Origin of the sequence: Gloeothece verrucosa PCC 7822, from assembly GCF_000147335.1 — a bacterium.
Taxonomy (GTDB): Bacteria; Cyanobacteriota; Cyanobacteriia; order Cyanobacteriales; family Microcystaceae; genus Gloeothece; species Gloeothece verrucosa.
Genome location: NC_014501.1, coordinates 4,378,526 through 4,493,868, shown reverse-complemented (window position 1 = coordinate 4,493,868; position 115,343 = coordinate 4,378,526). Strand labels below are relative to the sequence as shown.

Annotated in this window: 111 protein-coding genes, 2 tRNA genes and 1 pseudogene (2 of these 114 running past the window's edge); 59 read left to right on the top strand and 55 right to left on the bottom strand. The window is 39.4% G+C overall.

Features of this window, described 5'->3' with window-relative positions; genetic code table 11:
- On the bottom strand, positions 1 to 1,130 hold the 5' portion of the coding sequence (locus CYAN7822_RS19965) for a hypothetical protein (RefSeq protein WP_013324062.1). The gene continues 313 nt to the left of window position 1, outside the view; the window shows 1,130 of its 1,443 coding nt (coding positions 1-1,130); it begins with the start codon at positions 1,128 to 1,130; its stop codon lies off the left edge, out of view.
- A gap of 51 nt (positions 1,131 to 1,181) precedes the next feature.
- Positions 1,182 to 1,340 carry a YqaE/Pmp3 family membrane protein gene (locus CYAN7822_RS35855; RefSeq protein ID WP_013324061.1) on the bottom strand — a complete coding sequence of 53 codons (159 nt, stop codon included), beginning with the start codon at positions 1,338 to 1,340 and terminating at the stop codon, positions 1,182 to 1,184.
- Positions 1,341 to 1,966: 626 nt separating this feature from the next.
- Here CYAN7822_RS35855 and psb35 point away from each other — a divergent pair.
- From psb35 to CYAN7822_RS19950, 3 genes are all read left to right on the top strand, one after another.
- Entirely contained in the window at positions 1,967 to 2,197 is a 231-nt protein-coding gene (gene psb35 / locus CYAN7822_RS19960) for a photosystem II assembly protein Psb35 (protein ID WP_013324060.1), read from the top strand.
- A gap of 49 nt (positions 2,198 to 2,246) precedes the next feature.
- A complete protein-coding gene (locus CYAN7822_RS19955) occupies positions 2,247 to 2,558 on the top strand; it encodes a hypothetical protein (RefSeq protein ID WP_013324059.1) in 312 nt (103 codons plus the stop codon).
- Positions 2,559 to 2,905: 347 nt separating this feature from the next.
- Positions 2,906 to 3,109: a hypothetical protein gene (locus CYAN7822_RS19950; RefSeq protein WP_013324058.1), complete on the top strand. Its 204-nt coding sequence runs from the start codon at positions 2,906 to 2,908 to the stop codon at positions 3,107 to 3,109.
- A 258-nt stretch (positions 3,110 to 3,367) separates the two neighbouring features.
- On the opposite strand, the gene CYAN7822_RS37795 is transcribed toward CYAN7822_RS19950, so the two are convergent.
- The 4 genes from CYAN7822_RS37795 to CYAN7822_RS19935 form a co-directional block, all read right to left on the bottom strand.
- Entirely contained in the window at positions 3,368 to 3,523 is a 156-nt protein-coding gene (locus CYAN7822_RS37795) for a hypothetical protein (protein WP_013324057.1), read from the bottom strand.
- 305 nt (positions 3,524 to 3,828) lie between these two features.
- On the bottom strand, positions 3,829 to 4,554 hold the full coding sequence (gene psb32, locus CYAN7822_RS19945) for a photosystem II repair protein Psb32 (protein ID WP_013324056.1): 726 nt from the start codon (positions 4,552 to 4,554) through the stop codon (positions 3,829 to 3,831).
- Between the two features lie 108 nt (positions 4,555 to 4,662).
- Entirely contained in the window at positions 4,663 to 5,007 is a 345-nt protein-coding gene (locus CYAN7822_RS19940; RefSeq protein ID WP_013324055.1) for a 4a-hydroxytetrahydrobiopterin dehydratase, read from the bottom strand.
- 11 nt (positions 5,008 to 5,018) lie between these two features.
- On the bottom strand, positions 5,019 to 5,360 hold the full coding sequence (locus CYAN7822_RS19935; RefSeq protein ID WP_245602608.1) for a hypothetical protein: 342 nt from the start codon (positions 5,358 to 5,360) through the stop codon (positions 5,019 to 5,021).
- A 97-nt stretch (positions 5,361 to 5,457) separates the two neighbouring features.
- Between CYAN7822_RS19935 and CYAN7822_RS19930 the strand changes: the two genes are divergently transcribed.
- The 3 genes from CYAN7822_RS19930 (at position 5,458) to CYAN7822_RS40520 (ending at position 7,845) form a co-directional block, all read left to right on the top strand.
- A tRNA-Ala gene (locus CYAN7822_RS19930) sits at positions 5,458 to 5,530 on the top strand.
- 418 nt (positions 5,531 to 5,948) lie between these two features.
- Complete coding sequence (locus CYAN7822_RS19925; protein ID WP_049802597.1) at positions 5,949 to 7,688, top strand: tetratricopeptide repeat protein; 1,740 nt, start codon at positions 5,949 to 5,951, stop codon at positions 7,686 to 7,688.
- Positions 7,678 to 7,845 (top strand): hypothetical protein, encoded by a 168-nt coding sequence (locus tag CYAN7822_RS40520; RefSeq protein WP_425365325.1) that lies wholly within the window; start codon positions 7,678 to 7,680, stop codon positions 7,843 to 7,845. Before CYAN7822_RS19925 ends, CYAN7822_RS40520 begins: the two co-directional genes overlap by 11 nt.
- Here CYAN7822_RS40520 and CYAN7822_RS19920 read toward each other — a convergent pair.
- Together CYAN7822_RS19920 and CYAN7822_RS19915 are read right to left on the bottom strand one after the other, a co-directional pair.
- Positions 7,842 to 8,252 carry a hypothetical protein gene (locus CYAN7822_RS19920; protein WP_013324053.1) on the bottom strand — a complete coding sequence of 137 codons (411 nt, stop codon included), beginning with the start codon at positions 8,250 to 8,252 and terminating at the stop codon, positions 7,842 to 7,844. The genes CYAN7822_RS40520 and CYAN7822_RS19920 overlap by 4 nt on opposite strands.
- Before the next feature lie 62 nt (positions 8,253 to 8,314).
- Positions 8,315 to 8,890 (bottom strand): PAS domain-containing protein, encoded by a 576-nt coding sequence (locus CYAN7822_RS19915; RefSeq protein ID WP_013324052.1) that lies wholly within the window; start codon positions 8,888 to 8,890, stop codon positions 8,315 to 8,317.
- 266 nt (positions 8,891 to 9,156) lie between these two features.
- Between CYAN7822_RS19915 and CYAN7822_RS19910 the strand changes: the two genes are divergently transcribed.
- The 3 genes from CYAN7822_RS19910 to CYAN7822_RS34705 all read left to right on the top strand — a co-directional run bounded on the left by CYAN7822_RS19910 (position 9,157) and on the right by CYAN7822_RS34705 (position 12,644).
- Positions 9,157 to 9,573 carry a hypothetical protein gene (locus CYAN7822_RS19910; protein WP_041933322.1) on the top strand — a complete coding sequence of 139 codons (417 nt, stop codon included), beginning with the start codon at positions 9,157 to 9,159 and terminating at the stop codon, positions 9,571 to 9,573.
- A 196-nt stretch (positions 9,574 to 9,769) separates the two neighbouring features.
- Entirely contained in the window at positions 9,770 to 10,060 is a 291-nt protein-coding gene (locus tag CYAN7822_RS39105; RefSeq protein WP_049802596.1) for a PIN domain-containing protein, read from the top strand.
- Positions 10,061 to 10,343: 283 nt separating this feature from the next.
- Positions 10,344 to 12,644 carry a tetratricopeptide repeat protein gene (locus CYAN7822_RS34705; protein WP_013324051.1) on the top strand — a complete coding sequence of 767 codons (2,301 nt, stop codon included), beginning with the start codon at positions 10,344 to 10,346 and terminating at the stop codon, positions 12,642 to 12,644.
- A gap of 314 nt (positions 12,645 to 12,958) precedes the next feature.
- Here the strand turns inward: CYAN7822_RS34705 and CYAN7822_RS19895 are convergent, their stop codons facing one another.
- From CYAN7822_RS19895 to CYAN7822_RS19875, 5 genes are all read right to left on the bottom strand, one after another.
- Positions 12,959 to 13,978 carry a hypothetical protein gene (locus tag CYAN7822_RS19895; protein WP_013324050.1) on the bottom strand — a complete coding sequence of 340 codons (1,020 nt, stop codon included), beginning with the start codon at positions 13,976 to 13,978 and terminating at the stop codon, positions 12,959 to 12,961.
- 63 nt (positions 13,979 to 14,041) lie between these two features.
- Positions 14,042 to 14,890, bottom strand: a complete 849-nt coding sequence (locus tag CYAN7822_RS19890; RefSeq protein WP_013324049.1) for a calcium-binding protein — start codon at positions 14,888 to 14,890, stop codon at positions 14,042 to 14,044.
- Between the two features lie 33 nt (positions 14,891 to 14,923).
- A complete protein-coding gene (locus CYAN7822_RS19885) occupies positions 14,924 to 15,805 on the bottom strand; it encodes a sulfotransferase (protein ID WP_013324048.1) in 882 nt (293 codons plus the stop codon).
- A gap of 127 nt (positions 15,806 to 15,932) precedes the next feature.
- Entirely contained in the window at positions 15,933 to 16,442 is a 510-nt protein-coding gene (locus tag CYAN7822_RS19880) for a type IV pilin-like G/H family protein (RefSeq protein ID WP_013324047.1), read from the bottom strand.
- 71 nt (positions 16,443 to 16,513) lie between these two features.
- On the bottom strand, positions 16,514 to 16,954 hold the full coding sequence (locus tag CYAN7822_RS19875) for a hypothetical protein (protein WP_013324046.1): 441 nt from the start codon (positions 16,952 to 16,954) through the stop codon (positions 16,514 to 16,516).
- A 1,218-nt stretch (positions 16,955 to 18,172) separates the two neighbouring features.
- Between CYAN7822_RS19875 and CYAN7822_RS19870 the strand changes: the two genes are divergently transcribed.
- The gene (locus tag CYAN7822_RS19870; RefSeq protein ID WP_013324045.1) at positions 18,173 to 18,586 is read left to right on the top strand and encodes a response regulator; all 414 of its coding nucleotides are present in this window, start codon (positions 18,173 to 18,175) and stop codon (positions 18,584 to 18,586) included.
- Between the two features lie 165 nt (positions 18,587 to 18,751).
- Here the strand turns inward: CYAN7822_RS19870 and CYAN7822_RS19865 are convergent, their stop codons facing one another.
- The 6 genes and pseudogenes from CYAN7822_RS19865 to CYAN7822_RS19840 form a co-directional block, all read right to left on the bottom strand.
- Positions 18,752 to 23,212: a PAS domain-containing protein gene (locus tag CYAN7822_RS19865; RefSeq protein WP_013324044.1), complete on the bottom strand. Its 4,461-nt coding sequence runs from the start codon at positions 23,210 to 23,212 to the stop codon at positions 18,752 to 18,754.
- Between the two features lie 67 nt (positions 23,213 to 23,279).
- Complete coding sequence (locus CYAN7822_RS19860) at positions 23,280 to 25,121, bottom strand: EAL domain-containing response regulator (protein WP_013324043.1); 1,842 nt, start codon at positions 25,119 to 25,121, stop codon at positions 23,280 to 23,282.
- Entirely contained in the window at positions 25,114 to 28,575 is a 3,462-nt protein-coding gene (locus tag CYAN7822_RS34700; RefSeq protein WP_013324042.1) for a PAS domain S-box protein, read from the bottom strand. Before CYAN7822_RS34700 ends, CYAN7822_RS19860 begins: the two co-directional genes overlap by 8 nt.
- Before the next feature lie 804 nt (positions 28,576 to 29,379).
- Positions 29,380 to 31,427: pseudogene (locus CYAN7822_RS35845) on the bottom strand (N-6 DNA methylase).
- 95 nt (positions 31,428 to 31,522) lie between these two features.
- Entirely contained in the window at positions 31,523 to 31,756 is a 234-nt protein-coding gene (locus tag CYAN7822_RS19845; protein WP_013324041.1) for a Txe/YoeB family addiction module toxin, read from the bottom strand.
- A gap of 471 nt (positions 31,757 to 32,227) precedes the next feature.
- Positions 32,228 to 32,301 (bottom strand) — tRNA-Pro (locus CYAN7822_RS19840).
- Between the two features lie 58 nt (positions 32,302 to 32,359).
- Between CYAN7822_RS19840 and lipA the strand changes: the two genes are divergently transcribed.
- Positions 32,360 to 33,262, top strand: a complete 903-nt coding sequence (lipA, locus tag CYAN7822_RS19835; protein ID WP_071881428.1) for a lipoyl synthase — start codon at positions 32,360 to 32,362, stop codon at positions 33,260 to 33,262.
- A 120-nt stretch (positions 33,263 to 33,382) separates the two neighbouring features.
- On the opposite strand, the gene CYAN7822_RS19830 is transcribed toward lipA, so the two are convergent.
- From CYAN7822_RS19830 to CYAN7822_RS19810, 5 genes are all read right to left on the bottom strand, one after another.
- Positions 33,383 to 33,988, bottom strand: coding sequence for a HEAT repeat domain-containing protein (locus tag CYAN7822_RS19830; RefSeq protein WP_013324039.1), 606 nt, complete (start codon positions 33,986 to 33,988; stop codon positions 33,383 to 33,385).
- Entirely contained in the window at positions 33,985 to 35,280 is a 1,296-nt protein-coding gene (locus CYAN7822_RS19825; RefSeq protein ID WP_013324038.1) for a C-phycoerythrin alpha-cysteine-82 phycoerythrobilin lyase CpeY, read from the bottom strand. Before CYAN7822_RS19825 ends, CYAN7822_RS19830 begins: the two co-directional genes overlap by 4 nt.
- A gap of 202 nt (positions 35,281 to 35,482) precedes the next feature.
- Positions 35,483 to 35,977: a C-phycoerythrin subunit alpha gene (locus CYAN7822_RS19820; protein ID WP_013324037.1), complete on the bottom strand. Its 495-nt coding sequence runs from the start codon at positions 35,975 to 35,977 to the stop codon at positions 35,483 to 35,485.
- 63 nt (positions 35,978 to 36,040) lie between these two features.
- A complete protein-coding gene (locus CYAN7822_RS19815) occupies positions 36,041 to 36,595 on the bottom strand; it encodes a phycoerythrin subunit beta (RefSeq protein WP_013324036.1) in 555 nt (184 codons plus the stop codon).
- Positions 36,596 to 36,750: 155 nt separating this feature from the next.
- A complete protein-coding gene (locus CYAN7822_RS19810; RefSeq protein WP_013324035.1) occupies positions 36,751 to 37,551 on the bottom strand; it encodes a pentapeptide repeat-containing protein in 801 nt (266 codons plus the stop codon).
- Between the two features lie 199 nt (positions 37,552 to 37,750).
- Between CYAN7822_RS19810 and CYAN7822_RS19805 the strand changes: the two genes are divergently transcribed.
- Positions 37,751 to 38,017, top strand: coding sequence for a toxin-antitoxin system HicB family antitoxin (locus CYAN7822_RS19805; protein WP_013324034.1), 267 nt, complete (start codon positions 37,751 to 37,753; stop codon positions 38,015 to 38,017).
- Positions 38,018 to 38,038: 21 nt separating this feature from the next.
- Positions 38,039 to 38,629: a phycobiliprotein lyase gene (locus CYAN7822_RS19800; RefSeq protein ID WP_013324033.1), complete on the top strand. Its 591-nt coding sequence runs from the start codon at positions 38,039 to 38,041 to the stop codon at positions 38,627 to 38,629.
- On the opposite strand, the gene CYAN7822_RS19795 is transcribed toward CYAN7822_RS19800, so the two are convergent.
- The 3 genes from CYAN7822_RS19795 to CYAN7822_RS19785 form a co-directional block, all read right to left on the bottom strand.
- Positions 38,626 to 39,378: a phycoerythrobilin:ferredoxin oxidoreductase gene (locus CYAN7822_RS19795; RefSeq protein WP_013324032.1), complete on the bottom strand. Its 753-nt coding sequence runs from the start codon at positions 39,376 to 39,378 to the stop codon at positions 38,626 to 38,628. The genes CYAN7822_RS19800 and CYAN7822_RS19795 overlap by 4 nt on opposite strands.
- Positions 39,379 to 39,489: 111 nt before the next feature.
- Entirely contained in the window at positions 39,490 to 40,218 is a 729-nt protein-coding gene (locus CYAN7822_RS19790) for a 15,16-dihydrobiliverdin:ferredoxin oxidoreductase (protein WP_013324031.1), read from the bottom strand.
- Positions 40,219 to 40,306: 88 nt separating this feature from the next.
- Entirely contained in the window at positions 40,307 to 40,969 is a 663-nt protein-coding gene (locus tag CYAN7822_RS19785; protein WP_013324030.1) for a HEAT repeat domain-containing protein, read from the bottom strand.
- 111 nt (positions 40,970 to 41,080) lie between these two features.
- On the opposite strand from CYAN7822_RS19785, the gene CYAN7822_RS19780 reads away from it, so the two are divergent.
- The 11 genes from CYAN7822_RS19780 (at position 41,081) to atpC (ending at position 50,093) form a co-directional block, all read left to right on the top strand.
- The gene (locus tag CYAN7822_RS19780; RefSeq protein WP_013324029.1) at positions 41,081 to 41,659 is read left to right on the top strand and encodes a globin family protein; all 579 of its coding nucleotides are present in this window, start codon (positions 41,081 to 41,083) and stop codon (positions 41,657 to 41,659) included.
- 252 nt (positions 41,660 to 41,911) lie between these two features.
- Complete coding sequence (locus tag CYAN7822_RS19775) at positions 41,912 to 42,790, top strand: phycobilisome linker polypeptide (protein ID WP_013324028.1); 879 nt, start codon at positions 41,912 to 41,914, stop codon at positions 42,788 to 42,790.
- Between the two features lie 98 nt (positions 42,791 to 42,888).
- Positions 42,889 to 43,656: a phycobilisome rod-core linker polypeptide gene (locus CYAN7822_RS19770; RefSeq protein WP_013324027.1), complete on the top strand. Its 768-nt coding sequence runs from the start codon at positions 42,889 to 42,891 to the stop codon at positions 43,654 to 43,656.
- Positions 43,657 to 43,920: 264 nt separating this feature from the next.
- Entirely contained in the window at positions 43,921 to 44,454 is a 534-nt protein-coding gene (locus tag CYAN7822_RS19765; protein ID WP_013324026.1) for a phycobiliprotein lyase, read from the top strand.
- Positions 44,455 to 44,456: 2 nt separating this feature from the next.
- Positions 44,457 to 45,077: a chromophore lyase CpcT/CpeT gene (locus CYAN7822_RS19760; protein ID WP_013324025.1), complete on the top strand. Its 621-nt coding sequence runs from the start codon at positions 44,457 to 44,459 to the stop codon at positions 45,075 to 45,077.
- 35 nt (positions 45,078 to 45,112) lie between these two features.
- On the top strand, positions 45,113 to 45,418 hold the full coding sequence (locus tag CYAN7822_RS19755) for a hypothetical protein (protein ID WP_013324024.1): 306 nt from the start codon (positions 45,113 to 45,115) through the stop codon (positions 45,416 to 45,418).
- Positions 45,419 to 45,539: 121 nt separating this feature from the next.
- Positions 45,540 to 45,770, top strand: a complete 231-nt coding sequence (locus CYAN7822_RS19750) for a hypothetical protein (RefSeq protein WP_013324023.1) — start codon at positions 45,540 to 45,542, stop codon at positions 45,768 to 45,770.
- Positions 45,771 to 45,818: 48 nt separating this feature from the next.
- Positions 45,819 to 46,703 (top strand): HEAT repeat domain-containing protein, encoded by an 885-nt coding sequence (locus tag CYAN7822_RS19745; RefSeq protein WP_013324022.1) that lies wholly within the window; start codon positions 45,819 to 45,821, stop codon positions 46,701 to 46,703.
- Between the two features lie 137 nt (positions 46,704 to 46,840).
- Complete coding sequence (locus CYAN7822_RS19740; RefSeq protein ID WP_013324021.1) at positions 46,841 to 47,923, top strand: cyanophycinase; 1,083 nt, start codon at positions 46,841 to 46,843, stop codon at positions 47,921 to 47,923.
- Between the two features lie 185 nt (positions 47,924 to 48,108).
- Positions 48,109 to 49,560, top strand: a complete 1,452-nt coding sequence (gene atpD / locus CYAN7822_RS19735) for a F0F1 ATP synthase subunit beta (protein ID WP_013324020.1) — start codon at positions 48,109 to 48,111, stop codon at positions 49,558 to 49,560.
- A 116-nt stretch (positions 49,561 to 49,676) separates the two neighbouring features.
- Positions 49,677 to 50,093, top strand: a complete 417-nt coding sequence (atpC, locus tag CYAN7822_RS19730; RefSeq protein WP_013324019.1) for an ATP synthase F1 subunit epsilon — start codon at positions 49,677 to 49,679, stop codon at positions 50,091 to 50,093.
- Between the two features lie 71 nt (positions 50,094 to 50,164).
- Here the strand turns inward: atpC and CYAN7822_RS19725 are convergent, their stop codons facing one another.
- Positions 50,165 to 50,476 (bottom strand): 30S ribosomal protein PSRP-3, encoded by a 312-nt coding sequence (locus CYAN7822_RS19725; RefSeq protein WP_013324018.1) that lies wholly within the window; start codon positions 50,474 to 50,476, stop codon positions 50,165 to 50,167.
- Positions 50,477 to 50,570: 94 nt separating this feature from the next.
- On the opposite strand from CYAN7822_RS19725, the gene CYAN7822_RS19720 reads away from it, so the two are divergent.
- From CYAN7822_RS19720 to CYAN7822_RS19700, 5 genes are all read left to right on the top strand, one after another.
- Positions 50,571 to 51,521 (top strand): glycosyltransferase family 10 domain-containing protein, encoded by a 951-nt coding sequence (locus CYAN7822_RS19720; RefSeq protein WP_013324017.1) that lies wholly within the window; start codon positions 50,571 to 50,573, stop codon positions 51,519 to 51,521.
- Positions 51,522 to 51,534: 13 nt separating this feature from the next.
- Entirely contained in the window at positions 51,535 to 52,533 is a 999-nt protein-coding gene (locus CYAN7822_RS19715) for an Npun_R2821/Npun_R2822 family protein (RefSeq protein WP_013324016.1), read from the top strand.
- Positions 52,534 to 52,553: 20 nt separating this feature from the next.
- Positions 52,554 to 53,471: an Npun_R2821/Npun_R2822 family protein gene (locus CYAN7822_RS19710; protein WP_013324015.1), complete on the top strand. Its 918-nt coding sequence runs from the start codon at positions 52,554 to 52,556 to the stop codon at positions 53,469 to 53,471.
- A gap of 217 nt (positions 53,472 to 53,688) precedes the next feature.
- Positions 53,689 to 56,850, top strand: a complete 3,162-nt coding sequence (locus CYAN7822_RS19705; RefSeq protein ID WP_013324014.1) for an ATP-binding protein — start codon at positions 53,689 to 53,691, stop codon at positions 56,848 to 56,850.
- A complete protein-coding gene (locus tag CYAN7822_RS19700) occupies positions 56,847 to 58,265 on the top strand; it encodes a GGDEF domain-containing response regulator (protein ID WP_013324013.1) in 1,419 nt (472 codons plus the stop codon). Before CYAN7822_RS19705 ends, CYAN7822_RS19700 begins: the two co-directional genes overlap by 4 nt.
- A gap of 54 nt (positions 58,266 to 58,319) precedes the next feature.
- On the opposite strand, the gene CYAN7822_RS19695 is transcribed toward CYAN7822_RS19700, so the two are convergent.
- Positions 58,320 to 59,183, bottom strand: coding sequence for a cation diffusion facilitator family transporter (locus tag CYAN7822_RS19695; protein WP_013324012.1), 864 nt, complete (start codon positions 59,181 to 59,183; stop codon positions 58,320 to 58,322).
- A gap of 331 nt (positions 59,184 to 59,514) precedes the next feature.
- Positions 59,515 to 60,570 (bottom strand): peptidylprolyl isomerase, encoded by a 1,056-nt coding sequence (locus CYAN7822_RS19690; RefSeq protein WP_245602773.1) that lies wholly within the window; start codon positions 60,568 to 60,570, stop codon positions 59,515 to 59,517.
- 271 nt (positions 60,571 to 60,841) lie between these two features.
- On the opposite strand from CYAN7822_RS19690, the gene efp reads away from it, so the two are divergent.
- Positions 60,842 to 61,399 carry an elongation factor P gene (gene efp, locus CYAN7822_RS19685; protein WP_013324010.1) on the top strand — a complete coding sequence of 186 codons (558 nt, stop codon included), beginning with the start codon at positions 60,842 to 60,844 and terminating at the stop codon, positions 61,397 to 61,399.
- A 132-nt stretch (positions 61,400 to 61,531) separates the two neighbouring features.
- A complete protein-coding gene (gene accB, locus CYAN7822_RS19680; protein WP_013324009.1) occupies positions 61,532 to 62,029 on the top strand; it encodes an acetyl-CoA carboxylase biotin carboxyl carrier protein in 498 nt (165 codons plus the stop codon).
- A 25-nt stretch (positions 62,030 to 62,054) separates the two neighbouring features.
- Here accB and plsY read toward each other — a convergent pair whose 3' ends face one another.
- The 4 genes from plsY to CYAN7822_RS19660 all read right to left on the bottom strand — a co-directional run bounded on the left by plsY (position 62,055) and on the right by CYAN7822_RS19660 (position 65,386).
- On the bottom strand, positions 62,055 to 62,720 hold the full coding sequence (plsY, locus tag CYAN7822_RS19675) for a glycerol-3-phosphate 1-O-acyltransferase PlsY (RefSeq protein WP_013324008.1): 666 nt from the start codon (positions 62,718 to 62,720) through the stop codon (positions 62,055 to 62,057).
- Between the two features lie 288 nt (positions 62,721 to 63,008).
- Positions 63,009 to 64,361, bottom strand: a complete 1,353-nt coding sequence (locus CYAN7822_RS19670) for a DUF3086 domain-containing protein (protein WP_013324007.1) — start codon at positions 64,359 to 64,361, stop codon at positions 63,009 to 63,011.
- 84 nt (positions 64,362 to 64,445) lie between these two features.
- Positions 64,446 to 64,841, bottom strand: coding sequence for a DUF3119 family protein (locus tag CYAN7822_RS19665; RefSeq protein WP_013324006.1), 396 nt, complete (start codon positions 64,839 to 64,841; stop codon positions 64,446 to 64,448).
- 155 nt (positions 64,842 to 64,996) lie between these two features.
- Positions 64,997 to 65,386: a phosphomannose isomerase type II C-terminal cupin domain gene (locus CYAN7822_RS19660; RefSeq protein ID WP_013324005.1), complete on the bottom strand. Its 390-nt coding sequence runs from the start codon at positions 65,384 to 65,386 to the stop codon at positions 64,997 to 64,999.
- Between the two features lie 407 nt (positions 65,387 to 65,793).
- Between CYAN7822_RS19660 and CYAN7822_RS19655 the strand changes: the two genes are divergently transcribed.
- The 3 genes from CYAN7822_RS19655 to CYAN7822_RS19645 all read left to right on the top strand — a co-directional run bounded on the left by CYAN7822_RS19655 (position 65,794) and on the right by CYAN7822_RS19645 (position 70,412).
- The gene (locus CYAN7822_RS19655) at positions 65,794 to 67,413 is read left to right on the top strand and encodes a B12-binding domain-containing radical SAM protein (RefSeq protein ID WP_013324004.1); all 1,620 of its coding nucleotides are present in this window, start codon (positions 65,794 to 65,796) and stop codon (positions 67,411 to 67,413) included.
- 140 nt (positions 67,414 to 67,553) lie between these two features.
- Positions 67,554 to 69,932 carry a heavy metal translocating P-type ATPase gene (locus CYAN7822_RS19650; RefSeq protein ID WP_013324003.1) on the top strand — a complete coding sequence of 793 codons (2,379 nt, stop codon included), beginning with the start codon at positions 67,554 to 67,556 and terminating at the stop codon, positions 69,930 to 69,932.
- 30 nt (positions 69,933 to 69,962) lie between these two features.
- The gene (locus tag CYAN7822_RS19645) at positions 69,963 to 70,412 is read left to right on the top strand and encodes an FHA domain-containing protein (RefSeq protein WP_013324002.1); all 450 of its coding nucleotides are present in this window, start codon (positions 69,963 to 69,965) and stop codon (positions 70,410 to 70,412) included.
- Here the strand turns inward: CYAN7822_RS19645 and CYAN7822_RS19640 are convergent, their stop codons facing one another.
- The gene (locus tag CYAN7822_RS19640; protein WP_013324001.1) at positions 70,413 to 70,760 is read right to left on the bottom strand and encodes a hypothetical protein; all 348 of its coding nucleotides are present in this window, start codon (positions 70,758 to 70,760) and stop codon (positions 70,413 to 70,415) included.
- 27 nt (positions 70,761 to 70,787) lie between these two features.
- Here CYAN7822_RS19640 and CYAN7822_RS19635 point away from each other — a divergent pair, with 27 nt between their 5' ends.
- Positions 70,788 to 71,753, top strand: a complete 966-nt coding sequence (locus tag CYAN7822_RS19635; protein ID WP_013324000.1) for a DNA polymerase III subunit delta' — start codon at positions 70,788 to 70,790, stop codon at positions 71,751 to 71,753.
- On the opposite strand, the gene CYAN7822_RS19630 is transcribed toward CYAN7822_RS19635, so the two are convergent.
- From CYAN7822_RS19630 to CYAN7822_RS19620, 3 genes are all read right to left on the bottom strand, one after another.
- Positions 71,754 to 73,223, bottom strand: coding sequence for a cyclic nucleotide-binding domain-containing protein (locus CYAN7822_RS19630; RefSeq protein ID WP_013323999.1), 1,470 nt, complete (start codon positions 73,221 to 73,223; stop codon positions 71,754 to 71,756). It lies immediately after the preceding gene.
- A 171-nt stretch (positions 73,224 to 73,394) separates the two neighbouring features.
- A complete protein-coding gene (locus CYAN7822_RS19625; protein WP_013323998.1) occupies positions 73,395 to 74,579 on the bottom strand; it encodes an MFS transporter in 1,185 nt (394 codons plus the stop codon).
- A gap of 174 nt (positions 74,580 to 74,753) precedes the next feature.
- Positions 74,754 to 76,571, bottom strand: a complete 1,818-nt coding sequence (locus CYAN7822_RS19620; protein WP_013323997.1) for an ABC transporter ATP-binding protein — start codon at positions 76,569 to 76,571, stop codon at positions 74,754 to 74,756.
- Between the two features lie 149 nt (positions 76,572 to 76,720).
- On the opposite strand from CYAN7822_RS19620, the gene CYAN7822_RS19615 reads away from it, so the two are divergent.
- The 3 genes from CYAN7822_RS19615 (at position 76,721) to CYAN7822_RS19605 (ending at position 78,683) form a co-directional block, all read left to right on the top strand.
- Positions 76,721 to 77,332, top strand: a complete 612-nt coding sequence (locus tag CYAN7822_RS19615) for a hypothetical protein (protein ID WP_013323996.1) — start codon at positions 76,721 to 76,723, stop codon at positions 77,330 to 77,332.
- Positions 77,326 to 77,961 carry an RES family NAD+ phosphorylase gene (locus tag CYAN7822_RS19610; RefSeq protein WP_013323995.1) on the top strand — a complete coding sequence of 212 codons (636 nt, stop codon included), beginning with the start codon at positions 77,326 to 77,328 and terminating at the stop codon, positions 77,959 to 77,961. Before CYAN7822_RS19615 ends, CYAN7822_RS19610 begins: the two co-directional genes overlap by 7 nt.
- A gap of 149 nt (positions 77,962 to 78,110) precedes the next feature.
- Positions 78,111 to 78,683 (top strand): SH3 domain-containing protein, encoded by a 573-nt coding sequence (locus CYAN7822_RS19605; protein WP_013323994.1) that lies wholly within the window; start codon positions 78,111 to 78,113, stop codon positions 78,681 to 78,683.
- 36 nt (positions 78,684 to 78,719) lie between these two features.
- Here the strand turns inward: CYAN7822_RS19605 and CYAN7822_RS19600 are convergent, their stop codons facing one another.
- The 4 genes from CYAN7822_RS19600 to CYAN7822_RS19585 form a co-directional block, all read right to left on the bottom strand.
- Positions 78,720 to 80,051, bottom strand: a complete 1,332-nt coding sequence (locus tag CYAN7822_RS19600) for a TldD/PmbA family protein (RefSeq protein ID WP_013323993.1) — start codon at positions 80,049 to 80,051, stop codon at positions 78,720 to 78,722.
- Positions 80,052 to 80,195: 144 nt separating this feature from the next.
- On the bottom strand, positions 80,196 to 82,430 hold the full coding sequence (gene bchE, locus CYAN7822_RS19595; RefSeq protein WP_013323992.1) for a magnesium-protoporphyrin IX monomethyl ester anaerobic oxidative cyclase: 2,235 nt from the start codon (positions 82,428 to 82,430) through the stop codon (positions 80,196 to 80,198).
- 125 nt (positions 82,431 to 82,555) lie between these two features.
- Positions 82,556 to 83,251 carry a TVP38/TMEM64 family protein gene (locus CYAN7822_RS19590; RefSeq protein ID WP_013323991.1) on the bottom strand — a complete coding sequence of 232 codons (696 nt, stop codon included), beginning with the start codon at positions 83,249 to 83,251 and terminating at the stop codon, positions 82,556 to 82,558.
- Between the two features lie 31 nt (positions 83,252 to 83,282).
- A complete protein-coding gene (locus CYAN7822_RS19585; protein WP_013323990.1) occupies positions 83,283 to 84,626 on the bottom strand; it encodes an FAD-binding oxidoreductase in 1,344 nt (447 codons plus the stop codon).
- Positions 84,627 to 84,871: 245 nt separating this feature from the next.
- On the opposite strand from CYAN7822_RS19585, the gene CYAN7822_RS19580 reads away from it, so the two are divergent.
- Positions 84,872 to 85,828, top strand: coding sequence for a sulfotransferase family protein (locus CYAN7822_RS19580; protein WP_013323989.1), 957 nt, complete (start codon positions 84,872 to 84,874; stop codon positions 85,826 to 85,828).
- Positions 85,829 to 86,017: 189 nt separating this feature from the next.
- On the opposite strand, the gene CYAN7822_RS19575 is transcribed toward CYAN7822_RS19580, so the two are convergent.
- From CYAN7822_RS19575 to CYAN7822_RS19565, 3 genes are read right to left on the bottom strand one after another with little or no spacing between them, the layout of a single operon-like run.
- A complete protein-coding gene (locus CYAN7822_RS19575) occupies positions 86,018 to 86,599 on the bottom strand; it encodes a serine O-acetyltransferase (protein ID WP_013323988.1) in 582 nt (193 codons plus the stop codon).
- Positions 86,600 to 86,629: 30 nt separating this feature from the next.
- Positions 86,630 to 86,812 (bottom strand): hypothetical protein, encoded by a 183-nt coding sequence (locus CYAN7822_RS19570; RefSeq protein ID WP_013323987.1) that lies wholly within the window; start codon positions 86,810 to 86,812, stop codon positions 86,630 to 86,632.
- On the bottom strand, positions 86,812 to 87,795 hold the full coding sequence (locus tag CYAN7822_RS19565) for a glycosyltransferase family 2 protein (RefSeq protein WP_013323986.1): 984 nt from the start codon (positions 87,793 to 87,795) through the stop codon (positions 86,812 to 86,814). Before CYAN7822_RS19565 ends, CYAN7822_RS19570 begins: the two co-directional genes overlap by 1 nt.
- A gap of 222 nt (positions 87,796 to 88,017) precedes the next feature.
- Between CYAN7822_RS19565 and CYAN7822_RS19560 the strand changes: the two genes are divergently transcribed.
- A complete protein-coding gene (locus tag CYAN7822_RS19560; protein WP_013323985.1) occupies positions 88,018 to 88,737 on the top strand; it encodes a sugar transferase in 720 nt (239 codons plus the stop codon).
- A gap of 257 nt (positions 88,738 to 88,994) precedes the next feature.
- Positions 88,995 to 89,999 (top strand): glycosyltransferase family 2 protein, encoded by a 1,005-nt coding sequence (locus CYAN7822_RS19555; protein WP_013323984.1) that lies wholly within the window; start codon positions 88,995 to 88,997, stop codon positions 89,997 to 89,999.
- Between the two features lies 1 nt (position 90,000).
- Here the strand turns inward: CYAN7822_RS19555 and CYAN7822_RS19550 are convergent, their stop codons facing one another.
- A complete protein-coding gene (locus tag CYAN7822_RS19550) occupies positions 90,001 to 91,200 on the bottom strand; it encodes a glycosyltransferase family 2 protein (protein WP_013323983.1) in 1,200 nt (399 codons plus the stop codon).
- A gap of 365 nt (positions 91,201 to 91,565) precedes the next feature.
- Here CYAN7822_RS19550 and CYAN7822_RS19545 point away from each other — a divergent pair, with 365 nt between their 5' ends.
- From CYAN7822_RS19545 to CYAN7822_RS19495, 11 genes are all read left to right on the top strand, one after another.
- Complete coding sequence (locus tag CYAN7822_RS19545) at positions 91,566 to 92,786, top strand: glycosyltransferase family 4 protein (RefSeq protein ID WP_013323982.1); 1,221 nt, start codon at positions 91,566 to 91,568, stop codon at positions 92,784 to 92,786.
- A 240-nt stretch (positions 92,787 to 93,026) separates the two neighbouring features.
- Complete coding sequence (gene crtA / locus CYAN7822_RS19540; RefSeq protein ID WP_013323981.1) at positions 93,027 to 93,905, top strand: cyanoexosortase A; 879 nt, start codon at positions 93,027 to 93,029, stop codon at positions 93,903 to 93,905.
- Complete coding sequence (locus tag CYAN7822_RS19535) at positions 93,898 to 94,632, top strand: cyanoexosortase A system-associated protein (RefSeq protein WP_013323980.1); 735 nt, start codon at positions 93,898 to 93,900, stop codon at positions 94,630 to 94,632. The genes crtA and CYAN7822_RS19535 overlap by 8 nt, the downstream gene beginning before the upstream one ends.
- Before the next feature lie 142 nt (positions 94,633 to 94,774).
- On the top strand, positions 94,775 to 95,698 hold the full coding sequence (locus CYAN7822_RS19530; RefSeq protein ID WP_013323979.1) for a tRNA (5-methylaminomethyl-2-thiouridine)(34)-methyltransferase MnmD: 924 nt from the start codon (positions 94,775 to 94,777) through the stop codon (positions 95,696 to 95,698).
- 126 nt (positions 95,699 to 95,824) lie between these two features.
- Complete coding sequence (locus tag CYAN7822_RS19525) at positions 95,825 to 96,811, top strand: response regulator (RefSeq protein WP_173362893.1); 987 nt, start codon at positions 95,825 to 95,827, stop codon at positions 96,809 to 96,811.
- Positions 96,812 to 96,938: 127 nt separating this feature from the next.
- Entirely contained in the window at positions 96,939 to 98,294 is a 1,356-nt protein-coding gene (gene glmU / locus CYAN7822_RS19520) for a bifunctional UDP-N-acetylglucosamine diphosphorylase/glucosamine-1-phosphate N-acetyltransferase GlmU (protein ID WP_013323977.1), read from the top strand.
- Between the two features lie 153 nt (positions 98,295 to 98,447).
- A complete protein-coding gene (locus tag CYAN7822_RS19515; protein WP_013323976.1) occupies positions 98,448 to 98,774 on the top strand; it encodes a CU044_2847 family protein in 327 nt (108 codons plus the stop codon).
- A gap of 472 nt (positions 98,775 to 99,246) precedes the next feature.
- Entirely contained in the window at positions 99,247 to 100,275 is a 1,029-nt protein-coding gene (galE, locus tag CYAN7822_RS19510; protein WP_013323974.1) for a UDP-glucose 4-epimerase GalE, read from the top strand.
- A gap of 71 nt (positions 100,276 to 100,346) precedes the next feature.
- Entirely contained in the window at positions 100,347 to 100,550 is a 204-nt protein-coding gene (gene rpmI, locus CYAN7822_RS19505) for a 50S ribosomal protein L35 (protein ID WP_013323973.1), read from the top strand.
- 46 nt (positions 100,551 to 100,596) lie between these two features.
- The gene (gene rplT, locus CYAN7822_RS19500) at positions 100,597 to 100,950 is read left to right on the top strand and encodes a 50S ribosomal protein L20 (protein WP_013323972.1); all 354 of its coding nucleotides are present in this window, start codon (positions 100,597 to 100,599) and stop codon (positions 100,948 to 100,950) included.
- Between the two features lie 122 nt (positions 100,951 to 101,072).
- The gene (locus CYAN7822_RS19495; protein WP_013323971.1) at positions 101,073 to 102,032 is read left to right on the top strand and encodes a PhoH family protein; all 960 of its coding nucleotides are present in this window, start codon (positions 101,073 to 101,075) and stop codon (positions 102,030 to 102,032) included.
- A 12-nt stretch (positions 102,033 to 102,044) separates the two neighbouring features.
- Here CYAN7822_RS19495 and CYAN7822_RS19490 read toward each other — a convergent pair whose 3' ends face one another.
- Positions 102,045 to 103,112 carry an aromatic ring-hydroxylating dioxygenase subunit alpha gene (locus tag CYAN7822_RS19490; RefSeq protein ID WP_013323970.1) on the bottom strand — a complete coding sequence of 356 codons (1,068 nt, stop codon included), beginning with the start codon at positions 103,110 to 103,112 and terminating at the stop codon, positions 102,045 to 102,047.
- 142 nt (positions 103,113 to 103,254) lie between these two features.
- On the opposite strand from CYAN7822_RS19490, the gene CYAN7822_RS19485 reads away from it, so the two are divergent.
- On the top strand, positions 103,255 to 103,524 hold the full coding sequence (locus CYAN7822_RS19485; RefSeq protein ID WP_013323969.1) for a hypothetical protein: 270 nt from the start codon (positions 103,255 to 103,257) through the stop codon (positions 103,522 to 103,524).
- A 9-nt stretch (positions 103,525 to 103,533) separates the two neighbouring features.
- On the opposite strand, the gene CYAN7822_RS19480 is transcribed toward CYAN7822_RS19485, so the two are convergent.
- Both CYAN7822_RS19480 and trxA read right to left on the bottom strand, forming a co-directional pair.
- Positions 103,534 to 103,992, bottom strand: coding sequence for a VOC family protein (locus CYAN7822_RS19480; protein WP_013323968.1), 459 nt, complete (start codon positions 103,990 to 103,992; stop codon positions 103,534 to 103,536).
- A gap of 7 nt (positions 103,993 to 103,999) precedes the next feature.
- Entirely contained in the window at positions 104,000 to 104,317 is a 318-nt protein-coding gene (gene trxA / locus CYAN7822_RS19475; RefSeq protein WP_013323967.1) for a thioredoxin, read from the bottom strand.
- A 259-nt stretch (positions 104,318 to 104,576) separates the two neighbouring features.
- On the opposite strand from trxA, the gene CYAN7822_RS19470 reads away from it, so the two are divergent.
- The gene (locus tag CYAN7822_RS19470) at positions 104,577 to 105,071 is read left to right on the top strand and encodes a hypothetical protein (RefSeq protein ID WP_013323966.1); all 495 of its coding nucleotides are present in this window, start codon (positions 104,577 to 104,579) and stop codon (positions 105,069 to 105,071) included.
- Positions 105,072 to 105,180: 109 nt separating this feature from the next.
- Here CYAN7822_RS19470 and CYAN7822_RS19465 read toward each other — a convergent pair whose 3' ends face one another.
- Entirely contained in the window at positions 105,181 to 106,455 is a 1,275-nt protein-coding gene (locus CYAN7822_RS19465; RefSeq protein WP_013323965.1) for a DNA cytosine methyltransferase, read from the bottom strand.
- 25 nt (positions 106,456 to 106,480) lie between these two features.
- Positions 106,481 to 107,275, bottom strand: coding sequence for an exodeoxyribonuclease III (gene xth, locus CYAN7822_RS19460; protein ID WP_013323964.1), 795 nt, complete (start codon positions 107,273 to 107,275; stop codon positions 106,481 to 106,483).
- Positions 107,276 to 107,340: 65 nt separating this feature from the next.
- Between xth and modD the strand changes: the two genes are divergently transcribed.
- Complete coding sequence (modD, locus tag CYAN7822_RS19455; protein ID WP_013323963.1) at positions 107,341 to 108,189, top strand: ModD protein; 849 nt, start codon at positions 107,341 to 107,343, stop codon at positions 108,187 to 108,189.
- Positions 108,190 to 108,293: 104 nt separating this feature from the next.
- Positions 108,294 to 108,941 carry a DNA-3-methyladenine glycosylase family protein gene (locus tag CYAN7822_RS19450; RefSeq protein WP_013323962.1) on the top strand — a complete coding sequence of 216 codons (648 nt, stop codon included), beginning with the start codon at positions 108,294 to 108,296 and terminating at the stop codon, positions 108,939 to 108,941.
- Between the two features lie 13 nt (positions 108,942 to 108,954).
- Here the strand turns inward: CYAN7822_RS19450 and CYAN7822_RS19445 are convergent, their stop codons facing one another.
- Positions 108,955 to 109,440, bottom strand: coding sequence for a hypothetical protein (locus tag CYAN7822_RS19445; protein WP_013323961.1), 486 nt, complete (start codon positions 109,438 to 109,440; stop codon positions 108,955 to 108,957).
- A gap of 247 nt (positions 109,441 to 109,687) precedes the next feature.
- Here CYAN7822_RS19445 and CYAN7822_RS19440 point away from each other — a divergent pair, with 247 nt between their 5' ends.
- From CYAN7822_RS19440 to CYAN7822_RS19435, 3 genes are all read left to right on the top strand, one after another.
- Positions 109,688 to 110,365, top strand: coding sequence for a hypothetical protein (locus CYAN7822_RS19440; RefSeq protein ID WP_013323960.1), 678 nt, complete (start codon positions 109,688 to 109,690; stop codon positions 110,363 to 110,365).
- Between the two features lie 62 nt (positions 110,366 to 110,427).
- Positions 110,428 to 110,592 carry an AAA family ATPase gene (locus tag CYAN7822_RS40515; protein WP_083786884.1) on the top strand — a complete coding sequence of 55 codons (165 nt, stop codon included), beginning with the start codon at positions 110,428 to 110,430 and terminating at the stop codon, positions 110,590 to 110,592.
- Complete coding sequence (locus CYAN7822_RS19435; RefSeq protein WP_013323959.1) at positions 110,579 to 111,445, top strand: DUF4351 domain-containing protein; 867 nt, start codon at positions 110,579 to 110,581, stop codon at positions 111,443 to 111,445. The genes CYAN7822_RS40515 and CYAN7822_RS19435 overlap by 14 nt, the downstream gene beginning before the upstream one ends.
- Positions 111,446 to 111,453: 8 nt before the next feature.
- Here the strand turns inward: CYAN7822_RS19435 and CYAN7822_RS19430 are convergent, their stop codons facing one another.
- The 3 genes from CYAN7822_RS19430 to CYAN7822_RS19420 all read right to left on the bottom strand — a co-directional run.
- Entirely contained in the window at positions 111,454 to 113,100 is a 1,647-nt protein-coding gene (locus CYAN7822_RS19430) for an ABC1 kinase family protein (protein WP_013323958.1), read from the bottom strand.
- A gap of 217 nt (positions 113,101 to 113,317) precedes the next feature.
- Positions 113,318 to 114,382, bottom strand: a complete 1,065-nt coding sequence (locus CYAN7822_RS19425) for a mannose-1-phosphate guanylyltransferase (protein WP_013323957.1) — start codon at positions 114,380 to 114,382, stop codon at positions 113,318 to 113,320.
- Between the two features lie 184 nt (positions 114,383 to 114,566).
- Positions 114,567 to 115,343, bottom strand: the end of a protein-coding gene (locus CYAN7822_RS19420; protein ID WP_013323956.1) for a hypothetical protein. It continues 1,779 nt past the right edge of the window; 777 of the gene's 2,556 nt are visible here — the last part of the coding sequence; the start codon falls outside the window, past its right edge — the gene reads right to left on this strand; it ends in the stop codon at positions 114,567 to 114,569.

Here is a 115,343-nt window from a genome sequence, read left to right as displayed (position 1 = left end):
ATTCCGGGAATATTTCTTAACCCCTGATAAAAATCAGATTGAATGACACTTTCTCGTAAACTATGACGCAATAAAGCCTCTAAATCAGGTTTGATTTTAGGCAAAATGTTATAAATAGTCAATTGAAGTAAACGATCAATGATGGCATCAGCTTTATCAACTGAACTGACTTTAATATAAGGTTGGGGTTCTAGTAAAGTGCGGCTAATGTCTCCATTGCTTATAGCGTCTTTAGTTTGATTAATCAAGCGTACCATTAAAAAATTAGAAATACGATCCGATAAATAAGCCGCAGGTTCATAAGTTAACTGTCCTAAGATCCATTCTAGATTAACCAAACGAGACTGATGTAATTTAACAATCAGAGGAATAATTCGCAACCAACGCCAAAAGGGTAAGAAAAAAAAGCCTTCATACCAACGTCTTAGCAGAATTTTCCCAAACCCCTGCTCTGAATGCTGCTTTTTTCGTAAAATGGTTTTTCTTAAAAATTCTAGGGCAAAGAAAATCATAAACCATCGATCAATTTTCCAGAAATTATCCTCTAATTGCCCCTGCTCATTGAGAGCGCGAAAGTAAGTTTTATGTAAAAGAGGTCTAATTTGCTCGTTAAAAAAATCTAGCTCTTTTTCTGTTCCCAGTTGAGCTAAATTTTCTGCACGCCAAAATTTACTAAAAGCTAGATTAGCTGGGGTGCGGAACGAGTTCCGCACTGATGGAGTATCCGTATGCGCTTGTATTTCACGCTTGATTTTTGCTAATATCCCTATTTGATTAGAGATTAAAAAAGAAGGATCATCTAGAATAATCAGACTTTCTTGGCGTAGGTTTTGCAGAAGTTTTTCTGTAGCCGCTTCTTCTAACCCTTGTGTATTGATTTCTGCGGCTAAACGATCAACTTGGTTTAGATAATGATTAATTTGGGCATCAGGAAGAATGCTTTTCACTGGATCATAAACTGATACAACAGCAGGTATATATTTTAGATAAAAATGCCTAAAAAAAATATAAGTCTCATTGAAGACTACTAGAGTAAAATTTACTAAAGCGATAATCGCTACAAACCTAATCCACCAATGACCTGTGGAAGGACTGGCTTTTTTTCCTAATAAGTAGGGCTTTTGTGTCATCCGCTCAAATCAAAGATAATCTACCGGCTTTTAGCTTCTATTTATTCGCTTTTATTTTCTAGCGATTACCCATATTGCATGGACAATACCCGGTATATATCCCAGTAAAGTTAAGAGGATATTGATCCAGAAATCTACGCCAATACCCACTTGAAGAAATACTCCCAGTGGCGGTAAAAAAATTGCACAAATAATACGAATAATATCCATAAAGAATCCTGTTTAAAAAAATAATACACCCGAGTCAAAAAAATTTATGGGTGAATTCCCGTAATTTGTTTTGATGATGTTATGTAGTCGGACATAAATAAAGTCCACTGTGTCAAGAATTGTAAAACGCCTACAACCCTTCTCCATTGCCCATTCCCCATTGCCCATTCCCCAAACTCGCAGTTAACTTTAATTTTGTCCAGGTACTTATTTATTTCATTCTGATAAAATTAATCCCCTATTTCATCTACCAAGTGGGATATTTAATTTAAGTTTCTCGGGGTACCGATTGCATGAAGGCTCTGAAAATTTTTATCTATAGGTGGGCTACCTGTGGCGGCCAAGACAGAAAAATAGGAGTTAGCTGTTATATTTTGATTCTCAACTCGGTCTAGTTTTAGATTTTAACTGAGTAGTCTTAGGTACTGTCTTTGGGTTTTTTAATCATGACTAGCTATTTATTTGATCAATAAAAAACACCTAAGTCTTTAGATAGAGAAACCCGTGCTGTCAACTCATTCTAAAAGTAGAGAATTGTTGATAACTAAAGATAGATGTATTTGTTACTGGTTTATTTTTATGATTGGGAAAGATAAAAAATTAGTTAATTGACAGAGGTCAACTAGATGATAAGTTTTTTATTTGCCGTTTCCGATATTACCACTAATGCGGCTAACGCACCTCATTTTCCTTATTCAGCAACCCTATCTTTAATTGTTGGTTTTATTGCGGCTGCAACTATTGGTTCTATTGCTTGGTATAACTCTAAGCGGCCCACTGGATGGGAAGACAAGGAACGTCCGGATTTTGTTCCTGATGTTGATAAGTCCGACTTTATTGCCGAAACTGATAAGTAAAAATTTAATTGTTTAAGACTAAAAATATTATTAGTAGGAGGATTTTTTCATGAGTACAGAAGCTAAACCAGGCCCGAATTATGATAGACATTTAATTGATGCTGAATCAGCCGCTCGTATGGAAAGAGAAGGGGAAGCCTTTAAACAAATCCCCAAGAAAAACGAAGATATTGATACCACCGGGGGGATGACAGTTGACCGAGAAGGGTTACTCAATAACTTTGCCATCGAACCCGAAATGTATGTTAATGAACCCGGGGACTTGAGACAAGAAGAAGAAGCTGACAAAGTTCAACGCGCTCAAGAACTACAAGAAGTTAATCAAGAAGGTGGCAAACATAGAGGCCAAGGTCTTGTCTAAATTAGGTATTCATTTTATCTGACAAAGTTTCATTCCCTTTCTAACTAGCTGAGTTTTATCTCAAAAGCCTGGCCAATGAGCTAGGCTTTTTTACTGTTTAATTATAAATTAAAAAAAAGTTAAAAATAGCCCGAACGGATGATGGACTCTACGAAAGGGTTATATTAAGCTATAGTTAAGGGTGGGGATCAACTAAAAAAGGTTTAAATTTTATTTAACTATTTTTTTTCTTAATTAAATATCGTAGCTCGGAGTGAGTTTTTGAGTTTCCTTTTCCCGGCTAATAGATTTTTAATTATCCCATAATTTTTTTTTTTCAAAATGTTTTAATGTAGGAGAAATTTCAAATGTACGAAGATTTTAACTATATCACTGATGAAAACTTCTTAACCAATTATTGGAGAAAAGAAAAAATTATGTGCCCTTACTGTCAAGGCAGAGGAAAACTTTCCTTTGATAGCGAAGAAGAGTTGATCAAGTGTCATTTATGTCAAGGCACAGGTTGGGTTACTAATCAACAATATAAAGAGTCCCTCTGTCTTGACGTTTAGTTTAAGGGGAGCAGGCATAAAGATTTTTTAATAAGACCCCGCCCTTAAACTCAGATCTTGCACCAATTTATTTAAAACCTTCTCAAATCGGGGAAAGGTTAAAGGGGAAGGGTTAAAGGCGATTTTATCCTTTACTCATTCCCCATTCCCCAAAAAAGCGTAGATACCGAACTGCTGCAAGATGTGAGTTAAAGAGAGTGGGGTTTAAATTAAACCTGTGCTGCCTTATAAAAAACGCAGCCGCTTTTAAGAACAATTTTATTCTTGATATCGCCTTTGAAGAACTGTTTCCATTTGCTGTCTTACGGCTTCTGCCCAGATAGCAAAATCAAAGTTTTCATCAACTGGATTAATAGAAGGCGATTGGCTCTTTGAGCGTTTTTTTAACTTTTGAAATTTCTCTGGATAAACCATTAGAACCCCTAAGAAAATTTTGTGTATTACTTTTTAAAAGTCGTTTGCACAATAAAAGTTTTTTATTTCTTTTTAAATTCTTTCATATATTGATTTCAATAGTAGCCAAAGCTTAACAAAAATGCGAAAAAAGAAATTAAGCTTAAAACTCCTGTGAGTTAATACTTTCTCTTTTTAACTTTTTGTTAAGCTTTGAGGATACGGCTAGAATTTTTGGCTTAATTTTGGAGATTCTTGCTAGATTTTGGCGACATTATTGAAATTGAGTCAAGACGTGATCGGTAACGTCTCTACTTTAATGGGGATTACTTACCCGGGAAACCCACATACCAAAAATAAGTAACCATTGGGATAATCGTCGCTAAAGCGAGTATAATAATCACCCAAATTGTGGAATTAAAATCATCTGTCTCTTCGGCACTGGTAAAAGTGCTTTCAATACTAGCTTCTTCCACTTGAGGCGGTCCTGGATCGGGTTGACCGGATAAGACGGCAACTAGACGATTACCAGCATCAAGTATGGCCTGATTATATTTGGCTCCATCGCGCAAAGGAATGGCTACAGTTTCAGATACTACGCTTTGAACAATATCATCCCCGAGAAGAGATTTCACCGCTTCCCCTCTACGGATAGCCACATTGTTAGAAAGGGTATCGATAACCAGAACTGTTTGGTGAGCTTTTTCTTCTGGGGTGGGATACCAGCGATCAAATAGCTGATCCGCAAAAGAATCAATAGTCTCATCAAAGTTAAGACGACGAATAATCACCATTCGCACCTCATTAGCGCTTTCTTTGGCCAATTTTTTCAACTGGCCGTTAATTTTGCCTTCATTAGCAAGGCTAATCACATCGGCTTGATCCACTATCCAAGTAGACGAACCACTATTTAAAACGGGTAAATCATAAACGCCTGTGGCGCATGCCGGTGCTATAAATAAGCCAAAAGCTAATAAAAGAGATAACAGAGGGATAATGAAACGTTTTAGCCCAAAATAATTGCTGTTACGACAAGTTGGAATCTGCATCATAACTAAAATTTCCCAGAATATATATTATATATTCCCATGTTTGCCGCCCAATGAGGTAGCTTGATCCCGACAGCAAGTCAGATGAGTACATCTAGAGGGGATGTTTATTTAAAGAGATTGTTTGATCTCGTCAGTTTTAGCCGCCATAATGAAATCATTTTTATGTAGCCCTCTGATAGCATGAGTCCACCAAGTGACGGTTACTTTACCCCATTCTGTCAATAAAGCCGGGTGATGTCCTTGTTTTTCGGCTTCGTCTCCTACTGCATTGGTAAAAGTGACGGCACTTTTAAAATCGGGAAACTTATAGACTTTCTCTAAGCGTTTTTCCCCTTCTATGTCGATCAAATTCCAATCACTGAGTTGGCTTTTATATTCTTGAATTTCTGAGTCAGTAGCCGCAGGGACATTTCCCTCGCAGGGAACGCATTTTTGTTGTTTGAGGTCTGTCATATAAAAATCGTTTAATTTTTAATAAGTTTACCGCGAGTTTGTCGTCGCCAAATAGTGAACCCTAAATTAATCAAGCTTACCAGTTTTTGCAACTGTTCTAATTGAAACCCTAACTGTTGGTAGTATAGTCTCAGGACATAAGTCCCTTGTTGTCCCTTGAGGACAAATTCAGGGGCACTATAAAAAATTCGATTAATACGACGTTCTACATAAGTTAAAGTTCGAGTTACTCTAATTAAAGTCCGCCGCAGCCGCCAGAGCCGCACGGCGATATAAATGTTTAGGACAGTTAGAGCAAGATTACAGGAAATAACAACAATTAACATTTTCCCGGCTTGTGAGTTGGGAGCCATATATTCAATAGTTTAATGGTTTTATCATCTTTTCCCACTGCCTTATCTAAATAGTTGAGTGGATGTGTTAAAATTGAAAGGTTGACTATTCAAGCTAGGGGAATTAGCTCAGTTGGTAGAGTGCTGCGATCGCACCGCAGAGGTCAGGGGTTCGAGTCTCCTATTCTCCATCACCCCAAAACCTTTTATACAATAGGGTTTGAGGAATTTAACAACTCCTACCCATGAGCATTTTAAGCAGATTATCCTCTCTCGGTTGGGTCATTTTTATACTGTTTGGGTAGAAAACGGGTAGAAAGTGGGTAGACGGTTTAGCCTCGATAGTTACTGACTCTCCTCAAGTTAATTATGGATACTACAAGAGCTACTAAAGGGACTGTTTCCGTTGTCGAAGATTTGTAAAGATATGAAAATTTTACGGTTATAATATTAGACAATTGCTTAGATTTTAGCGATAGCAATATGAGGATCAGGGCGTGGAAATTGCAACTTTGACGGCATTTATTAGTCCTTTTCTGCCGTTTCTATTCTTAGTAGTTTAATTAAAACTACTGAGGATCAAGAAATAGCCCAAAAAATTGTAGAGCAATGGAAAAAAGAATAGTCTATAAAACCCCCTATTGGATAAAGTCTGATGCTTTGACAGATTTTATTGATGAGTTGAGAGAAGCGGGATATAAGATAGGAGTTTCTCAATACATTGCCGCTCAAAAGCTTATCTTAGCCTTAATTGCTCAAGGTGAAGCATTGGATAGTCCAGAAAGTCTCAGAAGATTGTTAGGCCCTATTATTGTGGCATATAACCTGTCTTTAGAAGTATGTACCCGTGATAGCTTTCCAGAAGAATGGGCAAGAACACAAAATACTCTGGGGGATGCTTATAGAAATCGCATTCTTGGGGAAAGGGCAGAAAATCTAGAGTTAGCTATTGCGGTTTTTAACCTGTCTTTAGAAGTAAGAACTCGTGATAGCTTTCCTGAAGATTGGGCAAATACACAAAATAATCTGGGGATAGCTTATTGTCAACGCATTCTTGGGGAAAGGGCAGAAAATCTAGAGTTAGCTATTGCGGCTTTTAACCTGTCTTTAGAAGTCTATACCCGTGATAGCTTTCCTGAAGCTTGGGCAGCAACACAAATTGGCCTGGGGAATACTTATAGTGATCGCATTCTTGGGGAAAGGGCAGAAAATCTAGAGTTAGCGATCGCAGCTTTTAACCAGTCTTTAGAAGTATTTACCCCGACTGCTTTTCCCATAGGCTGTTTAATAGCAGGACGAAACTTAGGAGTTCCTGCTAACCTGATTGAAGACTGGGAAACCGCCATTAAAGGCTATAATTTAGCGATCGAAGCGGTAGAAAATACCCGACTCGAAGCCTTAAACCCCCAACGACAACAAGAAATCCTCTCAAATGCAATGGATGTTTATCATGGCATAGTTCAATCCTATCTCAACCTCAATCAAAAAGATCGCGCTTTAGAATACGTTGAACGCAGCAAAACCCGCTATCTAGTCCAATTACTTACCGAACGAGATATCTATCCTAAAGGTAATATCCCCCAAACGATTATTACCGAATTAGATCGCCTCCGTCGTGCCATTATTGGGGAAGAACAACACTTAGCCATCCAAGAACAAACCCGCACTTTAACCACAGATCAACAAAAACAACCCATCTTAAATGACTATACTCACCTCAATCATTTAAAACAAGAATTAAATCAACTCATTGACCGTAAAATAACCCCCATAGATCCGAATTTTAGCTTGACTCAAAAGGTTCAAAATATTCCCTTAAGTGAGATTCAAGCCTTAATTAATCAACAGACTGCCATTTTAGAATGGTATATTGCAGGGGATAGAATTATGGCGTTTATTGTTACTGCTGAAGTTTCGATTCCCCCTAACCCTGCTCCCGGAGGGGATTTGAATGAGAGTGAGGTAAAAGGGATTAAAGTTTGGCAATCTTCAGCAGAAGATAAAGAGAGTTTAATTAATTGGATTAATAGTTATCGCCAGGAATACGAAAACCATAAAACCGAGTGGATTAAAAATCTTAATTCTCGTTTAAATGAACTATCAGAAATTCTCCACATCGATGAACTTTTAGAACTTATTTCTCCCTCTTGTAATCGCCTAATCTTAATTCCCCATTGGTTTTTACATATTATTCCCCTTCATTGTTTACCCCTACAAAATGGAATATTCCTCTATCAACGCTTTTCCAACGGTGTAGGATACGTTCCCAGTTGCCAACTTTTAAAACTTGTAAAATCATCACAGAGGGCAAACTTTGAACCTCAGCAGCAGAAGATTAGTGAGAATTAAAAACAGCGCAAAATTTAAGCAATTACTTGATCAAGTATTTCTGAGTAAACGCGATCACAAAAAATTTCAAGACTTATTAGAAGCGGCGGTTAAACGTCAACCCTATCCCTTTGAAAATCCCTATTATTGGACAGCATTTATAGCAACAGGGATTTAACAGTGGGAAGAATTTTGACAAAACTTATCCATTCCTTCCTCTTGAATATAAATAGCAACTGGAGTCGATAAAAGTCCTGCTACTCCCGGCGGACACATAAAACATCCTGCGATAATATCTGTTAAAGGGGGAATAAGTGCAGGTAAATATTTTTCTCGCAAAGTTTCATACTTCGGTTGACAAATAGAATCACGACATTTATTAAGAACAATAACAAACCAACGGAAATCAGCATTATCTTCTACTCCTTCAATACCGTTACGAGTAGCAATAGATTCAGCCGCATCCGCTAAATCTCCCTCCCATTCTTCAATGACATCAAGCGCGGCTAAAGCGTCAGTATTATCAGCTAATTCAGCACGATATTTGGCAATTTGTTGCGGTGTTAATTGAATTTGATCTTCCATTGTGTCATCTTAAAGCTAAAACCATTTTTCTCATTATCTCACCTTATTAGCTTTTTGCGCCATTATTCTTCTGATTGCGTCTCATCCGTCGCCTTTCCGCGCTTATAATCTAAATTGATGTCAATAATCTCTAAATCCGGAATAGCATTGAGAATTGCATGATAATGGGTTTGTTGTTCTAGTAAAAATGCTTCTCGATTTTTCTGTTCGGTAATATCAGTAAGAGTGCCAATAAAGCCGATAATCTCTCCTGCTTGGTTATAATTGGCGATGGCCTGTACTAGATACCAAGTTATAGAACCGTCTGCTTGTAGGGTGCGGCATTCCCTTTTATACTCTGGGTTTCCTCCTTGGCGGCACTGTTCGATAAAAGTTATCCATGTTAAATATATTTGTTTAGTATCCGCAGGATGTAAGCTTTTTGTCCAACCTTCTTTCTCCATTTCCTCTGGGGAAATTCCGGTGATGGTTAGCATTTTCTGATTAAAATAAATACAGTGCCCTTGTTCGTCTGCATACCATATACCGATAGGGCTATGAGTTAAGAGCAAATAGTGAAAGTTACTTGTGCGATCGTGATTGAATCCTAGATTCAGGTATTGAATTGACTCATGATACTCGGCGTTAAATGTTCCCATCGGTAGCATCCCCTAACTTATTTAGATTGCCTTCTGATATTCTTTTTTGATGCGGTGATCAATTTATAACTCCCAAGACTGACTTATCAAGGCAGAAAAACACTAATAAATCTGACTCTCTGTTTCTTGATCAGCTAATCCGTCAAGTTCTCGCTCACCATAGCGATTTAAACCTGCAAATTTCATCTTTAGTCAAATCTCAGATTATCGAAAATTGGGACAGCCAAGATGAACCAGAGCATTTAAAAACGATCAGAAATTACCTATTGATTAATCCAGAAAGAGCTATTATTCTATTAGAAATAGATCAGAAAATTTTAGATAAAGGCTCGATTTTAGCCGATAATAGTCCTGAAAAAATGTATTTATTACTATCAGGATTAGTGGTTAAACAACAGGGAAAACTTCGAGTTAATAATCTCATCTATGCAGAAGTTTTTAATCTGAGTTGGGTTGAGCAAGAATTAGGGAAAGTAAAACTCGCTATAAATGCCCAAAAATTACCTCAGTCGCCTCAACCGATCCAGAAACAAGCTCAATTACCCTCCATAGCCGCTCCTTTAACGGGACAATCAGAAGAAATATGTGCAGCCTTTCTGGAGAATATAGACAATTTAAGCCTAGATCAACTTGAAGTAATTGCTCAGGCGATCATGCAACAAAAAAACAAAAAAAAACAGTAGAGAAATCTTTAGTCGAATTTATAAGCTTTTGTCGTGCGGCTTTCTGTCAATGCGTAACTCCTAAAGTGGTAGCCTTGGATGCCTTCAGTGCAGATAATAGCGTCGTTTTCTCCTCAGCGAACATTAAGATCACTGCACAAAGCGGCAAGAAATTCTATCGTCACATTAACTCAACTTGATCGCACGCCTTAATTTGATGAATGCTAACGTTCGGGATTGTTTGGTTACTGGTTATGAGTATCTCATTCCCACCTTGGAACTGCCCGATTCAGCCGATCGCCATGTTTTAGCGGCAGCCATTCAATGTAGTGCCCAGATGATCGTCACGTTTAATCTCAAAGATTTTCCGGCTTCAGTTCTGGAAGCTTATGGAATAGAAGCTATTCATCGATTTATTATTATTATTTTAGGGTTGTTTCTTGATTCTGAAATTCTGAACTGGCATTTTTTCAAGGTAGAGATGGCATTGATCTTAATCACTGCTTAAAGGTGATCTTAATTATTGAAAAAAAATCATAAATAAGATAGATTAAATATACAATTTGCTCTTCTATCCCATCTACGATAACTTATCAAAAAATGCTTCAAGGTCTTGATTAGGTTAAATTTTGTAAATTTTAAAACTCTTTTTTTGATTAAAATTATTTTTAAAATTTAAGAAATAGATTATCTAACAGGTTCTAATGGTATTTTTTAAATAAATTATTTTTTTTAACTATTGATTGTTTAAAAGGTTAACTCATCACTTTGAGATACAGGCTCTAGAAAAAATGAACAACCGGAGTAATTCGAGTTGGAGTCAATTATTTACCAATCAGGCTTTTAAATCTTTAATTTTAAAATTTAAAAGAGAAACTCTTTCTGTTCTTCCAAAAGAGATCAAAAAAGACTCCCATTATCAAAAAGCTTTAACTATTTTTTTTGAAAATAACTTTATAGATTGTGAAAATCCGCGAAATATACAAAAACAATTTAGCTTATTTTTAATAAATTATTTAGATGATTTTAAAAAAAATCATAAGCAAAATGAATTAAATTTATTTGAAGGTCAGGGGAATCAAGATCAAGGTTTTCTCAAATTAAATCGACACCAAACCGAGCAAATTTTACAAGAAAAACAAAATCGATTATTAATTTTATCAGCTAGTCCGCAAATCACGGTTGATTGTCCTTTGTCAATTCAAAATAATTTGCCAATAGAAATTAGAAATCATCTTAAACTTATTTTAGAGAAGTATTATCCAATTAGTAATTCTGTATGTCCTGTAGAATATTATGGAGATTATTTTCAAAATCCTATTTCTGAACTAGATATCAAAGGTTTGAACGAAATTTTTTCTTCAATTGCCACTGTGATTATTTATAGTCAAATTACTGACTATCAAGTCAATTTTCATCTAGCTTTTTGGACAATGCAAGAAAAAAGCCTAATTCAAATTTCTCTTCCGACTTGGAATTGGGAAACGACTTTTAAAAAATTAAAACAGAAAGGGCAGCCGGAAGAAGAAGCTCTACGTAATATACGGAAAATCATCGTCAAAGCTTATCAATTTATAGCCGTTTTTTTGGCGGATTTTTATTATTTAAATTTTAATTTATATTATCAATCTAATTTTTCCAAGTTTTTTTCAATTTTTCCGCCATCATGGCTCCATTTTCCGCAAAAATTTTTAGAGAATATTTATCAACGAAATCAAAGTGAAATATATTATCAACAAGGCAGAATTTTATCTCAATTGAAAAAACACACAGATGCCTTAGATTATTTGAATAAAGCATTAGACTTATCCTCCACAAGAGCAGAAATCTGGACAGAAAAAGGAGAAACTCTTTTAAACCTTAAGAATTGGCCAGAAGCTATTGATGTTTTTAAGAAATCTTTAAGTTTAAATTTTAAAAATTTCAAGGCTTTAAAAGGACAGGGTATCGCGTTATTTCATTTACTCTTTTCAGAAGAAGCATTAACCTATTTTGATCAAGCGTTACAACTGAAAACAGATGATTATGAAATTTGGACTTATAGAGGCCATACTCTCTATAATCTTGATCGTGTGGATCAAGCATTAGAATCTTATGAAAAAGCCCTTTCTATTAATCCTAACTATTTAGAAGCCATAAAATATCGCTCTAGTGCCCTTCATAATTTAGGAAGAGAAGACAAAACTTTTACCCCTATTCGAGAATCTTCACAAGTTTCTCGGCATAAAGACAACAAGAGTGGCAACCTAGCCAGTGATTCTCCTCGAAATTGGCTGGATTTAGCTCAAGCAAAAGTCAAGCAAGAAAAATGGGAAGAAGCCCTTCATTGCTTTGATGAAGCTCTTAAACTAAATCCTCATGACTATCAGGCTTTAAAAGGGAAAGGTTTATGTTTATTTAATTTAAGAAGATGCTTAAATGCCTTCAATTGTTTTGATCAAGCTTTAAAGATTAAAGCAACTAATTATCGCCTTTGGATTTATCGAGGGAAAGCTTTATACTTTTTAGAGCGTTTTGCTGAATCCATTTATTCTTATAATCGAGCGTTATTTATCAATCCTCAATCAAAAACCGCTTTTCATGAACGTCAAAAAATCCTTAAAAGTTTAGAATTAATGAAATTAAAATCGGATTGTAATATTGACTATACCAATTTGCGAGATTTACTAGCCAAACAACAGTGGAAACAAGCCGATATAGAAACTTCAAAACTTATATTACAAATAGCTCAACAAGGTAAAAAAATTATTGTTAAATTAAATTTTAAAGATATAGAGCAATTTCCTATAACGGATCTCTATACTTTAGATAAACTCTGGCAAATTTATAGCGGACAACATTTTGGTTTAACTGTCCAAAAAGCGATTTATAAAAATTTCGAGGATAATAAGGAAGAAATGTATGATGAAAAACGATGGCTCATTTTTGCTCGTAAGGTAGGATGGTTAGATGGTTCTCAATGGCTGCCTTATGAAGCCTTAACTTTTTCTACCAAAGCACCATTAGGGCATTTTCCTAGAATGTTTCAGCTTTTTCAACCCAAAATGCTCGTTTTTTTCCTACTTAAATTAGAAAAAACGAATAGGGAATAGAAAAACTTTGAGCTTTTTTATATTTCTTAAAAAACCTTCTTTTTGACAAAAACACTCTTTTTAAAAATATTAATAATAGATAAACCTGCCACGTTTAAAACGGGACAGGTCAAACAAAATTCTATCAAACCAATTTAATTATATCATATCCATTTTAATTCAAATCCCCCTATTTTTAACTAATTTATGCTTTAAATTTACAAAAAAATAGAATGATAATTTTTCTGGCTTACCTCGTCTAATCTTCAAGCACAGACAGCAACAATTCTTTATTTTTTTCTTGAATAACTCATAACTAGGGCTATTTTCATGAGTTAAATAGTTTCTCTAGCCAGTTTTTGATTAGCAAAATAAACAATAAATTGTTGATATTTTTGGTAAAGTGATTCGCCAGGGTAATTTTTATTAAATGTAGCAGGAATGTCATATTCATTGGGAGAATACTCTTGATGAATTCGCTTGAGTTCTTGATGAGTATTATTCCATTCAATTAACAATTCTATTAATTTTGTAAACAAAAGATAAGTTTCTTGATGTTTGTCCCTCAAGACTAGATACTGTAGCATAATGACATAACTTTCAATTTGATTTTTTTCAGGGGGAAGTTCTAAAATTTTTCCTAAAGGAGCAATCGAGTCATAATGCTTTTGTACTATTAAAGTTATAGCGTTAATATCTTGAACATTTTGAGGGACAAGATAACTAAGAAGCTCTGAGAGCAATTTAACACTAGAAAACTCAGCAAAAAAGTATTTTTTGAACAAATAAAATAGTTTTAACCCGATAGCATTTTGCTCAGCTAAAATTTCCAGTATTTTTACATAAGATTCTAACGCCGTTTTGCCTTCTTCGGTTTTGAGATCAAAACGAATTTGGTTTAATTTATCTTGGACAATTACCAGAAAATCATGAGGTTCAGTTTGTTTTGACAGCAGAGAATAAACTTCTTGATAAAACTCTTGTTGAGCTTTACTACGATAACGTAATTCTGTTTCTTCAAGCGTTAAAAATTTATCTTTAGCTTCCAGCGCGGCTCTTAATAAAATCAGACTGTGATTTAACCCTTTATAATTTCCGCATTCAGAGATAAATTGCCATTTGATTTGACAAAACAACTGAAACTCAGGGTCAAGAAATTTACAACTATCTATTGATTGGGTAACAGAGGCAATAAAGATTAAAATTTGATAAATTTCTTGATAATGGCTGACCACTTCAAAAGGAATAGCAAGTTTTTCGATTTTAGGTTTTTTTAGCGATTGAAAAAGGTTATCGTCACCCCATAGCGGTTTATTCCACCAATTAGTATTTATGTTTATTGATTTGTTGACCATAAGAAAACGCGCTCCTAATTGAAAATACGATTAGTTGAGAAATCCGATTAGAAAACATATCGCCTAGATAAAAGAGAAGTTATTGGCACTTAAATTTCCCGTTAAAGTCACATTAGCCATGACCATTGCACCGCCATTTGACCAGTTACCATCATTGTCATAAAGCAATGTGTTGTTACTGGTGTTATAAGCCAACCGAGAATTACCTGATGATACTGAAGCAATTTTTTCTGAAGTGTCAATCATGATGTAGCTATTAGCTTGTGCATTTAAAGCCTCTCCGGTTGTTAAAGGAGTATTAGGAGCGGCAACAGCATCATAGTTAGCAGATTTTATCGCAAATACATCATTATCTGAGGCAGAAAAATCTGTTATGACATCTACTCCTTGATGGCTAAAGACAAAGTGATCACTGCCGCTTCCCCCGGTTAAGGTATCATTTCCTCCTTTTCCCTCGATAGTATCAGCAGCATTAGCGCCGCTTAAAGTATCATTGCCATTAGACCCATTGATGGTGTATTGATCGGTATCATTCAGAGGAGAACTATTATTAAAAATTTGAGTTCCTGCCGCTTTAACAAGAGTTCCACCAGCCGTTTCAAGAACATGGGTTTTGAAAATTGGAGATAAAACGAAAGTATCGGTTGCTGTAGGAAGGGAGTCATATTGAGCAGTAAAACCACCGCCATAAGCACTTAATTTAGATAATCCTATTCCATTACGTATCCTCCAAACCGAGTCATTAGCGGTGTATCGCCCCATTGCCGTTAAAAGTGTACCTGTGGCTGTAGTGGGAAGAGAAACTGCCACTTTGGGTATTGTTTGAAGATATTCAGCAAGAGTGGTGGAATGGGTTGGGGCATTAATTGATATTCCGCTAGATAAAGTTGATGCTGTTAGTGTAATAACCATTGTTTTTCCGGGTAATAATTTTGTTGATTGAGGTTAAAAAAAATCAGGTTTGAGCCAAGCTGATAAGTCTCGTCTAATTAAATCTTGACACTGTAAAATATCTTCTCGATACAAGTCTAATAAGAATTTTCGACTGGTTAAAGACATTTCAGGGAGCATTATATTGTGAGCCTGATGTTTTTGAAAAACGGAAAAATCCCTGAAAGAGTTGAGAATTTTCGTTAGACAATTTAATGAGTTGAAAAATCTGGGTGAAAAGTTGGGTGCAGGAATTTCAGATTGAGTAAATTCTCTAGAAATTTTGGGCAATAATTTCGGATCAACCTGCAAAAAATGGCAAATATCTTTGAGGATATTAAGTGGCTCAATAAGAAAATCTTCATAGAGATAAACTTTAATTTGTTCGGGAGAAAAAAGTTGATAATAACGTTTCAATTGTTGACCATAAAATCCTAATTGAATATAATGAGTAAACCAAGGGGAATGTTTTTGAATTCGTTGAGATTCCGCTTGTAAAGCCGCCAAAAAGTCTTGATGGGGTTCTCGCCGCTCCAAAAATAAATGTAAAAAATTAATATAAGCCCGTAGGACGGGATGACGCAAAATAACGATTAATCGAACTTGGGGACAATACTCATAAATTTTTGGCGCGACGTTGGGATTATAAAGATAAACAGGACAAGCGGTTCCAATAGCCATATCTTTTGTGATTTTTTTGGGTAAGTCAAGGGGATTGGCAATCGTCAATTGATTAATCTTTTTATTTCTTGATAACTTAAATTCTTTGGCGGGCAAAGTCGCCCTGTTGATTTTTTCAGAAGTCATATAAATTTGCGGATGTTGTTGTAAATAACTCTGTAAAGCCATCGTTCCGGCTTGAGCAGTGCCTAGAATAAAAAAGTTAGGAAAAATCATTTTTTTGTCCTCTAAAAATCCAACAGAATTAAACTCTTAATGAAAAAAAAATTATTGGCGAGGTTTTGACTTTTAACTTGTCCTCTTGAGGAGTTCTGTCTTTGTCTTATCTCCTAGACTTAGTGTTTTATCGCATTGGGTGTCCTCCCGAACAAAACACCTCATTATTGCTCTGGCTAGTGGCAGCATCATCAGCAGTGGTGCTAGTTGATTCACAAATAATATTTGTAAAGGTTCCATCATTTTTTTGACTGATGGCAGAAGCATAATTGAGGATATCGTTTTGATAAACAGGACTGGCACTAGCTCGCTGACCGCTATAGGTCGATTCAATATTCGTATCACTGAAAATATAGTATTGTGCGCTGTAAGTTCCATTGCCATTATCCGAACCTATAGAAATCGAAAGATTGTTCAAGGAAGTGAAGGTGCTATGTTCAAATTTATAAAACTGTTGTGCGCGGTTAATAAGTCCAAGGGTACTTAGAGCTTCGGCTTGTCTCGCTTTTTCAACTTGTTTAAGGCTCATTTGATAGCTAATAATCATTAAAACATTCAATAACAAAAAAGCCATGAGCAGTTCTAAGAGAGTAAACCCTTGTTCTAACTTTTTTCTCTGTTTTGGTGGTTTATTCATAACTCTTGTTGATGAAAATTTCCGTGAGTTGAGCTTGAGCAACCAGCAAAATTTTATGGAGGTTTAGGGCTTTATTGATGTTTAATGAATGGAATTTTATCAGTTCCCTGATGGCTATCAAAAATTTTTTCGCCTATATTGATCAGGCGGGTGAAAGCCAAAAAACTTGCAAAACAAATTAGTCCGGGAACTAAGTTAGGCTCAGTGGGTTGAGGGATAATCAGGGTTTGAACGGGATGATTTTCTCTTGGCTTATTTTTGTTCAATATTGAGAAATCGATTAATAAATTATTCAAACAAATTTCACCGCTCGAATATAAACTAGGTTGAGGGCATTGAACTGCTGTTAGGTCATTATTGACTTTCGACCATTGATTATATCCTAAACCCATTTCCCATAAATCACTATTAGGGACTTGCTCCCACAAGGTTAAAGCATTTGTCGGTTGCTCCCCGATGGCAAAACTTGTTAGAAAACTCAAAATTGCTATTTTTAAAAAAATATTTCTCATGACATTTATCATCCTTAAATACGTTGGTTCTTTTTGGTTGAGTATGCTGAAATTGCTTGAGTTTTTCTTACAGAATCTCAACCTTAAACATTCTTTTTGTCAAGGGTTAAATCAGATAATTATCTGCTCTTTTTTCATAGCTCTCTAATCTTAGCCTTGCCAGCTATGACCTTATGAGAAATAATAAGAAACTCTAGAGTATGTTTTTTGCGTTGCTCTTTAATACCCAACCTAGGGTCAACATTTTAAAGTATGTTGATGATTTATACACCCTTTCTTAACTAAACATTAACATTTTTATTTAAATGTTTAGTTTGAATATAAAATTGGTTATTTACTTACTTTCAGGATAGCTCAGGATAGCTTATTTAACTTCTGGCGGTTGAGCATGAGATGGACTTTCATTCTCTTACTACTAAGATAAGTTTAATCCAAATTTTTGCCAAGTGTAGATACACCCATCTTTTTTTATATAAGCTAACTGATTTTTCATCTGATCTTGACCTTGATATATAACTCTATATAGTGCTATTTAAAAGCTTTTTAGCAGACTCATCATTTAAAAAATAAGATTTAGATGCAAATTTAAGGAAAAACTAAAATTTAAAGGGTTTGATCATTAAATTGTCTTTTTTATCACGATGTTAATTAACTTTTTTATCCAACTGTATTTTTTTGTTATATATTTTATTGTTATATGAGTAATATTAATGATCTTTGCGCTTTAATAATTTCATACAATTATGGTTTATATTTACAGTAATCAAAGCAAAGGCTTGCCCTGACGAACGATCACGAGAGTTTTAAAGGTTAAATACTTGCTTTAGCTAGATTTTACTTAATTTTTTTTTAAGATTTATGGCCTATCTAAGTGAATCAGCAACGTGATCCCTTATGATAGTTGTAGGCTCACAGACACTTTTTTTTCTAACTCCCTAGACATAAATAAAGCACACTATGTGTTTTGAAATGTAATAGAGCCAAAGCCTTTCAAGCTTTCAAGAGTGGCTATTGTCTCTTGTATGAGTACCTAACCTCACAGTTAACTTGACTTCGAACCAAACACTAAGCTAAAGTACCTAATTTTTATGAAATTTAACGGCAATGGAGAATTTTTTCTGGATTATAAAGTTTTTATGTCAAATGTGTTGAAATTCTAAGTATTTTACACACAGAGGAGAGTTTATCGATGTCTTCCTACTTATTTGAGGTAAAATTATGAATAAATCTTATTTTCCTTGCGATTTAACCGTTCATTCATCTATAGATCCTCCCGTAATCTTGCTGGCAGAAGATGACTTCATGAATCAACTAACGATTTGCGACTACTTGGAAGTTTTTGGCTATTCTTTAATCGTAGCTAATAATGGGATAGAAGCAGTTGAAAAAGCGCAACAAGTGCAACCCAAATTAATCTTAATGGATATTTCTATGCCAAAAATGGACGGATTACAAGCTATTGCCGCCATCCGTCAAATTCCTGAGTTGGTTAACACCCCCATTATTGCTTTAACAGCTTTTGCCATGAAGGGCGATCAGGAAAAATGTTTAACAGCAGGAGCTAACTATTATGTCACCAAGCCGATTAAATTTAAAGATTTAGTTGCTTTAATGCAAAATTGTTTAGCTTAAACTTGGTACTAGAATAAATTTATTTAATCATTTCAGAGAATTCACAGCCCGCCTTGGGTAGGAAAAATCCAAGCTCCCTAACCTCTGCAACTTGTCAAATTTAATGAGCATTTTTGTAAATTTTTACTAAATATTTTTTATTTTGATTTGACTGAGAATATACAATTACTCTAAAAGAGATTGAATAAGCGCAACTAATTCTTTCAACTTCAAAGGTTTACTTAAATATTCATTGGCTCCGGCTTCAAGACATCGTTCCCGATCACCAGTCAAGGCTAAAGCTGTTACTGCAATAATGGGTATATCCTTCAAATCCGGAAGCTGTCGAATTTGTTGAATAGCTTCTAACCCATTAATGCCCGGCAGGCAAATATCCATTAAAATTAAATCAGGCTGTTGAGATTGGGCTAGTGAAATAGCTTCTTTTCCATTTTTGGCTAAAATAAGCTTATATTTTTTGGCTTTCAGGTAATTAGAAATGGTGGTAATGTTCGTTTCGTTATCTTCTGCTAAGAGGATTAAGGGAGCATTTTTTAAGTTGACAGAATTCGCTTCTACTTCAGGGGTTAATGGCGTTTGAAAATCAAAAAAATTGTCAGTTGAGCAACTTTCCATGAGCGGTAAATCAACGCTAAAGCAACTGCCCACCCCTAACTCGCTGGTAACACTCACTTCTCCCCCATGTAAATCCACAAGACGTTTGACTAATGCTAATCCTAAACCCGTTCCCGTATATTGACGATTTAAAGCACTATCAATTTGCATAAAGGGTTGAAATAATTTCGGGATGTTTTCGGCGGCTATGCCAATTCCTGTATCTTTGACGGCAAATCTTACTGTATTTTCCCCTATTTGGACAACTTCTAAGCCAACTTTTCCGCCTTCTGGGGTAAATTTGACCGCATTATTGAGTAGATTGATGATCACTTGACGGATACGACGTTCATCTAGGGTTAACATTAAAATATTAGAAGAAATATTAAAATCTAACTGAATGCGTTTTTTCACTGCCTGTTGTTTCACAAAAGCAAGACTTGATTGACAGAGGGGAATAATTTCTGTTGAAGTACAATGAAGTTCTAATTGACCCGATTCAATTTTCGACACATCCAAAATATCGTTAATTAGTTCGAGTAAGTGATTGCCAGCCTGTTCAATAATCTTAAGAGATTTGCGTTGTCGTTCATTAATTTGACCAAAAATTTCATCTTGTAGCCCTTCTGTCATGCCTAGAATCGCATTCAGGGGAGTCCGCAATTCATGGCTCATATTGGCGAGGAATTCATCTTTAAGCCGGGTTGCGCGGTCAAGCTCTGCATTTTTTTGCTGTTTATCTTCGATTTCTACCTGCAATTGCTCAAATAAACTGGCTTGCTGAATGGCGATCGCTAATTGATTGGCAATTTGTTGTAAGAGTTGCGCTTCGGAATTTTGCCAAACTCGTTTTTCTCGACAAGCATGGACAACTAAAATACCCCATAGTTTATGACTGTTTGTTGAGGCCACCCAACGATGATTTTCTTTTTCTTTTAAGTCTAGAAGAATCGGCGCAACAATTTTAGATTGAATTTGCCCTTCACGGGAATATTCATGTAAGCACTCAGTATAGATATCGTTCATAACATCGGGGACAATACGAGGTTGCCCCTGCCAATATAGATTGAGGATATCTTGTGACCAAGTTTCATCATCCCAGTGACAATATTTGAGTGGGAGAAATTCAGTAGAAACGGACTCTTCAATAATTCGGCTTCCCCCATCAGAATACAGACGAAAAATAATCACCCGATCACAGTCAAATAAGGCTCTCACATCTTGGGTAATGGTGTTTAAAATCTCCTCGATATTGAGAGATTGACGAACCTGTTGAACAATAGCAGCAATGGCTTGTTGTTGGCGGAGTTTTTGCCGTATTTGTTCATATAAACTGGCTTGCTGAATAGCAATCGTTAATTGATGGGTAATTTGTTGGAGTAACTTAATTTCTGCTTCTTTCCAGTGACGAGTATCATAACATTGATGTACACAAAGTAAACCCCACAACTGTTCTTCACACAATAACGGCAGCACTAAATGGGCTTTAATCTGAAACTGAGATAAGATCTCACGGTGACAGTCCATCAGTTCACTATTATTAATATCATCAACGGCCAAAAATTTGCCCTGAGCATAGAGAGATGAAAATTTTTCCCCAAAACAGTGATCGTGAACGTGAATCGCTATTGCAGAAGGTAATCCCGCCACCATTGCCTCAGCGATAAATTCTCCATCATCGTAATGAGATTCAGGATCAAAGCGGAAAATTCCCACCCGATCTACCTGAAGTAATAGAAGGATTTCTTGACAAGCGGTGTCAAAAATGGTCTGAAGGTCAAGAGATTGACGAATTCGCTGATTAATTTCTCGCAAGAGTTTTTCTTGTTGTGCTTGAAGATAAAGGGTTTGTTCGGCTTGTTTTCGTTCGGTAATATCTTGCGCTACGCCAATCACTTGTTTAACTCTTCCTTGTGAATCTCGGCTAAAAACAGCATCTCGACCTGAAAACCATCGCCACTGACCTTTAATATCTTGAAATCTGTATTCAACGCCTAAAATTTCGTGATCCTGGGCTTGCTTAAGCTGTTCGAGATATCGATTGAATCGGCTTAAATCTTGCGGGTGTATTAAACGAGATATTATAAGATTTCCCATCTCTTGTATTTCTGTGGGACTGTAGCCCAAAATCCGGGAAACCTCTTGATTGATATAGATATTTCGTTGTTCTTGAAGATCGTAGAGATATAAAATACTAGGAGATTGATCGGTAATCTGTTGTATAAATCGCTGACTTTCTTGTAACTGTTGGGTTCTTTCCTCGACTTGCGCTTCTAAGGTAGCCTTAAGTTGCTGTAGGGCTTCATCGCTACGCTTTCGTTCCAGTTCCGCAGAAGCTCGTCCGGCAAAAATTTGTAAAATTTGTTGGATCATTTCGGCGGTTTCTCTATCCATCGGTTTTACATCTAAAACGCAAAGGATGCCGATGGGATGACTATTTTTATCCGTTAACACTATGCCCAAATAACTCTCGGCTTGCATTTGGGCTAAATGGGTATTTTGGGGAAATTGCTCTTGAATACTATGAGAACAATAAAAAAATCCGTCTTTAATAACATATTCACAAGGAGTTTGACAAATTGCCACATCAATATTTTTCTGTAATTGTTCATCTCCCCAAAAGGCGAAAGTGTGCAGCCGCTCATCAATTAATTCTGCAATAATCACATAGGAGACTTCTAAGGCTTCGGCAATATGGCGCACTAAAGCCGAGAAAAACTCTTGAGTCAGAGTATTAGATGTCCCTGCCAGCAGTTTTTTGAGTATAGTTTCTTGTTTATAATACTCTGTAATATCTTGAACGGTTCCTAATGAGTGAATCGGTTTGCCTTCGGCATCATAGGCAGTTTCGCATCGTTCTACTACAACTTTAATCCGTCCATCAGGCATCGGCACACGATGAACCACTTCGTGAGGAATTCGCTTTTCTAGGTGCTGAGTATAGGAGGCGACAACTTTCGAGCGATCATCGGGATGAACTAATTCTAAAAAGCCATCAAAAGAAGGGCTAAATGGCTGAGGTTCTCTGCCAAAAATGTGAAAAACTTCTTCTGACCAATAGCCAATATTGTTTTGAACATCGAGTTCCCAGTTGCCTAATTTTGCCAAGCGTAGGGCTTCTTTTAAGCGGTATTCTGTTTTCTTTTGCTCAGTAATATCAGTAATTGTGCCTAAATAACCAATAATCTGCTGATTAATGTCTCTTAGTGCGACGGATTGACCATAAACATATCTTATCTCTCCATTAGGTCGTTTAAAACGATATTCCAGTTGAAAAAGGCGATTTTCCTCAACGCTTCGATACCATTGAGCGCTCACCTCATCATCATCATCCGGATGGAGGACTTGTTCCCATCCCTTTCCTTTCGCTTCTTCTGAAGTTAATCCGGCGATCTCACACCAACGAGGATTCACATAAACACAGTAACCCTGAGTATCGGTGCGAAAAATGCCAATGGGAGCGATTTCTGCTAAAGAAGTATAATTAAGTTCACTTTCTTGGAGTTTTCTTTGTTCTTGTTTTGGTGAACTAATATGATTAATTTCGTCTAAAATCGCGGCTTGAAAAGAGTTTTCTAATTGAAGAGTTGTTTTTTTCTCAGCTATTTTTTGATCCTTCATTATATATGATTGGATAACTGCCGATAGGCTGTCTGAAGTGAGTAACCCGACAAGGTGATTCTCTGAGTCAATAATCGGTAGATGATCAATTGAATGAGTTTGAAACAAGTTGATTGCCGACTCTAAACCAGTAAACTCAGATTCTCGCAGCATGACAACAGGAGAACTCATCACCTGACTGATGGTCAAGAAATCGAGAGTTTGCGACTGTGCTAGTGCAACTAAAATATCTCCTTTGGTGACAATTCCTACAATTTGCCCATTTTCTACCACGACAGCACAATTTGATTTAACCGGTTGTGAGCGTTGATTGATCAAAGAGGTGATCGCTTCTAAAACTTTAGTATCTGGTGAAAGCACTAAAGGATTTCGCACAATCGCCGGCGTGAGTTGTGGGAAGGGAATAATCATGTTTAAGGTTAGGGTAAACTCAGTAGAAGACTGTTTGCCTTAATTTTAATTGAGCGGCATAGAAAAACTACGTTAAATTCATAAAATTCAATTCTCCAGTGGCTAAACGTTCAAACTCAGAAGCCGGCAGAGGGCGGCTAAATAAAAATCCTTGGATTTCATCGCAGTTATATGTTTTTAAAAAAGATAACTCAGGTTTAGTTTCTACACCTTCAGCAACAACAACTAAATTTAAATGGTGAGCTAAAGAAATAAGAGCTTTTGTAATTTCTGCATTTTTGACATTTTGATCAATATTTTTAACAAAACAACGATCAATTTTTAAAATATCAAAAGGAAACTGCTGTAAATAACTTAATGAAGAATACCCCGTTCCAAAATCATCAATAGCGATTTTCACTCCCAAGGTTTTTAGCCCTCGTAATTTTAAAACAGAAATTGACGGATTTTCGAGTAACATACTTTCTGTTAATTCTAATTCTAATAACTGACCATTAAAATTAATTTCTTCTAAAATATTACTTAACCACAGTGCTAGATTTTTTTGATTAAATTGACGAGCAGAAATATTGACAGCTATTTTAATCGGATTTAAACCTTTTTTTTGCCAATCTTTTGCCTGTTTACAAGCTGTTCTTAACACCCATTCTCCCAGAGGTTCTATTAATCCTATTTCCTCGGCAATAGGCACAAAAATTCCGGGTGATACCATTCCCCTTTTTGGATTGTTCCAACGACATAATGCTTCCGCTCCAACAATTTTACCCGTTTCACAACTCACTTTAGGTTGATAGTAAACTTCAAATTCATTTCGTTCTAAAGCATGACGGAGATCCGTTTCTAAGTCTAAATAATCTGAAACAACATTTTTTTCAATTAAGCGGCTATAAAATTCGTAAGAGTTGCCACCCATTTGTTTTACTCGTTTCATTATTGCTTTGGATTTTTGGATTAATTCCTGCAATTTTTGACTATCACGAGGATAAATGACTATTCCTAAACTTAGGGTAATAAAAACTTCCTGACTCTCAATCATAAAAGGATGAGAAAAAGTATTAATAATATGCTCGGCTATTTGGGAGGCAAAATGTTTATCTACAACCGGATTAAGAATAATGACAAATTCATCTTCACTTAGACGAGCAATTATTCCTTGTTTATGGACACAGCTTACTAAACGTTGAGCGACCAATTTTAATAAAATATCACTAATTTCATAACCAAAACTTTCATGAATTCGTTCAAAGCGATCTAAACCAATAGATAGGATAGGAATAAAAGATTGATTTTTATTGTCGGGAGTTTGAGTATCTTTAGCGGTTTGAGAACTTTTTTGCTTTGAAATGAATTCTTGAAAAAATTTTCTTAATAAAAGTTGATTAGGTAAATTGGTCAAAGGATCATGATGTAGGAGAAACTCTAGTTTATTTTGAATTTCCTGAATTTTGTTTATATATTGCAATTCAATTGAAGCTCGTTTTTTAAGACGAGTAGTAACAGCTTTTAAAAGTCCTTCTTCGCTAAAAGGTTTAGTGAGGTAATCATCGGCTCCTAAATCCATTCCTTCTCTAATATTAACTGGCGTTCCTTTAGCAGTCAGAAATATAAAAGGAATAGATTCTGTTGTGGAATGGCACTGTAGGGCTTGTAGTACACCATAACCATCGAGTTGAGGCATCATAATATCGCAGATAATTAAGTCTGGGTAAGTAGAAAGAGCAATTTCTAAACCCTGTTGCCCATTGGTAGCTTCAATAACATCAAAACCCACTAGAGATAATATATCATTAATAATATCTCGAATAATTTCATCGTCTTCAATGACTAAAATTGTGGTCACGGCAGTTTCTTCAATTAAATAATTGTATTTAATATTTATACTGCCCTTAAACTTAATTAAATTAACCATAACTTTGTAAATTTTTGTATCGTGGTAAAGTCACTGTAAAAGTTGTACCTTCCCCTTCCTCGCTAATAAACTCTACTTTTCCCTTGTGCAAGGTTACATAAGTTTGTACAATCTTGAGTCCGAGTCCGGTTCCCGGTATAGTATGAACATTATTAGCTCGGTAAAAGGGTTCAAAAAGAAGAGATTGGTCTTCTAGAGGAATACCAATTCCTTGATCGCTAATTTGAAAAATGATTTGCTGTTCTTGACAGTCCAAAGATAATTGAATTAAACTATCAACCGCCGAATATTTAGTCGCGTTAGAAAGTAAATTAATTAAAATATGTCGCAAACACTTTTCATCAAGATAGCAGATATTACAGTCTTTTTCAGGAACGAATCCTTTGAGCAATAATTCAATATGATGATTTTTAGCAAAGCCAAATTGAATTTCTTCAATTAAATTTTGACAAAATTCTACAAAGTCTAAAGGAGTAGGGTTAAATTCTAGTTTACCGGATTCTGCTCGGCTAATCGATAATACATCATCCACTAATTCATTAAGTCTCCGTCCAGCAAGAAGAATATTACGTAAATGCTTTTCTTTTTTTTCAGCTTTTAGTTGTTCTCCATGTCGTTCAACAAACTCGGCACTGCCTAAAATAGCCGTTAAAGGAGTACGGAATTCATGAGAAATAAGATCAATAAACTGAATTTTCAGCTTATGAAGTTCTTTCTCTTGGGCTAAAGCGATTTCTAACTGTTGTTCAAAATTTTTCCGTTCAGTAATATCTGTGGCTACCCCTAATAGATATTTCACTTTTCCATCTATAGAGATTAAAGGAGTTTTGCTGGTTTGAAAATAGCGAACTTCACCGGAAGGCAAGGTTATAGTTTGTTCCGGAATCAACAATGTTTCTAAAGATTTGAAAACTTGCTGATCTTCTTGCAAGAATTTTTTTTGGTCAGCTAAATCAGGAACAAATTCTATATGTTGCTGTCCTTCTATTTGGTCAATGCTTTTGTTATAAAACTTGGCTAAAAAATTGTTAGCTAAAATTACGCGGCTGTCAGCATCTTTAACAAAAATCATCGAAGGTACATTATCAATAACATTACGTAAAAAAGCTTTATTTTCTTCTAAAGCAAGTTCTGCCTGTTCGCGCTCAAAAATTTCGAGTCTTAATTGTTGGTTAGCTTGATGTAAGTGATAAGTCCTTTCCTCAATTTTTAATTCTAACTCTTCATTCATCTTTTGTAATTTTAACTCAGTTTCTTGACGTTCAGTAATATCGAAAAAAGTAACAACAATTTGAGTCAAATTTCCCTCAATATCCAATTCAGGAAAAGCATTGACTAAACCCCAAATTAAGGTTTTACTATTTTTACGAATAACTCCTACAACATAGTTCGTTAAAGATTTTTTTGTAGCGATAACCTGATTGACTGGATAATCTTTTAAAGACATCAAGCTTCCATCTTCTTTTAAAAAATGCCAAACCGGATCAAGCGCAGTTTTTTCTAGGAGACATTCTCGCTCGATTCCTAACAATTCTACTGCTTTAGAATTACAGAGTAAAATTTGACTATCTGAACCATGAACAATCACACCTGCATGTAAATTATTGATCAAATTTCGATAACGCTGTTCACTTTCATATATTAATTGATCTGCTTGTTTTCGTTCGGTAATATCTTCAGCAATTCCCACAATTCGATAGACTTCTCCTAAATTATTAAAAACCGGAAAACTCCTGACTCGAATCCAACGAATTTCTTGGTTGGGTTTAACTATACGATACTCTAGTTGAGTCGGTTGATTTGCTTGTTCTTGTTTGACTTTATTGATCACTTTTTCTCGGTCTTCCGGATAAATGGAATTCATCCATATTAAAGAGTCTTCATAGACTTTCTCTTGTTTAATGCCCCAAATTTTTTCAAAAGCTGGACTAATGTAAATCAATTGGTATGAATGAGAATCATGAATAAAAAAAACATCTCGAATATTTTCAGCTAGTTGACGGAATTGTTCTTCTCTATCCTGTAAAATTTCTTCAGCTTTTTTTCGATGAGTAATTTCTCGACAAGTATAAAGAATAGTTCCTTGAGCAATACTAACTTGTTGAATGTTAATCAATAAAACTCGTCGTTCACCAAATTTATTAATAATAACTTTTTCAAGATTAATAATTTTCTCAAACTGGGTTAATTCTTGTTGAGTATCAAAAATATCTCCCAATAAATTTTTAATATTTTTCATGAACTTAATCTCTTGATAATCATAGCCAAAAATTTGTTCAGTATTGGGGCAGATAAAAGTGAAAAAACCTTGATCATCAGTAATGAATACAGAATCAGAAATATTAGTCAGAATAAGACGATGTAGGTTTTCTGAATCTTGTAAAATTTTTGCGGTTTTTTGTTGTTGTAATTCTAATTCTGTACGAACGGCAAATATTTTCAAAATTTCTGTGGTCAATTCGGGTTTATTTAAAGGCTGTTTGCTCATAATCCCCAAAATTCCTAAAGGCTGATTTTCTGAATTAAATAAAGTGATTCCTGCATAGCTTTCTATTTGGAGATTTTGGACTAATTTATGATTAGGGAATTTTATTAAAACTTGATTTTCATAAACAGAAAATCCGTTTTTTAAAACTTCTTCACAAGGACCGTTTTTTAAATCAAATATTATATTTGCTGTCAAGGCTTCTTCAGGATAGATAGCAACTGGTTTAAGGAAATGTGAGTTAGATGTCAATTCAACTACAAAAGCATAGTCTACCTCTTCCGCTTTAGCAAGATATTCAACCAAAGAACAAAAAAAATCTTTTCCACTTTTCCTTGAAAAACTTAGAGCTATCATCCTTAAGACTTCTTCTATATGGCGACGCTGTTGAATTTCTTGCTGTAGCTCAGAATTCACTTTTTGGAGTTGAGCGGTTCGTTGTTCAACTAATTTTTCTAAATTTAGATTTACCTGATTAAGATATTGCTCAATTGCTTGAATTTTAACGACTTGATTATGTAAGGATACGTTGGTGATAGCGAGTTCTTCAGCTTGTTGTTTTAAATATTTTTTATGTTGGAAAATTTCAATAAGACTAGAAATTTTATACCGTAAAATTTGTATATCAACTGGCTTTGAAAGATAATCAATAGCTCCTAAATTATAACCTTTATATTTACTAATATCATTAAAATCAGTGCCGGTTAAAAAGATAATAGGGGTTTCTTGATGTTCGGGTAAAGCTTTGATTTTCTCCGCCACTTGAAATCCATTCATTCCCGGCATATTTACATCTAAAATAATGGCAGCAAGCTCTTGTTTATGGAAACGTAAATAGTTTAATACTTCCTGCCCCGAGTTGGCTATAATTACATTGTGTTTTAAATCTTTAATAAGTTTTTCTATTAAGATTAAATGAGTGGGCTGATCATCGACTAATAAAATATTTGCTTTTGTTGGGTTTTCCATCTTACATTTCCCCTTTTTTTATTTTAATTATAAATTAACTATGCTTGAATTGCATATATTGTTTTTCAGAGCTTTAAAGTTAAGCTAAAAATTCGCAATAGTTTAAATAAATTTACATATATCAATTAACCAAAAACGTTACAAAAATTCATGTTTTACAAGGTTAGTGATTCCCATTTGTGAATTTAACTTTTTGTTGTTGGTTATTAACTTTAAACCGCATTATTCAGGAATAAAAAAAAATATTCAACAGAGTTGACTAATCCCCGTTTAAATCTTTAGAGAAGAAGATTATTTTGAGCAATGAAATGAACGCTCCTAAGTGCGATGTATTACGCGAGTTTTCTTTGGTTGGTATAGATATCGTTAAGAAGTTTAACTGGAGATTTGCTTGAACGGGTTTCAGTTTGTTTATTGATATATTCTTCGGGTCTGAGGTCATAATTTTTATCTATAATCTGTTTACTTGGGATTAATACCCCTAATACACTAATACTCTCTTTTGTGATGATTGTGTCTGGATAAGTTGCGATCGCTATTCCTTTAACTGCTGTAGAATATAAACGATAACTAAGGTCAGGATTATTGCTTTTGGGTTTAAATAAGTCTTGACTTTGAACGATATTCGGTTGATTTCTATCTAAAGGAATATAGATAGATAGTTTTTGGTTTTCAGTTGAGATTGTATCAACTAGGAGGAAGGGAGGGTTACTCTCATTTGCTTGAGGATAGAAGGTAACAGAATTAATCTCTGTGGTTTCTAGTCCTTGGATAACGAACCCTAATAATTGATTTCCGTTTCCTTTAAGGAATATTACAAACAGTATCTTGTCTAATCTTTTTCATAGTTGGACTTGCACCTGAAGCCTTACTTTGTATGTAATTACGAACTTCTTTTGATTGCAACCAATAAAGTAAAAATTTGCTGTCAGCTTTCATTGGATTAACTTTAAAACGCATCATTGTATCTGGATAAATACAAGGATAAGGAATACCTGAATAAATCGAAGCATGACCAACTAACTCAAGGGTATTACTTCTAGATATTAAAAAATCTCCTGCTTCTAACCAATAATGTGCCTTTGAATTAGTGGGTAAGCTGGTTCGTTTTATTTCATCGGGATTATACTGAAATCGTAAGACTGCACCAAGTTTTAACACAGGAGTACCATCAGGATTATTATCACATTCTGGCGACCATCCATTTCTAGGTTTAGCTTGAATAACATTAAGCAATGTTTGTCGTTTAGAATCTAGTTTTTTAAAAACTTCATCTAACGAATTAGGTAATAACTGTTCTGTATCCTGCCGCATTTGTTCAAGCAGTAAACGATTATGTTTAATTTGCCCTAATAAAGATTCAATTCTTGCTACTATTCGCTGTAACTTCTCATTATTACTAATAATTCTATCCAACAATACCGAAGGTTCAGCTAACTTTTCCCGTTCCGCCGTATTGGGATTTTTCGCTGATAAATCAAACCCCCGCTTAATTAAATCTTCCGTCTTTTCAAACCAACTAAACTCCGTTACCTCGGGTTTCTTTCCCTTCCCCTGTTGATACGCTTTCATTTGTTGCCAAATTTCCCGAACTTGACCAAAATGACTATCATCAATAGGATTCCCTTTACTAAACTTTTTCAACTCCTCCGGTAACACAACCTCTTGATATAAAACCTCATCCCCTTGCTTTCCCCTTTCAAAAAACAACAACGCCGCTTTCACATCCGAATAAGCCGCAAATGTTCCCGGTGGTAAACTCACCACCATCACCAAATTAAAATCATTTAATAACCACTCTTTCACCGTCCCAAAAGCGCCGCTTCTAAATAACGTTCCCTCTGGTACAACCATCCCACATCTAGCATTATCGTCCGCTTTCAACTTTTTAATAATATGTTCTAAAAATAATAACTCCGTTGCATTTGCCGACACCGGAAAATTCTTTTGAATTTGTTTATTTTCCTTACCGCCAAAAGGAGGATTAGTCAAGATAATGTCATACTTGTTAGCAACATTTCTAATATCTTCCTCTAAAGTATTCTTACGCCGAATATCAGGAACTAACACCCCATGTAATACCATATTCATCATTCCTAATAAAGCTGGAAGCGTTTTTTCTCTTGTCCGAAAAAGGTATAACGCTGTAAAATTTCTCGGTCTTTTGGCGTTTTTTCCCATTGCTTCATATACTCATAAGCCGCCACTAAAAAGCCGCAAGTCCCACAAGCCGGCTGATAAACCATTTCCCCAATTTTCGGATCTATCACCTCTACCATAAAGCGAATAACAGGACGCGGCGTATAAAATTCTCCTGCCATTTTATTCTCACTTCCTAAACGTTGTAATAAATGTTCATAGGTATGAGAAACCGTATAAATATCATCCGAATTTGAAAAATCAATCTTATCGACAATCTCCAATACATCCTTAAGATTATAAACAGAATCACACAAAATAACCGTTCTTCCTGCAAAAATTCCCGCTATCACTTCCCTTTCTGGTGAACCCGATAAAGAGGCTAAATAGGGAATTAATTTCTCTTTAACAAACCCCATTAACGTCTCTGCATCCCATTTCGGCGTATCTCGTTGATCGCTGTTCTTTTTCTTGTTACCTAACCCATTCGTTACCCAATTTGACCACCGATATTCCCCCTCAATAATATAGTTATATTTCTCATTCCTCAACTCAGCTTCTAGAGCAAAAGTATCCTCTTGTTCGTCCAAAAACTTAAGAAACAATAACCAGGCTAAATGTTCAATATATTCCATGATGCCGCCGCAATTATTATCACGGCGCAAAATATCGCAAGCTCTCCAAATGTCGTTTGTTAACTGTTCCCTACTCATCACTATTTAAATAATAGCTTGCCTATTTTACCATAAAATTATCCTTCGTAATGATATTTACAAGCAATGGAGACCCCGCCCTTCAAGGGCGAGGTTTAAATTGGCTCATCCGTAACTAAATAAACTAAGCGATGTTCGTCATTAATTCGTCTTGACCAATATCCTGATAATTCATATTTAAGCGGCTCAGGTTTTCCTAATCCCGAAAAAGGAGAACGATTAATATCTTTAATTAAATTAATAATCTTTTGATAAATTTTTTTGTCTAACGAAACCCATTCGTTAAAGTCCTCAAAAGCAGACGCTTCAAAGACTATTTTTCGTTTCATTCTAAATCCTCCCAAGGAACTTCTACTAATTCCAGACCCGGGTTAACATTTTCGATAGCACTTAATAGCTTTTTTTGATTGACATTTGATTGTAAAAGATAACCTGTTTCATCAACTGAATAAACTCTAATTTCTATTTCTTTATCGCCATAATTTGCTTTAATAACTTCAAAAAAATATTAATCTAATTCACTTGCTTTTATTCGATAGATTGCTTCCATAGTAGTTTCTCCATTTGAATGATTTAATAAAACTCAATCTCAAAAAAGCATTATTTATACATCAATTTTATTATATAATTTCCTAATCACTTTACCCCAAATTTATCTTAAATACGATCCAATTTTCAGCGACAGTTAATGTATGAACAGTTTGAACGATGGTGCAACGACAACTATTTGTTAAACAGCGACATCAATGTGTGAACAACGACATTTAATTTAATTTGTGAATGTACAAAGTAAAAAGAAATCGGGATGACAGGATTTGAACCTGCGGCCCCTTCGTCCCGAACGAAGTGCGCTACCAAGCTGCGCTACATCCCGTTATTAACAATAGTCTTTTACTACTATAACCCATGACGGAGCAATCAGGTTAAGATATATAGACAATGACCACAATAGGAGTAAGCTAGGTGTGACTGTCAAACCTGAATGGCTGAGGGTAAAAGCGCCGCAATGGCAACGAGTCGGAAGTGTCAAAGAAATTCTCCGAGATTTAGCCTTAAATACTGTGTGTGAAGAGGCTTCCTGTCCCAACATCGGCGAATGCTTCAACGCCGGCACCGCTACATTTTTAATTATGGGTCCTGCTTGTACCCGTGCCTGCCCCTATTGTGATATCGATTTTGAGAAAAAACCATTACCTCTTGATGCTACTGAACCCCTACGGTTAGCCGAAGCCGTACAACGCCTCAAACTCAATCATGTAGTGATTACATCAGTTAACCGAGATGACTTACCCGATGGCGGCGCTAACCAATTTGTCCGTTGTATCGAAGAAGTCCGCCGCATTTCTCCTTTGACTACTATAGAAGTATTAATCCCCGACTTATGCGGCAACTGGGAGGCCTTGGCTGTAATTCTACAAGCAAAACCCGAAGTTCTCAATCACAACACTGAAACCATACCCCGATTATACCGTCGCGTTCGTCCCCAAGGTAACTATCAGCGCTCTCTCGAACTCCTCCAACGTACCCGAGAAATAGCACCCCAAGTTTACACCAAATCTGGGATTATGGTAGGACTCGGAGAAACCGATGCCGAAGTGCGAGAAGTAATGCAAGATTTACGAAAAGTCGATTGTGATATCCTGACCATTGGGCAATATCTGCAACCTTCTCAAAAACATTTAGGCGTTCAAGACTTTGTTACTCCCCAACAATTTGATGCTTGGCGAGAATATGGAGAGTCCATCGGCTTTTTACAAGTGGTTTCCTCTCCCTTAACCCGCAGTTCCTACCACGCCGAACAAGTGAGAAAACTAATGGAAAAGTATCCCCGTTAAGTCATTAGTCATTAGTAGGGGAGGTTCATCTGCCGACAAATATTAAAAAAGGTGGGCCATATCGCTTAGCATTAAGCCGCTCATTTGTCAATACTTGCGCTATCTTGCCCACCCTATAAGTTATTTAGAATATTTGATCACCATCTCTAAACGGGATAAGGCACTGGTTGCCGACTCACGCACATAAGCATCAGCAGATTCATCATTAGCGACACTCGTTAACACTTCCACAATTCGCTCATCAGGGATAGACCCTAAAGCATTTACCAGTGCTATAGCCAAAGCTTCATTATCCGTCGTTTTCAACCCCTCAATCAAAATATCTAACGCCGGTCCGCCTATTTCCCCCAAAGCCATAGCAGAAGCAATATGCACCACCGGATTAGGGTCATTAAGAGCCGCTTTTAACCCAAGCATTCCCGCTTCTGGAAAAGGGTCTTCAGGATGATTATAAGCCACCTGAGCCAAAGCTTTTGCACAACTTGAACGAATAATAGCGTTATCGCTATGGAGTAATAACTCCACTAAAGGAGGAACCGAGTCCGTACCAATAAAACCTAATGCTTTCACTGCCGAACGTCGATAACTCACATCTTCTGAATCTAAAATACTAATTAAACGAGGAATCGTCTGTTCCTCTCGTTGTTCGGCTAGTTCATACATTGCCCTTTCTCGTAGATTAGGGTTAGGATGCTTGAGTTGTTGAAACAGGGAGTCTAGGGTCATGGGTTTACGGTGAACAGTGCTTTTTCAGAAATCTGAGCAACTTTAGCTCTAATTAATGGATCTGGATCGATAGCAGCGATTTCATAACTACTAAAGTCTCCTAATTTTAAGAGTGCCATTAAACTAGCATATTTCAAATCCCAAATCGGACTGTTTAGGCAGGCCTGTAGCCTCAGAATCGCTCGTTTATCGCCAATTTCTCCCAGTGCTAGGGCGGCGGCGGCTCGAGATTTTTGAAACTGAGGAGCCGCATTTTGCAAAGCTTCTATCAATAAATCATAAGCGGCTTCATACTTGAGCCAACCTAACAGTTTAATCACATGATAATGGGCCCCATAATCATTATGCGCTTCTTGAGCATAAGTGGTCAGTAAAGCTTCAGGGGCTTCTATAGCATAAGTATCTAATAGAGTTTTGCAGGCCAGATAGCAACGTCCAAAGTCAGTATGATACAGTTCCCGTATGACAAACTCAATCGAAGGAGGTTGATCATATTGATGTACCAATTTCAGGTCATGGGGATGGTCCCGCAATACTTGTTCTAAACTCGGCTGAATGGCTTCAAACGTTAAAATTCCTTCTTTTATGCCCGTTTCGGCTAGAGAACGAATAGCCCGAAGACGAAACACCAGAGAAACAGGACAACTGGCAATATCAGGAATAGCAGGGTAATAACGAGCATCTATTAAATCTTGAATACAGCCGCGCCGAGCATTAACATTACTGTGTTCTAGAAAAGCGGCTACCTTTTCCATCTCTTTGTAATCTCCACTCAGACGACAGATGGCTGAAATAGCCGCACTTTGGATGGTTTCGTCTTTAGCATCGATAAAATTCCTAATGCGAGCAACGGCGGGTTTATAATCTAACTTAGCTAAAGTATGAATAATGACTCGATAGAGTTGTCCGGGTTTATCCAGCAATTGAGCGATTTCTTCCAGGATTTCTCGGTCTTGACAGCCGATTTCACCTATAGACCACACAGCAATTTCTACCGTGTAACAATCTTCATCGGCTAAACAAGTGCGAATGACGGGAATGGCTGCTTGAGCTTGTAAACGTCCCAATGTCTCCACCGACTTACGGCGTACAATACGGTTATCCAGTGAAGGGTCTGTGTTTTGGATCGCTCGGATCAAAGCCTTAATCGAGTTCTCGCTGTTAAAATTTACCAAATGAGCCGCCGCCACATAGCGAGAATCATCCTCTTCTATTTTGTCTTGAGGAGTATCTAAAACCGCGATTGCTTCTTCTTCGGTCAGATTATATAACTTAAAAAAACGCTTATCCATTTTAAATTTTATTGTTGCCTCTTCGCTCTTGCTATTTTACATTTAATTATGCTCACCTACTTAACTGATAACTGTTAACTATTAATGGGGATTCTCAGATCAATACTCAGCCTTTTATTGAGCCAAGCACTAAACCGAAGAATCCCCGTCCCTCAAAGATTTAAGCCCTTTGAGGAATTAAATAAAATAAACCCAACTAGGATTAGGATAAAGAATTAATCACGTAGTCGAGGAGGGAGTTGTACTCTACTAAAGCTTGAGGAGACATATCGCGAGGAGCGCAACCCCGGTTACGGCAGAATCTCAATGCTTCAACATAAGGAGCGGTAGGCAGACCTAAAGCGCGGTAAACTTCACGCTGTCCTGCAATACCCCACTCATCTAATGGACCAGTACCACCAACAACTAAAGAGTAGTTGATCAAGCGCAGATAGTGCTTGATGTCACGAAGACATTTTTCTTTAAATACAGGTGTAGAATTAGCTTCGCCGTTTTCGTTTAGGTAGGGATACTTTCTGATAGCTGCATCATAACCTTCTTTAGCAACTGCATCGAGGTTGCCGGCAAGCTTTTCAGCCGCTTCTAAACGAGCAGCAGCGCGATCAATACTACCTCTTACGGACTCAAGGTCAGAGGAGCTAGGAAAACGTCCGGCTGCATCCGCAGCACCAATAGCAGTGGTAACAACTGATTTCATTTGAAGATCTCCTGAATGGTTCTAACTAAAATAAGTAATAAGTGCTTAGAAATAGCAAACCTATTAGCTGAGGGCAGCAATAACGCGATCAAAGTAGCTTGCCGCTTCAGCCGCTAAAGCGGAGCAGTCGCCTTGGGGAGTTTCCATCTTGCGGAACTTGCTGGTTCCTTCGTACATTTTGTTAGTATTGGTGATGTGAGCAACCGCAATTGCTTTCATGATTCCAACAGCACGAGCGGCAGATTGGAGGGGTACACCTAAAGCGATATAGGTTTCTTTTAAACCATTCAAACAACGATCATCGAGAACGGAAGCGTCACCAGCCAATAAAGCGTAGGTTACATAGCGTAAGATGATTTCTCCATCTCTTAAGCAAGCCGCCATGCGACGGTTGGGGTAACAGTTTCCACCGGCTTGAATTAAACCACTGTTTTCGCAAATCATCCCAGCAACAGCATCAGAAACGGCGCAGCTTGCATTGCTTGCGATGGCGTTAACTGCATCAAGGCGCTTGTTGCCTTCAGCAATGAATTTTTTGAGTTCGGCGAGTTCAGCACCACCAATAGGTGCAGTTTTGCTATCGGCAGTTACTACTGCTCTGGAAAATGCGTCAAGCATTGAGTTCTCCTTAGAATCAGTTAAAATGATTTTTTTCTGGGCTGGTTGGTCTTTACGACTAACCGCTATTGAAGATAACGGCTCGCAGTGGCCTTTGTCTCAATTGTGAGAAACAAATTAACAATTTGTAAATTTTCTGACAAAGTTTAAGTTACCTAAGACACCAAATCACACCCTAGACTTTGGGCTGTATTGCAGCGAGTGAAAGGGTTCCAGGTTCCTAACTCTTGCGCCGGACGACTGCACAACATGGCTTTTGTTTCTTGAGTTAATCCCTGTGCTAAGGTAAAGTCTGCCCCGGCTAAATTTTGAATTTGCTCTAAGTTAGCCTCGGTTAAGTCGGCGGCTCGTAAATCTGCCCCCTGCAATTCCACCCCAATTAAACGCGCTTTACGTAAATAAGCCCCTGTGAGTAATGCCCCCTGAAGATTAGCGCCGCTTAATGCCGCATCTTCTAAGTTAGCTCCGGTTAAGTCTGTCCCACTTAAATAGGCTCCCCGCAGGTTAGCTCCTCTGAGGTCGGCATTTCTCAGGTTAGCGGTACTGAGAAAGGCTCCGTTTAGGTTGGCTTTTGGCCCCACTGCGCCCGAATTTCTGTAGTTGTATCCTTCTGGCCACACTGTCTGAGAATCATAGCGGGCTAGTTGTATTTTTGCTCCTTCGAGTTGAGCCTCTTTTAAGCAGCAGCCCTCTAAATTGGCGCGGAATAAGTAAGCGTCTTGTAGGTTGGCCCCTTCTAAATTGGCTTTGTTGAGGTTTACTCCTCTTAAGTCTGCCCCACTTAAGTTAGCTCCTTTCAAGTTGGTTTGGCTTAAGTTGGCTCCGATTAAGTTAGCGGCGCTTAAATCGGCGTTGGATAAGTCCATGTTAGCTAGGTTTATTCCCTGTAGGTTCGCTTTGGCTAAGTTTTTGCCCTCAGAAAGCGCTTTGGTGATTTCATCGGCAGTGATGGTCATGGTGTTATGAATTGTTAAAATTAATTGTTTTTTTTTGACAAATGTGCATTATCTAGCTTGCGTAGGATTGCTCTGTTCGTATAGCTGCACCGTTGGTGGGTGGCAGTGCCTAAAGAGTTTACCTTTAATGATGTTGGGCTATTGATTTATTTTCGAGCATTTGTGTATTTTCTCTCCATACTAATCAGTTTAGAAGACTATGAACAAGAAGAACAAAACAACTGAGCTACATCCTTTAGAGGTAATGACTAATATTGAAGATGCGCGGCGACTTTGGCTTGAAACCGCTTACCAATATGGTGATAATATTCCTATTGATGATCAATACAGTGGTCGAGTATTATTAAGAATGCCGCGCTCACTTCATCGGAAGTTAGTAGAAGGTTCAGAGCAAGAAGGAGTTAGCTTAAATCAGTTTCTCGTCTGTCTTTTAAGCGAGGGGATAACACAATATAAAATTAAATAATAAAGATGAGGAGCAAGAAAAATGTCAGTTATAGCCCCCATGACCATGATCGATTTTTTCCGTAAAAGTGAGGGAACATGGTTTTCTCAAAGAGCCGTTCATCACTTTAGTTCAGCCGCCGATGAATCGGGAGAATCTAATCTTATTATTAAAGTTTTAGACAAAAATGACCCCAGTGTGCTTGAGGTTTGTTTAGAGCAAGGCGTTGATCCGGCCTTAGCATCTAGTGGCGCAACTTTTATGTGGCAAGGCAATACAAAAGATGGAGAACCTAACCCCAATTATGCCGCTACTCTGGTAGATATTCCCGACACAAATAATCCCCGTTATGGCAAATTTTTACGCAATAAAGGTTATGTGGAAGGAATTCCGGTGGTGGGAATTTATCATTTTGCTGAGGATGGAGTGTTGACCATTAATACAGAATATGAAAAAAATCAAGGTCAAGAGCGCTGTTGGTTTGTCACTGATGATTTTCGCGTTCGAGTCAGTACGGTTAAATTAATGAATGGGGTTAATTTAATGACTTATAGTTCTGAGCGGCGCTGTGTTTTGCCTTCTCAGTTAGAAGAAATGGTCGAAAGAAATCGCCAGAGAGCCTTATTGTCTTAAATTGTCAGCAAAGGTTGTTTAAGATAGCGCTCTAAATCAAACAAAAACCCGTGTATGTATTCTTCTGTCCATTCTGGGCCATAGAAACGGGTAAACATCCCCCTGGCGGGATCTTTGTCCGCACGATAACCAATATAACGCCGTTGCGCGGCTAAAATCTCCTCGAGTTGCTCTGGGTCATTCACCGCTTCTGCTTGTTCGACAAATTCCAGATAAGCGCCTAGATAGTCTTTAAATGCGTCAAATACCCGGGTTTCTACCATTTCAGTTTCTTGGGGACGAGTCCACAAAAAGGCCGGAGAAAAGAACGGTTTAGCGTCTTCTGGGAAGTCTCCCCCCCAAGGTAAATGCTCTTGATAAGCCTTAAAGATGGGTAAAATGGGATCGCTATATTTATGCTGGTAAGCGGCATCATGAAAGAGCGGCTGCATATCCAAGGCGATCAAATGTCCACCCGGCAAGGTCACTAAATCCGCCCCAAAAAACGGTAAATCATAATTTAAATCGGGAAAAATGACAAAATTAAGAACTTGTAAAGCATTTCCCCCTTGAACATGAGCCGCACGAATTTGTCGCAGTTTGGGAGCTTGATAAGCGTAGCTAGTGGTAATAACTGTCTCCTGTTTTTTTCCCTTGCCGCTTAGTTCTTCTTTTCGCTCAAAACCCGCAGGGATAGGATAAGGTGTTAAAGAGAGTTTTTCACTCAGCAAAGCGATCGCATAATCTAAAAAAGGCTGATAAAGAGTCATAAGAATTTAGGCGAGTTAGAGTAATATTTATGAAAGTCCCCCTTAATAAGGGGGATTTAGGGGGATCAGAATTTTTTTTACCTGTCGGGTAAAGTTAATGATTTCTACATTTTATTTAGCCGCTACCGCCAAAGGAACAGCATCTTCAAATAAGAACTCATAAAGAAAACGCTCTGCCCATTCATGACCAAAATAACTACTAAATAAACCCGAAGCCGGATCGCGTTCTGCACTGTATTGGTCGTAATCTTTTTGAGCTTCCATAATGCGCTGAATCTTGCTCAGTTGAGTAATTGGCTCGGCTTTTTCCTGTAATTGCCAATACAGGGAAATATAATCTTGAAAAGCGGGAAATAACCTTTCTTTTACGGTTTTAGCATCGGTCTTGGCAAAAAGTATATATTTAGAAAAATATTGATTAGCATCATAAAATTTCATGGGTAAATTTTGTGCTAAATCTTGATATTTTTCCCATAACGGGCGCATTGTTTCAATATATTTTTCTTGATAATCGGCATCCTTAAATAAAGGCTGAAAATCCAGTACCACTAAATTTTTAACCTGACCAAAAGTTAAAAAATCAATGCCTAAAATCGGTAAATCATAATTGTAACTAGGATAAATCACACTATTAAAAATTTGAGCAGTTTCTCCCGCGTCAATGTAAGTGTAGCGGATTTTCCGATATTGGGGACATTGATAACACGAACTTTGAATCGTAGCCGGGTTCCTGCCTCGTTCGCTGACCTTATAGTCTAACCCGGCTGGAATGGAGCGCTCGACTACCTCAAAGCGAGTTAAAATCTCTTGTTCTAAAAACGCCTGAAACTGCTGATACATAAGGGATGTATAGATACATTAGCCGAAACTTAGCTTATCGGAACTTACTTACCCCTGTATCGTTTTCCTGAGACAAAGTAATATTTCTTTAAATTTCTGCCAATTTTTTTAAGGCGGCTTCGGCCACTCGATGATCCACATCTTTACTCAGGTAATGCAAGGCAGATTGAGCTTGAGAGCGATCAAAATGACCCAATGCGTCAATCACTTTCACACGCACACGCCAAGACGGATCATTGACTTTTGATAAAATTTGTGTTAAAGCTTCTTGCTGTTTAGGGGTGTTGGCCAATAAACATAAAGCATTGACACAAGCCTCTTGCACAGATAACTCTTCTTCATTGACTCCCAAAGTACACACTTCTAAGAGTGCTTGAGGACAATTCAATTCTGCCAAAGCCGCAATGATACTACAACGAACTAGCCAATGATCATCTTGGTAAAATGTCGCCACCAGATGAGACACAGAAAGTTGCTCAAACAACGAGAGAGAATTCGCCGCTTCGGCTCGCACATGAGGGTCAACATCAAACTTCATCATCTCTAATAAAGCCGCAAAAGCTTGCTCTGTCCTCTGCTTTCCCAATGCCATCGCCACAAAAGAACGCACTAAATACTCTTTTTCTTGTAATTGACTCAACAGTAAAGGCATGGCTATCTCTGCCTCATAATTTTTTAAGGCTAAAATGGCTTGGAGTCGTTCCATTGGGTCAGGATTAGCTAACTCGGCTTTTATTTGGCTTAGTTGCATGGCAAGTTGTAGTACATAATTAACTATTAAGCTTACTTTACTGGAGAGCTATCTTTTTGGGAAGATGAAAACTAAGACCCTTCAAGGGCAACCCACTATAGTCAATAATCTATGCTATTAACTGAAAGAGCTAAACAATTAATTCCCCTCTCAAGAATTGTCGGTTTTGAAACTTGGCAAAATACTCATAATGCCAGCACCCTAGCAATTTTTCAGCAGGCTGATGAAGAAGGGCGTTATCTGAGTGATGATGAGTTAGAACAAATTAAAAATCTTTCTCCTAACAGCAGTCATTTAATTGAATCTGCTCGACTGTTACGAGACCAAGCCCAACAAATCGTCGACTCAGCTAGACAACAAGTTTTAGCTCAATATCCTGGCATTACTGAAAATGGCGGCGATTTATATCCCCCTGAACGGGCACAAGCTTGCTGGCGCGATTTTTGGCATTTTCTGCGCTGTATTAGCTATGGCATTGCCGGTCAAACCATACCCTTTACTCGTGCCGAAGGGTTGAAAAATATGCAGTTACTTTATCAAGAATTAAAAGTTCCTCTAGCAGCTATGATTAGCGGATTGGAAAGCCTGAAAACCTCTAGCTTGCAGCAATTTAATGCTCCCGAACAACAAGCATTAAGTCCCTATTTTGACCATTTAATCGAGTCTTTAAGAAAATTTGCCTATGTCTAAAGATAGAGAAAGGATTGATAAATTTTCTAGATAGAATTGCTTCAAAACTATTAGAAGCCCTAAATGTTACAATTCTTTACAGAGTTTTCAGAAACGCGACAAAACATAGTAAGGTATAACGTTATACAAGGGTTAAGTTTTTCGAAATTTTAACCAGAAAATTGATTTTTTCGTTTCTTAAAGTTTGTTGAATTTCAAAACAAACCTTAGCAATCATCTCATCCGAAACCTACTTATCTAGGAGATTTTTTAATGGTTTTTGGACCAGCATCCGAATTGGGTGTCAGTCTATTTGAAGACACTCCCCCCATAGAACTGACTCCGGGACGTTCTCTAGAAGAAGTTGAGATCGTCATTCGTGCCGTTTATCGGCAAGTTCTTGGCAATGCTTACGTGATGGAGAGCGAACGGGCAACTGTTCCCGAATCCAAACTCAAGCAAGGAGAACTCAGCGTCCGGGAATTTGTACGGGCCGTGGCCAAATCTGACCTGTATCGTTCTCGATTTTTTGAGACTTCCCCCCGCTATCGGTTTATCGAACTGAACTTTAAGCATCTTCTCGGTCGCGCTCCCGATGACTTAGAAGAAATGAGAAAACACAGCACTATCTTAGATACAGAAGGATTCGAGGCCGAAATAGATTCTTACCTAGATAGTGATGAATATCAAAGTGCCTACGGAGAAAATATCGTTCCTTACTACCGAGGCTATAAAACCCAACCCGGTCAAGATATGGTCGGGTTTACTCATTTCTTTGCCCTCGCTCGCGGCGCTTCCTCGAGTGACTTCAAAGGGAGTCTTGCCGGTAAAGCACCTGTTCTCAATAAATACGTCATCCAACAATTGCCCATTCCCGTCATCCCCCCTTCTGGAGGTTCTGCCGGCGATGGTTGGTCATTCCAAGAACCCGCCGACACCGCTCGCACTCGTTTGGGTGCAGGTGCCGGAGATGATGGCAAAGTCTACCGCATCGAGGTCACCGGTTATAGCTCACCTGGAAAAGTTAACCGCATCTCTAAATACCGACGGAGCAACCAAGTGTATTTGGTTCCCTATAACAAGCTCTCTCAAGAGTATCAACGGATTCACCAACAAGGCGGAGTAATTGCCAGCATTACGCCGGTTAATTAATCTGAAGAAAAATTAGGAATTAGGGAGAAAACACGCTCCCTATTTTCTCAAAAATCATTTTCAAGCAATATTTGTTAGCTAGTTAGGAAATATCAACCATGACTATTGTATTAGATGCACCCATAGAACTACGTACTGCCAATGACCCTGAGCAATTATCAACCGTCATTCGTGCCGTTTACAAGCAAGTTTTAGGCAACCCTCACGTGATGGAAAGTGAGCGGCTAGTGAGTGCCGAATCTCAATTAACCAATGGCAATATCACCGTCAGAGAATTCGTGCGTCAAGTGGCTAAATCCGATTTTTATCGCCGCCGCTATTTTGAAGCTTGTACTCCCTATCGCTTTGTCGAACTGAACTTTAAACATCTTTTAGGACGTGCCCCCTCTTCCCAAGCCGAAGTATCAGAACATATCCGTCGCTCCATCGAGGAAGGATACGACGCGGAAATCGACTCTTATATCGATAGCCAAGAGTATCAAGACAACTTTGGAGACACCATTGTTCCTTATTACAAAGGCGCAAAAACCACACTAGGACAAAAGCAAGTTAACTATAACCGCACTCTGTCCCTGTATCAAGGTTATGCCGGAGTCGACAGTGCTTTTAGTGCTTCTCGTCTGGCCGAAGCCATCGCCACCAACAGTGGAAATAAAATTAAGTTGCCCAGTTCCGGTGGACGTTTGGGTGCTTATCAAGATGCCACTGAAAAAATGTTTAAAATCGTGGTTAAAGGCGCTAAGTTTGATGCCCCACGTCGCGTCAGCAATACAGAATATCTCGTATCAGGAGCGAAAATGACTCCTCAAATTCAGCATATTCATCGGGCTGGCGGCAAAATTGTTAGCATCACCGAAGTGGTTTAGTCGCTAACAAGTTCCTGACTCCCATCCATTCTTGCTTTGAAGCGTCAAAAAAATACAACTTTATCTCCTACTTTTTCTTAGATTTTTTCAGCCTCTTGCTGAAGCCCTCACACCCATTTTTCTAACTTGGTGATTTTTTAGTTATAGCAGTTGAAGCATAGGTTAAAATAGTCTCAATGGCTAAAAGCTAGTTACAGGCAAAATTTCCCTATTGCCTCTTTTCCCTTGCTTTTTGTCTATTGCCTATTGCCCCTTGCCTTTTGTATGGATATTACAGAATTTGTTGAACTTTCTCTAGGACAATGGCGCTCTCAACGGAGTGCCCATAATCTTGCTTTTAGTCATTTTGAACAAGTAATTTCTACCATTGATATTGTCTCTTTATCTCCAGAAGATCCAGCCGTAATCGCTTTATGTGAGTCTCATCACATCGAACCAAAATTGGCAATTCATCCCTTTCAAATGACCTGGGAAGGAGAGTCAGATTGGGAAGAAGGAGAAATCATCAAAGGAAGCACTATTCTAGTACCCATTAGCGACCCTAACGACCCAACAAAAGGTAAATTACTCCGAGATCAAGGCTATGCTGAAACCATTCCGGCTGTCGGCAATTATCATTTTAATGAAGAAGGAACTTTTATCTTACTGACTCCTTATGACCGGGCAATGGCAGAAGAAAGAATATGGTTTGCTTCTCCTAATCTTCGCTTTCGAGTTTCTTTGATTAAAACCAGTGGCGGAACCGGCGTGGTGACCGCTTCTTTTGCTTCAGAAATTCGCTCTTTAAACAAGGAATAAATATGAGCAATTCATTATTATTCACTTTTGCTCGTTGCCTGGCCGGAGATTTTAGCAATTCTCAACAAGCCTGGGAAAATCCCCAAAATTTTGCTCATATTCGGATTTTTTTCCGTCCTCTTCCCTTCGATTTTTTTGGAGGAATTGGTTTTTATTCAGAACAGACTTATGATTATGACCTCTGGAGTCCTTATCGACAAGGAATTCATCGCTTAGTTGAGCAAAAAGAACAAATTTATATTGAAAATTATGGCTTAAAAGATGCTTACCTTTATGCAGGGTCAGGTCATAATCGAGAAATTTTAGCAACCCTCAAACCCCATTGTATTGAACGTCGTTATAACTGTTCTATGGTATTTCGGCAGCAAGGGAACTTATGGCGAGGCAATGTAGAAGGAAATCAATGTTTGATTGAACGCAATGGAAAACAAACTTATTTAGTGAGTGAAGTCGAATTGACAGAAAACACATGGGTAAGTTTAGATAGAGGCATGGATATTAATACCCATGAACAAGTGTGGGGGTCTGTTCATGGACCATTAAGGTTTGAAAAACGAACCAGTTTTGCTGATGAACTTCCTCTGTTTAAAAACAGTGACCATCAGTGCTTTATCCCAGAGTAAATATTCCCAGTTCGTACTTCTAGGAGGAAGACCCTATGTTACCTCCAGTGGCTTGCCAAAAAATGAAAGCTTGGATTCGCAGCCGCCATTTAATTTGTTCAGGTAACTTTTTTATTTTTGAAACGTTAGACTGTTCAGCCCTTGAACGTTTTGAAAAATGTATTACAAGTCTAGGCGGCACATTAATTGCTGTCGAAATAAAAGGAAAAATTTGGATGGGCGCTCACCGGCAAGTCATTCTTTACCAAGCGAAGGCAAGTCTTCATCTGCCCCATCATGAATTAAAACAATATTGGTTAAAATATGGCTCTTTTTATACTAGATTTGATCAACGAATTTAGAAAAATTAAAAGAAAAAAAATTGGCCCAGAGGAACCGAATCTGAGACAATAAGAAATAAAGTTTTTAACGAATTTATTACCCCTAAAAAAAACCCTAACAAACTACACAAACATAAGCAATATGACTGAAAACACACAACTCACTGATCACGAGCCAATCACAGACCAAGAACTCGGCCAAGTCATTGCAGAACTCGAACAATATCGCGAACGTTTAGTCAATGAAACCCTCACCACCGCCCAACGAGCTAAATTGCCAAAAAATAAAGCTCTCGCTCAACTTGAGCCGCTCCTAGCCCAAATCGATAACCAACTGCAAATCCTGCGCGAGCAAAAAGCCAGCCATCATTAACAAGGAAACCGGCAGAAAATACAATTATGCAAGAGGTCTAACAATCTCATGATCACCCATATTGAGCGGCTGTCAGAGGAAGAAACCGACGCTCTACTACAGACAGTCAATGAACAAATCGTCACTGAAAGCTTTGACTCCCATAATCACCAACTGATTGCCCAAATGGTAGAGAGTTTAGGAGACTCTCGAGGAATGGTGCGGCTAGGGTTTGCCGAAGCCCTCGGAAAAGTCGGTTTACCGGCAGTACCATTTTTAGAAGAAGCCTTGGCAAATCATCCCGATGCAGTAGTACGCCGAGCCGCCGCTAAAACCTTAACCCTGATCGCCTCCCCCAGTGCAGTTCCCCACTTAATCCATGCCGTTTTACACGATGAGGATACAGTAGTAAAAAGCTCCTCAGTAGCCGCTTTAGCCAGAACCGGAGCCGAGGCCGTTCCTCCTTTATTAGAAATTTTGGCAAGCGAAGAACATCCCGAAAGTACCAAAGGCCACGCCGCTTGGGCATTAGCTTTTATTGGCTCCCAGGCTAAAGAGATTTGGTATAAAGAAATTCATTCCGAGTCTCCTGTGGTTAGGGCGGCGGTGATCGGAGCGATCGCTAAAATTGCTCAAGAAACCCCAGAAGAAAAGGCCTTTGACATTCTCATTAAGGCTTTGAGCGATGGCGATGAAACAGTTCGCACTGAAGCCGCAGCCGCTTTAGGTAACCTAGCCTATGAGCCAGCCGTGCCTCATTTGGTAGAATCTTTAGCTCATCTCGATGGAGAAACCCGCTCATCGGCGGCTCTAGCGTTAATGAAAATTGGCTCACCCACAGCCATAGTGCCGCTACAATCAGCCTTAAGCGTTGAAACTGAGCAAAAAGTTCAGCGAGTCCTCGAGTTAGCCATTTCCCAACTCCAGAAGCAATCAGAAGTTAGTCGTGAGTAGTTATTAAACGGAGCTACAACCAATATCTTCTTATAATTTGGCAAAGAATTCATCGAATAGAAGAATAAATAACAAGAGCTTCTTATTTTAAACCTAAAAATACTGATAAGTCCGGCTTAAGCCGAGAGGGTCTAACCATGAACTCAAAATTTTCTTTGAGGAAATCACAAGCCATTTTTTTGATGATCTCAATGGCTGTTCTGTATTGGTTTATGGGATTTACTGATTCTTCTGCAAGGGCAGAAGTTTGGCAACAGGCCAGTGGTTCATCAAAGGATGTCACGCCGACTTCTCTATCGGGTCCAGTTTATGATTTAGGAGGAGGTGGCCCTGATGTAGATTCAGCGATTCAACGGATGATTAACCAAGTTAGAGGTTGTCAAAACTGTTCAACAACAGTTGATGTGGTGGTGCTTCGTTTTCTTAACGACGGCGATCAAGAAGATTTTGACGACAGGGGAAAACAGCCAAATATTGAGAAGAACTACGCCGGTTACAATCAACCAATCTTGGCTATGAAAGGGGTAAATTCTGTAAGAACTATCGTCTTTTCTAATCCTGGTCGTGAGGAGGCAAACCAAGCCAAGATCGCTGACACCATTAAAAAAGCCGAGGTAATTTTCGTAGCGGGTGGAGATCAATGTAAATATACCCGTAATTTTCAAGGGACAAAGGTTAAAGCGGCAATTGAGTCAGTCATAGATAGGAACGGAGCTATCGGAGGGACTAGCGCAGGAGCAATGATCCAAGGGGAATGGATATTTAACTCTTGCTCAGATACGGTTACTTCTAAGGATGCCCTGAAAAATCCTTATGAAGACTTACTATTTACCTATGATTTCTTTCATTGGCCAAATTTACAACAGACGATCGTCGATACCCACTTTTCCCAAAGAGATAGAATGGGACGCAGCCTAGCTTTTATCGCGCGTCAACTCAGAGATGGAGAAACCGAGAAAGCTTGGGCGATCGCTGTAGATGAAGGTACATCCGTCGTCATTAATAAAGATGGGTTAGCCGAAGTGATGGGCGAAAATAATGTTTACTTTATTCTTGGCGATCATCAACCGGAAATTTGTGAACCCCAGATTCCCCTCAGCTTGAGAGACTACAAAGTTTGGCAATTAGCTTCAGGTGAAACTTTTGATCTGTTTAAGCCCCCAAGCGACAGCCGTAAAAAGCTAATCAGCGTTGATCAAGGGGAAATCTACTACGATTGAATGCCGCCCCCCTTCTCCTCAAGTGGCAAAAGTCAATTTTCCCAGACACCTACCGACAAAAAAAATCTCACGATTATCTCTCTCATACCCCAGAGGTGATAAGCTGAGAGGTGGCAAAATTTACAATACCTTACACTTTTTCCCCTATAGCGGAATTATAAGCTAACCTCCTAGTAAAGTTAAGCATGGTAGCTACAACAGAACAAACAGTTGGTAAAATCACTCAAGTCATCGGCCCTGTCGTTGACGCTGAATTCCCCAGTGGCAAATTGCCCAGAATTTATAACGCTCTGAAAGTCAAAGGAACAAACCCCTCCGGAGCAGAAGTTAACATCACCTGCGAAGTGCAACAGCTACTCGGTGATAACCAAGTGCGTGCAGTAGCCATGAGCAGCACAGATGGCTTATCGCGAGGCATGGATATTGTGGATACAGGAGCGCCGATTAGTGTTCCTGTGGGCAAATGTACCCTAGGCCGCATTTTTAACGTTTTAGGTGAACCCGTTGATGAAAAAGGACCAGTAAACGTTACGGAAACTTTCCCGATTCACCGTCCAGCACCTAAATTAACTGACCTAGAAACCAAACCCAAAGTTTTTGAAACTGGGATTAAGGTGATTGACCTTCTCACCCCCTACCGTCAAGGCGGAAAAATTGGTCTGTTCGGCGGAGCAGGTGTGGGTAAAACCGTTATTATGATGGAGTTGATCAACAACATCGCTATTCAACACGGGGGTGTATCCGTGTTCGGGGGTGTGGGCGAACGGACTCGGGAAGGAAATGACCTCTACAACGAAATGATCGAATCTAAGGTTATTAATTCCGACAACCCCGAAGAATCCAAAATCGCTCTCGTTTATGGTCAGATGAATGAACCCCCAGGAGCTAGAATGCGGGTGGGTCTGTCTGCTCTGACAATGGCTGAATATTTCCGCGATGTCAACAAGCAAGACGTATTGCTATTTATTGATAACATCTTCCGTTTCGTACAAGCGGGTTCTGAAGTATCCGCGCTCTTAGGTCGGATGCCTTCTGCGGTAGGATATCAGCCCACTTTAGGGACAGACGTAGGAGACTTACAAGAGCGGATTACCTCCACTAAGGAAGGTTCCATTACCTCGATTCAAGCCGTTTACGTACCTGCGGACGACTTAACCGACCCCGCACCGGCTACCACCTTCGCTCACTTAGATGGAACAACTGTATTATCTCGGGGCTTAGCTTCTAAAGGAATTTATCCGGCAGTAGATCCCTTAGACTCTACCAGCACCATGCTACAGCCAGGAATTGTCGGTAAAGAACACTATGATACCGCCCGGGCTGTTCAATCCACTCTACAACGATACAAAGAACTTCAAGATATTATCGCTATCTTGGGTCTAGATGAATTGTCAGAAGAAGACCGTCTAACCGTTGACCGGGCACGCAAAATTGAGCGCTTCCTGTCTCAACCCTTCTTCGTGGCTGAAGTGTTTACCGGTTCTCCTGGTAAATATGTCACCCTCGAAGACACCATCACAGGATTTAATAAAATTCTTGCTGGTGAATTAGACAGTCTCCCCGAGCAAGCTTTCTACATGGTCGGTAATATCGACGAAGCCATCGCCAAAGCTGAAAAGCTCAAAGCTAAATCATAGGAAACAGGCAACAGAAAACAGGCAACAGAGAGTAGGAAAACCGGTAATCGTTTAACTTACTCCTGTGGCCTGCGGCCTGCCTCCTGCTGACAATTAACCACTCACAACGAACAGCAATGACATTATCAGTGCGGATAATTACCCCAGACAAAATTGTTTGGGACGATGAAGCTCAAGAAGTGATTCTGCCTAGCACCACAGGACAATTGGGAATTCTGACCGGACACGCCCCCCTGCTGACGGCCTTAAATACCGGTGTCGTTCGCGTCCGCCCCTCTAAAGATTGGCAAGCCATTGCCGTGATGGGGGGATTCGCTGAAATCGAAAATAATGAGGTAAAAATTCTCGTCAATGCGGCTGATGTAGGCGTAAACATTGACAAAGAGGCAGCCCAAAAAGAATGGAGTGAAGCGCAAAGTCGTTTAGACGAAGCAACTCGCAGTGGGGAGCGCCAAAAGATCATTCAAGCTGAACAAGCCTGGAAACGAGCTAGAGCGCGTTATCAAGCCGCCGGCGGCTTTGTTCAAATTTAGGCAACAAGACCTGAAAAAAAACTCAGGGCAGAATTCTCATCTGCCCCGCAAATTTCCTTAAAAAGCTCAATTTAATTACTGCCGGTAAAGACGACTTCAGGAAATTTAGATTGAGCTTCAGGCATAGGAATACTTTTGCCTTGGTTACGTAAATCTTGCCAAAAATTGATCACTTCTGTGGCTTTGTTGAGAACGTCAATGCGCTCATTTTCAGAGATCCAATGTTTGGCCTCAAGCTCATCTTTTAATTGCTGCCAAGCATCATTTCGTGGCCAGAAAAAATAAGCGGTTAAGGGACTTGTGCCTTTACCCACAACGTGATCGACTGCAATCGCCACATTAGCATCTAACCAAAGCACTTTTAAAATAAATCTTGAATCCAATTATTCCTCCAAACAATATACTAACTTAGTATAGTCAACTGTACAATTCTCCATTTTACCTCAATTTCGAAGAATCATTCAACCCAATCAAAAGATGAGTAAAAAAATTGTAGGCATAATCAGCAGCTACCAAGGGCTGGGTCATCAAAGAGATTGGCTTTGGAAACAAACCCCCCATCCTTTCGGAGTATGGGGCAACATTCAAATGCTCGCCACAGCAGAGCAACCGGATTTTTTACTTTTGTATCAGTTTGATTTTCCTAAACCTCAACCCCCTAGCCCTTGGTGGAAAAGCTGGCGTAAACCCCCATCAGCCAAAGCGGCGGCTTTATCTTTTAAAAACGTTCCGATCGAGCGCCGAATTTATTCATTAAGAGAACCTCCCCTAGAGGAAGTGTTAGAAACCAATCAATATAACTACAGTTGTGCAAGTCAATATTGTGGTTATGTAACTGGGCCTGATGAGCTTGCCCCTAAACCGGATTATATGCCGGCTATTTGGTATGTCGGTAACACATTTCAAGAGCTAAATGAAATGAGTCCGCCGGAAAAAATTAAACCCTGTTGTTGGATTACTTCCGGAATAGATCGCACCGAAAATCATCGTAAGCGTCTAGCTTTTATTCAATTGCTCAGAGACAATAACATTGACTTTGATTTATATGGGCGAAATTTAGCGCCCAACTTGGGAGGATACGGCACACTGCAAAATAAATGGTATGGCATGGCCCCCTATTATTACAATTTGTCAATTGAAAATTATGCCGAAAATGACCTCTATGTGAGTGAGAAATTGTGGGATGCTTTGCTGGCTTGGTGTTTGCCCATTTATTATGGGGGAAGTGCCGCCGATAAATTATTGCCGCCGGGTAGCTTTTTGCGTTTGCCTAGTTTAGATGAGAAAGGACTAGCTTATATTAGAGAAGTAACAGCTAGTTTAGATGCTTGGCATGAAGCGAAAGCGGCCATTGCAGAAGCTAGACAAATTATCCTGCATAAGCTTAATCTCCTGGCATGGCTATCTGATTACGTCACTCAATTCTAAGTTCTAATAACTAATGGATGGAATTTGTACCTTAGCTAATGATCGAGTTTACGACCAATTGGTGGCTTTACTCAATAGTATTGAGGTCATTTCAGGGGAAAACACCCCCGTCTGTGTCTATCCCTATGATGATAACTTAGACCGTATTACGGCTGAAATTGCCCAACGTCCTAACGTACAGTTATATGATGATCAAGTATCTATGGCCAGTTGGGACGAATTTGCTCGTCGGGTTTGGGATACTCATCCCTCTGCCCGAGAACGCTGGCAACGCGCCGGCAGTACGGGTTATCATCGTTTCGGAACTCATCGACGTTATTGTGCTTTTGATGGGCCTTTTGAACGCTTTTTGTACATGGATGCTGATACTTTATTAATGAACTCGGTTGAGTTTGTTTTTAAAAAACTCCATGACTACCACTGTGTTGTTTATGATTTTCAACACAAAGACCCCACCCATGTTTATGAGGTATCCTCACCAAAATTATTAGAGGTTTTTGAAGAGGAACGAGTTGAAAAACAAATTTTTTGTTCGGGATTCTATGCCTCTAAAAAAGGGTTATTTCCCCAAGACAAGAGAGAAAAATTAATTGCTCAACTGCTTGCAGGAGACGCAGAAATTCTCTATCCGATGGCACCGGACCAAACCCTGGTCAATTATATGATGATGAAGTCAGGTGCTTCTATTTATAATTTTGCTCTAGAGTTACCCAAAGAACAGAGAACGGGTTGCTGTGTGACTTCTAGTCATTTCCAAGCTAAAGATCATATCCTTTATGATCAGGAAAAACCCTTAACTTATATTCATTATATTGGCCTGTCTTCTCAGGTTTTTAGTCAAGTCTGTAACGGAAAAAATCTAGATTTCCCTTACCGAGATATCTTTTTACACTATCGTTATTTGAAAGAACCGGAAAAACGGCCTCAGTTTACCTCTAAACCTCAATGGTATGAACAGTCTCCTCCTTTAAGTTTAGGAGAACGGATTTTAAAAAAATTGAGAATCAATTAAAGCAGCAACAAGGATAAATCATGAGTCGCGGGATATATATTACGGCTAATGACCGAGTGATTGACCAAGCCATCGCTCTTTTAAATAGTATTCGGTTATACGATCAAGAAACCCCTATTACTTTGATTCCTTATGATGATAATTATCAAGAAATAGCTCAACTTTTAAAAGACAAGTATGCCGTTAATCTTTATCAAGATTTAGAATTTATCGAACGCCTATCTCAAAAATTATTTGAAATTTTTGGCGATAAATTTTTTGCCCGTCCTAATCAATTTCGGAAACAATCCTGCTGGTTTGGCGAATTTGATGAATTTCTTTATATTGATACTGATATTGTCGTTTTTGAAAAAATTATTGACAATCTTAATTATTTCAAGGATTATGATTTCCTCTGCTGTGATTATCAGCATAAAGCGGGAATTAGCAATGTTTTTAATCCGATAGTTAGAGAAGAAAATATATTTAACGAGCAAGAATTATTAGATTTATTTAATGGAGGATTTTGGGCCTCGAAAAAGAATTTGATTTCTGAACAAGATTTATATGAGACTTTTGCCGAATGTGCCGCCCATCCGGATTATTTTGATTTTTCTCAAAAAACCTCTGACCAGCCGATTATTAATTATATGATTCTCAAAAGAATTCAGCGTCGTTTTAATCTGGTGAGAAAATTTGAAAAAGCTCCCGGAAATTGGGCGGGAACTCCCCATTTTATCCGACAAGAAAATATATTAATCGATCCCAAAGCTGACCAACCTTTACAATATTTACATTGGGCCGGTATCCGGATAGAACCGGGTTGTCCTTATTGGGATATTTGGAAATATTACCGTTATCTAGGTGAGGCACACCCCCCCGAAGATTCTCAACTGAAAAAACCTCCCAGTCAGTGGCAGCAAATTCGAAGAAAAATTAAGGGATTTTTGGGTAGGTAGAAACCCCTAAATTGTCGCACCGTTAGCCGCTAACCCTTATCCCTTAACCCAGTGCTATAATAATAATCAAACCATGATGACTCTAAGCTACACCTGACTATTTTTTGGGCAGATAAAATTATTTCATTCATAGCAAAAATAGGAGTATTTTGGCATTAACCAAAATTTCTCCAACTTTCTGCTGATTGGATTTTAATTTTCCCATGACTGCCTAAAAATGTTTTTAAGTCGTATTATCACTAAACTCCCTCTGCATTTTATCTTCATTGCTCCCTTTGTGCTGCAAATTTTTGGCACAGTGGGGTTAGTGGGATATTTATCATTTAGAAATGGACAAAAAGCCGTAGAAGAATTAGCTTATCACTTAATGAATGAAATCGGCTATCGCATCGAGCAAAATTTAGACAGCTATATTAATATTTTAGAACAAGTCGTCCAAAATAATGCAAGCCTTCTCGAGCAAAATATTTTAGATTCACAAGATTTACCAGCACTCGAAACAGTTTTGTGGCAACAAATCCATATTTTTAGACAACTGAGTGCAGTCATGATCACCAACGATAAAAAAAAATTTAGAGCGATGGAAAGGCTTGATGATGGTTCAATTATTTTAAGACTGTACGATCCATCCACAAGGGGAAAAATCGAAAATTATCAACTCAATAATAAACAGCAAAAAATTCAATTAATTTCCAGCCATTCCTACGATCCCTATAAAGATCCCCCTAATGATCCTTGGTATACAGCCACGAAAAACTCAAAAAAACCCTCTTGGCGCATGGTAGTTTCTGCGGTGAGAGGGCAAAACCAACCCTTACTGATGCTGGCTTACTTTTCCCCTTTTTATAATCAGAATAAAGAATTTAAAGGCGTAGTGTCATCTACCTTTCATCTCGAACAGATGGGAGATTTTTTAGAGAGTTTAAAAATTGGCAAAAGCGGCGAAGCATTTATCATTGATGAACAAGGCTTTCTCATCGCAACATCCACCAGAGAAACCCCCTTTACCCAACAGGTAGAAACCACTAGAGCCAAAAATCTCGATCCGAAAAGACGACGAAAAGCCGCGCTGAAAAGTGAGAATTTTTTAACTCGAAGTGCCACTGAATTTTTATTACATTCTTTTGCCGATTTTCGGCAGATTAAGGGACATTATGATACCAGCTTTACAGTGAATCATCAGCGCTACTTTTTACAAGTGATTCCGACTCAACGAGACAGAGGGTTAAATTGGCTCACGGTGGTAGTGATTCCTGAATCGGACTTTATGGCAAATATTGACGCTAATACCCAGACAACAATAATTTTATCGGTATTGGCCTTGTTAATCGCTATAGTTCTCGGTGTTTTAACAACTCGTTGGGTCACTCAACCGATTTTAAAATTAAATCAAGCGGCTAAAAATATTGCCCAAGGAGAATGGGATAAAACCGTACCGGTTAATCGTACTGATGAACTCGGAGAACTGGCTAAATCCTTCAATATGATGGCGGAGCAACTGCAAAAAACCTTTGCCCAACTGCACAACTCTCAACATCGTTTGAGTCAGTTTCTCGAAGCTGTGCCTGTAGGTATTTCTGTTCACGATACCAAAGGAAAGCTGTACTACGCTAATCGAAAAAGCCTAGAGCTATTAGGGATTTCTAGCCCCTTAGAAGCCGAAATGGAGCAATTAACCCAAGCCTACCACACTTATCAAGCAGGAACCCTTGAACTCTATCCCACAGACGCTTTACCCATTGCTCGTGCTTTAAAGGGAAAAACCACTTACGTTGAAGATATGGAACTCCATCAACTCGATAAAATTGTCCCTCTAGAAGTTTGGGCAACACCGATTTATGATGAAATGGGAAATATCGTCTATGCTATAGCCGCTTTTCAAGACATTACTCAACGTAAACAAACCGAGCAAATTCTGGCCGACTATAACCGCACCCTAGAAGCACAAGTGAACCAACGAACCGCAGAACTCGCCCAAGCTAAGGAAAAAGCCGAAGTAGCTAACCAAACTAAAAGCACCTTTATCGCTAATATGAGTCATGAATTGCGAAGTCCCCTAAATGCGATTTTAGGGTTTTCCCAACTGATGGCCGCTTCGGGTGATTTATCGGCGGCAGATCAAGAAAATGTAGAAATTATTAACCGCAGTGGCGAATATCTCCTGAATCTAATCAATAATATCTTAACTATTGCCAAAATTGAAGCGGGAAAAACCACATTAAACCCCAAGGATTTTGACCTCTATCACCTATTAGGTGAAATAGACGAGATGTTTGATTTAGAAGCCGCCACTCGAGGATTAAAACTTAATTTTGAAATCCCTGCCGATGTGCCTCGATATGTTAACACCGATGAGGTCAAATTACGCCAAGTTTTAATCAATCTCCTCAGCAATGCCCTCAAGTTTACCCATGTGGGAAAAATAGGGGTTTATGTTCAAACTGAAGCAAAAACGCCGACAACATTATTATTTAGGGTGCAGGATACCGGAGTAGGAATTGCTCAGAGCGAATTAGACCTACTGTTTAAAACATTCAGTCAAACTCAAAGCGGTCAAAACTCTCAAGACGGCACAGGGTTAGGGTTAGCCATTAGCCGCCAATTTGTGCAATTAATGGGAGGAGATTTTAGCGTTGAAAGTCGAGTCGGTGTTGGCACCACTTTTAGCTTTACGATTAGAGTGAATATAGGCGAGCCAACTGCACGCTTAACCCCATTATCTTTATCCCGTGTTATTGCCCTTGAATCCAATCAACCCCGTTATAGAATTCTCGTGGTTGATGATCAATCTCAGAATCGAAAATTGTTAACCAAGTTGCTTAATTTTGTCGGGTTTGAAGTTAAAGAAGCTTGTCAGGGTCTAGAAGCAATTGCTATTTGGAAAAATTGGCAACCTCATTTAATTTGGATGGACATAAGAATGCCTGTGATGAATGGTTATGAAGCCACTAAATATATTAAACGCAAAAGCCAAGCGACCGTAATTATTGCTATCACCGCCTCAGTTTTAGAAGAAGAAAAAGCCCTCATTCTTTCTTGCGGTTGTGATGATTTCGTCAGAAAACCCTTTCAGCAATCGACCATTTTTGAGATTATGGCTAAACATTTAGGAGTTCGTTATATTTATAGTCAAGAACCTCGAGAGCCTAAACCCCAATCTAAATTGAAGCTGACTGCCGAAAGTTTTCAAGGTATGCCGTTTCAATGGTTAGTGCAACTTGAGCAAGCTAGTATCGATTTAGATGAGGAGTTAGTGCTAAGTTTGATTGAGAAAATACCCTCAAATAAAACTGACTTAGCTAAAGCCTTAACCCATTTAGTTGCTCAATTTAAAATCGATGAAATTCCGACAATTATTGAACAGTTAAAAGCAAAATGAACCCACCCGATGAGACGGATCAATCTGAAAATATTTTAATTGTTGATGACCAAGCTAATAATTTACGTATTTTATCAGAAATTTTAGCTAAAAAAGGTTATAAAATTCGAAAAGCTATTAATGCGAATAGTGCTTTAAAAGCCGTTTATTCCACTCTCCCTGATTTAATTTTATTAGATATTAGAATGCCAGAAATGGATGGCTATCAATTTTGTGAACGAATCAAAGCTGATGCCCAAACTTCAGAAATACCGATAATTTTTTTAAGTGCTTTAGATGAAGTATTTAGTAAAGTTAAAGCCTTTCAAGTGGGGGGAGTAGACTATATTACTAAACCTTTTCAAGAAGCGGAACTAATGGCACGGATCGAAAATCAATTGATCATTCAGAGACAAAAAAAACAGTTACAAGCTGAAATAAAAAAGCGTCAGGAAAAAGAATTAGAATTGCAAGCAGAAATAGAAAAACGCAAAGAAACAGAAGAAATTTTATATCAATCTCGTGCGTTAATTAACAGTGTTTTAAACAGTTCTATGGATGGCATAGCCGCGTTACAATCAATCCGCGATCAAGCCGGTGCAATTATCGATTTTCGCTGTCTTTTAGTCAATCCCGTGATGACCAGAATGTTGAGATATAAAAAAGAAAAGTTGATCGGAAAAATTATGCTGAAAATTTTTTTACAAAATCTTGATGCTAAATTATTTAATAATTTTGTCGAAGTGGTAAAAACCGGTAAACCCTTAGAAAAAGATTTTTTTTATAAAAAAGAAAATGATGAACGATGGTATCATTTTATCGCCTTAAAACTCGGGGACGGTTTCTCAATTACCGTGCGGGATATTACACAACGGAAATTGATGGAATTAGAATTACAACGCCTGGCTAGAGTTGATGGTTTAACCGGAGTAGCTAACCGTCTTTGTTTTGATGAAACTTTAGCGAAAGAATGGCAACGCTGTCGCCGGGAACAAGAACCTTTATCCTTAATTCTTTGTGATGTAGATTATTTTAAAAAATATAATGATACCTATGGTCATCTAAAGGGAGATGAATGTTTAATTGAAATTGCTAAAGCTATTAGCCGTGCTGTTAAACGTCCAACCGATTTAGTGGCTCGTTATGGCGGGGAAGAATTTGTCATTATTCTCGGTAATACTGCAACTGAAGGCGCTATCACCGTTGCTAAAGTCATTCAAGAGAAAGTCCAGCAACTGAAAATTCCTCATCAGACTGCAAAAGATAAAAACTATATTACTTTAAGTATTGGGGTAGCTAGTGTAATTCCTTATCCAAAATTATCACCTAAAATTTTAATTGCTTCGGCCGATAGAGCCTTGTATGAAGCTAAAGAGCAAGGACGGGATTGTCTGATTATTGGTAACTGTTTATTGGAAAACATTACACTACAGTAGTGCGGAACACGAGCGTTGCACCCCAGCCTACCGATTTAGTTGGCAAACAGTCTCTTAGCCTTTAGGTTCCAAGTGAGTATTGATATCTGTTGTCGGTAAAGCATCAATAATGGCTTGTTCTATCTCTTCACAAAGTTGATGTCCACGCTTGACAGTCCATTCTCCAGGCACGACAATTTTAAAAGAAATAAAACGTTTGATACCGGCTTGACGAGTTCTCAGTTCTTGAAATTGAATTTCGTCATTTTCATAAACCATAAAAATATCCGTAATCTTTCTTAAATCTTCTCTTGATAAAGAATGATCTAACAAAGCAGAAGCCGTTTCTCGTAACAGTTTTACGCCTGTAAAAATAATATTAGCCGCTACTAATAGCGCGATGATGGGATCTATTATCAACCAACCGGTTAATTTAACCAAAAGAATGCCAATAACCACTCCTACCGAAGTCCAGACATCAGTTAAAATGTGGTGAGCATCAGCGCGAAGGGTAATTGAATTTAAACGTTTACCCGCACGCAAAAGAACCCAAGCTACTGCCGCGTTAATTGCTGTGGCGATTAGAGATAATCCTAAGCCAATTCCTATTTGTTCTAAGGGTTGAAGATTAAATAAACGTTCGCAAGCCGCTACGCTAATACTGAGCGCCGCTACCACAATTAAAGCACTTTCTAACCCACTAGAAAAATACTCCGCTTTAGAATGACCAAAAGGATGTTCAAAATCAGGGGGTTTAGCAGCTAACGACAGCGCCCAAAAAGCAAATAAGGCAGCGATGAGGTTAATTCCTGATTCAAGAGCATCTGAAAGTAACCCGACTGAACCTGTGAACCAGTAAGCCCCAAATTTGAGAGCAATGGTTGCTAGGGCGGCACCAATTGAAATTAGCGTGTAAAAACGGGCTGATTTAGCACTCATAAGTTTTACATTTTATGTTAGATAAAGCAAAATAGCATTATTCTTTAGGCTTGCATCTTGATAATATTCCTTCAATAAATGATATTGAGCTAAGAAAAAATTTAGATAATCATCATCCAAAATTATCTTTTATTTTTTCAAGTAACTGCCAAGGGATTTGCTTAAATTCTACATCTATTCCCATAATTAACTCTTTTTTTTAATAATTTTATAAAATCTGGCTTTTCACCCCGTCAAGCTTTCTCCTTCTCTCTTTAAAAAGAATAGTCAAGGAATTAATTCCCTGACTAAAACTTTACTTTTATTTAATAGCAATAAACACAAAAATGAATTAGCTGGCAGGCGGCTCGACTAAATTATCTAAACCATCCACCACTTTAGCCGAGATAACTTTGTCCTTATCAGTCAGTTTTTTGAGAACGTCTTTTCCGTCGACTAAATAGCCAAAAACCGAATAACGTCCATCCATTAAATTAAATCCAGGAGGAGTTAATTCATTATCAAACTTAAAAAAGAAAAACTGAGAAGAACCGCCATTAGGGTCAAATTCCGGACGGGCTAAAGCCACAGCACCATAAGCACTAAACGGTAAAGCCAAATTAGGCAGATAAATACCTGCATCCTCCAAAGTCATACCATAGATAGGCGCTTCTTCGCCTTTCATCAATACTTCTAAAGGAATGGCCCGATACTCTCCGGTTTTAGGGTCAATAAACCCTTCTTCTTTTCCTAGAGGATCACCCGTTTGAATGACAAAATCATCCTCAGAACGTAAGAAAGGTAAACCATCATAAAACCCACGCTGTACCAAGTCAACGAAGTTACCCGCATTGACAGGGGCACTATAGCCATCCACAATTAAAGTTAAATCCCCTTGAGTGGTTTTCACTTCTATAGTGGCACGTCCTTTGAGTTGAGGTAAATTAGCGTATTCAGAGGGCACATCAAAAGGAAACCCTTCTATCATTAATTCCTCTAGCTGAGTAATTTTAGGCAGTAATTCCTTGGAAGTGAGCAATAGTTGTTGCTTATCTTGAGCATCGGCGACCTCGACAAGTTGATCGACTCCGGATGTGAGTTGATCAATTAATGCCACTGCCTCGGGTTGGCGTTCATCAGGTATACTTTTTAAAATCGAGTCGCGCCGAAGGGTTAGCAAAAAAGCGGCATTTTTAAGGTCTTTTTTGACTGAACTCCAACGTTTAGCCTTGAGATATTTACCTAGTCCTTCGAGATCAGCTTGAACCGTTCGGATGGTTGAATTGTCAATCGGTAAAGCATTGCGTAAAATTGCTCTAGGATCGGTGACCGCATCACCTTGGGCTAGAACAGCAATTACCATAGGTTGCCCAATGGGCAGACACCATCCTGCACTCGAGATCCCCATTGAGAGGGTCGCAAATAACAGGGTTACTAAAGAGGTCTTCAGTAATCGTGTAAACCAATCGAGCCAAAACTGTTTTACTGGTTTCATCAATCTTAATTAATGTTTAAACTTATCAAGCCCCTCCACTGTAACTTTGTAAGTTGTCGGCTCTACTCTTGTCAATAGGGTTAGTCATTAGTCACTGCTAACTAAGCCTAACGACTAAAGACTAATGACTAATGACTAATGAATGGTAAAATGTAATCTTGATCTTTGTAAAGTTAATCCCTTCATGATTTCGAGTAATGATTTTCGGAGCGGTACTACAATCGAAATAGACGGGTCAGTCTGGCGAGTTGTGGAGTTTCTCCACGTTAAACCAGGTAAAGGCTCTGCTTTCGTTCGCACTAAATTAAAAAATGTTCAAAGTGGCAACGTTGTAGAACGAACCTTCCGCGCAGGCGAAAGCCTTCCCCAGGCAACCATCGAAAAGAAAACTATGCAATATACCTATAAAGACGCTGATCAATACGTCTTTATGGATATGGAAACCTATGACGAAGCGCGGCTAAACCCTAATCAATTGGGGGATCGCTCTAAATATCTTAAAGAACAGATGGAAGTTAATATCTTGTTCTGGAATGATCAAGTATTAGAAGTAGAACTTCCTACCTCTGTTATTCTAGAAGTGACTGAAACCGACCCAGGTGTCAAAGGCGATACCGCCACAGGCGGCAGTAAACCCGCTATCGTTGAAACCGGTGCCCAAGTGATGGTTCCTTTATTCATCTCCATCGGTGAACGAATTAAAGTAGATACCCGTGATGGGTCTTATCTGGGTCGGGAATAAACATTTTTGTGTTATTGATGATTCAGTCGGGAACGAGTTCCCGACCCCAGCCCAGTTGTCAATTAGATTTTTTTCGATCTCTGACAACTGCTCCCTCCTATCCCTTAGAAAAACTTATAGGAAGTATCATTAGTGTCGATTAATTTTAACGAACTTCGGGAACTATTAGGAACTATCTCCCAAACAGATATTACGGAATTAGTTTTAAAAAGTGAAGAATTTGAACTGACCGTCCGCAAGGGAACCCTAACCCTACCCGTAGCACCGGTTACTGAAAAGCCTACGCCGGAAGTGGTGATCCCCTCTGCGCCCTCACCCCCTCCACAACCCAAGGTTACTAAAAGCGAACCCCTAGCTGATGAACCCACACCCCCCACCATTGATAAAAACTGGGTTCCCATTACTTCCCCAATGGTAGGCACATTCTACCGCGCGCCGGGACCCGATGAAGCCGCCTTTGTGGAGATTAATGATCGCATTCGTTCAGGACAAACGGTCTGTATTATAGAAGCCATGAAACTCATGAATGAAATTGAGGCAGAAGCCTCCGGACAGATCATGGATATTTTAGTAGCGAATGGGGAACCCGTCGAATATGGACAGACTTTGATGTGGCTCAAACCTGAGTAATCTAATCAAAGCTGACTCCCTACACCTAGCTAGTGGATATTTCTTCAGTGGACAATTTTTGTCCAATTTTCGGTTCAGTCCCCTCAATTAAGCGCTTAATATTGGTACGGTGGCGAATAATGACATAAACACCAGCCAAGGCGGCAAATAATAAATAAGGAAGGGGTTGAGTCAATCCCCACATCAAAAGATTAACGGCGATCGCTCCAGTAATCGAACTCAGTGAAACAATACGCGATATCCCAAGCATAACCAGAAAACTCCCTAAAGTTCCGGCTGCTACCAGAGGATTGATCACTAATAACACCCCTAAACCAGTGGCGACCGATTTTCCTCCCCCAAATCCCAGAAAAATTGAGCGGCTATGACCGATCAGTGCCGCTAAACCGCTTCCAATAATTAACCAAGCTTGCCAAGATTGAGGTAAGGGGTTAATCTCGAGCAGATAGAGCCATTTCACCAAAGCCACAGCAAGCGAGCCTTTGAGCAGGTCGATCCCTAAAACAACGATGGCAGGGGTTTTTCCTAATGTTCTTAAAACATTGGTGGCCCCGGTGGAACCCGAACCATGTTCTCGGATATCAATCCCTTTGAGATAGCGTCCGGCTAGATAGCCGGTAGGAATTGAGCCTAACAAATAAGCAATAACAAGTATAAGAGTTGCTGTTGAAATTAGCGTTAGATTAGTCATTAGTTATTAGTTATTAGTTATTAGTTATTAGTTATTAGTTATTAGTTATTAGTTATTAGTTATTAGTTATTAGTCATTAGTGGTTAGTTATTAGTGGTTAGTTATTAGTTATTAGTTATTAGTTATTAATCTCCTTGCTCACCCGTTAAAATTTATAACTAATTACTGTTAATTGTTAACTTTTAACTTCTCCCTAATGACCCATGACTAATGACTAATGACTAATGACTAATGACTAATGACTAATGACCCATGACTAATGACTAATGACCCATGACTAATGACTAATTAATAAACATAACTGCTCATTTGTTGGGGATCAGGAGCAAAAGCTAACCACAAAGGAAATTGTAACAGGGATAAATTAATGCGGTCTTCGGTTTCATCCATGATCACCAGTGGCATTTGTTTGTCATCTACCAGTCGATCAGCCTTTTGAATTAAAGCTTCTGGAGATTCAAACAAGACCACGCCGCGATCCGGTCCAAAATCACTGCGGGAAATCCCCAAACAATCCTGTAATCCCCGTCGCCATTCTCCCAGACGTTCGGGGCTATTGGCAAGCACCAGAACCCGAGCGCGATCACCATAAAGACTATACAACACTGAAGCCACTGCTGAGGCCACTAAAATATTTTGTAAACGACTGCCCATACTGCGAATGGTGCCTCGTCCTCCTTGGGAAAAGAACCAATTTTGCACACGTTCAGCATGGATCGGTTCAAAAGTGCGGCGAAGTTGCCAGGGAGGCCCATAATAGTCGGGGCGAGTGCGGTATTGGTCTAAAAGTTCGCGAATTCGGCGGGTCTGGCTTTGAAACCCTTGAGGAGCATATTGAGGTTGAGGGGGTTCGATTTTTTGAAGCGGGGGTTCGGGTGTCCGTTGAGGTTGTGGTTTTTCCCAATTTTGATAGCTCGGCAACTCTAATTGTTCGGCCGCGGCGGCTAAATCTTGTAGACTGCCGACTAAATATTCTTTAAATCCTTGTACTCGAATCGCTAATTCTTGAGACACGCCGGCAAAGGTTGTCCGCATTTCTTCTCGGATACGTTCCCGACGGCGTTCGAGTTGTTCTACTGATATTTCTAGGGCATTTTTGCGTTGTTCGAGTTCTTTTAACCCTTCTTTGATCATTTGCCCTAAAGTGTTTTCAATTTCAGCCACTTGTTGCTGAAGAATTTGTGTTTTGCGTTCTTGTAATGCTTTGATTTCTAACTCTAATTTTTGCTTTTGCTGTTGCAGTTGGCTAATTTCTGAATTCAGTTGAAAAGCCTCTTGGTCGCTTTCTAGTTCATATATACTAGGAGAAAAAATATCTTCTAGGGTTTGTTCTATCTCATCTGGGCGTTCCGGTGTGGGGTCTAAAGGAGACAAAACGCGAGTTTCCTCCACTTTTAAAGGCTCTGCTAGAACCGGCAAAGGTTCTAATTTAACAGGTGGTCGATCTTCATCTAATACTGACTCAAATGGGTCTTGAGGGCTTTCTAGATTAATCGGTGGGCTATCGGGTTCAGTAAAGGCGGCTTCTTCTGCGTGCCAGTGATCGGGAATAGCATATTTTTCAGATGAGGATTTTAGGGAGTCATCTGAGTTTGTTTGCGAAATCTGTGCAGGTTTTCCTTTCGTTTCGTCAGAATTCATTAATCAAGGTCTTGAGTAATGGGGGTGAGCGTCAGTTGGTAAGCGGTGATGGGGATGGAATTCCCTCTGCCTATATCTTTTATTTTACTTGGTTTGTTTAGGACAACGTTGTTCTAGACAAGTTTTTAAAGTTTCTGGAGCAAAGATAATCGGTAAAAAGTGAATACTTTTAACTTCTCTAAAATAAAACAGAATGGGGACGCGATTCCAATAGATTTCCCAATGTGTCCAGTCTTTGTAGGGAAAGCGGCGGATCAGTTTACCTGAGCGATAGACATCTAAGTCGGTTTCTGTAAATTGTAGCCGAATCAGGACGGTTTGAATAAGCAAGAATAGGCCCAATAGGGCTATCACTAGGCTCACCGTTGGTTGCACACCGACCAATGGGATAGCGGCAATAATCAAGAATAGGGGAATTTTGTAATTAGGGGCGAGTTCAACGGTTTGAGACAGATTTGGGGTAGGCTTAACAGTAGTCATGGTAGCTCGCTCTAAGGGTTTTCTGATTATTTTAACAGTTGGCTGGCTTATCCCTACTAAGCTTTTCACCAAAAATAGATTCGCCCCTTACCAACAATAATTATCACTTAAATAGAATTAGTTAGAGGCAAATCAGGGAATTTTTTGCCAATTTTTTAGCTATCTTCCGGAAAACGAATAATATCATCGTCTCCTAAATATTCCCCATTTTGCACTTCGATCATCACTAAAGGAATTACCCCCGGATTTTCTACCCGGTGACGAGTATTCATGGGAACATAAGTAGATTCTTTTTGTTTTAGGAGCGTCTCTTTTCCATCACAAATGACTCTGGCCGTTCCAGATACCACAATCCAATGTTCACTGCGATGGTAGTGCATTTGGCAGCTAATATGATGTCCAGGTTTAACCAAAATACGATTAATGCGGTAGCGAGGGCCTTCTTCTAAGACTGTAACGGTTCCCCAGGGCGGAGTTCTAGTCATTTCTAAGTCCCGCGCTGATGCTGCCATTTCTGTGATGGGTTCTTGATTTTCGTCGCTCATGCTATTGCGGTCCTTTTTCGCTAACTTGGGCAAATCATGCACTGCATCTAAATTTTATCTGATAATACGGAAGCGAAAAACTCTCATCTTTTAACAAAAATCTGGCGAAGATGTCACTGAGTCAAAAAACGCATCGCATCAACAGAGACTTAAGCCGCGCTAAATCAAAAGACTACGGCAGCATCCTAAATTATTTACAGTGTACGATATAGAGGGAATAAATGCCTTTGGGTCGGCTTTCATGAGCGGCTAGAAACGGCTGATAGCAGGGCGGTTATCATTTTACCCTGCCCACCGCTAAAAAAAGGGTGGCTTTTAGCCTCTCGCTATTTTTTTGCATATTTCTGCAAATATTAACACTTTTTGGCAAATTTTTCCTGTTTTTTAAACGTGAGGAGTCACCGAGAATGACAATTAATCAAATGCCAAATCCCACCGGGAAAACCCGCTACATTCCCCAAACTAAACGACGAATTTTATGTATTTTTCCCAAATATAGCCGCTCGTTTGGCACATTTCATCATGCTTACCCCTTAATGGGTAATGTAAGAGGGTTTATGCCGCCTCAAGGAATTTTAGTGGTGGCTGCCTATTTACCCAGTCAATGGGAAGTGCGTTTCATTGACGAAAATATTACCCTAGCCAAGAAAAAAGATTATCAATGGGCCGATGTGGTGATCGTCAGTGGGATGCACATTCAACGCCCCCAAATTAACAGAATTAATCAACTCGCCCATGCAGAAGGCAAAATTACCGTGATTGGTGGGCCTTCGGTTTCCGGATGTCCAGAATATTATCCAGATTTTGACCTGCTTCATATTGGCGAGTTAGGGGATGCCACCGATGAGATGATTAAATATATTGATCGTCATCATCAACGTCCAGCCGCACAAATTCGCTTTGAAACCCGAGAACGTTTACCTCTGCACGAGTTTCCCATTCCAGCCTATCACTTGCTCAAGCTGAATCAATACTTTATTGCTAGTGTCCAATTTTCCAGTGGCTGTCCTTATCAATGCGAATTTTGTGATATTCCCGCCTTATATGGGCGCAACCCTCGCCTAAAAACCCCTCAACAAGTCTTAGCCGAACTTGATGCCATCATCGCCGCCGGCAATCCGGGGGCCGTATACTTTGTAGATGATAACTTTGCCGGTAATCGTCGCGCACTAGCCGAATTATTGCCGCATCTCATTGACTGGCAAAAGCGCAATGGTTATCCCGTTCAATTTGCTTGTGAAGCCACCCTTAACCTGGCCCAGAGTCCAAAAATCCTGGAAATGATGCGCGAGGCCTATTTTGGCACCGTTTTCTGCGGCATCGAAACCCCTGAACCCCAAGCGTTACAGGCTATTTCTAAACAACATAACCTGAGTATGCCAATTTTAGAAGCGATTAAGACGCTAAATAGCTACGGGTTGGAAGTGGTTTCTGGAATTATCATTGGTTTTGATACCGATACCCCAGAAACGGCCGAACGAATTTTAGAATTTATTCGCCGCTCTCAAATTCCCATGTTAACCATTAACCTCTTATACGCCCTACCGAAAACGCCTTTATGGGAACGTTTAGAACGAGAAGGAAGATTAAATTTTGCTGAAAATCGAGAATCTAATATCGAGTTTTTAATGCCTTATGAACAAGTCGTCGCCATGTGGCATCATTGTATTACTAAGGCCTACGAGCCAGAGTATTTGTACGAGCGATTTGCTTATAATATAAAGCATACTTATGCTAATCGTATTCGGGTCCCCAATAGTCCGGCTCGGACCTCTGCGGCTAATATCCGTAAAGGATTAACCATCTTATTGAATTTGTTAATTCGGGTGGGAATATTTAGTCATTATCGGCAAACCTTTTGGAAATTGGCCAAAAGTGCTTTCAAATCGGGAGATATAGAATCCCTCCTCGGTGTGGGTTTAGTGAGTCACCACTTAATCTATTTTGCGGCTGAGTGTACTCAAGGACAAGAATCAGCCTCTTTTTACTCTCAAAAGGTGCGAACTGTTGAGTTAACTAACGCTTAATTTTTGAGCCAGCATAGTGCGGAACTCGTTCCGCACCCCAGTCAATGATTAGAGAAAGATTACGATTCATTTTCGAGTCTTTTCTCTAAAAAGACTGCTGTCTAAGATTAAAAGTAGGAGAAGTTTAGGATAAGAATTTAATGGTACAAATCTCCCCCCAATCGGAATTAAACACCACTCAACCCTCATTAGCTACAGCTATTTTAGACGTAAGAGGCATGAAATGTGCAGGCTGTGTCAAAGCCGTTGAACGCCAACTGAGTCATCATCAAGGCGTGATTTCGGCCTGTGTGAATCTAATCACAGAAGTGGCAGTGGTGAAATATGCACCTGATGAGATTCAACCGCAAGTCCTGGCCGAAAAACTGAGTGCCATCGGTTTTCCCAGCGAACCTCGTAGCGAATCTAACCACAGTGCCAAACGTTATGTAAGCGCCGCACAACGCCACCAACAACAAAGACAGCAACAAATTCGGGGGCTAGTAGTAGCCGCTATCTTATTAATTTTCTCCACCATTGGACATATTAGCCATATTGGGGGACCCAGCATTCCCTTGTTCAGCAATATCTGGTTTCATTGGGCACTCGCTACAGGGGCGCTGTTAATACCAGGCCGTTCTATTCTCGTGGATGGTTGGCGAGGATTAAGGCACGGAATGCCCAATATGAATACTTTAGTCGCTTTAGGAACCATTAGTACCTATCTCACCAGTTTTTTTGCTTTGATCTTTCCTCAATTAGGATGGGAATGCTTCTTTGATGAACCGGTGATGTTATTAGGGTTTATTCTTTTAGGACGTACCCTAGAAGCGAAGGCCAGAGGTCGCGCTTCGGCTGCCATAGAAGCCTTATTTGCCCTTTCCCCTCCCCTTGCGCGTTTAATTGGCGATCCTCATAGTACCGAAGCCGGCATCGAAATTCCGGTAGAACAGGTGCGTGTAGGAGAATGGATCAGAGTTTTAGCCGGAGAAAAAATTCCGGTTGATGGTGAAGTGGTGGTAGGACAAACAAGCGTCGATGAATCGATGATCACCGGTGAATCTATGCCGGTGGCCAAACAAGCCACAGAAGCGGTGATAGGCGGCACATTAAATCTCTCTGGTGCCATTACCCTAAAAGCAACTCGAGTGGGAGAAGATACCACCTTAGCTAAAATTATCGCTTCAGTGGAAGAGGCGCAAACCCGTAAAGCCCCCGTACAACAGTTAGCTGATACGGTAGCCGGTTATTTTGCCTATGGGGTGATGATTATTGCTTCAGTGACTTTCTTTTTTTGGGATTTCATCGGCACAAAGTGGTTCCCTGATGTTTTGATGGGGATGTCTTCGGGAATGGAACATCAAATGTCTATGTCGGATATGACGATGACCACCACGCCCCTATTATTGAGTTTAAAACTGGCCATTTCCGTCTTGGTGATTGCTTGTCCCTGCGCCCTCGGTTTAGCCACGCCTACGGCAATTTTAGTGGGGACTGGTATCGGGGCAGAACGAGGATTATTAATTAAAGGAGGTGATATTTTAGAAAAAGTTCATCAATTAGATACAGTAATTTTTGATAAAACCGGTACCTTGACCATTGGTCATCCAGAAGTGACAGATTGTATTACTCTTGGGGAGATCACTTCAGATAAATTGCTACAATTAGCCGCTACAGTAGAAAGTGGCACCACTCATCCATTAGGAACCGCCATTGTAGAAGCGGCTCAAATAAAAGAATTACCCTTTTTAGAGGCCGCACAATTTGCCACTGAAGCCGGCTTAGGAATATCGGCTGTAGTAGCGGGAAAATTAGTATTAGTGGGCAATCAGCAATGGTTAGAGTCCCATCAAATCGAACCCTCAGCGACACTTGAGGCTAAAGTTCAAAGTTTACTCAAAGAAGGAAAAACGGTAGTTTATGTAGCCGTTGCCGGCAAATTAGCGGGAATTATGGGCTTACAAGATGTTTTAAGAGCCGATGCCCAACAAACCGTAGAACAGCTTAAAAAAATGGGCTTAAGGGTGATGCTTGTCACCGGAGATCATCAGGAAGTGGCTGAGATCATTGCAGGGAAAATTGGCATTACTGAAGTATTTTCCGGAGTAACTCCCCAAGAAAAAGCAAAAATCGTTGAATCCCTGCGGCTAGAATCGGGTGATCAAAAACCCGCCATCGTAGCTATGGTAGGAGATGGAATTAATGATGCTCCCGCCTTAGCCAGCGCGGATATTGGTATTGCTTTACATGGGGGTACAGAAGTCGCCCTCGAAACAGCCGCTATTGTATTAATGCGTGAACGTTTACTAGATGTGGTCGAATCGATCCAATTAAGTCGAGCGACTTTCCAAAAAATTCGTCAAAATCTGTTCTGGGCTTTGGGATATAATACATTTGCTATTCCCATTGCTGCGGGTTTATTATTGCCCCCTTTCGGGTTTGTCCTCAGTCCGGCGGCTTCGGCGGCTCTAATGGCCTCGAGTTCCGTTATGGTGGTGACTAATTCTTTGTTGCTACATCGTCAGTTTTCCCAGTCTTAAGTGGAACGAAAAAAATGTCAAAATGAAATAATGACTTACCAATCTACAAGCCAACAAAAACAGCATTTTTTGATTGTCGAAGACGACAAAGGACGATGGGAAATCTCTTTGACCGAACCTTCTTATAGTCTCGGGAGATCTCCCGATTGTGATATTCGTCTTCGTTCTCAGTTTGTTTCCCGTCATCACGCCACTTTAGTGCGCTTTGTCAAAGACGACGGGCAAAGTTATTACCGCATTCTCGATGGAGATGGTAAAGGTAGACCCAGTGCTAATGGTTTACGCATCAATGGACGTAAAGTCCAAGGTTGTGACCTTAAACACGGCGATGAAGTAGTTTTTAGCCCTCAAGTGGTGGCTGTTTATCAATACCGTCAACGAGACGAATTTACTACCCAACCCGGCAATGATCCCTTTGATATTACCCTGATTGATCCAGCCATGATGATTAATGATGACGATATCACAGAATTTCAGTAATTAGCTAGGAACGCTCTCCACTAATTGCCATTGATAATCTTGAGCAATAACCTCTTGAACTCCATTAAAAAGTTGGCTACAATGGTTATCTCTTTGTAGGGGAAGTTCATCATTTTTGACCACTAATGACAGTTGAACTTGGCTTGGGGTAGCGGTTGTACTATCGATGAGAACTTCAACCGTTACCAGTTTAGAAAATGGTACTTTGCCCGGCATTTCTCGCGCCATCATATAATCCTGGGTATGATATGTCACTTCAAAGTCGCAACCAGTGAGTAATTCCTTAAGTAATGCTTCTAGTTGTCCCAGAGAGGTTTTAACGATATAAGAACAGGTATAACGAGCCATGATGATTAAAATTTAACAGTTTATCTAATGAGTGATTTTAAGAAACTGGTTGGTCAGTTGGCAGCAATTGAGTTACTCCAGTGTGCGATCGTCTATAATCGCATAGCACCAGCTTATTTGTTTGTTGGTGCTGCCGGGGTAGGACGAGGATTAGCCGCTAAATGTTTCACTTGTTGCTTACTGAGTCTAGGACTTCCCATAAGGCAACATCTTCTCATAGCACACAAAGTTGATCAAGGTAATCATCCGGATTTATTGTGGATACAACCGACTTATCAGCATCAAGGGAAATTCCTCACGGCGGCTGAAGCGCAAGAAGCCGGTTTAAAACGTAAGTCTCCTCCCCAGATTCGCATCGAGCAAATTCGAGAAATTACCCGTTTTTTGGCTCGTCCTCCTCTAGAAGCCCCCCGTACAGTGGTAGTTATTGAAGAGGCACATACCATGACTGAAGCGGCGGCTAATGCTTTATTGAAAACCTTAGAAGAACCGGGAAGAAGCACGTTAATTTTAATTGCTCCTAGCAGCGATTTGTTGTTACCCACTTTGGTTTCTCGCTGTCAACGTATTCCTTTTTCTCGACTGTCTGACGGGGAAATGACGACGGTTTTAAAGAATAATGGCTATGAGATAATTTTAAATTATCCTGAATTATTAGGCATTGCTCAAGGAAGTCCAGGAGAAGCTATAGCGGCTTATGAGCAATTACAAAGTTTTCCTGAAGCTTTAAAAAATCGATTAAATCATTTACCGAAAACTCCCATTGATGCGTTAGAGTTGGCTAAAATTTTGGCTCAAGAATTGGATACTCAGACTCAGTTATGGCTAGTAGATTATCTGCAATATTCTTATTGGCAAAAGTGGAAAAATCAGCAGTTATTAAAAGTTTTAGAAAAAACTCGTCAAGGGTTATTAGCTTATGTACAACCTCGTTTAGTTTGGGAGTGTACTTGGTTAGAAATATCGAATCACTTTGATGCGATTAAGGCATAGTTAGCTTAGAACAAATAGTCTTGTTAGCCGCTTACGTGCCCAAGAGATTATATTATTATCGTCTTCATCAACTCCAATTAATCCCATTTTTCTTAACTGCTGTTGTCGTTGAGTTAATTCTTCTTTATGTTTTCCTAATTCATTGATAATCACTTCTGCTAAGTCGGTATTTTCTTGTAAAATTTTTTGGAAAGCTTTTTGATTAATCACAAATAAAATGCTAGGTTCTATGGCTTTAACAGAAGCCGTTCTAGGAATCCCCAAAATTAAAGAAAGCTCTCCAAAAAAACAACCGGTTTGTAAGGTGGCTAAATGTTTATTGATTTTAGGAACAAAGACTTCTACCGCTCCTGATAAAATAATATAAAAAGCATTTCCTGGGTCTCCTTCATTAAAAAGAATGTGACCTTGGTCTAGTTTTTTGCGGTAACCTGCTTCTATTAACTGGCGTAATTCTAGATCTGTTAATGTTTCAAAATATTTTACTTTTTTTAACAGATGACGGACAGATACAGGTTTATTATTAGAATAATAGTCAGATAAATTATGGCTTAAAACTAAAGAAGATGGAGACTTCGGTTGAGAATCAATGAAAATAGGAAAAGCAAAAGAGGGTTCTTTGATAGATAAATCCTGGCTATAATATATTTCTATTCCTTCTTGCCTTAAATAATATTCTATCCCATGATTAAGGGCATTTTTGGTGTAATCTTCATCTCTAATATTTTGTATCCAAACTTGAAGCTCAAATAGGCAATAATTACTTTCAAATGCTTTAAAAACAAGTTGAGGATGAGGTTCTTGTAAAACAGTAGATTCCCGATAAGCCGCATTTAAAACCGTTTCAGAAAAAAGAATTAGATCGGCATTTTTATTGACCTTTAAAGAGATTATTATCCGATTTTTTTTTGCTCCATAACTCCAATTCAGAATCGGAGATATCACCAAATAGCTATTAGGTAAGATTAAACTTCCTCCATCTTTAGTTTCAACTACTGTTGATAATAACGTAATTTTCGTTACTGTTCCCTGTAAATCTTTAAATTCTTGTCTAGCTCCAAATTGAATAAAATCATTAACTTTAATAGAGCGTCCTAAAAGGACAATTAAACCACTGATAAAATCTCGCGTAATACTTTGAAGTCCAAAACCAATACCGATTCCTAATCCTCCGGCTACTACGGCTAATGAAGCAAAATCTAAGTTGATCGCTTGTAAAATTATAATGGCTCCTATTACACCAGTTGAGTAGGCAATTAAAGTCGAAAAAGCTTCTCGATTTCCTACATCAAATCCGAGTTTAGCTAAGAGCCATTTTTTGCAGAATTTTTTTATTATACTAATAATAATAATAAGAAATATAAAAGATATAATTATCTGTAAAATATAGACTAAAGAAAAATTTTGTTTGCCTAACTTAAACAAAGAATAGTTCAATAAAACATTGGCTGTTTCTAAAAAATTTTGCATGAGGGAATAATTGTGATTAACTTAAAATTTCCAAGGATAGTCACTAAAATAACTAAAAAAGGGCTAAATTTAGGTTAAGAAAAGGTTAAAAAACGAGTAAACGTCAACAAACCACTAAATTTTTAGTCTAAGCTCAAGATTCTTTAGTCTCGCTCTTGTACTTTACTAATATTAAGACTGACTTTTAGCCGCTTGCAGACTAACCACCAAAAGCACTGGAATTGAAGCGAGTTGAAAGACCACAGAAAAAGCCACTAACCAAAGAGAATTAACATCATAAAGAATGCCCATGATCGCACTACCGGCAAACCAAGCTAAACCATAACCTGTATTAAAAATACCATAAGCAGAGCCGCGTCTTTCTATAGGCACTAATCCAGCGACAACCGCTTTTAAGACAGATTCTTGTGCCCCCATCCCGATCGCCCATAATACCATGCCCCAGATAGCCCAATTAGGATTGCCTAAAAAGATCACCGGTGCAAACCCAGAAGAAATAAACGCCGCCAGCATTAAAACATTCACCCCTACCCAGTCAAATAACCTTCCAAAAATTAACGCCGCCACCGCATCTACTCCCATAGCAAAGGCATACAATAGGGCAATGGTACTAGGAGTCAAGTGAATTTGTTGCTGAAAGTGCAAAGCCAGTAAGGGAAAATCCGCAAATCCTGCCGCAATTAAAGCTACTGCCCCTAAATAAATCCAGAAAACCCGGGGTAAACCTTCTCCTTCTTGTTTTACCGTTTCTTCTTCAAATTCTCGGGGGTTGGGATACAACAATTGCGCCACTAAAACGACGATCAATCCCAATACAGCCGGGATAACTAAAATCGCAAATCCTCCTTGATAACCCTTTCCCCAAGCTATCATCCCCGCAACCGCTAAAGGACCAATTACTGCACCGGTTTGATCCATTGCTTCATGTAACCCAAAGCCAAACCCTTTACCCACATTAATCGCCGCATGAGAGAGTAATACATCTCTAGGGGGTGTACGAATGGCTTTACCGACTCTTTCTGCGATCATGAGTGCGGCTGCGGTTTCCCAACGTCCGGCAAAGGCTAACAGAGGTACCACGCCGGTATTAATAAAGTATCCTAGGGTTGTAATCAGCCAATATTTTTGCGTGCGATCGCTCATATATCCGATTACTAAGCGCAATCCATAGCCGATTAATTCTCCTAAACCAGCCACTAACCCTACTACCGTTCCCGATGCGCCTAAAAATCCTAAATATGCACCGGTAATACTCCTAGCTCCCTCATAAGTTGCATCAGCGCATAAACTGACAAAACCTAAAATAAAAATAAATTTTAGTGCAGAAGAATTATATTTTTGAGTTTGTACCACCATTGTAAGCTTATGACTAGATAGCAATTAGATGCACAATCCAATTATATTGGCTAAAGAAATCATTTAACCTTTAATTAATCTTTAGTTAATCTAACTCATCAGCTTTGATCACCCCTCTAAAAAATAGAGACGTTGCCACTAACGTCCCTACTGAAATTCAGAGATTTTATGGATTTAAGCCAATAATTCCCCCGTTTCTTGTAACGAGTGAAGACGATGATAAATGCCTTGATGGTTCAATAATTCTTGATGATTGCCTACCTCAACAATTTGTCCATTATCTAATACGACAATCTGATCGGCTTCCCGAACGGTACTTAATCGGTGGGCAATAATAATAGTTGTTCGAGTGCCTAAAATTGAATTCATAGCTAACTGAATTGCTCGTTCTGATTCATAATCTAAACTCGAAGTTGCTTCATCAAAAACGAGAACATCTGGGTCAACAATTAACGCTCTTGCAATTCCTAAGCGTTGTCTTTGTCCACCTGATAAACGTACTCCCCGCTCCCCAACAACGGTATAATATCCGTGAGGTAGCTCATCAATAAATTCATCCACTCGGGCAATTTTACAGGCTTCTTCGACTTTTTGAAAACTGACGCTAGGATTGCCATAAACGAGATTATCTAATACTGTTCCATTAAAAACATCTACCTCTTGATGCACAATCGCTAGTCGCCGCCGATAAGCCGCAATGTCTAGTCTTTGAATCTCTTCTCCATCGATTAAAATTTGTCCATTGGTAGGTTCAAAATAGCGAAATAATAACTTGACTAAAGTGGATTTTCCTGACCCAGAACGACCCACTAAGGCAACAGTTTGATAGGGTTGTATGAGAAGATTAATGTCTTTGAGAACAAGACGATTTGAGTGATAGCCAAAACTGACATGAGAAAATTCTATCTTCCCCGTGAATTTATAGGGATTAGCGGCAATAGATTCAGGCTCTATACTCCCTGCATCTGTTCCCGAGGGAAGCTCCATAAACTCATGAAGACGCGCGAGAGAACTATAACGACGAGAAAAAATTTCGGCGACTTGGCTAATGGGTTCGAGTTCGGCATAAGCCATACTTGAAACGGTTAAGGTGGTGACAAAATGCCCCAGAGAAATATGGCCATTAACGGTTTCTATGAGGGTAAATAAAAGAACGGAAAAAATGGATATTTGAACAATGGTTTTTTGCCAAATTACTAATTTGATATAGCCAAGATGAATTCGGTAAACTACAAATTTGTATTGCCGCTTTAAACGTTGTACTTGACGTTTAAATTCCGAGGCTTCGGTGGCAAAAGCTTTGACGGTTTTAATGTTGGTAATAATCTCAGAAGTCCGACTTTCGGTATTCTCCATGTATTTGTCTAACACTTCCTCTAGAGCAATCAACTTCTGTAGATTTTTCAGAGACAAGATGAGAATAATAATAAAGGAGACAAGAAAGGCAATAGCAATTCGCCATTCAATTAGCCAGATGACTAAGAATATTCCCAACACCCGCACTAATTTGGGAATGAACTGTCCGGCGATTTCTGGATAAGTCCAAAGGTGATTTTCAACCCCCCGACTAATTCGGTTGGCAATCCGTCCGGGGTTGTGTTCGTCGTAAAATGCTAAAGGTAAAGTGAGAATTTTAGCAACAATCTCCCGCAAATGCTCCTGACGCGCTTTCAAGGAGATTAGCCAATGATACCAGAGCGTTAACCAAGGTTGTACGGGTGCTTTAACCACTGTGACGATAAAGATTAACCCGAGTAATACTCCTAATGAGAGGAGTTGGCTTTCTCGGAGTTGGGTTAGAGTGGCAAAAGAAGTGATTAAAGTTTGGATAGGCCGATCTAGCGGCTGGTGGGATAGAACATTTAAACTTTGTCCAATGACGTAAGGTACAACTAAATCAATCAGTTCAAAAATACAGGATGCGGCGATGCTAAAGATGGCAATCGCTCTATAGGATCGATAGTATCCGATAATATCTCTAAAGGAGGCCATATCGGTTGATGGGTTTATACCCTTGTAAAGGTGGTAATTTTTACTATACTACAGATGTTACAAAAATTACCCGTCAAGGGCAACTTGACATCTCTTACAGAATTTTCTAGATTAAAGGTAATCTTGACATTTCTTACAGGAGGGATGCCATGCAAGCGAGTTTAGACCCGCAAGAAATCAAATATTTAAATATAATCAAGAGCTTAACTCCTGATGAGCAAAAAATTTTAATAGATGAACTAGAAAAGCTCGCTAACAGTTTGAAGAAAAAGACTTCTTCATCAAATTCATCAAAAGATAAGTTAGTAAAAGCATTAGTCGGTCGGACCTTTACTGCAACTGAAAAAACGCAATTAAATATAAAAACGTTAGTGCAATATTTTCAGCGTCGGCGAGAATTACTCGAGAATGCTTTAACCGCACCTGAAGTAGCTGAATTACTAGGAACTTCTCGTCAAACTCCTCATGAACACGAAGTGTCGCTGCGCGTTCGCCTTAAAAATCAAACCCTGCTGGCCATAAAAGATAACGGAGCATATCGTTTTCCGGTTTGGCAGTTTGATCCAGAAGGTCCTGATGGCGTAATAGAAAGTTTACCCGATGTCCTTAAAAGTTTGCAAGTCTCCGATTTTGCTAAGCTTAATTGGTTAGTTCGTCCTAACCCTTATTTAGGTGGCTTAACTCCAGTAGAAGCTCTAAAACAGGGAGAAAAAGAACGAGTGATTGAAGAAGCTCAAGGTTTAGGAGCATTAGATTGGTAAAAATTGCTCCACCTCCTCCGATTAATTCTCCTTCTCCTATTATTTATGAACTATCTGTAGACGATTACATCATCCGAATTTTTGACCCAACAAAATATCAAACACAAGCACTTACTTTTCGTTATTACGGGCCGATAAGCCGTTTCGATCATCATAGAGGTTCTTTAAATAATCCTCAAAATGATTCGGAACGGGGTATTTATTATGCCGCATTTACTTTATCAGGATGTTTAGTAGAATGTTTTGGAGATACTGGGGTAATTGAAATTAAAGATCAATGTGTTGCACAAGTTCAGTTAACTCGGACTATTAAACTGTTAGATTTGCGAGGGTCCGCAGCAATGAAAGCCGGTTCAGTCGCGGCATTAGCTAAAGACGCTGATAGAAAACTTACTCAAACTTGGTCACGTTATTTTTATGAGCAAGACTCTATTTATTCTGTAGTTGACGGAATTATTTATTATAATGCTCACAATGATGAGAAAGCGGTCGCACTCTTTGAACGAGCAAAAAGTGCCCTATTTTGTCCACCTGAGCAAGTGATTCGCCTTGACGATCCCGAATTAACTGCTGGTATTGAAGAAGCCGCCTTAAACAATAATTTAATCATTCAGCCATACACAAAATAAAATTTTTTTCCGTTACTAATATGACATAAATTACTCTATAGTTAACTGATATTATAGTTTTAAGATAAGTCGAAAAAAGTTAGCTGTAACAAAGTTCTACACCTAAATATTGCTTGCTGAACACATAATCGGTGAACCCAGAGGTTAAGATGAAGATTCGCTGCAACGGCATAAGCTGGTTTGTTAGTGGTGGTATTGGCTTACTCAGTTTAGGGGCCTTAGTATTACCCATCAACGCACAAAGTTTTCCGGACTGTTTTATGAAAACTCACACCGGAGAAGTGGTCAACTTGTCCTCAATTTGTGGCAAAAAGGTAGTGCCCCCTGAAGTTAACCCGACACAAGTTACAAGGCAACAAACTCCCCACAGAGTCAATTTAATGCTTTCTGATAGCTTGAACGATACTGCACCCGGACAGTACCTTCAAAGTGGACGTTATAATACATCTATTCGCCTCGGAACTTTCACGCCTGCATACTCTGTTAGTGGGTTATCGGTTCAACTGAATTCTTACACTCAATGGAAACAACTCAGTGATGTTTCTTCTCTGCGTTCAGATCCCTTTGGCGGTTCCTTGGTGGGACAATTGCATAGAGGTGAACCAGTACGAGTTTTTCGTGATACCCGGACCGATAATTCGGTTTATGTAGAAACCCTAAACGGGCGGCGAGGTTGGATAGATACCTGGGCTTTGCCTGATGCGTCTGGTCTTTTGCCGTAACATCTGAGTCTGTTGTTTCTGCTGGCCTGGGGTAGTTTATACACTATCGGTAACACTACTAAAATTAAACGCCTTGACCCGAACCCCAGGCACGACACGGTTACCAAAGCGTTGTACAGAAGAGACCCCATCCACATCTCGCAACATGGCCGGCAAACACTGATTAAACCTCAAATTTTTGATCGGATAAGCGATTTTTCCCTCTTCTATCCAGAAAGTTCCATCTCGGGTCATGCCCGTTACTTCTAAAGTCCTAGGATTAACATATCTAACATACCAAGCACGACTGACTAAAATGCCTCGCTCAGTCTGAGCAATTAAATCTGACAAACTTTGCTTTGAGCCGGCCATTACCATCGGAAATAAAGCGCCTGTGGGCTGTTTGCCCTGCTGCTGTGCCCAATAGCGGCTATAGGATAAATTTTCAGCAATTCCATCTTTGATAATCTCTAAATAATGATTACTCAAACCATCCTCAAAAAAAGTGCCGCTTTGTAACAAAGGATGGGCAGGGTTTCGACTAACCTGTACCAAAGGACTAAATAGCGCCTCCCCTAAACGGTTTCCTGCCGCTTTTCCTTGTTCGTCTATGCGGGACATAAATGATCGCCCTTCATCGGCTGCCCGGGCATCTAAATTGCCAATTACCCAGGATAATAACTCGGCAAAAGCCGCCGCCTCAAACACCACCGGATAAACATCCGGTTGAATCTCTTGGGGGTTTCGGGAAGAGAGGGCCCGTTTAATCACGGTTTCTGTGGTCCCCTCCAAGGGGATCAAATCAATGCCTGTGGCACTATGACTCGACCAACTCGAACCGCTATCAACCCGGGCTGTAATACCAAAATTAGCTTCAGTCGTACAATTATACCCAGACAAACCCAAAGAATTGCCTACCGCTTGTACCTTCGTGCCAGTGCTGAGGGTTCCCGAACCTTCAACCCCTGCCTGACTACACCACTGACACACTTGTTTAACTTTTTCTCCCCTTTCTAAGGGGGAAAGTTCTGCCGTGTATGGATCGTTTGCCGGCAGACGGGAATCATACTCAATGGGAGAGAGTAACGGAACCCATTCGGGATCTTCTGGTACGACCCGGGCAAGAGTTTCTGAACGTCTCAGGGTTTGAGTAATGGCTTGAGGATCGAGTTCGTTGGTAGAAACGCTGGCACTTCTTTGTCCGAAATAGCTGGTAATGCTGAGATTGAAATTACTCTTATGGATATTTTGGCTGATCTGGTTTTCACTGTAGCGGCTTAAAGCTGACTCATGGGCATTGATATGAACGAAAACGCCGTCAGATTCTGATTGGCTGATTACTGACTCGATTATTGATAGTGCTTCAGAGGGGCTTAAAGGGGTCAGCATTAGCAATTGATAACTATTAGTTATTTTTGTGGATTTTTTTGACTTTCAATAATTATATCAACAATGGGAAAAGGGGGAAAGGGATGCTGTCGTAAAGCCAACCCCAAACCCCTTTAACCTTTTCGCGATGCTGATGTTAACTATTTATACAGCAAGTGCTTTGAGAGGTTTTTGGATCAAATCACTAATATAAAGTCGGTTGAGAATATTGGCCAGATGGGTTTTAATCATATTCAGGGTTATCCCAAGCTGTTGCGCCATCTCATCCGATGAAGTTCCTTCTGCAATTAACCTCAGCACTTCTAACTCAGTTTGCGTCAAAATCGTTTCGCCTTGATAGTTTTTCACCAACAAGAGAATTTTTGAAGCGATCAGAGGGTGAAGGTAAAATTGACCCGCGTGGGTGAGTCGAATGGCTTCTACTAGCTGCTCAATGGGGGCGGTTTTTAAACAGTATGATTGTGCCCCGGCAGCAATGGCCGCCAACACTTCATGGTCATTATCAGTTTCAATCAACATACAGAGTTTTAGCGATGAATTTTCAGAAGTTTCCTGAACTTGCTGAAACGCTTTAATCAACTCTACCCCACTCTTATCCGGTAAACTCACGTCTACCAGGGCCACATCTCCCCCCGCCACCGAGGTTAACAATACCAACCCCGTGTCAGCATTAGTGGCTTCGCTGTAGATTTCTATGCCCGTTTGTGAGCGCAGCGCTTGACGTAGTCCCACTCGCTTTTGTTCCTCATCTTCAATCAGAAAAACGTGGATTTCCGAGTGAGTTTCACTCTGCTGATGTAAATGAATTTCAGGTAAGTCAGCCGGCGCACCACAAGCTGAAATAGTACCAACAAAATTTACATCCGCGCCGAGTTCAGGATGAGCTTGCTTACGTTGGGCGATTTGTTCGCGGGTAAGAATTTTAGACTCATCGAAACCGAAATCAATTTCAGTGTGTAGTCCTTTTTGTTTGACTCGCTTGAGGTTGTAGAAGCGTTTATTTAGTGTCGTCTGCAAAAATGCCCAAAGACAACCGAGTAAATAACGACGCTTAAAAGGGTCTTTCTCAAACCAATATTCTAGAGTCTTCCACAGGTAAAAGCGGGCGTAATTGTGTAGCACTCCTTTGAGTAACTGTTCCCGGGTAATATTATCCGGCTTCATAATCGGCGTGACAAAATTATAGTGGGAATAGTCCCGCACTTCCACCTTATCCCCTACATCCTCAAACAATTCCGAAAACGGCCAGGGCGTGAACATATTCCAATTGGTCATGTCCGCCTTCCAATCTCGCGCCATGCGATAGGTTTCTTCAATGGTTTCTAGGGTTTCATTTTCTAGCCCCATAATATACTGAACTTCGGCTACGATGCCGTTTTCTCGCAACAGCCGCACGGCCCGCTTATTATCTTCTATAGTAGTTTCTTTGCGGAATACATTTAAATTTAACTGGGCGGCGGCTTCAGTGCCTAAAGAGACGTGAACCAATCCGGCTTGACGATAGAGGGGTAATTCTTTTTCATCTCTGAGAATATCGGTGACTCGAGTATTAATTCCCCAGTGAACATTTAATTTGCGCTCAATTAATTCTTTACAGAGGGCGACAAAACGCGGCTTAGTAATGGTGGGTTCTTCGTCAGCTAAAATGAAAAAGCCGACGTTGTGTTCTTTAACCAGATATTCTATTTCATCGACAAAGTTTTTCGGGGTGCGGGAGCGATATTTGCGCCAAAATTTCCACTGAGAGCAAAAACGACAACGGAAAGGACAGCCTCGGGCAAAGTTGGGCACAGCTACCCGTACATTGAGCGGCGTATAGATATATTTATTCCAGTCCAGCAGGGTCCAATCTGGGGTAAGAGTATCCAAATTTTTGATAGGAGGATGAGCGGGAGTAGCAACCACTTGACCGTTTTCACAGAAGGCGATTCCTAGAATGTTGTGGCGGTCTTTTACATCCGTTCCGTTGGCGATGGCACTCAATAAATTGACGGTAATTTCTTCTCCTTCTCCTCGAATAATGTAATCCACCCAGGGTGCTTCGTTGAGAACCTCATTATACATATAGGTGGGATGAACGCCCCCCATAATGGTCTTGGCGTTGGGACAGACTTCTTTAACTATTTGTAGGGTGCGCTCAGATTGGTAAATCATTGGTGTAATGGCCGTTGCCAACACCACATCGGGTTGATTCTTGGCAATAATATCGGCTAACACATCATCAGGAATGTAATTGGTCATGGCATCCACAAAGCGGATATTATCAAATCCGGCTTGTTTCAATGCCCCACCAACATAAGGAACCCAACTCGGCGGCCAGTTTCCGGCTATTTCAGCCCCTCCCGAGTGATAGTTGGGTTGAATCATCAATATACGCATAATCTACCTCGTTTGTTTTTAGCTTAGATAAGCTACTGGGTAATTGTCTGCTGATCGTATCCATTTAATAACTATATAGGAATGTAGTATTTTTGTGAATCAATGTTATAAAAATTGATTACTCATCATAAATCTTTATTTTTCTGAGGTTCTTTGTGAATTTCCTTAAGAATTTGGGGAGGCAATTGACGACGGCGACGATACCAAGTCGCTACCCCGACTAACATTCCTGTTAAGGTAAAAGCGAGGGTGAGAGGAAAAATATTACCTTTGCTGAGAGCTTGTAAACCGGCTCCCATCATGACAAAAGGAAGAATACCCGGCAGAGTGCCTAGGGAGGTTCCTAGTAAATAATCTCGAAAACGAATAGAAGTTAATCCCGCCGCGAAATTAACAATGCCATAGGGAATAATCGGTAATAAACGAATAGCGAACATATAAAATAGCCCTCCTTGACGCATTTCTGCATCAATGGCTTCCCATCGTCCGGCTAACTTGTTAGCAATATAATCTCGTCCAATGGTACGAGTAAAAGCAAAAGAAACTACAGCCGCCACGATAGCCGCCAGCGTGGTCCATAATGTTCCCCACCAGACTCCGAATAAAGCGCCACCGCTTAAATTAAGGGGTGTAGAAGGTAGGATTAAAATCGTTCCTAGGGTATAAAGAATGATGTAAATAATGGGTGCCCAAATGCCCATTTTTTTGAGCCAAGCTTGTATTTGTTCTGGTGCTAAACCTCCTAATAAGTAAATGCCTATCGCTGTGGCGGCAAGACAGATCAGAGTCAGTAAGATGATAGTGGTTTTCGCTTTTGTCACGCTGGCTAGTCCTGTGGTCGAATATATTAATTTAAACAGAAACGGCTCTTTCTAACCAAGCACGCATTTTACCGGGATTCATTAACCCATAAGGATCGACCTTCTCTTTAAAAGCTAATTGTTCTGGATCAATAACTTTTCTGCCGCCATCTTCGAGAATATAAGTGTGAGGATTAGCAATGCCGGCTCCTTGTTCTTCATGATAACGGATGATTTCATTTAATCGTTCTTCTGTGGTAAATCGGATCAATTGTAGGCCGGCCGGAATGGCTTTACCGCCAACACGCAAAAACTCTAAATGAATCATGGCTTCCTCGCCAAAATAATCATACATCTGCTCAACTCGTTCTAGGGTAAAGTAAAAGGTTTGGAGATAAGTCAGATTAGGGTCAATACTACGCGCGTGAAGCGTGGTATGATTCCAGGTAAATTCTAATAAACTGCTGCCTTTGGTGGCTTCAGTGGCCGTTTTTTGGTAAGTGATCTCGCCGCCATATTCTTTCACTAAGTTTTGAAAAGGTTCTAAATCATATTGCGAAATCATTAATAAAGCGGCGTGTTTTCCTTGGGGAAGATAATCTTCCAGTGCCGTCAAATAGGAAGGAATTGGCCAAGCCTGAATAGTGATCAATTTTTTGACAATTCCATCGCTATCTCCTAGGGCTTGACCAAAGCGGGCGGCTCTCATAAACTGATCGAAAATAACAATCAGTTCTACCCAGGGATAAGCGGGAGCCAAGGGAATTTCTAATTCAGTAATAATGCCATTCGTTCCATAGGCGTGATTGACTTTTTGCACATCATCGCCTCGTAACTCAAGAATACGAGGTTCATCCTCTAGCGTCACTACTCGCACCGCCTGAAGATTGCCGCGATCACGTAATTGTCCATAAGTAATTGACCCCATTCCGGCGCTTCCCCCACCGATAAAGCCGCCAATAGTTGCTGTGCGGTATGTCGAGGGAGCCATGCGTAATTCCCAACCGATTTCTCTGGCTTTTTTATCAAATGCTGCCATTTTAACCCCAGCTTCGACACAAGCGAGTCCAGGTTCAAGAGAGCGAATTTGATTCATTTTAGTGGTATCGAGGACCACCCCGCCTTCGAGGGGAATACATTGTCCATAATTGCCGGTGCCTGCGCCTCTCACGGTGAGAGGGACTTGATATTTTACACAAGTTTGAGCGATTTTTAAGACTTCTACTTCATTAACTGGACGAACAACCAGATTGGCTCGTTTATTATTCAGTTTTTTTGACAATATCGGGCTAAAATGATAATAATCAAGGGATAGTTTACTGAGTTGAACCGCATCAGTAATAATTTCTAGTTCGGCGAGTTCAGAAATAATACTTGGCCAGTTAGTCGCGCTCATGATTTGGCTATTGAATAAAAAACTTTCTTTTAAGTAAGATAGCGTTTTTTTTATGCCCTATCCCGATTTTTTCAAACCGAAAAACCTTGTGCTTTACTCTTTTGAGAACCACTATAGTGTTTTGAGAAACCTCTATTAAGTTTTAATTTAAGAAGAATAATTTTGTTGACAAGTGTTGGCTTCTATGATAGATTTTATTGATTGAAAGGTGAATTATCATTTAATTAATTAATTAAATTCCGCTAATGAATATAAAAGCTAACTGCATTGAAAGTCCTATTTTTTTGGTGGGTGCAGAAAGATCAGGAACAACTCTACTTAGACTGATGCTCGATCATCATACTCAAATTGCTTTCAATTCAGAATTTGACTATGTTATTGAACAGGTATCAGATTCAGGAGATTGGCCTGAGCTTGAGCAATATTATGAATTTCTAGACTTCATGCGATATTTTCCCGAGGCCAGCTATGAGATTGATCGTAGCCTAAGCTATCCCGAACTGGTTAACAGTTTTTTAGTTCAGAAAAAAAACCAAGCCGGTAAACCTATAGTAGGTGCTACAGTTCATCACCATTTTGATCGATTGTTATGGATCTGGCCTAAGGCTCGATTCATTCATATTATTCGTGATCCCAGAGATGTGGCCCGTTCTTGTATAGGAATGGGTTGGTCCGGCAATGTCTGGACTGGAGTTGATCGTTGGTTAGAGGCAGAAAAAATTTGGGAAAATCTACAACAGCGTATTCCTGAAGACCGAAAAATAGAGATTAAATATGAAATTTTAATTAAAGATTTCGCCGCTACTCTGACTCGTATTTGTGAATTTATAGGGGTTCCCTATGATGAAGCAATGCTTGATTATGCTAAAAAAACCACTTATAAATCTCCCAATTCGAGTTTAGTTCAACAATGGAAAACTAAACTATCTAAACAGCAAATCCGCTTGGTAGAAAGCAAAATTGGTAAACGGCTGACTGAGAGAGGCTATGAATTAAGCGGACTTCCTCCATTAACTGTTACTCCATTGATGGAACGTCAACTGAAACTCCAAGATTGGTGGTATCGTTTCCAATGGCGTATCAAACGTTTTGGGCTACCTTTGTTCTTATCTGATTTTTTGTCTCGTCGTCTTAGAATTGAAGGATGGCAAAAACAAGTCAAGTACAAAATGAATGCCATAGCCATCAATTATCTTCAATAAATCAAATTAAAAATACAGGGCACACTGATCAGAGATATTTCCTTTTTTGAGTGCCCTGCTAACTTTTTGCTTATTTTGAATGAAACTTAATTAAAGCTAATTTCGGGTTAAGACGATTTTTAAGCTAATTTTAGGATGGAATGATTGTTTTACTCAAACACAGCATCAGGGTTTGAGCTTATGTCGAACTCAGATTAACTGACTTTTTTTTGATTTAATCAATTTGGCGGGAATACCAACGGCTGTCTGACCAGCAGGAATATCTGATAACACCACAGCATTTGCACCAATATTAACATCATCCCCTAAAACTACATTGCCTAAAATTTTTGCTCCCGCCCCAATATTAACTCGCGCCCCGAGTTTCGGAGCCTCTAGGGGGCTATCAAGATATCGATTTCCTAAAGTCACTCCTTGTCGAATAATACAGTCATCGCCAATGATAGAGTTTCCGTGTATAACAATACAGCTTTCATGTTCAATAATGACGCGGCGGCCTAACTGAACCGTATAAGGCAAGTCAATTCCATAAACATTACGAACAAACCGATATAAGGTTCGGTAAAAAAAACTAAAAGGCACCCTTAAAAACTTCGGTTCTATCTTCATTCGCCAAACGCCAAAGCGTTGAACGGCTACGGCTCTAAATCCGGGTTTTGTCCAATCTCGTCCATGAGCAATCCAGTCTTCTTTAATTTGTTCCCATAAACTTAAAGAAGATTCTTCAGCAGACAGAAATTTATTGTGGTCGGAAACATTTTCAGCAATCATAATTAATTTCTCAATTCCAAGATAGCAATTTTAAAAAACAATCTTCACTGGGGAAAGGCCAAAGGGTTGAACAGCTACGGTTCTAAATCCGGGTTTGGTCCAATCTGGTTCATGAGCCATCCCGTCTTCTCTAATTTGTTCCCATAAACTTAAAGAAGATTCTTCAACAGACCGAGAAGGTTGGTGAGTGGGGAAATTTTCGCAAATCATCATTAATTTGTGAATTTAAAGATAACGCTATTAAACAAGAAATCTTGTAGTAAATAAGGAGGATCATTATCAGCTTTTCTTTGGAAAAAGGAGCGAATTTTCCACAAACAAAAACCGGTTAACCATAGAATATCAGTTAAGACCGCATATAGCCAGCCATAGTTTTTGACAAAAAATCGTTTTCGAGAATCGAACCAATATTTAGGACGGCGTTTAGGGCGTTCCTTGGTAAGAGTCACGCCTGAACTTTGTCCGACTAAATGTACCACTCGACTCTCAGGAACATACCAACAACTCCAACCAGCACGATTAGCCTGTAAACAGAAGTCCAATTCCTCATAATACATAAAATATTGTTCATCTAACAAACCAATAGACTCAAAGACTTCCCGACGAATGATCATACTCGCGCCAGCTATCCAGTCTGTTTGGCAAGTGCTATCAGAAACCGGAGGCGCAATAATTTTAGGTCCTAGGATTTTTGAAATGATTCCCAGTCGCAAACCCGAATCTAACTCGCTCCAAATCGTCGGAAAACGAAAAGCCGACCTTTGAGGAGTACCATCTGGGTCTTCTAAACGACTCCCTGCAATTCCGACATGGGGATGCTCATTCATAAAATTGATCAGATATTTTAGGGCATCTGAACGCACTTGAGTATCTGGATTAAGCAAAAGAATATAATCGGGTTTATCGGCCGATGCAAGCGCAGGACGAATGGCCAGATTGTTTCCATAGGCGAATCCTCCATTATAGTCCGAAGGGATGAGAGTTACCCAATCTTGCCATTGTTGAGAGTTGATCGCTGTCTCAATTTGCTCTACTGATTGATCCCCCGAATTATTGTCCACTACCACCACTTTAGTATTGGGTAGTGCCTGAATTTCCCCAACTAGAGAATGTAAGCAGTCAATGGTCAGCTTCCCTGTTCGGTAATTGACGATAACAACTAATAAAGATGGATGTTCTTTAACTTCAGAAAGCATAAAAATTTTGGTGCAAACAAAGTTGACTTGAGTCGTTTAATAGACCTGATCTGGTTATGTTAGATTATATGGCCTGTCTCTAGAGTTTCTATCCTTTAATTTTAAAAATCCGAAAATATACATAAGTTATACAAAGACTAACATTTACGATGACCTAAGCTCCAACATCAGTCCTGTATCATCGTAATTGTAAGCAAACATAAGTTATAAAAACTTTAGGTAATGACGGCTTATTCTAAAGTGTCTTGTTCTGAACCAGTTAATAGCCCTTTTGTACAACCTTTATACCAACAAGGGCAATTTAATAGTATATACCAAAATCCTTCAGCCCCCCTACATCCTTCGGTAAGTTGTAAAATTAAACGCGCTATCGATGTGCTTGGGGCTTTGTTCGGTCTAGGACTAACGATAATAATTGCTATTCCAGTGGCTATAGCGATGGCAATATATGATCCAGGTCCATTGCTTTATCATCAAATTCGTTGTGGTGTCAATGGTCGTCCTTTCCGGATTTGGAAATTCCGCTCGATGATTGTCGGCGCTGACCAAATGAAACATCTGATTGAAAACGAAGCTAATGGACATATTTTTAAAAATGAAAATGATCCTAGAATCACTCGCGTAGGAGCCTTTTTACGTCGAACCAGTTTAGATGAATTTCCTCAATTTTGGAATGTTTTAGTCGGGGATATGAGTTTAGTGGGAACTCGACCCCCCACTCCTGATGAAGTCAAAAACTACGAACCCCATCATTGGGAACGCTTAAAAGTTAAACCCGGAATTACCGGAGAATGGCAAGCTAACGGCCGATCAACCGTCAAAGACTTTGAAGATATCGTGCAAATGGATATTCACTATCAACTTAAATGGTCAATCTTCTATGATTTACAGTTGATCGCCAAAACGGTTCAAGTGGTCTTCAACAGAACCGGTGCTTGCTAATTAATGAGTTCTATCTCTCAAAAACTATAGATAGTTAAATACAGTCCCTAAAAATCTAATTTTCTTTTCATTAGTACACTAACTTGGAGACGGTTTTACCCATTTTGCTTTTAATAAAGCTCTTATTGAGATTTCACCTAGGTAGATTTTAATGCTAAGATCGTTGAATCGGTAAGTTTCGCTACCCATAAGTTCCTAAAAGACTAGCGGCTCATCCTGACGATGTATTGCTACCAACTCAAATTTTAGTTGATTTTATGAATTTAAATTCAGATGTTGGCATTGTAGCCATTGGACGTAATGAAGGAGAACGGTTACGTCGATGTTTCTTATCGCTAATGGATTTTTCCAGTCAAATCGTCTATGTAGATTCCGGCTCCACCGATCATAGTCAAGACATCGCACGTTCATTGTCTATAGATGTGGTCAATCTGGATTTGTCGATCCCCTTTACCGCCGCCCGAGCTAGAAATACCGGCTTGGAACGTTTGCTATTGCTTAATCCTAACATTAAGTTTGTGCAGTTTGTTGATGGAGACTGCGAAGTGGTGCCAACTTGGCTCAACGTTGCCTATCAACAATTACTCGCTCATCCTGAAATCGCGGTGGTCTGTGGTCGTCGTCGCGAACAATTTCCCGAAAAATCTGTTTATAATCGCTTGTGTGACCTCGAATGGGATACCCCTGTAGGAGAGTCTAAGTATTGTGGTGGAGATGCCATGATGCGAGTATCAGCTTTAAAACAGGTTGGGGGCTACAATGCTCAACTCATTGCCGGTGAAGAACCCGAACTGTGTGTTCGTCTCCGCCAACAGGGCTGGAAAATTTGGCGTATTGATGCAGAAATGACGCTTCATGATGCACAAATGCTGCATTTTCATCAGTGGTGGAAGCGCACTATTCGTAGTGGTTATGCTTACGCACAAGGGGCTTATTTACACGGAAAACCCCCTGAGTGCCATTGGCTCAAAGAAAGCCGCCGTATTTGGCTGTGGGGGTTAATTATTCCGTTATTATCTTTGAGTCTAGCCCCCTTCTCTCAGGGCTGGAGTTTAATTTTATTGGTGGCTTATCTGTTACTGACTTACCGAATTATCCAAAGTCAATTAAAACGGGGATTAAGTTTTCAAGAGGCTTTTGTCTATGCCCTATTTTGTGTCATTGGCAAATTTCCTCAGCTACAGGGGCAAATCCAATTTTGGTTGAATCAGTTTCGGGGTAAGCAAAATCCCTTGATTGAATATAAGCTTTCCCCCAATTAGCTTAACTGTTGAGGGATTCCCGTTCCGTTTTGACCCATTTTTTCTCAGGTTTCAGCAATAAAGCCACGTAAAGCGGAATTTTCCAGAGTAAATATCCTGGAATACCTAATAAAGCTGTTCCAGGAAGTTCTTTACTCGCAAATTTAAACCAACCTCCTAGGATCGCTGTGAAAATCATCAAGCCAGCTAGGGATAAAATCCCAAGAGGCAGCCAAATCCCTAGGAAAAGGCCGGCACCGATGGCAATGATTAACCCTAAACCCCAAAGCATGACTAATAAAGAAAGAGGAGGGACACCAATTTCTAAAGCTAGAGCCAATAATTCAAAACGCCGTTGAGCCAAGGCTGCCATCCCTAACTGCGGAACCTGAGTCAGTAGGGTTTGAACATGACCATGTTCCCAACGAGTTCTCTGGGTTGTTGCCGCTTTTTGCTGTTGGGGAAGAATGCCGATCACTTTTGCGCTGCGACAAAATCTAGGGGCATAACCGGCCAGTGCTAAATCAATCCCTAGCTGCATATCTTCGACTAAATTCCCACTAGCCCATTGAACTTTATTGATGACAAACCAAGGGAATGCCATACCGGTTCCGGCCAATAGACAGGGTAATCCCATACCAGCTAATCCCGTCGTCCTCACTTGGTTTTTGACAATAAAAGCCAGAGCCGAAACAATGTCTTTTGGTTGCGAAACCGCAGGTTTTTCCATCACATAAGTGGCTTGAATAGGCTTTTGTTCTTTTAATGCCATACTGACCAATTGTTCAATGCTGCCCTCAGTGACTTGACAGTCCGCATCTATAATCACCACCACATCAGGAGGATTTAACGCTAAATAACGTAAACCAAAATCTAGAGCATATCCTTTACCTCGTTGTTCAGGTTCAATTCTCTCAATTACCTTAACGCCAAATTGGGCAGCAATAGCGGCTGTCTCATCAGTACAATTATCGGCAATAACAACAATCGATTCAGGAGAGCTAACTTGATTGATGAGAGAAGCTAAGGTGGTAGCAATGACCAATGCTTCATTATGAGCAGGCACTAAAACCCCTATTTTTGCCGCAGGAGTGGTTTCAATTTTGTCGATGAGCGGGGCAGGGAGTAGTATCGCTATAGTGCATTCCACAAATAAAACTAGGCTGGGAATTAAAAGCACGATAGCCAGAGTATAGGTAATAACTTCAATAAAAAGCTTCATTTACATCAAGAAGACTTAACTAAATTATTTAATTGGCACTTGCTCAGGCTTTGGCTCTTTAGTGATCCCACTCAATCCAGAGATTCAAACAGGGTTTTAATAGCTTTTTTCACCCAGCGAAACTCCTATTTATGGGTAGGCTTTGTCAAATTTTCAACCGAATAATTTTGACCTAAAATATTTGGGTAATCTCTTTAAAAATATAGCTTAAAATTGCGTCAAACTGCAAGAAAAAAAAAATCGCTAATTTTAGGCTTGACAAAGAACAAAAATATCGTTAAATATTAGGCGAAGTAAGCTATATTGCCAAAAGTGAGCAACTTTGTCGGCTCGGCGATCACCCTTAGCGTTTTAAAAGACCAAGAATGAATATTGCTTATATTGTCAATCAGTATCCCACTGTTAGCCATAGCTTTATCCGCCGGGAAATTCTGGCTCTCGAAGAGCTAAACCTTTCCATCACGCGCTTTTCCCATCGAGACTGTAGCGACAAAATTGTCGATGAACTAGACCTCTGTGAACTCAAAAAAACCAATGTTATTTTAAAATCCGGCGCAGTCGGGCTTTTAAGTGCTTTATTGAGGGTAGCTTTGACCCGCCCTAAGCGTTGGTTTGAGGCACTTTTATTAGCGTTAAAGCTCGGTTGGCTGGCGGCAGGTTGGCTTAGCGGTAATGGGATAGTGCGACATATTATTTACTTAGCCGAAGCCTGTGTTTTATTAGAGTGGTTTTCTCGTTTAGATATTTCTCATGTTCACTCCCACTTCGGCACCCAGCCGACGACTGTTGTCCTGTTATGCAACACTTTGGGAGGACCGCCCTATAGTTTTACGGTTCATGGACCCGAAGAATTTGATAATGTTCGCGGTATGGGACTACCTGAAAAAATCCAACAGGCCAGTTTTGTCATTGCCGTTAGTTTATTTGGTCGCAGTCAACTGTACCGGTGGTGTGAGTACAGTCAATGGTCGAAAATTCATGTCATCCGTTGCGGACTCGACAAAACATTTTTGTCCCAACCCTGGCAACCCATTCCTGATGAGCCTCGTTTTGTCTGCGTCGGTCGCCTCAGTGAACAGAAAGGACAATTATTGCTGGTAGAAGCAGTCAGTCAATTGGTTGCTGAAGGATTTACTTTAAAACTCGTTTTAGTGGGTGACGGAGCCATGAGAGAAGAGATTGAAACCCTCATCACTAATCGGGGACTCCAGGACACCATAGAAATTACGGGGTGGGCAACCCAGGCACAAGTACAGCAACAAATTTTAGCCGCTCGGGCTATGGTGTTGCCGAGTTTTGCCGAAGGATTACCTGTGGTCATTATGGAAAGTCTAGCTCTAGGCCGTCCTGTGATTAGTACCTATATTGCCGGCATCCCTGAATTAATTGAACCAGGGCAATCAGGATGGTTAGTGCCTGCTGGCTCGGTGGAAGCCTTAGCCGCTAGTATGCGGACGGTTTTGCAGTGCCCGGTTAGTGAACTAGAGCAGATGGGCAAAAGAGGGGCAGAGCGAGTAGCCCTTCAGCATAATATTCTGTTGGAGGCTGAAAAATTAGCTCAATTGTTTGCTTCCCAGAAAGAATAAGGAGTTGTTAACTGTTAATAGTAATCGCTGTTAACTCATTAAGCGAATCCTGTATAACTTCCTGTATAAGTTAAGGTCAATTTTTTATTGAACATTATTTGTCTATAGATTACATTTGTCTTCACTCGGTTTTTGAAAAATTAGAGCCACTCGCTGGCCTTGGTCTTAAAGATAAAAAAAGCTCTCCAAAAGCTCAAGAAACTGCTAAAGTAGTAACCAGAACTTTTAGGAGTAATAACTATGGATTGGCTTAAACAACTACAAAAGCCTAACTATTGGTTACTGGGACTGGCTGCTGCTGTAGTGGCATTACATCTAACCTTGCTTGACCGGAGCGGAGAGCAAAATTTACTCAGTCTGAGTATTTTACTCTGGTTATCCATCGCTTCCTTACTTTGGGATAAACGAGAAGACTTGAAATTAGAAAGCGGGATTTTTTCCTCTTTACTAGGCATAATTTTGTTAGCTATAGTGTTAGCAAGAAGTTTATCGCCGGCTGGCTATCATTTTGGAGTTGCTCCTTTTCTGTCTGGTCTGGCCTTGTGCTTAATGGCTTCAGGCGTTAAACAATTACATCAATACTGGAAAGAAATATTTATTTTAAGTTTATTAGCTTTCTATCCCCTATTTACGGCAATTTTAAAGGTAATCGATTTACCTTTACTAACTGCCAAGGTGGCTAGTTTCAACCTGTGGTTAGCCGGGTTTGATGTTCACCAAGAAGGGGTTATTATTACTTTGCCAACCGGGAAAGTAGAAGTATTAGAAGCCTGTGCAGGGCTAGAAATAACGATTTTAATGTTTGTTACTGCCGTGCTTTTTTTACTGCTTTTCCCGCAAAAAAATAAAGATAAAATTATCTGTTTAATTTTGGCTCCCACCCTGGGATTTTTTATTAACTCTTTACGGATTTGTATTTTAGCTTTATTGGTAGCTGAGGGCGATCAAGAAGGCTTTAAGTATTGGCATGGAGAAGATGGAAGCTTTGTTTTTGCTTTAATTTCAGTGTTTATTTTTGGGTTATTTTGCTGGTTTTTCTATATTCGTCCAAGCAGTGCTGAAAACAAGTCAGAAACCGTATTAAAAGAAGTCTTACAGGGAGAACAAAAACATGATTAATAAAATACATAACTTATCCTTGAACCCGCCGGGATGGTCAAAAATTCGCATTGCTTTACTCAGCTTAAGTTTAATAGGTTTTTTCGGCGTATTTTTACAATTAATTCTTTCACCGGCTCAAGAAAAAAAATCGTTACATAAAGATCTCGTTTTTCCAGATACAGTGCCCCTGTCAGGTTGGAAACTCCAGGAAACAACCAAACTCAATAAAGTTGAAAGTAGTCGATTCGGCACAGGAGAAGCTCCGGGTCACCTTTATAAATATGCTAATAACAAAGATAGTTTAGAAGTGGAAGGCCGTTATGTCGAATATGTAGGAAACATTAATCGTTATATTATTATTTATCGAAATATGGAAGTAGCATCAATCCAACTGCAAACTAAACATATAAAAAATGTCGGTTATTATGGACTGTTTGAGCATGAAAATAAAGCTTATCTAAGTGCTTGTGTGAACCCCAAAGGAGAAACCACAGCAACAGAAACACAGTTTACTAATAATCGTTATACTCATGGGTGGGGGCTACAACGCACCTTTTTATGGGTCATTGGACAACAAGATTTGTTGGATGCACGCTGTTTGTGGACAATTATGTCGGTTCCCATCACTGATTATGATCCTTATAAACTACTTTTAGAAAAAGATTTAGCAGATGAACACCAAAAGTTAGAAAAAGCTTTTGTGGACTGGCAACAGTGGTGGAAAGGAAAATTCCCATCATTTTAAAGCGTTGAGAGCAATCTTAGCTAAAATATGAATGAAGACACGGCCCTTTCACAGACCCTTCTGCTCTTGACAAGCTCAGGACTAGGGCTTTGGCGAAGAGGCGCGGTTTAAATTAAGTAGGATTACACCCCGAAAGACTCTAATGACGGCAATACCGTCCCCTCATTTTTTCCCCCAACTCACGGCAGATGGTTCTTACACTTTTTTTTCCCAAGAGTTTGATGAAGCCTTTCATTCTTGCTCGGGAGCTAAACAAGAAGCTCAAAAGAAGTATATTGAACCCTGCCAAATCACTCAAAAAGCATCCCAGGGCGATACTCTGAAATTACTCGACATTTGCTATGGTTTAGGATATAATACGGCGGCGGCTCTTTCAGCCATCTGGAGCGTTAATCCCTATTGCCATGTAGAGCTAATCGCTTTAGAACTGGATGCCAATGTTCCCTCTGAGGCCATCGCTCATCAACTGCTAAAAGACTGGAAAACTCCCATTCCCGAATTATTAACCACCCTGGCCGAAACTCACCAGGTAAAAACCCCTCAATTTTCGGCTCAGTTATTGATAGGAGATGCTAGAAGCACCATTCAGCAAGTGGAAGAATCCCGCTTTCAAGCCGATGGGATTTTTTTAGATCCTTTTTCTCCGACTAAATGTCCCCAACTGTGGACAGTGGAATTTTTGGCCAAGGTGAGCAAATGTTTAAGCCCTCAAGGAAGATTAGCCACATACTCTTGCGCGGCGGCGGTACGTAGTGCGTTAATTTTAGCCGGATTAAACATTGGCTCAACTCAAGGAGTAGGCCGCCTGGCACCAGGAACTCTAGCCAGTTTGAGCCGCCTTGAAGCATATCCTCTCTCTAGAAAAGAACAAGAACATTTACAAACTCGAGCGGCGATTCCCTATCGAGACCCTCAATTATGCGATCCGGGTGCAGTTATCTGTTCGCGCCGCGCCCATTTACAACAAACCAGCTTACTAGAACCGAGTAGTCATTGGAAGAAACGCTGGCAAAGAGAAGAAAATCGCGACTTGAACCCGGCTGAGGCCAACTCTCAAAAAAGTTAAATTTAGGTGAAATAACTGTTGGTAAAACTTGACAAATTAAACATAATTAAATCTGATTAGACTATCATGAGAGTAAGCGATCTTCTTCTCCCAATTAATAAACTTACCCAAATTAATATTTCTGCAATGAATGCAATCGTTAATTGTGAGCCGGCTAAAATTTTGATTATTGATGATCATACCCATAGCCGCATGGCCGTTAAAGACCTTCTCTCTTTAGATGGATATGAAGTGATAGAAACCGAGGAAAACTTTAATATTGTAGATAATGTTTTAAAAAAACGGCCAGATTTAATTTTATTAGACGTAATGATGCCGGGAATGGAAGGATTTGAGGTGTGTCAGTGCCTAAAACAAGATGAGCGCACCAGTGCAATCCCGATTATATTTATGACTGTAGCCGAGGATCATCAATTACGTCGCCGTTGCGCCCAAGTGGGGGGAGATGATGTTCTGACCAAACCCATAGAACGCTCTCTACTCTCGAGTCGAGTGAAATCGCTCATCGAACAAAAGCGACTTTATGAAGGTTTAGATCAAATTGAACAGGTTTTATTTGCTATTGCTCGAGCCATCGAAAATCGCTATCCAAATAATGGCAATTCTTGCGCTAGACTGGCCACATTAGCCAATTCTTTTGGACAATACCTGCAACTGTCCTTCTCGGCGCTGCAAAATTTGCGCTATGCTGCCTATCTTCACGATATTGGGACAGTTAGCATTCCTGATGAAATTATGCTCAAAAAAGGCGAGCTAACCCCAGAAGAAAGAGAAATTATTCAGCAACACGTCCTCATTGGCGAAGAAATTTGTCAACCTCTCCCAAACCGTCGCGGGGTATTGCCAATCATTCGCCATCATCATGAACGTTGGGATGGAAGCGGTTATCCAGATGGGTTAGTGGCCGATGAAATTCCCTGGTTAGCTCAAATTTTCCAAATTTTAGATATTTATGTCGCTTTAACCAGTGAGCGTCCCCATAAAAAAATCTATACGCCTCGGGAAGCTATAGAGATTATCACAGAAGAAGCGGCAAAAGGATGGCGTAATCCTGAACTGGTTCATCACTTTACGAACTTTATCTACATTCGGGAGCCAGTAATTAACAATTGAGGATAAACCCAAAGGGCCATCGCCAGCAAGCCCTACTGCCTACTTTTTAACTTCTCAAGATTTTTAACTCAAAGGAGAGCAAGACGCGATATACTCCTGTTCGAGAACTTAGAGGAATATTAAAACAATGGTAGCGGTAGCAATTCTAGCGGCGGGACGAGGTACTCGCATGAAATCTAATCTCCCCAAGGTTTTACATCCTTTGGGTGGACGTTCTCTAGTAGAACGTGTGCTATCAAGTTGTGAGTTGATTAAACCCCAAAGACGTTTAGTGATTATCGGATATCAAGCTCAACAAGTTAGACAAACTCTACAACATGATGGTGGCATCGAATTTGTTGAGCAAAAAGAACAGTTAGGCACCGGTCACGCTATTATACAACTGATTCCTCATCTAGAAGATTTTCACGGCGATCTATTGGTGCTAAATGGAGATGTCCCCTTACTCCGTCCTGAAACCCTGCAAAACCTTCTCGAGTTTCACAAATCTCATCAAAATGCGGCTACCCTCTTAACGGCCCATTTACCGAACCCTAAAGGTTATGGCCGGGTATTCTGTGATGGTCATAATTTGGTGACGCAAATTGTAGAGGATAGAGATTGTAGCGATGCTCAACGGCAAAATAAACGGGTAAACGCGGGAATTTATTGTTTTAATTGGCAAAAATTAGCGAAAATATTGCCAGAATTGAAAGCCGATAACGACCAACAAGAATATTATTTAACCGATGTGGTTCATTATCTTGAGCCGGTGATGGCCATCGATGTAGAAGATTATTTAGAAATTAGCGGCATTAATGACCGTAAGCAATTAGCCACAGCTTACGATGTTTTACAAACCAGAATAAAAGACCATTGGATGCGTGCTGGTGTAACGCTGATTGACCCTGATAGTATTACCATTGATGACACGGTGGAAATACAGCCGGATGTGATTATTGAACCCCAAACCCATTTAAGAGGTCAAACCGTAATCGGAACGGGTAGCCGCATCGGACCAGGGAGTATGATTGAAAATAGTCAGATTGGGGAAAATGTCACGGTTTTATATTCTGTGATTACGGATTCTCAGGTAGCATCAGGGTGTCGCATTGGGCCTTATGCTCATTTACGGGGTGAGGCTAAAATTGAATCCTCTTGCCGCATTGGCAATTTTGTTGAGATTAAAAAGAGTACAGTGGGAGAAAAGAGTAATGTGGCTCATTTGTCCTACTTGGGGGATGCTACATTAGGAGAGCGTGTTAATGTGGGTGCGGGAACCATCACGGCAAATTATGATGGAGTGAAAAAACATCCCACTTATATTGGTAATGGGACAAAAACCGGGGCTAATAGTGTATTGGTAGCACCAATTACCGTAGGAGAAAATGTTACCATAGCGGCAGGCTCTGTGATTAATAAAGATGTTCCCAATGATGCCTTAGCCATTGCTAGAGAACGTCAGAAAAATGTACAGGGTTGGCGGCTGAAAACCGATGATTAGACTTATAACTCATTCATCGATTAAATTCGCAAAAAATTCGGGTTGATGATGATATTTAAGACTTGATCGCTCAATTTCTCAGGAAAAATGTCTCATGATCATAAGGGTACATTGTTAATTTTTAATTGTTCAGGGAAAAAGATAAGAGGAAAAATGCTTAGTGATAATGATGAGATACTCGGTTATAGAGAGGTGGTGTCGGTAAAAATAACTGATGAAGTGACGATTATGGTGGAAGCAACGCCTCTAAATGAGGAAGTAGATGTAAATATAGTGGATGAATTTGATTTTAGTGAAGTCACCGATGCTATAGAAGCGATAGCTACTTCTATGACCACCAGCTTTAACAAGATTAAGCCGAAAAAAGCCACTGTAGAATTTGGGTTAGAAATTGGAGTAAACTCAGGAAAACTTACGACTTTATTAGTCAAAAGTTGTAGTAGAACTAATCTAAAAATTACTTTAGAGTGGGAAAATTAAGCAATTAATGAACGATGAAAAATTAAAACCCTGTGCGGTTAGAATTAGATTTCAAGGCAAAAGAAATGATGAAGGGACTAGCTTTTTTGTTAGTCCCACTTTAACTTTAATATCTTGTCTGATTTACTTGATTGATTTATAAAATATTTCTGTTCCTGGAATGTAACCAAATATACGTTCAGAATAATGATTTCCTTGGCTTGATCAGGCTCTACCAAGTAATAAAGCCATATTTCGCTAATATTATCATATAACTCCAAAAATTTCAGCAGCAGTGAGTTGGGGTTGCTCCCCAAAAACAAGCCAGACTGGATTTTTCAGGGATTCTTTTTTGAGTCAAGCGCGATTGCCAAATGAGCATCAGGTCGGGGCGCGGCTCAACCGAAACTTTATAGCCAAAACAAGTTACTGATGTAGATGATGATATGTTAAATTCTAAACAAATCATGCTGATCGGTTAACTGAAAAGATTGTGAGTGAACTTAAACCAACGATATTAGTAACAGGCGGAGCCGGCTATATAGGCTCTCATGCCGTACAAGCTTTACAAAAAGCCGGCTATAGTGTCATCATTCTCGATAACCTAGTCTATGGACATCGTGACCTAGTAGAAAAAGTTTTACAAGTAGAATTAATACAAGGAGACATTAGCGATCGCGCTTTACTCGATGACCTATTTAAACGCTACTCCATTGCTGCGGTGATGCACTTTGCCGCTTACATTTTTGTCGGTGAGTCAGTGACTAACCCTGCGATGTATTACCGCAATAACGTAGTGGGAACCCTCACCTTATTAGAGGCAATGGTAGCGGCTAATGTCAAAAAAATCGTCTTTTCTTCTACCTGTGCGACTTATGGGGTTCCTCAATTTATGCCCCTGACAGAAGATCATCCCCAAAATCCCATTAACCCCTATGGTCACACGAAGTTAATGGTGGAGAAAATTTTGGCCGATTTTGATCACGCTTACGGGTTAAAGTCTGTCTGTTTCCGCTATTTTAATGCCGCAGGGGCAGACCCTAGTGGACAACTCGGAGAAGACCATCAACCAGAAACTCATCTGATTCCCCTAATTCTCTTAGCCGCCCTCGGACAAAGAGAGAGTATTTCGGTGTTTGGGACAGATTATCCTACCCCGGATGGCACTTGTATTCGAGATTACATTCATGTGGTGGATTTAGCCGATGCTCATGTCTTAGGTTTAGAATATCTCCTTGAAGGCGGAGAAAGTAACGCTTTTAATTTGGGCAATGGCAATGGGTTCTCTGTCAAAGAAGTGATCGAAACCGCCCGGGTCGTTACCGGCAAACCCATTAAAGTAGTAGAATGTGAACGCCGTGCCGGTGATCCACCGGTTTTAGTCGGCAGTAGTGCCAAAGCGAAAACCGTTTTAGGCTGGAAACCCCAATATTACGAGCTAAAAAATATTATTGCTCATGCTTGGAATTGGCATCAGCACAGACATGGAGAAAAATTAACGGCGAAACTCTTGACTCCCTAGCCATTTTAGTCTTGTAAAAGGTAGCTCTAGCGTGGTATGATAGTCAATTGTGTCGAATTTGATAAGAGTCCATGCCGAAACTGAAAACCCGCAAGGCGGCGGCTAAAAGATTCCGCGCCACAGGTAGCGGGAAAAAGATCTTTCGTCGCAAAGCCTACAAAAACCACTTATTACAGCACAAAAGTTCAGAACGTAAGCGTCGCCGTTTGTCTGAAATCTCTTTAGTCAGTGAGGCAGACACCAAAGAAGTGCGCCTGATGCTGCCTTATCTGTAACTTGAAAAAAGAAAGCTGACCTAAAAAAAATTCTAGAGGGAAATTTATGACAAGAGTAAAACGAGGTAACGTTGCTCGTAAACGTCGCAAAAAAGTGCTGAAATTAGCTAAAGGCTTTAGAGGTTCTCACTCAAAGCTTTTCCGCACAGCCAATCAGCAGGTAATGAAAGCCCTGCGGAACGCTTACCGTGATCGTCGCAAACGCAAGCGCGATTTTCGTCGTCTTTGGATTACCAGAATTAACGCTTCTGCTCGTCAGAACGGCATGAGTTATAGTAAACTCACTGGACAACTCAAAAAAGCCAACATTCAACTCAACCGAAAAATGTTAGCTCAGTTAGCTGTCCTAGACCCTCAAGCCTTTGCTAAAGTAGTAGAAGTCGCTAGTCAAGCACAGTAAAACAGTTAACAGGAAACAGGCATTCTTGCAATAGGCAATAGGAACAGGGAGAAGACGCTCTGACTAATGACTAATGACTGATGACTGATGACTGATGACTAATAACTGATGACTAATAACTGATGACAGAAACTACTCAAACCATAGAACTCCCAAATCTAGAAAGTGTGATCGCTTTAGTGGGTAAAGAAGAGGAAAACCTCAAATTTATCAGCCGTCGCACGGGAGCTAATTTGGTATTACGGGGTCAAGAGTTACGGGTTTACGGACAAGAAAAATCAGTGGAACGCGCTTTGTCTGTGGTGCGTTCCCTTAAACCCTATTGGCAAGAGGCGAAAACCATTGAAACGGCCGATATTATGACGGCTTTTCATGCGCTTGATACCGGACAAACTGAGGAATATCAAGACTTACAGCAAGCGGTGCTGGCTCGAACTCGACGAGGTGAATTAATTCGGGCTAAAACTTTTCGTCAACGTCAATATATTAAGGCCATTCAAACTCACGATATCACTTTTTGTGTGGGTCCGGCAGGAACCGGCAAAACTTTTTTAGCCGCAGTTTTAGCGGTACAAGCGTTACTGAATGATGACGTAGAACGTTTAATTTTAACCCGTCCGGCAGTAGAAGCCGGCGAAAAACTCGGGTTTTTACCAGGAGATTTACAACAGAAAGTTAATCCTTTTTTGCGCCCTCTTTACGATGCGCTTTATGAATTTATTGAGCCGGCTAAAATTCCGGATTTAATGGAGCGAGGAAAAATCGAAGTAGCTCCTTTAGCTTATATGCGGGGACGAACTTTAAGTAATGCGTTTATTATCGTTGATGAAGCCCAAAATACTACAGCCGCTCAATTAAAAATGGTATTAACTCGCTTAGGTTTTGGTTCTCGAATGGTAGTGACTGGAGATATTACCCAAATTGATTTACCAGAGCATCAAACGTCGGGGTTAGTGGTAGCGAGAAAAATCTTACAATCTGTGGAAGGAATTGCTTTTTGTCAATTATCTCAAGCTGATGTGGTACGTCATCCTTTGATTCAAAAAATTGTCGAAGCTTACGAGAAATTTGAAAAGAATTAAAATAGAAAAGGTTTATGTGCAGAGCGCTTGCTCTCTAATGAATTTTTGCACTTGGGCAATGGTGGGATTTAATTCATAAGTTTTCCGGCTGGAGTTTTCTAGGTAAGCCGCTTGTTCTTGGGCAATCATTTCTACATCTTGAGCGACTAAACCATCAAGGATTTTTTGGGCGGAACCAAACAAGCTATTTTTCAGGAAGCGGCGAAACTTGATCGGTAATTTATGTAAACGCCAAAAAGCTTCCAGGGAAGTAAAATGAATTAAATAAGCTCGAGTATAAGTGGAGTGAACAGGACAAAAAAGACAGTAAATTTTAAAATCTTGTCCGAGAGTAGATTGCCAATGAGGATAAATATAACTAACGGTTAAAGGTTCCGGATGAAGGCGGCGCAAAGCCGGGAAAAATAGCTGAGAAATTGACCAAATTTTATCAATACGATAATAGCTTTGAGCTTCATAATAAGCATCTATTCGGTTTTGCTCAACTGATAGATTTTGTAATTTGGCGGCGGCCCAAGCCTGATAATTATTATGTAAATGTCCATGATACATATCCATTAAGTTTTCGATTAAAAAAGAATAATGTCCCGGACAATTAATAACAGAAACCGTTGCGATATAGTTAAGGTGATCCCATTCAGGGACTCCCATCGGTTGTAAAGATTTTTGCTTTAACGCTTGCTCATCTCCAGGAAACAACCAGATAAACCCATCTAACTCAAGGACGGGATAAGAACGAATTTGACAGGAAGGTAACTTTTGATGCTCAGCGAGATAGGGAACAAAAGTACATTTTCCCTCTCGATTAAAACGCCAGCCATGATAAGCGCATTCTAAGTCATTGCCGCTAACAGATCCATGACTGAGTTTAACCTGTCTATGGGGACAGCGATCTTCTAGCGCGTGAATGATACCTTTTTGATCTCGATAGAGAACAATCGCCTGATGCCAGAGGATAATACTGTAAGGAAGCCTCTTAACTTCGCAACTACGGGCAACAGCATACCAGTGATTAGGGTTGATGGGGCAGGTGCGAACATCAGTATTTTCAGGAATGATAGGACTAGAGTTAGAATTCAAGGGTTTTCTCTGTTAATTAATCAACTTCAGTGATCTATATCATCGCTTCTAAGTAATTTCTCGCACCACTTAACTCAGTAAAATTGCGGATAATAGATTCACAAGCAAATAAACCTCTTTTATTCCCTTAGAGGATTTGAATATGTCAACCGCTGAATCTAAATATTTTAATCATCATCTAGTACACATGAAGATCAATAGAACAATTCATAAATTAGAAACGCTGCAACTCTTGGGTTTAATTATGAGTGGTTTTATGGCTTTGAGTGGGGTTTTATTAATTTCTGAAGTCATGGGTATTTTTCTCATCATTATGAGCCTATTTGGCAGTTTGTTTCTTTATGTTTTTATTCAGGGATGGATTGGCGTGCTTACTATACTTACACAAATTGAAATCAATTCTCGTCCGTAAAATTTTATTTTACGTTTCGATGGGATCACAACGAATCTCTAATAAAAATCCATCTGGATCATAAAAATAAATCCCTCTTCCTGTAGGACGAGTGACAGGACCATGATCAATTTTTACTTCATTGCATTTTAAAACTTCTACCGCTTGCTCAAATAATTCAGGATCGATATCAAAGGCTAAATGATTAGCACGAGTAAAGGCCTGTTTAGGGTCCGGGTTAGGCGGTAACAAATCGGGTTCCCAAAATAAATCTATCACCGTTCCATCCGGTGTGACAAAATTTGCTACTTTTCCCTCAGCGACTAGCTGAAGTAGGGTTTTAGGGATTTCTTCGCCGGTTAATTCGTGTAGTCCGAGAATTTTTCCATAAAAATGCTTAGAAGCCTTCATATCTTTGACATTGAAGGCAATATGATGCACTTGACGTAGAGTTCCTAAAGCCAGAGAGTTCAAATTTTGCTCGCTCATGTCTCGATTATAAAAAAGTTTGTAAATGTTGGATTAAAGGTTTTGCCTGTAAAATTCCTTCCATTCGTTCTACGGGTTGACCATTTTTAAATAAGATCAAAGTGGGTAAGCTATGAATATGATATCGGGACGCTAACCCAGGATACTTATCTGTGTCAATTTTAACAATGAGAAGTCTATTTTTCAAAAAAGCACTTACCTGATCTAAAACTGGCCCCATCATTTTACAAGGACCACACCAGGTAGCGTTAAAGTCTACTAACACGGGTAGGTCAGAAGACTCGAGAAGTTCTTGAAAGCTATTGTATTGTTTTTTGACTGTCATAATGTTTTAATTTAACCTAACAACTGCGAACCTTGGCTCATTAAGTAGATAATAATAGCACAGGTTGTGAGCCGCCTACTATTTTAATCATAGCTAATTTGACCTTGATTCAAGTTTTTAATTGTCAATTAACCTTGATAAGAGGTAGATAGCGGTTATTAACTCCTCAAAGGGAGCAATAGTAATCATTGACGACTATTTGATTTATAGTTGACACTGCTTAAATTGAGAATTTTTTTTATTGAGAATGATTAGTAATATGACATCAATCTGGTTAATGTTGATTTTATCCCTAAACGGAATTTTATTGCTCCTATGGGCTAACCCCTTGCTCTCGAAAGAAAAAACTATAACTCACTATGATCCACAACTCAAGAGAGAACATTTACCTAAAGCAGAAATGGGGGAAATTGATCCCACTCAAGCTTTAATTGTGGGCTATTGGCGTGGCTATAAAGAAACGCCGGATTTTACTATCTATTATGGCTATGAATTTCGTCCTAATGGGGTTTATGTGGCTAAACATCGGGTTTATGAACAAGAAAGAACTATCCTGGAGCAATATTGGCAGGGGAAATGGAGTTTTGATGGAAAAATTTTAAGTTTAGAAGGCACGGTTTCTCAGGAAGAACCAACAAGATATAAATATATTTTTCGCCTAGCAGCCGATCATCTTCTTTATTATGAAAATGGAGACCTTCCTAAACCTTATCTTCCTGGTAAAATGGGTAAAGTTAGTGAAAAAAGCCAATGATAACTAGGTAGCCAGAAAACAGCCGCCAGCTTTCAGGAAATTTCCTTTTCGCGCACAGAGGAACTTGGCTTTATTTTAAACTCCGCCGCACTTGGGTGGGGTCTTATTTTTAAATTTTCAATGGCTTGGTTCTTGTTCCTACAACTTTAGGATCTACCCCGTAATACTCAGCCGCACTAGACATATTAAAACTGAGTAATTTTTCTTCGCCTAGAGGAATAATTATACTCGGTTTACTGATTTCTTTCCTAAGAACTTTCATAATTTCTAGTGCGACGGCTTTAGCTAATAAAGGAGGGACAGAATTACCAATTTGTCGGAAACCATGCCATTTAGTGACATGAAATCTAAACCAATCAGGATAAGAATGGAGTCTAGCCGCTTCTCTAACTGTAATGCAGCGAGGGGTAAAAGGATGAATCGGACGAGGAGAGGTATAAGCACCTCGATTACTCGGTGTACCTGCACGAAGGGTATTACATAAACCGTCAGGAGATAATTTATAAAAGCGGCTAATGGGTTCTATTTTACCTGGCGGTGTCATGGCAAATCTTTCGATAGATTTCGCTGTATGTTCTGTTCTTAAACTCGAAGTTAAGACCTTCATATCATACTGACGTTGATATAAATAATCATTTTCTAGAGCCATTTCCCGCAGTTTTCTGGCATAATCACTCGGGTTGCCCCACTCAGCCGCTACCCAATCTCTTGTTTCTAATTCTGGATAATGATTAACTTCGGGTAAGTCTTGTAATGCTTCCCAAACCGTAGGCGTTTTAGAGAGATTTTGAAAGGGGTTAGGTGCCGTTATTGGTTCCGGATATTGGGGTAATACTAATCCTTTTTGACTTCCTAGCAAAAATAACCTTTCACGATTTTGAGGTACACCGTAATGAGCGGCATTTAAAATTTTGATATTTTCTTCTACATTATAATTATTCTCTTGAAATTTGTTAATAATTTCTTCAATCAGTTTTTTATGTTTTCCTAGTGCCATTCCTGGCACATTTTCTAAAATAAAATATTTAGGATTCAGTTCTAAAACTAAACGCAGAAAATGGTAAATCAGGTCATTTCGAGGATCATCAAGTAATCGTTTGCCGATGAGAGAAAATCCTTGGCAAGGTGGGCCACCAAAAACCACATCAATATCTTGAGTCCCAATAGGGGATAAATTTCTAATTTCTCTAGCGGTTATTTCGGTAACACTGCGACAGATCATCGTCGAAAAGGGAAAATTATACTCATGAGTTGCACAATGAATCGGATCAATTTCTACCGATGCTAATACATCAAATCCAGCTTGTTCAAATCCAAGGGACATTCCCCCTGCACCCGCAAATAAATCTACGGCTATTGGTCGTCGCTTTTTTGCACTGATCATTTTCTTACTGTCCCCACAAAGCCAGTTAAAATTCAACAATAACCGGAGTATGATCGCTGGGTTTTTCTTGTTTTCTGGGTTCTATATCTATTGTACAACTGGTCGCCTGTTCATACAGCTTAGGAGTTAAAAAATGATGGTCAATTCGCCAACCTCGATTGCGTTGAAAGCCGCCAGAACGATAATCCCACCAGCTATAATGGCCGCCTTCGGCTGTAAATTTCCGAAAAGCATCTTTTAAGCCGATCTCTAACACTTCTTGCAAAGCTTTTCTTTCTTGAGGAGTAGCCATAATATGAGTTTCTTTGCCTTTCGGATTATGAATATCTTTATCTTCAGGAGCCACATTAAAATCCCCACAAACACACAATTCTTGAGGATAATTTTCTTTGAAAAGTGTTAAATAGTTTCGTAGCATTTTTAACCACTGGAGTTTATAGGCATATTTATCACTTGACAAATCCGCTCCATTAGGCACATAAAGATTCACAATTCGCACGTCATGAAAAATGCCGCTAATCACTCGTTTCTGTTGGTCAAAAGTGGCGGCTAAAACATCATCAACCCCAAGAACTTGAGTAAAGCCTATGCGGACATCTTCTAGCGGCTGACGACTCAAAAGAGCCACACCATTATAAGAAGGTTGTCCAGAAATATAGAGATGATAGCCCAACTCTTCAAAAGGCATTTTAGGAAAATCGGCATCAATGACTTTAGTTTCTTGTAAGCAAAGAACATCAACCGGATTCATTTGTAACCAGTGGCTCACTTGCTGTTGACGAATGCGAATAGAATTGACATTCCAAGTAGCGATTTTCATTCTTGAAAAGCAAAAGTTTAAAGGATAGAATAATTGAACATATCGAACGATAGCACAAAATTCGGATGAATATTATTAGCGATCAGTATCTTTGGCAACTGCTCAATGAAGATGTCCCCTACTTTGATTTAACCACGCAGGCGTTAGGCATTGGCGATTTCAGTGCTACGATTACCTATACCACTCGGCACGAGACAACCCTCTGTTGCACCGAAGAAGCCGCCAATCTTCTCAAACGAGTGGGTGCTGAGGTATCTTTAAGATTACCGTCAGGGTATCAAGCGGAAAAAGGAGTAACGTTTTTGATCGCTAATGGAAGTGCCGCCAGCTTACATTTAGGTTGGAAATGTTCACAGAATTTACTCGAATATACCTGCGGAATTGCCACTAAAACCCATCAATTAGTGCAACTAGCGCAACAAGTCAACCCTGATATTATGCTTTATACCACCCGAAAATCGATTCCGGGCACAAAACCCATCGCCATTAAAGCGATTTTAGCTGGTGGTGCTTATCCTCACCGCCTAGGAATTTCCGAGACGATCTTAATTTTTGAGCAACATCTGATTTTTTTAGGCGGAATTGAAGGATTATGTAAACAATTAACTGAGTTAAAACGTAAAGTTAAAGAGAAGAAAATTTTAGTCGAAGTAACAACCCTATCTGAGGCGTTGCCGTTAGCCCAGGCAAAAATTGATGGTCTTCAGTTTGATAAACTAAAAGCCGAAGAACTGGCTGACATCGTACCCAAGCTAAAATCCATTCATCCCACACTCATGATTTTAGCGGCAGGAGGAATTAATGAGGCTAATATTGCTGAATATGCCACAACAGGGGTAGACGGATTGGTTTTAACGGCTCCTTATTATGCCAAACCGGCTGATATTCAAGTTAAAATTTCATCTCATTTTTAGGGGATAACCCGCGAAAAAACAGCCTTATCTTCTTCTCTCAAGAGTGCTAGGATATTATTGATACTTTTGGCGATTTTCAGCAATAGATATAATCAAATATATCAATGACTAAATCACTGATCAACTACGACCAGGCATTATATTATCTTCAAGAAGCAGATATAATTATGGCTCAAATTATATCGGAAATAGGAGATTATCAGTTAGCAGAATTTAAATCGAATTCTAGCTTGTTGGAGGCTCTAGCTTGGGCTATTATGGCTCAACAAATATCTACCGAAGTAGCGAATAAAATTTATCAACGATTTCTATCTCTTTATAACGAGTCAACCCCTTTAAACGCGAGAAATCTTTTACAAACATCTGACGAAGATTTACGGAGCATCGGCATTTCTCGTTATAAAATCGGCTACTTAAAAAATTTAGCTAGAGCAGTAGAAGAGTACCTGCCGCCTCTGTCTGAGTTAGCAACAATGGAAGATGAAACCATTATTAAACTCTTAACTCAAATCAAAGGAATAGGGACTTGGACAGTACAAATGTTACTAATTTTTCGTCTCCAGCGATTAGATATTTTGCCGTCAGGTGATTTAGGAATCCGAATGGCCATCAAGAATTTATATCAACTTCCTGAGTTGCCATCTCCAGAAATTGTGGAAGCAATTGGCCACAAATGGAAACCTTACAGAACGATAGCGGCTTGGTATTTATGGCGCAGTTTGTCAGATACCATTGAAAAAATACAATTTTGAAGAGGGAAAAAACTTATTGAGCTTTGACTAACTCGAGTAAATTGTTCAGTTTTTCTTTGACGGATTCATGAGTATATTCATCCTCGGGATGAGGGGGTTGTCCCGGTAGCTGAAAATGAGGACGCTCATCATAAATTTGACCCCATTTGAAATCCACTTGCTTAACCAATTCATAGAGTAATTGTGGGTTATTAACAATTGTTTCTAAAAGGTCCCTCAAAGCCAGCAAAGGACAGTTTAAATGGCGGCTAACTCCGGCTTGATCATCTTTAACCCAATTTTGTAAAATCGCTTGTAAAGCTCCGGATGAATCAGCAAGATTTTGAGCAATAAAAACATTAATTTCGGTTACAGCTTGCAACAGTTTCGGAACGGGTGATTCTCCCTTAAGAAAATCGCCTCCTTCTCTACCAATTACATCAGCGAGGGAAAACTGCCGTCCGGCTAAAATGTCTTGAAGAAGCTCATCAGGAGTGTTTTTGTCTTGATCGGATGTCATCGTTAAAGCAATATGTAATTATCTAAAGAATAATTCTCATTTTAACTCGGTTTTATCCCTAAAAACTCGAATTTTTTCGGGTTATCTGGCTTTTTACTCTAAACGTCTCTAGAGGGTAAGAAATGCTGTTGTCATTGAGGGGTAGATAAGCGGAATTGGCGATAAACCATTCGATAGATGAGGTCTATATTTCTATTGCGTAATTTGAGAGTAATTGTCCCATGAAAAAGGCTTGGAATTGATCATTATGCTAAAAAAGTTGCTCCTGTGGTCACTATGGATAGGATTTATTGGCTATCTTGTTTTTATTGCTCCTCCATTGCATGGACGCGAAACTTTATCCTTACTGCAAAAACTGTTAACTTTCAGATGGGGTGAAATTAATCCGGTTATTTTTGCTTTATTTTCCCTCATAGGGGTTTGGTTGTTCATTTATAGTGCCTTGTTGTTTTTTGATGGGAGGATGCAACCAATAGCTTTTTGGCCGTTTGCTGTGGCGGCAATAGCAACGGGTACCCTTGGACTGTTGCCTTATTTAGCGTTGCGTTCCCCGAATCAAACGTTTAGCGGCACTAAGGATGCGTTCTTAGAATTGTTAGATTCTCGCGCGACTGGGGTGGGTGTGTTGCTTTTTACTCTTGGTTTGCTAGTTTATGCTTTGGTTTGGGGAGACTGGGTAGGATTTTGGCAACAGTTTAGCAGTGATCGCTTTATTAATGGTATGAGTTTGGCCTTTTGTTTGTTCGCTGTGTTATTTCCGACTATTTTGGCGGATGATTTGGCGCGTCGCGGCTATTTTAGCTGGGGTGCGGAACGAGTTCCGCACAATTCTCAATTATTCTGGTTAATAGCGTTAATTCCCTTGTTTGGGCCCCTTGCTTATTTGTGTTGGCGGCCTCCTTTACGCACAATGGTCGTGCAATAAGATATTTATTGATAAGATTAACGTATTGGTGTGCAGGGTGGGTATTGCCCACCTTAATCATAATGTTTACAAAAATTACTCTTAAAAATTTTAGAACTCATAAATTAACGACAATTGAACTTCAGCCTGTGACGTTGCTCATCGGTAATAATAATTCAGGTAAGACAAATTTTTTAGCAGGTATACAACATTTTTCTGATTGCTTCATCAATTATGACTTACAATAGCGCCATCGCTCAATTGACTATTACCTGGGAAAAATTGCCCCCAGATTTTCTCTTACCTGATGAACCTGTGGAAAATATTTATCAGCCGCTTTTAGCCGCCGCTTTACGAGAAATTCTAGATTTAAGCGGCTTTATCACTCCTGAAATGCTGATCGGGTCTAATTTTGGACTTTGTGCCACTATAAACGGTAAAATAGTCGTCAAAGCTCCTGACTGGTTTTATATCTCCTCGGTTTTTCCGCTAGAATCTGGTGTCATTCGTCGCAGTTATACACCTTATTTAGAAGGCGATACTCCTGCTGTAGTGATGGAATTTTTATCAGATGCAGAGCAAAGCGAATATTCAGCCAAGTCTACTTATCCCTATGGAAAATGGTATTTTTATGAACGTATTTTACAAGTTCCTATTTATGTCATTTTTGAGCCTAAAGAAGGAATATTAGAGGTTCATTCTCTTAAAAATGGGCGTTATGAATTGGAAAAAGCTGATCAAAATGAGCGATATTGGATTGAAACCATGAATTTATATTTAGGGGTATGGTATGGTACGAGAAATCAACTAACAACTTATTGGTTGCGCTGGTGGGATAATATGGGTCATCTATTACCTTGGGCTAATGAACGAGTAGAACAAAGTTTATCTCAAGGAATTCTGCAAGGAAAGCAAGATTTAATTATTCGTTTACTAACTCGTAAGTTTGGCACAATTGCACCAGAGTTACAGACAAAAATAAAGAGTTTATCAGCCCAAGATTTAGATGATTTAAGTGAGTGCGGAACGCGTTCCGCACCCCAGTCTTTATTAGATTTTTCTGAACTCTCAAGCTTATCCAATTGGTTAGCACAACGTTAATTAAGGTTCTATTTTAACCCAGAGCGCAAAATACTAATCACTAACCATAACCCCAAAAAACTAGCAACAGCAAATAAAACATTACTAATTAAAGACAACTGTTGAGATTGTGCCCCACTGGAAATAATAGCCGCTCCAATAATTAATGACCCCACCACCACACTAAAAGATAATCGATTTGCCGAATCATCCATACTACGGCGAACCGAACTTAATTCTTTTAAATTCAAGTTCCATTGCAAATTTTCTGAAGTTAAACCCTCTAATAAAACCTCTAATTGTCGGGGAGTTTTTAAATAAATTGACTTGAAGTCTAAAGCCGTTCTTAAAAGAGTTGGTATTGGATTATCCCCTATCAGTTGACGACGAAATAAATCAGTAATTAACGGTTTTACTTCCTCAAAAACATTAATATCAGGATTAAATTTTCTCGCCACTCCTTCTAAATTGGCTAAACTCTTAGCATATAATCCTAAATTGCCTGGTAATTTAATTTTATTATTCCTAGCGACCTGTAAAATGGCATAAAAAATTTCACTAAAATTCAGTTCAGAAAGATTTAAATTATAATATTTTCTCAACAAGCGGTCATAATCATTTTTTAAGCGAACTAAATTCACCGCTTCTCCGGCCTCAGATAATTCTAACGTCAATTGACTGCATCGTTGAGCATCTAAATCTACAATTGCCAATAACATCTCCGTTAATAACTGTTGAGTTCGAGGGTCTAAACGCCCAACCATGCCGCAATCAATTAAAGCAATTCGCCCATCTTTTAGATAAAAAATATTGCCCGGATGAGGATCGGCATGGAAAAAACCATCAATATAAATCTGTTGAAAAAAGGCACGGAAGAGAAGAGTTGTAATGGCTTGACGGCGAGTTCGAGGAGCAATTTCACCAGCCGGAAGCGTAATATCTGCCTGTAATAAAGCCGTTCCATCTAACCACTCTATGGCTAATAATTTTTCTGTAGATATTTCCCAGTAAATATCAGGAATGACTAACTCTTCGGGATCGAACCAAGGACTTTTCGCTAAATTGCGGTCTAATTGCTCTGTAAAAAGCCCTTCTTGCCTAAAATCTAATTCTGATTTAACTGTTTTGGTAAACTCATCAGCCAAGTTGACAATATCATAATTTTGTCCAAATTCGGTTAAAGCGACTAACTCGGCAATGGCCTTAATTAAAGTGCTATCTTGAGCGACAATTTTATCAATACCTGGACGCTGGACTTTTAAAGCCGCTTGTCGTCCATCTTTTAAAGTAGCTTTATGAATTTGACCAATAGAACCGGCGGCAACCGGTACAGGGTTAATTTCACTAAAAACGTCTTCTAATGGTTGTTGCAGTTGTTGACGGATGAGGAATTCTATTTCATCCCAAGGAACCGGCGGAACATTCGCTTGTAGTGCAGTCAGCGCTTCAATATAACTAGGCGGTAATAAGTCTGGACGGGTACTCAGGAGTTGCCCCAATTTGACGTAAAAAGGCCCTAACTCCACTAAAATTTTTCGCAATACTTCGGGCCGGGGAATTTGAGGTTCATCGGTTTTTCTGCCGGTTAATAAACCTCGCATATAGTCCCAACCGTTGCTGAAGACAATTTCTATAATTTCTCGTTGACGTGAACTGGTTTGAGTTAAAGAAAACATAAATATTTAATTATTGGTCATTAGTCATTGGTCATTGGTCATTGGTCATTAGTCATTGGTTATTAGTTATTAGTTATTAGCGATTAGTTTCATGAACAACATAGTTATTGCTTATGGATTGATTAGCCGCTCATAGGATATTATCAAAAAGTCACTCATGACTAACAACTAATGACTAACAACTAACAACTAATGACTAATGACTAATAACTAATGACTATAACAATTTTTCTAACTTAGGATCGCCTTGGAGCAATTTGAGAACTTGTTTGATTTGCTGAGTATGGTTTTTGTCCACCACTAAGGTAACATTGCCATCCCGCACAATCACTACATCCTCTACCCCAATGGTAACAACAACTTCATCCGGATTGCTGGCATAAATAATTGCTCCTTGGGTATCTTGCTCTATATGATGTCCAATGGCTACATTTTTCTGATTTTCTTTGGCAAGCCTTTCTAATGCATTCCAGTCCCCTAAATCATCCCAACCAAAGTTAGCCGGTATCACATAAGCTAACTGGGTTTTTTCCATTAAAGCATAGTCAATACTTTTCTTTTCTAATTGCTCATAAGCGGCTATTCCTTTTTCTAATAAAGGATGAATTATATTGGGTGCATAAGTCTCTAATTCATCTAATACCACTCCCGCACGAAAGATAAACATACCGCTATTCCAACTATATCGCCCAGTTTCAATAAATGATTCTGCCGTTTGTTGATCGGGTTTTTCTGTAAAGCGGCTCACCCGATAAACCGGTAAACCCTCATAATTATTATCTAATTGTCCTTGTTCTATATATCCATAACCCGTAGAAGGATAATTAGGCGTAATTCCTAACGTAACGATGGCCGGTTTAGTTAAGGCTAACTCGGTTGCTGCGGTTAAGGTTTTTTCAAACCCTTGTTGATCGCCGATCCAATGATCGGCCGGAAAAAATCCGATGGCGGTTTCTTTCCCATAACGTTTAGAGACTTCTAAAGTTGCCCAAGCCACTGCCGGGGCGGTATCTCGTCCTTCAGGTTCCACTAATAGGTTAGCTTCAGGGAGTTGAGGCAGTTGTTCTCTGACTCCATCGGCAATTAATGCACTGGTGATCACCCAAAGATTTTCCCAGCCGCCAGCGAGAGATAATAGCCGTTCTGCGGTGGCTTGTAGGAGACTTTTGCCGCTTCCATCCAGGGATAAAAACTGTTTGGGGCGATGTTTGCGACTTAGAGGCCAAAAGCGCTCGCCTTTACCACCAGCGAGAATAACAGGGACCAGAGAGTGATTGCTCATACTGCTTTGTATAGGATTTAATGTATTATCATCGTCATTGTGTCATTGGAAGCGGCTATCAGGCAATCCGAATTTTGGCTCGTCCCTAGTATTGTATAGAGAAAAAAAAAGGGGAGATGGAGTTACAAAATCATTTTTCTCCAAATCTCCCAGTATTCAGAACTCTTTTAGTTTTCAGTTTTTCTTAGATTTTAGAGCAACTTTTCTTAGAGTCTAGTTCAGCTAATTTGGGTTGTTCTTGTTTCACTATTTCCCATTTTTCTTTTAGTGCTTTAATGAACTCTTTAACTTTTTTATTTGGATCATTAGGCTTAATTTCATCTGTGTTTACAATTATTTTCCAAGCATTTTTAATAGCTTGTTTTTCTTTTTGAGTTAATTTCCACGACAGAGGCGGTCTATACTGCTGTCCTTCATATAAAGAAGAAAGACTTTTTAATCTATTGGCTTCTTTAGATTGATCAGATTCATTAATTTCTTCAGGAGGAACATACGCCGGAAAGAAAATAGGATAATAATCAATTTCAATATCTTCCCCGACTTTTTGATTTTTCCATCGTTTGATCAAAATTTCTACTTCCTCTGCATTGCGTTGTACTGAAATGGGGTCTCGAACTTTGTAGAGTGCTAATAATGGGCCGATTGTTGCCATAAACCAACCGCCAATACCTTCAACTTTTTCTTTTGCAGGAGATTTAGGAAAGGGGTTAATCTGTAATACGATAACTCTTTTGAGGTTTAAATCACTTTGCTGCTCTAACCATTTATTGAGCCATTCTAAAATTGTTACAAATCCAGAATTATCAAAATAGCCTCCATCAGCGACATGATAATTTTTCTCTACGTTCTCTTCTTTAGTATTACGGCAAATTGGTGATACATAAGGAAAAGTAGCTGATAGTCGCGCTGCTGTAACAACTGGAATGTCATAACCTTTATAAAGGCTATTAAAATCCTCTAC

Coding starts and splice junctions, on each gene's coding strand:
- modD (WP_013323963.1), top strand. CDS start 107,341: ATGAATATTATTAGCGATCAGTATCTTTGGCAACTGCTCAATGAAGAT.
- rplT (WP_013323972.1), top strand. CDS start 100,597: ATGACAAGAGTAAAACGAGGTAACGTTGCTCGTAAACGTCGCAAAAAA.
- CYAN7822_RS19810 (WP_013324035.1), bottom strand. CDS start 37,551: ATGACCATCACTGCCGATGAAATCACCAAAGCGCTTTCTGAGGGCAAA.
- CYAN7822_RS19760 (WP_013324025.1), top strand. CDS start 44,457: ATGAGCAATTCATTATTATTCACTTTTGCTCGTTGCCTGGCCGGAGAT.
- CYAN7822_RS19880 (WP_013324047.1), bottom strand. CDS start 16,442: ATGAATAAACCACCAAAACAGAGAAAAAAGTTAGAACAAGGGTTTACT.
- CYAN7822_RS19795 (WP_013324032.1), bottom strand. CDS start 39,378: ATGACTCTTTATCAGCCTTTTTTAGATTATGCGATCGCTTTGCTGAGT.
- CYAN7822_RS19525 (WP_173362893.1), top strand. CDS start 95,825: ATGAATGCAATCGTTAATTGTGAGCCGGCTAAAATTTTGATTATTGAT.
- CYAN7822_RS19665 (WP_013324006.1), bottom strand. CDS start 64,841: ATGACTACTGTTAAGCCTACCCCAAATCTGTCTCAAACCGTTGAACTC.
- CYAN7822_RS19745 (WP_013324022.1), top strand. CDS start 45,819: ATGATCACCCATATTGAGCGGCTGTCAGAGGAAGAAACCGACGCTCTA.
- CYAN7822_RS40515 (WP_083786884.1), top strand. CDS start 110,428: ATGTTTACAAAAATTACTCTTAAAAATTTTAGAACTCATAAATTAACG.
- CYAN7822_RS19450 (WP_013323962.1), top strand. CDS start 108,294: ATGACTAAATCACTGATCAACTACGACCAGGCATTATATTATCTTCAA.
- CYAN7822_RS19780 (WP_013324029.1), top strand. CDS start 41,081: ATGCTATTAACTGAAAGAGCTAAACAATTAATTCCCCTCTCAAGAATT.
- CYAN7822_RS19700 (WP_013324013.1), top strand. CDS start 56,847: ATGAACCCACCCGATGAGACGGATCAATCTGAAAATATTTTAATTGTT.
- CYAN7822_RS19890 (WP_013324049.1), bottom strand. CDS start 14,890: ATGGTTATTACACTAACAGCATCAACTTTATCTAGCGGAATATCAATT.
- CYAN7822_RS19940 (WP_013324055.1), bottom strand. CDS start 5,007: ATGACAGACCTCAAACAACAAAAATGCGTTCCCTGCGAGGGAAATGTC.
- CYAN7822_RS19465 (WP_013323965.1), bottom strand. CDS start 106,455: ATGATCAGTGCAAAAAAGCGACGACCAATAGCCGTAGATTTATTTGCG.
- CYAN7822_RS19570 (WP_013323987.1), bottom strand. CDS start 86,812: ATGATGATTTGCGAAAATTTCCCCACTCACCAACCTTCTCGGTCTGTT.
- CYAN7822_RS19920 (WP_013324053.1), bottom strand. CDS start 8,252: ATGGAAGATCAAATTCAATTAACACCGCAACAAATTGCCAAATATCGT.
- CYAN7822_RS19615 (WP_013323996.1), top strand. CDS start 76,721: ATGCAAGCGAGTTTAGACCCGCAAGAAATCAAATATTTAAATATAATC.
- CYAN7822_RS19555 (WP_013323984.1), top strand. CDS start 88,995: ATGAATTTAAATTCAGATGTTGGCATTGTAGCCATTGGACGTAATGAA.
- CYAN7822_RS19650 (WP_013324003.1), top strand. CDS start 67,554: ATGGTACAAATCTCCCCCCAATCGGAATTAAACACCACTCAACCCTCA.
- rpmI (WP_013323973.1), top strand. CDS start 100,347: ATGCCGAAACTGAAAACCCGCAAGGCGGCGGCTAAAAGATTCCGCGCC.
- CYAN7822_RS19800 (WP_013324033.1), top strand. CDS start 38,039: ATGTCAGTTATAGCCCCCATGACCATGATCGATTTTTTCCGTAAAAGT.
- CYAN7822_RS19830 (WP_013324039.1), bottom strand. CDS start 33,988: ATGACCCTAGACTCCCTGTTTCAACAACTCAAGCATCCTAACCCTAAT.
- CYAN7822_RS19560 (WP_013323985.1), top strand. CDS start 88,018: ATGACGGCTTATTCTAAAGTGTCTTGTTCTGAACCAGTTAATAGCCCT.
- CYAN7822_RS19790 (WP_013324031.1), bottom strand. CDS start 40,218: ATGTATCAGCAGTTTCAGGCGTTTTTAGAACAAGAGATTTTAACTCGC.
- CYAN7822_RS19550 (WP_013323983.1), bottom strand. CDS start 91,200: ATGAAGCTTTTTATTGAAGTTATTACCTATACTCTGGCTATCGTGCTT.
- CYAN7822_RS19775 (WP_013324028.1), top strand. CDS start 41,912: ATGGTTTTTGGACCAGCATCCGAATTGGGTGTCAGTCTATTTGAAGAC.
- CYAN7822_RS19755 (WP_013324024.1), top strand. CDS start 45,113: ATGTTACCTCCAGTGGCTTGCCAAAAAATGAAAGCTTGGATTCGCAGC.
- CYAN7822_RS19720 (WP_013324017.1), top strand. CDS start 50,571: ATGAGTAAAAAAATTGTAGGCATAATCAGCAGCTACCAAGGGCTGGGT.
- CYAN7822_RS39105 (WP_049802596.1), top strand. CDS start 9,770: ATGAATGCTAACGTTCGGGATTGTTTGGTTACTGGTTATGAGTATCTC.
- psb32 (WP_013324056.1), bottom strand. CDS start 4,554: ATGATGCAGATTCCAACTTGTCGTAACAGCAATTATTTTGGGCTAAAA.
- CYAN7822_RS19955 (WP_013324059.1), top strand. CDS start 2,247: ATGAGTACAGAAGCTAAACCAGGCCCGAATTATGATAGACATTTAATT.
- CYAN7822_RS19485 (WP_013323969.1), top strand. CDS start 103,255: ATGTCAACCGCTGAATCTAAATATTTTAATCATCATCTAGTACACATG.
- trxA (WP_013323967.1), bottom strand. CDS start 104,317: ATGACAGTCAAAAAACAATACAATAGCTTTCAAGAACTTCTCGAGTCT.
- atpC (WP_013324019.1), top strand. CDS start 49,677: ATGACATTATCAGTGCGGATAATTACCCCAGACAAAATTGTTTGGGAC.
- CYAN7822_RS19860 (WP_013324043.1), bottom strand. CDS start 25,121: ATGGTTAATTTAATTAAGTTTAAGGGCAGTATAAATATTAAATACAAT.
- CYAN7822_RS19825 (WP_013324038.1), bottom strand. CDS start 35,280: ATGGATAAGCGTTTTTTTAAGTTATATAATCTGACCGAAGAAGAAGCA.
- CYAN7822_RS19470 (WP_013323966.1), top strand. CDS start 104,577: ATGACATCAATCTGGTTAATGTTGATTTTATCCCTAAACGGAATTTTA.
- CYAN7822_RS19630 (WP_013323999.1), bottom strand. CDS start 73,223: ATGCAAAATTTTTTAGAAACAGCCAATGTTTTATTGAACTATTCTTTG.
- CYAN7822_RS19670 (WP_013324007.1), bottom strand. CDS start 64,361: ATGAATTCTGACGAAACGAAAGGAAAACCTGCACAGATTTCGCAAACA.
- CYAN7822_RS19765 (WP_013324026.1), top strand. CDS start 43,921: ATGGATATTACAGAATTTGTTGAACTTTCTCTAGGACAATGGCGCTCT.
- glmU (WP_013323977.1), top strand. CDS start 96,939: ATGGTAGCGGTAGCAATTCTAGCGGCGGGACGAGGTACTCGCATGAAA.
- CYAN7822_RS19515 (WP_013323976.1), top strand. CDS start 98,448: ATGCTTAGTGATAATGATGAGATACTCGGTTATAGAGAGGTGGTGTCG.
- CYAN7822_RS19440 (WP_013323960.1), top strand. CDS start 109,688: ATGCTAAAAAAGTTGCTCCTGTGGTCACTATGGATAGGATTTATTGGC.
- CYAN7822_RS19600 (WP_013323993.1), bottom strand. CDS start 80,051: ATGCTGACCCCTTTAAGCCCCTCTGAAGCACTATCAATAATCGAGTCA.
- atpD (WP_013324020.1), top strand. CDS start 48,109: ATGGTAGCTACAACAGAACAAACAGTTGGTAAAATCACTCAAGTCATC.
- CYAN7822_RS19480 (WP_013323968.1), bottom strand. CDS start 103,992: ATGAGCGAGCAAAATTTGAACTCTCTGGCTTTAGGAACTCTACGTCAA.
- CYAN7822_RS19935 (WP_245602608.1), bottom strand. CDS start 5,360: ATGGCTCCCAACTCACAAGCCGGGAAAATGTTAATTGTTGTTATTTCC.
- CYAN7822_RS19895 (WP_013324050.1), bottom strand. CDS start 13,978: ATGGTCAACAAATCAATAAACATAAATACTAATTGGTGGAATAAACCG.
- CYAN7822_RS19545 (WP_013323982.1), top strand. CDS start 91,566: ATGAATATTGCTTATATTGTCAATCAGTATCCCACTGTTAGCCATAGC.
- CYAN7822_RS19605 (WP_013323994.1), top strand. CDS start 78,111: ATGAAGATTCGCTGCAACGGCATAAGCTGGTTTGTTAGTGGTGGTATT.
- xth (WP_013323964.1), bottom strand. CDS start 107,275: ATGAAAATCGCTACTTGGAATGTCAATTCTATTCGCATTCGTCAACAG.
- CYAN7822_RS19740 (WP_013324021.1), top strand. CDS start 46,841: ATGAACTCAAAATTTTCTTTGAGGAAATCACAAGCCATTTTTTTGATG.
- CYAN7822_RS19535 (WP_013323980.1), top strand. CDS start 93,898: ATGATTAATAAAATACATAACTTATCCTTGAACCCGCCGGGATGGTCA.
- CYAN7822_RS19925 (WP_049802597.1), top strand. CDS start 5,949: ATGGAAAAAAGAATAGTCTATAAAACCCCCTATTGGATAAAGTCTGAT.
- CYAN7822_RS19655 (WP_013324004.1), top strand. CDS start 65,794: ATGACAATTAATCAAATGCCAAATCCCACCGGGAAAACCCGCTACATT.
- CYAN7822_RS19495 (WP_013323971.1), top strand. CDS start 101,073: ATGACAGAAACTACTCAAACCATAGAACTCCCAAATCTAGAAAGTGTG.
- CYAN7822_RS19625 (WP_013323998.1), bottom strand. CDS start 74,579: ATGGTGGTACAAACTCAAAAATATAATTCTTCTGCACTAAAATTTATT.
- CYAN7822_RS19870 (WP_013324045.1), top strand. CDS start 18,173: ATGAATAAATCTTATTTTCCTTGCGATTTAACCGTTCATTCATCTATA.
- CYAN7822_RS19565 (WP_013323986.1), bottom strand. CDS start 87,795: ATGCTTTCTGAAGTTAAAGAACATCCATCTTTATTAGTTGTTATCGTC.
- CYAN7822_RS19820 (WP_013324037.1), bottom strand. CDS start 35,977: ATGAAATCAGTTGTTACCACTGCTATTGGTGCTGCGGATGCAGCCGGA.
- CYAN7822_RS19690 (WP_245602773.1), bottom strand. CDS start 60,570: ATGGGGATCTCGAGTGCAGGATGGTGTCTGCCCATTGGGCAACCTATG.
- CYAN7822_RS19425 (WP_013323957.1), bottom strand. CDS start 114,382: ATGAGCAATCACTCTCTGGTCCCTGTTATTCTCGCTGGTGGTAAAGGC.
- CYAN7822_RS19620 (WP_013323997.1), bottom strand. CDS start 76,571: ATGGCCTCCTTTAGAGATATTATCGGATACTATCGATCCTATAGAGCG.
- CYAN7822_RS19885 (WP_013324048.1), bottom strand. CDS start 15,805: ATGATTTTTCCTAACTTTTTTATTCTAGGCACTGCTCAAGCCGGAACG.
- CYAN7822_RS19530 (WP_013323979.1), top strand. CDS start 94,775: ATGACGGCAATACCGTCCCCTCATTTTTTCCCCCAACTCACGGCAGAT.
- CYAN7822_RS35855 (WP_013324061.1), bottom strand. CDS start 1,340: ATGGATATTATTCGTATTATTTGTGCAATTTTTTTACCGCCACTGGGA.
- CYAN7822_RS19695 (WP_013324012.1), bottom strand. CDS start 59,183: ATGAGTGCTAAATCAGCCCGTTTTTACACGCTAATTTCAATTGGTGCC.
- CYAN7822_RS19435 (WP_013323959.1), top strand. CDS start 110,579: ATGACTTACAATAGCGCCATCGCTCAATTGACTATTACCTGGGAAAAA.
- CYAN7822_RS19715 (WP_013324016.1), top strand. CDS start 51,535: ATGGATGGAATTTGTACCTTAGCTAATGATCGAGTTTACGACCAATTG.
- CYAN7822_RS19875 (WP_013324046.1), bottom strand. CDS start 16,954: ATGAGAAATATTTTTTTAAAAATAGCAATTTTGAGTTTTCTAACAAGT.
- CYAN7822_RS19430 (WP_013323958.1), bottom strand. CDS start 113,100: ATGTTTTCTTTAACTCAAACCAGTTCACGTCAACGAGAAATTATAGAA.
- CYAN7822_RS19770 (WP_013324027.1), top strand. CDS start 42,889: ATGACTATTGTATTAGATGCACCCATAGAACTACGTACTGCCAATGAC.
- CYAN7822_RS19640 (WP_013324001.1), bottom strand. CDS start 70,760: ATGGCTCGTTATACCTGTTCTTATATCGTTAAAACCTCTCTGGGACAA.
- CYAN7822_RS19950 (WP_013324058.1), top strand. CDS start 2,906: ATGTACGAAGATTTTAACTATATCACTGATGAAAACTTCTTAACCAAT.
- bchE (WP_013323992.1), bottom strand. CDS start 82,430: ATGCGTATATTGATGATTCAACCCAACTATCACTCGGGAGGGGCTGAA.
- CYAN7822_RS19660 (WP_013324005.1), bottom strand. CDS start 65,386: ATGAGCGACGAAAATCAAGAACCCATCACAGAAATGGCAGCATCAGCG.
- CYAN7822_RS19580 (WP_013323989.1), top strand. CDS start 84,872: ATGAATATAAAAGCTAACTGCATTGAAAGTCCTATTTTTTTGGTGGGT.
- CYAN7822_RS19645 (WP_013324002.1), top strand. CDS start 69,963: ATGACTTACCAATCTACAAGCCAACAAAAACAGCATTTTTTGATTGTC.
- CYAN7822_RS19445 (WP_013323961.1), bottom strand. CDS start 109,440: ATGACATCCGATCAAGACAAAAACACTCCTGATGAGCTTCTTCAAGAC.
- plsY (WP_013324008.1), bottom strand. CDS start 62,720: ATGACTAATCTAACGCTAATTTCAACAGCAACTCTTATACTTGTTATT.
- CYAN7822_RS19575 (WP_013323988.1), bottom strand. CDS start 86,599: ATGATTGCTGAAAATGTTTCCGACCACAATAAATTTCTGTCTGCTGAA.
- CYAN7822_RS19915 (WP_013324052.1), bottom strand. CDS start 8,890: ATGGGAACATTTAACGCCGAGTATCATGAGTCAATTCAATACCTGAAT.
- CYAN7822_RS19785 (WP_013324030.1), bottom strand. CDS start 40,969: ATGCAACTAAGCCAAATAAAAGCCGAGTTAGCTAATCCTGACCCAATG.
- CYAN7822_RS19705 (WP_013324014.1), top strand. CDS start 53,689: ATGTTTTTAAGTCGTATTATCACTAAACTCCCTCTGCATTTTATCTTC.
- CYAN7822_RS19815 (WP_013324036.1), bottom strand. CDS start 36,595: ATGCTTGACGCATTTTCCAGAGCAGTAGTAACTGCCGATAGCAAAACT.
- CYAN7822_RS34705 (WP_013324051.1), top strand. CDS start 10,344: ATGAACAACCGGAGTAATTCGAGTTGGAGTCAATTATTTACCAATCAG.
- psb35 (WP_013324060.1), top strand. CDS start 1,967: ATGATAAGTTTTTTATTTGCCGTTTCCGATATTACCACTAATGCGGCT.
- CYAN7822_RS19845 (WP_013324041.1), bottom strand. CDS start 31,756: ATGAAACGAAAAATAGTCTTTGAAGCGTCTGCTTTTGAGGACTTTAAC.
- CYAN7822_RS34700 (WP_013324042.1), bottom strand. CDS start 28,575: ATGGAAAACCCAACAAAAGCAAATATTTTATTAGTCGATGATCAGCCC.
- CYAN7822_RS19750 (WP_013324023.1), top strand. CDS start 45,540: ATGACTGAAAACACACAACTCACTGATCACGAGCCAATCACAGACCAA.
- CYAN7822_RS19710 (WP_013324015.1), top strand. CDS start 52,554: ATGAGTCGCGGGATATATATTACGGCTAATGACCGAGTGATTGACCAA.
- CYAN7822_RS19635 (WP_013324000.1), top strand. CDS start 70,788: ATGAGTGATTTTAAGAAACTGGTTGGTCAGTTGGCAGCAATTGAGTTA.
- crtA (WP_013323981.1), top strand. CDS start 93,027: ATGGATTGGCTTAAACAACTACAAAAGCCTAACTATTGGTTACTGGGA.
- CYAN7822_RS19865 (WP_013324044.1), bottom strand. CDS start 23,212: ATGATTATTCCCTTCCCACAACTCACGCCGGCGATTGTGCGAAATCCT.
- CYAN7822_RS19585 (WP_013323990.1), bottom strand. CDS start 84,626: ATGAGCGCGACTAACTGGCCAAGTATTATTTCTGAACTCGCCGAACTA.
- CYAN7822_RS37795 (WP_013324057.1), bottom strand. CDS start 3,523: ATGGTTTATCCAGAGAAATTTCAAAAGTTAAAAAAACGCTCAAAGAGC.
- efp (WP_013324010.1), top strand. CDS start 60,842: ATGATTTCGAGTAATGATTTTCGGAGCGGTACTACAATCGAAATAGAC.
- CYAN7822_RS19805 (WP_013324034.1), top strand. CDS start 37,751: ATGAACAAGAAGAACAAAACAACTGAGCTACATCCTTTAGAGGTAATG.